This is a genomic window from Nocardioides sp. NPDC101246, from assembly GCF_044767415.1.
In the GTDB taxonomy this organism is placed as follows: Bacteria; Actinomycetota; Actinomycetes; order Propionibacteriales; family Nocardioidaceae; genus Nocardioides.
The window spans coordinates 111,589-197,492 of sequence record NZ_JBIWNX010000013.1 but is presented as its reverse complement, the minus strand read 5'-3'; the positions used below and the strand labels follow the sequence as shown (position 1 = coordinate 197,492).

Here is an 85,904-nt window from a genome sequence, read left to right as displayed (position 1 = left end):
CGGGGCGGGCGGGGGCCGCGCGGGGGGGGGGGGGCGCCCGCGGCCCCCCCCCCCGGGCCGCCCCCGCCCCCCCCCGGGGCCGGGGGGGCGCCCCCCCCGCGCCCCCGCGCCCGCCCCGCCCCCCCCCCCCCCCCCCCCCCCCCCCCAACCGCCGTTATCCACAGCCTCGAGGAAAGGCAGTGAGAGTTTCGGGGATGGCGTTCATCCTGGGGCGATGGTGACGCATGCGGAGCATTTCAGGCCACGGCCATGGTCGGAGGAACGGCCCCAGGTGGTGATGCCCGTGCCGCTGGACCACACCGGGCGGACGGGGCCGACGACGCGACAGGCACGTGGTCGCGGGTGGAGGCGGGTGTGGCGCGGGCTGTACGTTCCGGCGAGCGTCGATCCGGACGACGCGCAGCAGCGCGTGCTGGAGGCGGCGACGCTGCTGCCCAACACTGGAGCCGTCACCGGATGGGCGGCGTATGCATGGGCAGGGGCGAAGTGGTTTGCCGGGATGGGCGAAGGGCGGGCGATCACGTTGTCGACGTACGGGCACAAGATCGCCGCACGGCCCGGGGTGGAGATCTCGGCCGAACGGATGCCTCCCCAAGAGCGCTGCTGGGTGGACGGGATCCCGTTCACGAACCCGGCGAGGTCGGTCGTCTTCGAGATGCGGTATGCGCCGGACGTACGCGAGGCCGTTCGTTGGCTCGATCTGGCGTTGGCGAGCGATCACGTCAGTCGGGTGGAAGCGGCGGCGTACGTCTCGACGTTGAACGGCTGGACCGGCGTCCAGCTCGCTCGGGATGCGACCGTCCTCTCGGACGAGAACGTCTGGTCACCGACCGAGGTCGACCTGCGGCTCTGCTGGCGGCTGGATCTACAGCTCGAGAACATCGTCTGCAATCGTCCGGTGTTCGATCATGATGGTCGGCACATCGGTACGCCTGACGTGCTCGATCTCGAGGCCGGCGTCGTAGGGGAGTACGACGGAAAGGCCCATCTGCAAGGAAAGCAGCGCGCCACCGACATCCAGCGAGAAGGTCGCTTCCGTGCGTCCGGGCTCGAGTACGTCACCATGGTCTCCCGAGATCGCTTCGAGCCGAGCGGATTCCTCCGCCGTACGTTGGAGGCGAGGTCCAGGGCCCGCCGGCTCCCGGTTGCCGACCGCCGCTGGACGATCGATCAGCCGAGATGGTGGATCCCCACCCATACCGTGGAACAGCGCCGCGCCTTGAGCGCCGCAGAACGAGAGCGGTTCCTGGGGTGTCGTGCCGCGTAGGTGCCGAGCGTCGAGGTAGTCCGGTAGCGAACTGCCTAAATACTCGCCGGTAATAGGCAGTTCGCTACCGGACTACCCCGACCACCCCGCCTACCTCGCCATCCCCCTCCCAGATAATCTCACTCTATGAGCCACTCCACCGAAGACATCAAGGCCCGTGTAGACGACCTCTTCCCCGGGATCCGCAAGGACCTCGAGGACCTCGTGCGGATCGAGTCCGTGAGCGCCGACCCCGAGCGCCTGAGCGAGGTCGAGAAGAGCGCCGAGAAGACCCTCGACCTCTTCGCGGCCGAGGGCTTCGACGTGGAGATCGTGCGTGCCTTCGACGGTGCTCCGCCGGCCATCGTCGGTGAGAAGAAGGGCCCCGAGGGGGCCCCGACGGTGCTGCTCTACGCCCACCACGACGTCCAGCCGGAGAACGACCACGCCGACTGGGACACCCCGCCGTTCGAGCCCACCGAGGTCGGGGACCGGCTCTACGGGCGCGGTGCGGCCGACGACAAGGCCGGCATCGCGGCCCACATCGGCGCGGTCCGAACCCTCACCAGCCTCGACGAGAACGGTGAGCTCCCGGTCACCGTGCGCCTCTTCATCGAGGGTGAGGAGGAGGTCGCCTCGGCCACGCTGCCCCAGCTGCTGGAGAAGTTCCAGGACAAGCTGAAGGCCGACGTCATCGTGATCGCCGACTCCGGCAACTGGGACATCGGTGTCCCGGCGCTGACCACGTCGCTGCGCGGTCTCATCCGCGTCGACGTCGAGCTCCGCACCCTCAGCCACGCGGTCCACTCCGGCATGTGGGGCGGTCTGGCTCCCGACGCGATCATGGCCCTCGTACGTCTCCTCAACACCCTCTGGGACGAGAACGGCGCTCCCGCGGTCGAGGGGCTCGTCTCCGGGCCTGCGGCCGACGTCGACTACCCCGAGGAGCGGCTGCGCGCCGAGTCCGGGGCCATCGCCGGCCTGCAGTGGGTCGGCGAGGGCAGCGCCGTCGAGCGGATGTGGACGCAGCCTGCGATCACGATCACCGGTCTGGACGCCCCCAAGGTCGACGGCGCCTCCAACACGCTCTCCCCGAGCGCCCGCGCCAAGGTCACCATCCGGATCGCCCCCGGCGACTCCGGCGAGAACGCCGTCGCCGCCCTCACCCAGCACCTGGAGAAGCACGTCCCGTGGGGCGCCGAGCTGACCACCAAGGTCGTCGACACCGGTGAGCCGATCGCCCTGGACGCGACCGGCCCGGCCTACGACGCCGCCCGTGCCGCCTTCACCGAGGCCTGGGACGGCACCGCCCCGATCGACATGGGCGTGGGCGGCTCGATCCCGTTCATCGCGGAGTTCCTCGAGGCGTTCCCGAAGGCCAGCGTGCTGGTCACGGGCGTCGAGGACCCCGACACCCGCGCCCACGGCGCCAACGAGGGACTCCACCTCGCCGAGTTCCGCAAGGTCGTCGTCGCCGAGGCGCTGCTGCTCCAGAAGCTCGGAAGCCGCTGACCGTCCACCGAGGTGACTCGGTCGGGTGACACTGCCTTCGTGGAGTTCCGCGAAGGCAGTGCGCCTTCACCGAGTTACCCTTCGACAAGCTCAGGACATCGCCTCGGTGAACATTCGCGCCCGGAGCTAGACCCCAGGCAGCGTCAGCGCCACCCGGGTGCCCTCACCAGGGCGTGAGTCGAGCTCGACCAACCCGTGGTGGCGCCTGGTGATCTGCTCGACCAAGGTCAGCCCGAGCCCGGCTCCGCGCGAACCACCCAGCGCGGAGTTGGAGCCTCGGTAGAACGGTTCGAAGACCTTCGGCTGTTCCTCGAAGTCGATGCCCACGCCGCCGTCGGCGATGAAGACCGTGACCTCGCTGCCGGCGCTGTAGAGCATCACCTGGACCCGCGAGCCCCGGTAGCTGTAGGTCAGCGCGTTCTTGACCAGGTGCAAGAAGGCCGCGCGCAGCTCGCGAGGATCACCGACGACGTACGCAGGTCCGGTCGGCGTCGTCAGGACGCACTCGATGTCCTTGTGGGCTGCGTCGGGATCGAGCTCGTCGAGCACGTCGTCGAGCATCTCGGAGACCTCGATCGTGGTCTCGCCGGGGGCGTTGGCTGGGTCGCGGATCCGGGACAGGAGCAGCAGGTCGCTGACGATGCCCTCGATCTGGGCGCTGCGTACGGTCAGCGTCTCCACCTGGACGATCCAGGGCAGGGTGTTGGCCTGCTCGCCGGCCAACGCGTTCAGCGAGGTGCCGAGCGCGTTCACCGGGATCCGGAGCTCGCGGGCGACGGCCTCGATCAGCCGGTTCCGTTCGCGATCGGCGTGGGCGAGCTGCTGGGCGAGGTCGCGCTCCTGCGTGTAGGCGTTGGCGGTGAGCACGATGCGCCCGAAGTCGCGGCCGAGCTCCATCGCCAGCCGGCCCTCCGCGTCGGTCCACGTGGGCCGCCCGGGGGAGCGGAGCAGGACGATGTGGCCGAGCCACTCGTGGTCGGCGCCGACCGGTACGACCAGGGCGCTCGCCGCTCCCAGGGTCTCGAAGAACTCGTTCACGACGGCGGCCTGCTCGTTCCACTCCGAGGAGTCCGCGATCCGCTCGCGGCACAGGATCGAGTAGGTGCCGTCGGCCCAGTATCGCGACGTGTTCCGCGAGGTGAGCGTGGCCAGGCCCGGGTCGGGGTCCCAGTCGAGGCCCGGGGTCGCGTGCACGACCATCTCGTTGTGGGAGCCCTTGGTCGCCATCCAGATCCCGTCGGCGCCCAGGCCGCGGATCAGCGCGTCGTGGCTGGTGTCGAGCACGTCGGCGAGGCTGAGCTTGGAGCTGGCGTCGCGCAGGAACTCCTTGGCGGTCTCGAGGTTCGCGGCGCGCTCGTAGAGCCGCTCGCGCTCGAGGTAGCCGCGCACGACCCGCTGGGCACGCTTCGCGAACCGGTTGAGCACCCGGCGCTGGGTGAAGTCGGGCCGACGGCCGCTGACCGGCATGTCCACCGAGAGGCAGCCCTGGATGGAGCCGTCGTCACCGAGGATCGGCGCGATCAGCATGTCGTGGGGGTGCCACGCGTCGGCGGCGTCGATCATGTTGGTGGTCGAGACCCAGCTGCCCTCGTGAAGGTTCACCCGCTCCTGGGGGATGAACCGCCAGGCGCCCCAGTTCTCGCCGCGGGAGAGGTTGTCGCGCAGGTCGGAGAGGGCCCACCGGGTGCCGAGGATCTCCTCGGCCGTCTCCCGTCGCCCGTGGGCGTTCAGCCCGCTGATGAAGCCGTGGACCGCGACCACCTCGAGCTCGTCGCCGCGGACGACGTTGATCGCGGAGATGCCGAAGCCGAGCAGCTCGCAGATGCCTTCGGAGATCATCTGGAGCGCGGGATCGGCCACCGGCAGCGACGTCCTGCTCGGCGTGCTCGCAGGCACGTCGAGGGCTTCGACTGACTGTGGTGGGGGCATCCTTGCTCTCGGGTAGGTCGGTCAGGGAGGGTGTTGCAACTGCGTGGCAGTCCTGAGGACCTGGGCACCACGGAGTGTTGCACGAAACGCGCGCGCTGTGCAGCCGTAGGCGTCCGTCTCGACCAGATTGTGACGTTTGGTTAACCGAGCGAGGTGGCGTCGTTGGCCAACGGAAGGACGAGGGATACGCGGGTGCCGGTGCCGGGCTCCGAGCGCAGCGTGACGCGGCCGTCGTGGCGGCGTGCGACCCGGTCGACGATGCTGAGCCCGAGGCCGACGCCCTTGCGGCCACCGATCGCCTGGCTCGACCCGCGGTAGAACTCGGTGAAGACCTGGATCTGCTCCGCCGCGGGGATGCCGACGCCGTTGTCGGTCACCGAGATGGCCGCCTCGCTCGCGCTCTCCACGATGTAGAGCCGGATGTGGCCGCCGCGGTGGGTGTAGACCAGCGCGTTGTCGACCAGCCGGAGGATCGCCGCCGTGATCTCGCTGCGGTCGCCCAGCACGAAGACGCTGCGCGCGGGCACGTCGAGGCTCACCTCGATGCCACGCTTCTCGGACTCGTACGTCCTCTGCTCGAAAATCTCCTGCAGGAGGGACGTCAGATCGACGTGGGCGAGCGCCGGCCGGGAGGCGGGGTCGGAGAAGCGCGAGAACAGCAGCAGGTCGTCGACCATCGCGACCAGCTGGTCGGATCGGCTGATCAGGTTGCCGACCTGCTGGAACCAGGTCGGCGATCCGCGGTCCTCGTGACGCATCGCGTCGATGCCGGTGGTGAGGGCGGTCAGCGGGTTGTGCAGCTCCTGCGCGACGGCCTCGATGAGCCGGCTGTGCACCTTGTCGGCGGTGGCCAGCCGCTGGGCGAGGTCACGCTCCTGGGTGTAGGCGTTGGAGGTGAGCACGATGCGCCCGAAGTCGCGACCGAACTCCATCGCGAGGCGCCCCTCGGCATCGGTCCAGCGCGGCCGGCCCGAGCCACGCACCAGCACCAGATGACCCAGCGCCGTGGTCTCGACCCCGATCGGTACGACCAGGAGCGAGTCCGCCTCCACCGCGTCGAGGAACTCGAGGCCGAGCCTGGCGAACATCCTCCGCTCCGCGGCACCCTGTTGCAGCGCCTGCCGGAGCAGGTCGCGGTTGACGATGGCGTGCTGGCCCGCGTTCCACAACCGGGTGGCCTGGTAGGCCTGTCCTGCGGCGATGTTGTTGCTGTCGTTGGCGTTCCAGCCCAGGCCGGGGGAGGCGTAGGCGACGGACCCGCCCTCGCCGTCCTGAGCCTGTACGTAGAGACCATCGGCGTCGAGACCCCGGCTCATCGCCTCCTGGGTGGCCTCGAGCACCTCGGTGAGGCCGAGCTGGGAGTTGGCTTCTCGCAGGAAGCTCTGGGCCTCGAGCAGGTTGTTGGCCCGCTCCTCGAGGTATTCGCGCTGCAGAGTCAGCAGCACCGTTCGCCTCGCCTGGCGGGCGAACCGGTTGAGGATCCGCTGCTGGCGCCTGCCGGGCCTGCGGCCGTTGGTCGGACGGTCGATCGACAGTACGCCGACGAGCTCCCCGTTCTCGTCGTAGAAGGGCGCCAGGAGCTCGTCGAGCCGGTGCCAGTCCTGCGGGTCCTTCAGGATGTCCTCGTCGGTGTCGGGGACCCAGTAGCCCTCGGCCTCACCGATGGTGTTCTTCTCGTGGGGGACGAACTTGATGTCGCCCCAGTCCACGGACATGTCCAGCAGGTCGGTGACGACCGAGACCGGGAACCGGGTGCCGAGCATCTCGGCGACGGTCATCTCGCCCTCGACGGTGTGGCCGGTCTCGTCCCCGTAGGCCGCGACGATCTCGAACTCGTCACCTCGGCGGATGTTGATCACGGCGGCGCCGAAGCCGACGAGCTCGGTGACCCCCTCCGCGATCAGCTGCAGACCGGGATCCGGGCTCGGGTACGCCTCGGAGGCGCCGCTTGGCGCGTCCGGACCCTCTGAGGGCGTACTGGTCATGAGTTCTCCGCCGAGATGAAAATGCAACCCGTTCCCGTTGCGTAAGGTTAAACAATGGGCAGCGTCACACGGAATGTGCTTCCCACGCCAGGGGTCGAGTCGACGGATATCAGTCCGCCGCGTCGACTGACGATTCGAGACACGATCGTCAGTCCGAGACCGGTGCCTGGCTGTTTGAGGGCTGTGGGGTTGGTCGAACGGAAGAACTCGGTGAAGAGCCGGTCCTGATCCTCCGGTGAGATCCCGAGGCCGTGGTCGGTCACCCGGAGCTCGAACCAGCCGGGGCTGGTGCGGGTGCTCACGATGACCTGACCGCCCTCGGGGCTGTACTTGATCGCGTTGGTGACCAGGTTGATCACCACCCGGTCCAGATCGCCCGGCGCGAGGGTCACGTAGACGTCGTCGGACGGCATGTCGAAGACGAGCTCGTGGGCGTCGCTGGTGGGCATCTCGGCGCTGAGCTGGCTGTGGACCTCCTCGAGCACGGGCGCGACCTGGATCGGCACCGTGGTCGGGAGGTGGTCGGGGTCGGAGACCTTCGACAGCATCGCCAGGTCGGCCACGATCTTCTCGGTGCGGTCACGGTTGCGGGTGAGCGCGGTCAGCACCTCGGCGTACTCGTCCTCGGACTCGGCGTAGGGCAGCGACTCGATGTTCCACCGGAACGCGGAGAGCGGGTTCTTCAGCTCGTGGGCGACCGTCGCGATCAGCCGGCTCTTGTGGGCCTCCAGCTCGCGCAGCGAGTCGACCGCCGCCTTCTGACGCAGGTACGCCCTGGAGTTGTGGACCACGCGGCCGAAGTCGCGGCCGAGGTCGGCGGCGGTGATCAGCTCGAGCTCGCTCCAGTGGGGCTTGTCGGGACCGCGGCAGAGGAGCATCGCTCCGTACCACGTCTGGCCGGAGCCGATCGGGACCCCGACGATCGAGCCGACCTTGTAGTGGCGGACCCACTCGGTGATCCGCTGCTGCGCCTCCGGGTCGGGGTGGGGCAGCCGCGCGGCGCCGTCCGGGGTCTGGACGGTGATGCTGCGCTGGTCCCAGAGGTATTGCCCGTAGTCGACCATGAACGGGTTGGTCAGGTCCTCGATCGGGAGCTTGAAGTCCTCCCGGTAGATCTTGGTGCGGATGCCCCGGCCGCCCGGCTTGGACATGTGCAGCCAGAAGTCGGTCAGGTCGAGTACGTCGACCAGCCCGGTGCTCAGCGAGTTGAGGATCTCGTCGGGGTCCAGCTCGCGCCCGGCGCGGCGGATCACGTCGCGGGCGGCCTCGGCGAGGCGTACCTGCTCGGAGAGCTCCTCGCGCTCCAGGGCGAGCAGGATGGCGCGCTGCGCCTGCACCGCGTGGCGGCCGAGCACGGCGCGCTTCTCCGGATTGGGGCGGAGCCCGTCGGTCGGTACGTCGACGATCAGGGTGCCGCGAAGCTTGCCGGCGTCGTCGCGCAGCGGCGCGACCAGCAGGTCGAGCGGGTTCCAGGCGCCGGCGGCGTCGACCGTGGTCATCGTCGGGATCCAGCCGTACACGTCGGCGGTCGGGTCCAGCCGCTCCGCCGGCACGAACTTGAAGATGCCCCAGTCGTCGGCCCGAGCGAGCTCGGCCTCGAGCCGCTCGATGGGGGTCACGGTGCCGAGCAGGTCGGCGCGGGCGGACTCCTGGCCCGAGACCACGACCATGTGAAGGTCGCCGTCGGCGCGCGCGACGCTGATCGTGGCCATCTCGAAGCCCGCCAGCGCGGTCAGGCTGTCGGCGATCAGCTGAAGGTCGGAGAGATCCTCGCCGGGGGTGAGCAGACCACCGATCTCGGCCAGATCGGTCGTGATGGTGGTCATCGTCGTGGTGAGGTCGCTTCTGGCGCGCTTCCCGCCCAACGGTGGCGGGGCGAATCCCGGCGGCACCGTCAGTCGGTGACCGCCGGCGGGCTTGGGCGCTGAAGAAGTCATCGGATCGATTATCCGGGATGTCGGTCCCGTGCGGTAGGGCAGACGTGGATCGTTCTTTACATTCATGATTCCGAGACGTTCATGTGACCACCCTTACAGGACTGTCAAGGGTTCGCTGATCGCCTGCGTACGGCCTTACACTCGGTGCCGTGGTCAACCTCACCAGCTCAGGTAGGCACGTGTCCCGACGCAAGGGTGGCGACGGCCGGCTCACCGCCGCCCTCGACCCCCACGACCAGGGTCCTCAGGATCACTGCGGCGTCTTCGGTGTGTGGGCGCCGGGCGAGGACGTCGCGAAGCTGACGTACTTCGGCCTGTACGCGCTGCAGCACCGTGGCCAGGAGTCGGCGGGCATCGCGGTCAGCAACGGGCGCCAGATCCTGGTCTACAAGGACATGGGCCTGGTCAGCCAGGTCTTCGACGAGCCGACCCTCGAGTCGCTCAAGGGCCACGTGGCCATCGGTCACGCCCGCTACTCCACCACCGGTGCCTCGGTGTGGGAGAACGCGCAGCCGATCTTCAAGCCGACGCCGGACGGCTCCGTCGCCCTCGGCCACAACGGCAACCTGATCAACGTCGCCGACATGCGCTCTGCCGTCGAGGCGCTGCCCGAGCACTCCGAGGGCCGCCACGCCCCGGTGTCGACCAACGACACCTCGCTGCTCACCGAGCTGCTCGCCTTCCACCCCGACTCCTCGCTGGAGGCGCGCGCGCTGGAGGTGCTGCCGACGATCAAGGGCGCCTTCTCGCTGGTGTGGATGAACGAGGACACCCTGTTCGCCGCGCGTGACCCGCAGGGCATCCGCCCGCTGGTGCTCGGCCGCCTCGACCGCGGCTGGGTGATCGCCTCCGAGGATGCCGCGCTGGCCACCGTCGGTGCGAGCGTGGTCCGCGAGGTCGAGCCCGGCGAGATGATCATCATCGACGAGTCCGGCCTGCGCTCGGTGCGGTTCGCCGAGACCGACCGCAAGGGCTGCGTCTTCGAGTACGTCTACCTCGCCCGCCCCGACGCCAACATCGCCGGCCGCAACGTCCACGAGTCCCGCGTCGAGATGGGCCGCGAGCTGGCCCGGGAGTTCCCGGTCGACGCCGACCTGGTCATCCCGGTGCCCGAGTCCGGCATCCCCGCCGCGACCGGCTACGCGCTGGAGAGCGGCCTGCCCTTCGGCCAGGCGTTCGTGAAGAACGGCTACGTGGGGCGCACCTTCATCCAGCCCTCCCAGACCCTGCGCCAGCTCGGCATCCGGCTCAAGCTGAACGTGCTCGAGCACATGGTGCGCGGCAAGAAGGTCGTCGTCGTCGACGACTCGATCGTGCGCGGCAACACCCAGCGCGCCCAGGTGCGGATGCTGCGTGAGGCCGGCGCCCTGGAGGTCCACGTGCGGATCTCGTCGCCGCCCGTCAAGTGGCCGTGCTTCTACGGCATCGACTTCGCCACCCGTGCCGAGCTGATCGCCAACGGTCTCTCCGTCGACGAGATCGCCGCCTCGGTCGGTGCGGACTCGCTCGGGTACATCTCCCTCGACGGGATGATCTCGGCGACCCGCCAGGAGCGCGCCGCGCTCTGCACGGCCTGCTTCACCGGCGAATACCCCGTAGAGCTGCCCGACGAGAGCATGCTCGGCAAGCACCTCCTCGAGGTCTCGCTGCAGTCCCCGACCGAGGGCAAGGCCCTGCCGGTCCTGAACAACCCGTGATCGGAGATCTTGACGTGACTCAGAGCCAGAACGCGTACGCCGCAGCAGGTGTCGACATCCACGCCGGCGACCGCGCCGTGGATCTGATGAAGGTCTGGATCGAGAAGTCCCGGCGCCCCGAGGTGCTCGGCGGGGTCGGTGGCTTCGCCGGTCTCTTCGACGCGAGCGCCCTGAAGGCGTACGAGCGTCCGCTGCTGGCCACCTCGACCGACGGTGTCGGCACCAAGGTCGCGATCGCGCAGGCGCTGGACAAGCACGACACGATCGGGTTCGACCTGGTCGGCATGGTCGTCGACGACCTGGTCGTGTGTGGCGCCGAGCCGCTGTTCATGACCGACTACATCGCCACCGGGAAGGTCATCCCGGAGCGGGTCGCGGCGATCGTCAAGGGCATCGCCGAGGCCTGCGTCGAGGCCGGCTGCGCGCTGGTCGGTGGCGAGACCGCCGAGCATCCGGGTCTGCTGGCCGCCGACGAGTACGACGTGGCCGGTGCGGCCACCGGTGTCGTCGAGGCCGACAAGCTGCTCGGTGCGAACCTGGTCAAGGCGGGCGACGTCGTCCTCGCCATGGAGGCCTCCGGTCTGCACTCCAACGGCTTCTCCCTGGTCCGCCACGTGCTGCTCAACTCCGGCGCCTACACGCTCGACGCGCAGGTCGCCGAGTTCGGAAAGACCCTCGGCGAGGAGCTCCTGACCCCGACCCGCGTCTACGCCAAGGCCTGCCTGGAGCTGGCCCGTGGGACGAAGACCCACGCGATGTCCCACGTCACCGGTGGCGGCCTCGCCGCCAACCTGGAGCGGGTCATGCCCGCGGAGCTCTCCGCGCGCATCGACCGCACCACCTGGACCCCGGCGCCCGTCTTCGACCTCGTCCGCCGCACCGGCTCCGTGGCCCTGCCCGACCTGGAGATGACCCTCAACTGTGGCGTCGGCATGGTCGCGCTGATCGACCCCGAGGACGTCGACGAGGCCGTACGCATCCTGGCCGGCTACGACATCCGCGCCTGGGCCGCCGGTGAGGTCACCGACACCCCGGGTGGCAAGGTCGAGCTCACCGGCTCCTACGCCGGCTGGACCGCCTGAGGCCTCACGAACGCCGAAGGGCGCCTGAGCGAGTCGCTCCGGCGCCCTTCGGCGTCTCTTGGTGCTACTTCTTGAAGACCTGCACCACCGACGGGCGAGGGCCGGCGAACTCGCCGACAGCGGCCTCACCCTTCACGTAGTCGGGGAAGAGGGAGTGCTGGTCGGCCCAGGAGCCGTCCTCGCCCGGGTGCTGGACGGCGACGAAGACCGAGCCGTCCTTGTCGTGGATGACCGGGCCGCAGGTCTCGCTCTCGCGCGGGACCGACAGGAACTGCTGTACGTGGCCGCGCTCGCGTCCCTCCAGCGGGACCTTGAACAGCCCGTCGCACTTCTGGATCGTGCTCGGCGCGCCGTCGGTGGAGATCCACAGGTTGCCCTCGGAGTCGAAGGCGACGTTGTCGGGGCAGGAGATCGGGGAGACCTTGTCGACCGGGTAGCCGGCGAAGTAGGTCGACTCGTTGGTCGCCGGGTCGCCGGCGACGAGCAGCAGCGACCACGTGAAGGTGCCCGCGGCCGCGTCGTTGCGGGCCTCGGTGATCTCGACGATGTGGCCGTCACGGTTGGTGTTGCGCGGGTTGGGCTCGGTGGCCGACTCCTTGCCCACCTTGCCACGGTCGGTGTTGTTGGTGCACGCGACGTAGACCTTGCCGGTCTTCGGTGACGGCTCCACGTCCTCACAACGGTCCATCTTGGTCGCGTTGACCTGGTCGGCGGCCAGGCGGGTGTAGACGAGCACGTCGGCCACGGTCATGCCCGGGACCCGGCTCGCGCCGTTCAGGACCAGCGGCACCCACTGGCCGTAGCCGTCGAACTTGCCGTCGGCCGGCAGCGTGCCCGAGCCGTCGATCTCGGCCGGGGCCGAGTCGCCGAAGAGGCGCGCGACGTAGAGGTCGCCCTCGGTGAGCAGGTCGAGGTTCGCGGCGCGGTTGCGCGGGTTGTACGTGCCCTTGGAGACGAACTTGTAGAGGTAGTCGAACCGCTCGTCGTCGCCCATGTAGGCCACCGCGTGGCCGGACTTGGAGATCGTGACGTTGGCGCCCTCGTGCTTGAAGCGACCGAGGTTGGTGTGCTTGCGCGGCGTCGAGGTCGGGTCGGTGGGGTCGATCTCCACGATGTAGCCGAACCGGTTGGGCTCGTTCTCGTAGCCCGGCTTGCGAGCGTCCCAACGGGCCTCGACGGTCTCGAAGCCGTACGTCGTCTTCGTCCCGCTCGCGAGGCCGTAGCGCTTGTCGCTCGCGCTGGTCCCGGCGGCCAGGAAGTAGCCGTTGAAGTTCTCCTCGCCGGTGAGGATCGTGCCCCAGGGGGTGGTGCCGCCGGAGCAGTTGCCGACCATGCCGGAGATCGTCGTGCCGGTCGGGTCGTCGACCGTCTTGAGCAGGTCGGAGCCGGCCGCCGGGCCGGTCGCCTTGAAGGTCGTGGTGGCGGTGATCCGGCGGTTCTTGGGGGCGCCCTGGACGTACGTCCACTTCTTGCCCTTGCGGGAGCGCTCGAGCTCCACGATGGAGAAGCCGTGAGCGGCCATGGCGATCTTCACGGCCTCGGTCGGGTCGAGGCTCGGCGGGAACATGATGCCGGCGTTGACGTACTCGTGGTTGTTGCAGAGCAGCGCCTTGGTGCCGGCGCTGTTGGTGACGATGATGTCGAGGTAGTCCGAGTTGTAGCCGAACGCGAGCTCCTGCTTCGCGGCGGTCTGCGCGGAGGCGTCGAAGGGCTCACCACCGGCCAGGATCGGGTCGCCCCACCGCAGGATCGGCTCCCAGGTGTAGCCGCGCGGGACGACGAGTTCGTCGACCTCCGCGTTCACCGGCGAGATCGGTGCGAAGGGCAGGTTGCCGGGGCGGCCGCTGCCGCGCCCGGCCTGGATGCCGCCCGAGGCGAGCGGACCCGTCACTGCGGCCGCGGCGGTCGGAGAGGTGGCGCCCAAGGCGATCGCTCCTGCGCTGATACCTGCGAACCCGAGCATCCTGCGGCGGCTGAACACCGAACCCGCGATGTCGCGGAAGTACTCGTTCTCGGAGGTGTTGGGCGCGGGCTTGGCGCACGCGCTGTCGCACTTGAGGGCGCAGGTCACCGCACTGCGCTTGCCGCGGGTGTGTCCAGCCATAGGAAGCAGGGACAGCATGGAGCGCCGGCCGTCGGTGACGGCGGGCGCGGCCTGGTCGCTGCACGAGGGACAGGCGGTGTCGGTCTGGATGTCGCTCAGTTCGGTCACTGCATTTCCGTTCAAGACGCGTTGTGTCAGGTCTCCCGAGAATCGGAAGGGAGGCTATGCGCGGCGAGACAACCGTCCGACCCCTCAATCTGTCGTCCGGGTGAACGGCGAATGACGAGTCATCAGGCTCAGATTCGTGTGACGTCAGTAACATTCGCTGCTAGCGAACGGATTTTCGACACCCCGGCGTGCGGATTCTTGGCATGAACCGGTAGCGTTATCCCTACGAGAAACCTGTGAACAGCCCGGGACTATCCCGGCCAAGTGCGACGAGGGGGCTGGACCCTATGGGGCGCGGCCGAGCGAAAGCCAAGCAGACGAAGGTCGCACGCGACCTGAAGTACCGGACCTATGAGACGGACTTCGGGGCCCTTGCGCGCGAACTTCATGGTGATGAAGACACCGGTCAGACGACGGATCAGAAGTCCGATCAGAAGCCGGACGACTACGACGACTGGTCGGACTACGACGCGGGATCCTCGCGCGACTAGGGTTTGTCGGCCAACGGTGGCAACGCCTTGGTCGACATCCCCTCAGACCGATCGGCCCCGGGTCGATCGGCTCAGGACAACCTCCCCGTGAGTGCCGTAGCCAGGTAGCCGGCCGCCGTAGGGCGTGCCGTCGAAGGCGACGTGCAACCACTCGTCTCCCACTGGGATCAGAGTGGGCCACGGAAGGTTCGTGACGTACGCCGAGCGGAGCTCTGCGACCTCGTTGAGGTCCAGGTCGAAGATCGGGTAGCGAGCGCGGACGTGACGCGGGTTGTCGCGTCCGTCGCTGGCTCCGACGACGACTGTGCCGTCCAGCGGGACGAGCGTGGTGCCCTCGGTGGCCGTCCGGTCGGTTCGCGCTGCCCGCAGGCTGAGCGCGTCCAGGCTCGGCCCGCCGGCGAGCACGGGATGGAAGTCGAAGTACTTCTTGGCGCTGACGTAGCCGACCAGCCACTCGCCGTCGCGGCGTAGGAGGTGGGGGTCCCAGACCCCAACCGACCTACTGCGCCGGCTCTCGGTCGGCAGGGCGAGCGGGGTCGAGTCGAGGACGTGCTCGCCTCGGGTCAGGTCCGCGCGCGAGCGTGCGATGGTGACCCCGACCGGGCTCCAGGGTTTGCTGGGGTCGGTCTTGTCCGGGGCCTTGAAACCTCCCCAGGTGCTCGTCGCGACCAGCCACTCGTCGCCGTCGCGCACGAGGTGGGTCGCGTGGTCGCCGTAGACCAGGTCGTCCCGGCGGAAGTAGAGCGCCCCGCGGTGGACGAGGTCGTACGTCACCGGGTCCAGCCCCCACACCGAGGTGTGCGCCGTGGGGAAGAAGCCCGGACCGGCGCTGGTGGCGGTGAGCAGCAGGGTGCCGTCGCCCTCGCGGAACGGCGAGCCGTCGGCGTACGTCACCACCCGGATGTCGCGCAGGCCGAGCTGCCCGAAGGCGCCGCTGCGTACCTCCTCTGCCGAGCCCTCGTGGCCCACGGTCAGGCCGGCGAGCCACGAGGGCTCGCGCGGCTCGATCCCGACCTCGGTGAGGTCGACCCGTGCTCTGGCCTCCCAGGCGCCGTCCTTGTAGGTCATCGCGGTCAGCATCGTCCCGGTCAGCGTCAGCGCGAACCGGGCCACCCCGCGACCGACCCGGCCATGGCGCCGGCTCGCGTGAGACGTACGCCGCGACCCGGTCGTCACCGTCAGCGACACTCGCCGCCCGTCGTAGCTCCCGGTGAGCACATCCCCACCCGAGGTGAAGCTGAGCGAGACCGGGCCGTCACAGGCCGCCTCGATCGCGGCGTTGGCCGCGGGCCGGGAGAAGGTGCTGGACTCGATCGTGATCGTGACGGGGCGCTGGCGACGTACGACCTTGAATTCGGGGAACATCGGCTCCAGTCTTCCGGGCGCGTGGGCACCGGCCTAACGCAGCCCCCGGACATAGGCGGTGGCCCGCCGCAGGTCGTGGAGCCGCGCCTCCCAGGTGATGCCGAGGAAGAGCAGCAGGAGCCCGGCCGCGCCGAGCACCCACCACTGCTGCAGCGACTCCGCCGACGGCATCTGGGCCAGGGCCAGGACGGAGGCGACCAGGGCGCCACCGACCAGGGGTGCGGCCCAGCGCAGCAGGGCGCCGCCGATGATGAAGGCCAGGCAGGCGAGGCCGAGCACGGCGGTCCGCATCGAGACCGGGTCCTGGAGGGCCGCCGGGACGGACGGGATGAGCGCGAGGAAGACGCCCGGCCCGAGCACCGGCAGCGAGGCGACCTCCCGGTCGAGTCGGAGCTTGACCACGCCGAAGACAACCAGCGCGATCGCGGGTGGCAGCGTGTAGTACTCCCAGGTCGTGACCGAGGTGTCGGCCAGCCGGATCCACAGCGCGATGGTGGCCAGGCCGGCGCCGACCCACCCCAGCCAGCGACGCTCGTGATGGGCGATCGCGTGTGCGGAGACGGCCGCGGCGGCCAGGATCAGCAGGATGCTCAGCCAGGGGAGATCGACTCCGCGAGAACCGACCGCGGTCGGCCCGTCCGGGGTCAGGACGATCGTGGGACCGAGGCTGACCGTGCCGACGACGATCGTGACGACCGCGGCGACCGCGGCGGTGATCTCGGCCGAGGGCAGCAGCCGGAAGATGGTGACGGCGGTCAGGATGACGATGATGCCGGCGGCGGCGTACGGCTCGGGGATGTCGTTGAGGCCGGCGAACATCCAGCAGAACGCGGTCAGCGTGACGATCCAGTAGGGAGCGGTGACGGCCTTGGTCTGCAGCTCCTGGCTGAGCCGGTCCACGGCGACCGCCGCGACGGTGAGCACGCCGGCCACCACCAGCGCCAGGAGCTCGTTGGTGAAGGCGGCGCCGAGCGATCCGAGGCCGAGCAGGCCGGCGATCGTGAGCCGTGGCCCGGACTGCTGCGGATCGTGACGCAGGATCGTCGCGATGCACATGACACCGGCGATCAGCAGCAGGATCGCCAGCCAGTCGGTGTCGAGCGCCCAGGCCTCGCCGAAGGAACCCAGCACGATCGACACCGCGGCACCGGTGGCGGCCGCCGCCTCGATGGCCGGGCTGCGGCGTACGAGCACGATGACGCCCATCGCCACGACGACCACCACCGCGGTGTAGGGGTGCTCGATGTCTGCCAACCGGGCCGCCTGCCACACGGCAGCGGTCAGGGCGAGGATCCAGTAGGCGGTCGCGACCTCCCGGGTCGTGCCGGACTGGACGCGGTCGACGATGAGGCCGATGGCGGTGAGGACGAGAGTCACGGACAGCGCGAGCACGTCGCCGGAGAGGACCGCGGCCGTGGCCGCGCCGAGGCCGACGGTGCCTGCCACGGCCAGCGCGGGAGGCTGGCGGTGGTGCAGACCGATGGCCGCGGCGAGGATGGTGGCGATGGTCAGCAGGACCGCCGCCCAGGTGACGTCGACCGCGCCGATCCCGATCGAGATCGCGGCGCAGGCCACGGCCGCCCACCAGCCCGACCCCCGGAAGCGGAAGAGCGTGATCAGGCCGAGGACCGTGACGATCACGCACGCGGCCCACTGCCGCTCCACGTCGATCAGCGGGGCGAGCGACCACAGGCCGAGGGTGAGTGTCACCACCGAGTAGCTGGCGGTGACCTCACGATCGGCGCCGAGCAGACCCTGACCCGCGTACGCGGCCACCGCCGCCAGCGCGAGCGCGACGACCACGGTGAGCAGGTCGCTGGGCAGGGCCGCGGCGAGCGCGGCCACCCCGAAGATGCCGGCGGCCAGGAGCCGCGGCCACCGCTCCGCCCACCAGGCCAGCGCGACGGCGACACCGACCAGCAGCAGCGCCGGGACCAGCAGCGGGGCGCCGTAGCAGGCGGCCGTGATCGCGAGCCCGGCGAGACCGCCGGAGAAGAGGATCCAGCCGATGGTCGGCCGGTAGGTGCGGAACGCGGGCGGGTTGATCCGGAAGAACCACGCGGTGCCGAGAGCGAAGATCGCGGCCTCCGCAGGCAGGGTCAGCCAGCCCGGCAGCAACGGCTCCGGACCGGTGACCGTGGAGAACGCCGACTCGGTCCAGGGCACGGCCGCGAGCCGGACGGCGGCCGAGACCGCCAGGATGAGGACGGTGATGCCCAGGCCCACGGCGTACGGCGTCAGCGCGGCGGCGGCCCAGCGCCAGGGCCGGGGGAGCGCGACGAGTGCGCCGGCGGCGACCAGGGTGACCACCACGGCCACGACCGTCAGGGTGACCGCGCCGTCGTCGAGAGCGGGCTGGGTGAAGGTGTAGGCGGCGATCAGGAGAGACACCCCGACCATCGCGACCTTGGCGTCCTTGGGCAGCGGGAACAGCAGCGCCACGACCGTGAGCAGCGCGGCGGCGCCGAGCAGCAGCGGCAGGGTGCCACCGCGCAGCAGCTCGGAACCGGTCAGTGCGGGATCGGTGAGGCCGCGGACGAGCAGCATCAACCAGAAGCCGGCCATCACGACCATCGAGCCGATGGTCAGGGCCTGCAGGTCGGTCTTGCTCGCCACGATCACCACGACGAGGGCGACGACCGCTGCGACCAGCGGGAACCAGATGAGGTCGGAGATGAGCTCGAGGCCGATCAGCGCGGTGAGTACGCCGGCGGCGGCCGCCACCTGTGGCCCGATCACCGCGGTGAGCTTCTCGCTGCGCGCACCGATCAGGGACATCGCGGTGCCGGCCAGGAAGACGACCACACCGACGATCACCAGGAAGCCACGGTCCCAGGCGACTCCGTCGAGCCAACCGGCGTACTTCATCCCGGCCACGTCCAGGGCGAGCAGCCCCAGTGCGAGCGTCCAGACTCCTTCGGTGCCGGCCCGCAGCTCGAGATGCATCAGCAGCGCGCCGCCGATCGTGAAGAGCGCCGTGAAGACGACCAGCATCGTGGTGCGGCCGCCGACGCCCATCGTGGCCCAGGCGACCGCGAGGAAGATGACGCCCGCGACCAGCAGGAAGAGCACGCCGACGCCGACCAGGATCAGCGGCACCGTGATCGGCGCCCGCCGGGCGACCGGAGCACCGGGGAACGGCGCCGGTCCGGCCATGGCGGTCGCCGCTGGGGCGGGGGCCGGGGGCGGGGGCGGGAGGGGTGCGGCCTCGGGCTCGGGCAGGATCAGCGGCGGCGCCGCGGGAGGCGCGGAGACCGGCACGGGAGCGGGCGGCGGGGTCCGTCGCGCGGCTCGGCTCGCCTCCTCCCGGATCGAGCGCAACCGGGTCATGAGTACGTCGGCCCGCAACAGGGTGCCGTAGAGCTCTTGCGCGACAGCGTTCTCCAGCGGCAGCCCACAGTGCGGGCAGGGGCTGGTACCGGGCTCGAAGGCCTCCCGGCAGTCGGGGCAGCGACCAGGATCGGCGTACTTCACAGCCAACCATCCTTGCGTAGTTCCGCCGAAGCGTGTGCGGGAAACGCAGGGTGTACCAAATGACAACCGGCTTCGACCCAGGACTGCAGGTCGAAGCCGGTTGTTGCTTGTGGGCAGGGGCGGGGTCGAACCGCCGACCTATCACTTTTCAGGCGATCGCTCGTACCAACTGAGCTACCTGCCCAAGCGAGGTGAAACACTACCGGAAGCGCCCGCGACGTTCCGAATCGGGACCCGATACCGGACGTACGGCCTCGCTTTGGCGGCCTCGGACGCAGACCTCTAGGATGTCCCGGCAGGCCCCCTTCGTCTAGCGGCCCAGGACCCCGCCCTTTCACGGCGGTAGCGCCGGTTCGAATCCGGTAGGGGGTACGACGCCGGACAGCGGCTCTGATCAGCGGAAACGCTGAGCGGGGCCGCTGCGGCCTTTCTGGTGGGTTCGTTGCGATCGACGGCGCTGATGTGTAACCGTGAGGTGGACGGTCGCCGGTGACCCGATCACGCGTGGACATCGTCGAGCAGGCCCGGACAGGGGTGCCCTCATGGATGACGGTGAACGCTCGGTCGTGACTTCGTCGTCACATGGATGGTCGATTCTGGCGAGGCCGTCGTGGTGGGGGTTGGCGGTCGGCCTCGTCTTCTGGCTGCAGTCCGTGACACCCACTCTCATCCCGAGGTCGTGGTTGACCCAGGCGCTGGTCAGCGGCGTGTGCCTGGCTATCGGATACGGAATCGGTGCGTCTGCGGGGCATGTGATCGGCGCAATTCTCTCCGGGACGCGACGGCACCCGTCGCCGCGGCAGCGACGGGGTGCGTGGATCGTCCTGGGCGTCTGTTGGCTCGTCGCGCTCTGCTGGGGGTCTGCCCTGTGGCTTGACTGGCAGCAGGGCCAGTTGGAGCTGATGGGCATGCCGAGCATCGACGTGGCTGACGCCGCGCAGATGGCGGTGGCGGGGGTCGCGGCGGCGACACTGCTGGTGCTCGTGGGCCGGCTGATCGCCCGTGGCATCGCTGCGCTTCACCGGCGGGTGCGGCAGCGCGTTCCGGTGCGGCCGGCCGCGGCCGCGAGCACCTTCGCGCTGTCGGCCTTGACTGCGGCCCTGGTCATCGGAGTGGCATTCGCCGGACTCAGCGCCTGGGCGAACTCGTTCTACGCGGCGCAGAACGAGCAGACCGAGGCGGGCATCACCCAGCCTTCCTCAGCGACAGTCTCAGGAAGTCCCGCATCGCTGGTCTCTTGGGACAGTCTTGGTCGAACCGGTCGCGACTTCGTCGCCGAGGCCGCCACAGCTGAGGAGCTCGCGGACTTTCACGGTGCTGGCGCCCGGGTCACGGCACCGGTACGGGTCTACGCCGGCGTGCAGTCCGCCGACACGCTCCAGGAACGGGCCGAGCTCGCCGTTCGCGAGCTCGAGCGCGCCGGGGGGTTCGACCGGGAGGTTCTGGTCGTATGGGTCCCCACCGGGTCGGGGTGGATGATTCCCGAAGCGGCGGAGGCGCTCGAGCAGCTGTACGCAGGCGACACCGCCATCGTCGGGATGCAGTACTCCTACCTGCCGAGCCTGTTCTCGGTGTTCCTCGACGCCGGGCTCGCAGTCGAAGCCGGCTCAATTCTCCTCCACACGGTCGCCGAGCACTGGTCACGCCTGCCGGCTGCGTCCCGTCCGAAGCTGCTGCTCTTCGGGAAGAGCCTCGGCACTGCCGGTGTGGAAGCGCCGTTCGCGGCCGTCGACGCCACCTCGTCGCTCAGCAACCTGGCTGCGCGCACAGGCGGCGCGCTCATCGTCGGCACCAAACACGGCAATCCGATCACGTCCCAGCTCACTGACGAGCGGGACAGTGATTCACCGGTGTGGCAGCCGGTCTTCGACAGTGGACGAACCGCGCGCTTCCTGAACCGGGACCCCGCGCGGCAACAGCAGCCCAGCACATCGCCCGGCCCGCGGGTGGTGTACCTCCAGCATCCGTCGGACCCAGTGCCGTTCTGGGGCATCGACGCGTTGTGGAAGCCGCCGGAATGGATGGACGAGCCGCGTGGCTTCGACGTGCCTGCAGCGGCTGGCTGGTTCCCCATCGTCACCGCTGCCCAGGCCGTCGCCGATCAGGTACATCAGCTCAGCCCGCCCCCGGGCTTCGGACACGACTACGCCACCGACTATGTCGACGGGTGGGCCGCGGTCCTGCCGCCTGATGGGTGGACAGAGGCTGACACCCGACGGCTGGACGAGCACCTCGACCACGGAGGAGCCGGCGAGTCCGAGGAGTGATGGCCCGAAAGGTCGAGCTCGACGTGACCCTGCTGACCGTCACCGTGGGGCGTCGAGGGTTATCTCTGTGGTGTGTTCTTCGCCCGCCCGCAGGTAGGTGACGGGGATCGTGTCACCGATGTCGTGTCGCAGTGTCATCAGCACCAGCTGCTCGGTGTTGCGGGCGGGGCTGCCATCGAGGTCGACGATGGTGTCTCCGACCTCCAGGCCTGCCCGTGCCGCAGGTCCTGCCGGCACGACGGCGGTCACCTCGAGTCCCGTTGTGGGCTGTCCCTCTGCGTCGGTCACGGTGCGGGCAGCGAGCCCGAGCACCGGGTGGTCGGCTCGTCCGGTGTCGATGAGCTGTTCAGCGATGGGCTCTGCGACGCTCATCGGGATCGCGAACCCCAGGCCGACGCTGCCGCCTCCGGCGACGCCCTCGCGGTTCGGGACGGTGGAGATCGCTGAGTTGACGCCGATCTGGGAGCCGGAGCAGTCAACGAGTGGACCTCCGCTGTTGCCGGGGTTGATGGCGGCGTCGGTCTGGATCGCGTCGAGCAGATGGGCGACTCGTCCGGTCTCGGCCGGCACGGGCACGTAGCGACCGAGTGCGCTCACGATCCCTGCCGTGACCGTGTTCGACAGGCCGAGCGGAGCGCCAAGAGCGACGACTGGCTCACCGACCAGCACATCCTCGGAGTCGCCGGCCTCCAGCAGCGGTCGGTCCGCGGCGCCGTCGTCGGCCTTGATGACGGCCAGATCGGTCGTGAAGTCCGCGCCGACCACCGTCGCGGCCGACGTCGTTCCGTCGCTGTAGTGCACAGTCACGTTTGCATCGCCCGCTTCCGCTGCGGCGATGACGTGCTGGTTGGTCAGGATGTACCCGCCTTCCTTGAACAACGCCCCGGTCCCGTTGCCACCCGAACCTGCGGCTGTCGTGACCGAGACCGTCACCACCGAGGGCAGCACGTCACGGGCGACGGAGATGGCTGAACACGATCGGTCGTCGTCGTCTTGGACCGCGAGGACCACCAAGCCGCCGAGAAGTCCTGCCACGACAGCTGCAACGGCCACAGAAGCCACGAGACGCCAGCGCCGGGCTTTGCCCGACGGTCTCGGACGACCTGACGGGGCGGGGCTGCCCAGGACGCCGTCGGTGTCCATCACGGGTGCGCGTTGCCGAGAGTGGATCGGATCCCGATGGAGAGCGCCGGGATGTCGTAGCGGCCGGAGATCCGCGCGGCTTGGGTGCCCGTTCCGGCACCGCGAGGACGCATGTTCAGCACACGCATGCCGTCCTTTCGCTCAGACAACCATCACTCAGCCCAGAGTAGTGGCGCTCCTTGCGTTTATGGAAGGTTGGCAGCCTCCGCGTCACCGCCCGGCCGGAGGAACGTCCACGGCGGGACCGGCGTCCGGTGGCGGCTGCTGCCGCTAGGTTTCGCCGCCTTGTTCACGCGTGACATCAGCTCACCTCTTTCCAGCAGGAGAGGATCGCTGCCAATGTCGTGACCAGCGCGATCGCGAAGGCGAGCGCCGACTGTGCGAAGAAGAGCATCGTCGGCTTGCTCGAAGGTGTCTGGTTCCCCATGACTCGAGTCTGGATCTCGGACGCCGCGTGAGGATGGTGCAACACTTCCGACTGTGAGTGCGTGGACGTCGCCGGCGGCGATCGAGGTCGAGAACCGGCTCTTCCGGGCGCTGGCGGTGTTGCGTGTGGTCGTGCTGATCAACGCGCTCGGGCTGACGATCTACCGCGCCGCGAACTTCGACCCGCCCGCGGCCGCGCTGGTCTGCGCGCTCGTCATGGTGGGGTGGACCGTCTTCGCCCTCTGGGCGTACGCCGACCCGCACCGCCGCACGGCGGTGCTCGTCGGTGCCGACCTGGCGGTCGCGCTCGGGCTCCTGCTCGTGACCCCGCTGGTGAAGGGGCCGGGGTTCCAGGCGAGCGTGCCGGGGTTCTGGGTGAGCGGCGCGCTGCTCGCGTGCGCGATCCATTACCGCTGGATCGGCGGGCTGCTGGCCGGTGTGGCCCTGGCGGCCGTCGATCTGGCGCAGCGTCAGGAGATCGACCAGGCGATCTACGGAAACGCGTTCCTGCTGCTCATCGGGGGCCCGGTGGTCGGCTACATGTGCGAGTCGGTGCAGCGGATGGCGCTGGAGCGGGACGAGGCCCAGCGTGCGGCCGCGCGGGCCGAGGAGCGGGCCCGGCTCGCCCGGGCGGTCCACGACGGGGTGCTCCAGGTCCTCGCCCTGGTCCAGCGCCGCGGCGGTGAGCTGGGCGGTGACGCCGCCGAGCTCGGCAGGCTGGCGGGGGAGCAGGAACGGGAGTTGCGTGCGCTGATCCGCGGCGAGCAGCCCGGCCTGGGCCCGGCCGCCGGGATGAGAGACCTCGCCGTGGCTCTCGCCGAGCTCGAGACCGGCACCGTGACCGTGTCCGGACCCGCGACCGCCGTCGAGATGCCCGCCCACCCGGCCGAGGAGATCGTCGCCGCGACCCGCGCAGCCCTGGACAACGTACGTCTCCACGTCGGTGAGGACGCCCGTGCCTGGGTGCTCCTGCAGGCGTTCCCCGACCACGTCGAGGTCTCGGTGCGTGACGACGGCCCGGGCATTCCCGAAGGTCGCGTCGCGGAGGCCGAGCACGACGGCAGGCTGGGCATCGTCGGCTCGATTCGTGGACGGATCGAGGACCTCGGTGGCAAGGCAGAGCTGATCACCGGGCCAACCGGGACCGAGTGGGAGCTCACGGTCCCCCGAACAGGAGTGGATGCATGAGCGAGCGCCAGCGAGCGACAAGCGGCATGAGCAGAGTGATGGTGGTCGACGACCACCCGATGTGGCGCGACGCGGTCGAGCGCGACCTGGCCGGTGCGGGCTTCGAGGTCGTGGCCACCGCCAGCACCGGCCGCGAGGCGATCACCCGGTTCGCCGCGACCCGGCCGGAGGTGGTGGTGCTCGACCTGCAGATCCCCGAGCCCGACGGTGTCCAGGTCACCACCGAGATCATCTCGCTGCACCCGGTGGCGAAGGTCCTCATCCTCTCCGCCTCCGGCGAGCAGAACGACGTGCTCGCGGCGGTCAAGGCCGGCGCGACCGGCTATCTGGTCAAGTCGGCCTCCCGCGACGAGCTCCTGGAGGCCGTACGCCGCGTCGCCGCCGGGGACCCGGTCTTCACCCCCGGCCTCGCCGGTCTCGTCCTGGGCGAGTTCCAGCACAGCGCCGCCACGGAGGTGCGCGGCGACAAGCCCACGCTCACCGACCGCGAGACCGAGATCCTCAAGCTCGTCGCCAAGGGTCTGAGCTACCGCCAGATCGCCGACCGTCTCGTGCTCTCCCATCGCACGGTCCAGAACCACGTACGGAACACCCTGCGCAAGCTCCAGATGCACAACCGCGTCGAGCTCACCCGCTACGCCATCGAGCAGGGCCTGGACGCCGACTGACCCCGTCCCCAAATGGGCGGGCGAGTGACCGGCATAGGAGAGAATCGAAGGGTGGTCTCGCTTCTCTACCTTCACGGCGTCGGCAACGGCGACCCCCGCGACGCCTGGCGCCGCGCGCTGGACAGCTCGCTGCAGGACGCCGGCTACCCGGGGCTCGACGAGGTCGAGGTGATCGCCCCGAAGTATCCCGACGTGCTGCGCACCGACGACGGCGACAAGACCATCAAGATCCCGCCGATCACCGCGCCGAGGCTGAGCGCCGCCGACCAGCGGTACGTACGCCGCCGGGTCGAGCGCGCGACCGCGGAGCTCGAGACGATCCTCGGCGAACCCGTGCCCGCCTCGCCCGTCGGTGTCACCGACTCGCTGGCACCGATCGTGCTGCGCGTGCTCCGCCAGGCGCACAACTACGTGACCAAGCCCGGCATCCGGGCACGGACGCTGCGCATCGTGCTCGACGAGCTCCCCGAGGAGGGCGAGATCGTCATCGTCGGCCACAGCCTCGGCTCGATCATCGCGATCGACCTGCTCCGCCGGCTCCCGCCGAAGCTGACGGTCACCGGACTGGTGACGATCGGCAGCCCGGCCGCCCACCCGAACCTTCACGAGGACTCCGACCGGCTGGAGATGAAGGCGCCCGTCGACCACGTCGGCTGGTGGGTCAACGTCTGGAGCAACGGGGACGCCGTGACCGGTCTCCGCGGCATCTGGCGCCACTTCCCCTGGGCCCTCGACCTCCAGGTCGGGCTCGGCCTCGACCACCGCACCACGACCTACCTCCGCTCCAAGCCGGTCGCCAACGCGATCGGACGCGGCCTGTTCGGCTCGCTCACCAAGGAGGTCGCGGTCGTCGAGGGCACCCCCGACGTCGCCCTGAACTCCCTCGAGGTGCGCCTGGCGCTGTGGCTCGCCTACGCCCAGTTCCTCCGCGACCACCTCAAGGGCGCCACCCAGGAGCGCTTCGGCGCCGCCCTGCGCGTCGTCCAGCACGAGGTCCTGGAGCGGCTGATCGAGAACTACCAGGCCGATGACGTACGCATCCCCCAACAGCTCCTCGACCTGCGCGTCTCACCGACGGTGCACTTCTCCGAGGGCCTCGGCGACCGGGACCTGCCGCGGCCCAAGCCGCTGACCCAGCTCTCCAAGGAGGAGGCCGTCCTCGCCCTGGTGGCGCTGGCGACCGCCAACCCGGTGCGGCCCTACGAGATCGACGTCCCCGATGACGTACGCCGCCAGGCCTTCCACGACCTGACGGTCTGGATGGGGCTCGGGGGAGGGCTCGGCGAGAACCTGCACATCGCGATGCAGTCCGCCTCCAAGGCCGTCTACCCGGTCGACCAGTGGAAGCTGTGGGTCGGGATCGGGATCGGCGCCGCCGTGCTGGTCGCCGGACCGATCGGGCTCGCCCTCGCCACCCCCGCCGGGCTCGCCGGGGGAGCGGCGATCATCGGCGCGCTCTCCGCCTTCGGTCCGGGCGGGATGGTCGGCGGACTCGTCACCGCCGGCGCGATCACCACCACCGGCGCCGGCACCATCGCCGCCACCCTCGTCTCCAGCTCGTCCACCGCCGAGGACGTCGAGGTCACCGTCATCCAGCTCCTCACCGCCGCGATCCTGCGCTCCCGCGAAGGCCTCGAGCAGGACCTCGGGGTCTGGCTCGCGATGTCCGAGATCCAGCGTCAGACCGGGCGCGAGGTCGCCCGGCTCGCGGCGTACAGCGACGACAAGGCGCCTGGTGTCGAGGCCCTCCGACGCAAGGCTCGCGCGGCCGAACGCGCCATGGCCTACATGGTCAAGAACCGGCTCGTGGAGGGCCTCACCGAAGAGGAACCCAAGGGCGAGGAGCCCTTCGAGGAGTAGGACGCCTCCCCGATTGTGAATCCCCCGCACCCATGGGCTATGTTTTTCCCGTTGCCGCAGACAGCGGAAACAACAAGGCCCTGTAGCGCAGTTGGTTAGCGCGCCGCCCTGTCACGGCGGAGGTCGCGAGTTCAAGTCTCGTCAGGGTCGCAAGAGTCGAAGGCGGCGTGTGACTTCCAAAGGGAAGTCCACGTCGTCTCTTGCATTTCATGGCGGCCTCCGGCCGCGGCGGGGGATATCCCCCGCACCCCCTTAGGTTGCTTGGGGTGATGTGTCGCCCTGGGTGATGTGGTTGCTTCGCTGGTCGAGCCGCCGGAGCCGCTAGGCGGAGGCGTGTCGAGACCAACACGGTTGTCGGCGCGTTCGATCCGGCCCGCCGTTTGCCCCTGTTTGCTGTGGCTGGAGGGTCTTGTTTCCGTTGGTGTGACTCGTGGGTCGGGTGTGGTTCTGGGAGGGTGGGACACGCCGGGCTGTGGCGAGCGCGGGAGGCTTCGAGCGTGGGAGGGTGGTCGTCCTGCTTCGGCAGGAGTCTCGGGCCGGAGATCCCTCGATCTCACCCCCGGTTCGGGCCGTTCGACCGTGTGGGATATAAGCCGATTTGGCGGTAACGTGCGGGCTGCTGTTCTCTCGTGAGAGGATTCTGCCGCTTGTGTCGACGTCGCAGTTCGGCAGGGCACGGGGGAACGACTCAGACGTTCGGTACTCAGGAGGCAACACCACCATGTCGTCGTACTACCCGCATCGGCCGCCCCATGCGGCGAGTGCGGACGAGCTTGCGTCACGGATGCAGACGAACGGTGCCTACCGCACCCCGGCCGCGCCCGCGCAGCAGCAGCCCCCCGCCCTTGGTTGGGACCAGCGTCCGCAGCAGTCCCAGGCCCAGCCTCAGTACCAGGAGCCGGCGATCCAGCAGCCGGCCGTGATGGCGCAGACGACCGGAACGCACTGGCCGCAGTTCGTCAACAACAACCGCCTCATCGGTGCGCTCGTCGCCGGTTTCGGTGCGACCCAGCTCGCCACGATGTTCGGCTACTGGATCTACGGCCTGGGCATCATGGACGGCCCGCTGGACTTCGCGTTCTTCAACGGCGTCATCCTGACCCCGAACGCCACCGCCAACGAGGCCGGCTTCGCCGTCTCGCAGTGGTTCGCCGGTATGGGCTTCCACTACTTCAACGGCATGGTCTTCGCGCTCGCCTACGCTCTGGTGATCTTCCCGTGGCTCGGCAAGACCCACACCACCTCGAGCAACCTCGCGCGCTCGCTCGGTATGGGTATGTTCCTCGCCACCGCTTCCTGCGGTTGGTGGATCCCGGCCCTGCACCCGGAGGACGTCATCGGCATCGACCCGGGCTTCTTCTCGATCAACCTCGGGTGGGGCACCGTCCTGGGTGTCTACCTGTGGCACCTCGTCTGGGCGGTCGCCCTCGGCCTGTTCTTCAACCCGCAGGACTGAGCCACAGCAAACACGAGAGCCCCAGCCGATCGGCTGGGGCTCTCGTCGTATGTAGAAGCAGATCCGTACGCAGCGTCCGACTACTCGGGCCAGGCGTCGAAGACCTGGCCACCGTTGGTGGTCAGGTGGTTGTGCAGCTGCTCGCCGGCAGCGGCGTCGCGCAGCGTACGAAGCACGAGGCGGCGCCCGTCGGACGGGTTGGCCGTCGGCGGTCCCGGGGTCAGTGCCATGGTCTCGGAGACCCGCTCGGCCAGCAACCGCAGGTGGCTGCGCTCGCCACCGGCGTAGATGACGTGGGTCTGCTCCAGCGGGGAGGCCCACAAGATGTTGCCCTCGACGACGATCAGGCGTGACTCGGTGGCCATCACCTTCATCTCGACGTCGGTCATGTTCTGGATCATGTCGGCGCCGGCGAGGATCGACTCGCCCTCGCGCAGGAAGGCGGGGAGCGCGCGGGCGAGGTTGGCCTCGACCATCGCGGCCTCCTCACGGGCACGCTGCTGGGCCGCCTGCTGACCGGCGTACGGGCCACTGCCGACGGCACGCTGGGTGCCCGTGTTCGGGGCCTGGCCGTAGGAGCCGGTGTTGGTGCCGTACGGGCCCTGGTTGGGGTAGTAGGAGCCCGTGTTCGGGCCCGGGTAGGAGCCCGGGTTCGGGTAGGACCCCGGGGCCGGAGCGACACCGTAGTTCGGCGGAGCGGTCTGGCCATAGGGGGTGCCGCCGTACTCGCCACCCCAGCTGGTGTCGACGTTCACCTGCGCGCCGGCGGCGCGCGCGGCGTAGTCGAGAGTCGGGAAGAAGTCGTGGAAGGCGTCCTTGTCCCGGATCTTCATCGTCGTGGAGTAGGACGATCCCGGGACCAGCGCCTCGATGATGAAGTCGCCCAGGCTGGGCGGCGGAGGAACGCCGATGAAGGTGAGCACGGCCAGGTTGACCGAGAAGACGCGCTCGTGGAACTCGAACATCACCCGGCGGTCGGTCAGAAAGGCGTGACCCGAGGCATTCCCCTCGTGGGGAAACTTGACCGCGACCCGGGCCCACTGGACCTCACCGGGCTGCAACAGAGACTTCACCAGGAGCCAGTCGCGGGTCTCCGAGGCGATGGCTCGACTGTTGGGATCATGCGCCATCCGTCGGTGGAAATCCTCCACGGGTCGGTGGCCTACGGTGATGGACGCCGAGGCCCTTCTCATTGAGCGCATGTTCGCAAACCCTAGCCCTTACTCCCTCTAGTGTGGACAGTTTGTACCAGCAGGGTCGCGATGTTGTGGAATCCCCTGATGTAGATGACATCTCAACTCTGCGTGACCGATTCAAGCACCTGCCTATTGACAGAAAACTGACAGGCCATCCGACCACCCTCTTCGGTGGGTATCCCTGACGACGGGGATCAGCGAGGGGATGGGGCTGTGATGACTGGTTCGCCTGTGGCGACGGCAAGAGAGACGACCGGCGTGCACTGGAGCGAGCTGCCGTGCGCCATCGAGGACGGAGATCTGTGGTTCGCCGCGACCAGCGCCGACGCGGACCGCGCCAAGGAGCTGTGTCGTACGTGTCCGCTGCAGCGTTCCTGCCTGCAGGGCGCGATCGCCCGGCAGGAGCCGCACGGCGTGTGGGGTGGTGAGGTCTTCTACGAGGGAATCGTCGTCGCGCGCAAGCGCACCCGCGGCCGCCCGCGCAACGGAGAGCTCCACCAGCGGGACCTGGAGCGCCAGGCTCGCGCAAGCCTTCGGAAAAATACTTCCGAAGCAGTTGCATAGCGGTAACTGTCACCCGGCAGAATGTCCTCTGTGGGGACTGAGACAAGCCCAGAGCGCTTCAACGAACTCGTGGACCAGGCACTCGACGCCATCCCGGACGAGCTGGCCGCCCAGGTGCACAACCTCGTCGTGCTCGTCGAGGAGTGGCCGCCCGAGGGTGAGCCCCAAGACACCCTGGGGCTCTACGACGGCGTCGCGCTGACCGACCGCAACGACCTCTACGGCCTCACGCTGCCGGACCGGATCTTCATCTTCCGTCAGCCCCTCCAGCGGATGTGCGAGGACGAGGTCGACCTGGCCGCCGAGATCCGCATCACCGTCGTCCACGAGATCGCCCACCACTTCGGCATCGACGACGAGAAGCTCCACCAGCTCGGCTGGGCCTAGACGGTCGATCCGATCAGCCAGCCGAGGCTGACCGCGGCCGTGCCGACCGCGAGGGAGCCGAGGACGTTCAGCGCGGCCGATCGCCACTGCCCGTTCTCGGCCAGGCGGACGGTCTCGTAGGAGAACGTCGAGAACGTCGTCAGGGCCCCGCAGAAGCCGGTGCCGACCAGGGTGAGCACCCACCCCGGGAGTACGCCGCTCGCGGCCGCCCCGGCGAGCAGGCCGAGCACCAGCGAGCCGACGGCGTTGACCGCCATCGTCCCCCACGGGAAGTCCGCGCCGGTCCGCTCGCGGACGTAGAGGTCGGTCAGGTAGCGCGCCGGAGCGCCGATCGCGCCGCCGAGCAGGACCAGGAGCGCGGTCACCGGTCCTCCTGTGCCTGACCGGGGGAGGGGTCGGGATCGAGGTCGGGGTCGATGCCGTCGACCACGACCTCGCGGCCGGTGTCGAGCACGACCACCCGGCCGAGCGTCAGCCCGAGCCAGGCGGCGCCGATCCCGGCGACCACCGAGGCGAGCAGGTAGAGCATCGCGAGTGCGGGCGCGTGCCCGCCCAGGACGTACGTCTCGAGCTCGTAGGTCGAGAACGTGGTGTAGCCGCCGAGCACGCCGACCCCGAGGAACGGGCGCAGGTAGCGAGTGTGGGACCACGGGCCCAGGACGAAGGCCATCAGCGTGCCTAGCAGGAGGCAGCCGGAGACGTTGGTCAGGAAGGTCGCCCACGGCCAGGAGAGGCCACCGTGTGGGAGGACGGTGGTCAGGCCCCAGCGAGAAAGTGAGCCGAGCGCTCCGCCGGCGGCGATGGGGGCGAGCAGGTCGCCATGCTCACGCAGCACGCGGACAGCGTACGTTTCTAGCGAGCGTGGCCGGTCATGTGGGCCGCGCTCCACCTGGTGGGGCGGCCGCCGGCGGCCTGGGTGAGGTATTCGCCGAGGAACCAGCGCTGGAAGGTGACCTGCTCGGGCGAGCGGGCCAGGACCAGCAGTCGCTCCTGGCGGCAGAACTCGTCGATGAGGTCGAGCATGTCGAGGAAGCGGCGCATCGTCTCGGCCGCGGACCGCGGCATGCGTACGTGCAGGTCCGCCGTCTCCCGGTCACGGACCCCGGAGAGCTGGCCGTGGCCGAGGCCGTCGAGGAGCTGGCGCTCCAGCGAGCCGAACAGCGCCGAGAGGCTGGCGGCGAGCGGGTAGTCGTTGGCGTGGGCGAGCGAGAGGAGGCGTACTTCGCGCCGCAGCTCCCGGAAGTGATGCTGGAAGCCCTTGTAGAGCGCGAGGGGTACGCCGAGGATGCTGACCTCGACCGCCTCGGAGCCGAGGCGCTCGGGCTTCGGTGGCGCGCCGGGAGGCCCGGTGATCACGCCCTCGACGCCGTCACCCTCGTCGATCTCGGCCGCGGGGGTGAACCAGACGGTCTTGCCGGACGCGTCGATGTCGGCGCCCCAGGCCTCCGAGACGCTGGCCACGATCGAGAGGCCGCGACCGACGGTCAGCAGGACCTCGTCCTCGTCGTCGAGGGCGAGCGGGACCGGCAGCAGGGGCGGCTCGGTCGAGGCGTCCCGGACCTCGACACGGGGGTGGTCGACGGTGCCGCGCATCCGGATCGTGACCGGGGCGGTGCCGTGGAACAGCGCGTTGGAGACCAGCTCGGAGACACCGAACTCAGCGCAGTCCACGAGGTCGGTGCGCTCGATCTCCTCGCAGGCCGTACGGACCCAGACGCGGGCGTCCTGGACGGCGCGGGAACCGGTGCGGAGCAGGAGAGCTGGCCGGCTCAACGGCATGTTCTCCTCCTCCGATCTCGCGGGTCGGGATACACACGTTTTTGTTGTGTGCTGTTCGTTGCAAGAATTTTCCGCACTTGAAGGTGTCTGATCCGGGCTATGGACCACTAGGGCACAAGGTCCCGGTCGCCCTCACAGATTAAAGTCAACGGGTTTCGACTCGGTAACGGACACGCGGTGGGAGCGCATACTCGGCGGCCGCCCGGCAACTGTGACGAAGTAGTCGCGCCCGGGAATGAACAGATCCGCCGGAATGGTTCAGAATAGTGAGTGGAACGTTCAAAAGGTCTCGTTTGAGGTAGGGGATTAGGCAATGTCAGCGGACCAGGCAAAGCACCGGGTCGTCATCATCGGGTCCGGCTTCGGGGGTCTCTTCTCCGCGAAGGCGTTCAAGGGCCGCGACGACGTCGAGGTCACCTTGATCGCGAAGACGACCCATCACCTGTTCCAGCCGCTGCTCTACCAGGTGGCGACCGGGATCCTCTCGCAGGGCGAGATCGCCCCGCCGACCCGAGACATCCTGCACCGGCAGAAGAACGCCACCGTGCTGCTCGGCGAGGTCAACGAGATCGACACCGAGGCCAAGACGGTCAAGGCGAGCGTTCTCAACCAGGAGATCGCCGTCCCCTACGACTCGCTGATCGTCGCCGCCGGCGCCGGGCAGTCCTACTTCGGCAACGACCACTTCGCCGAGTTCGCGCCGGGCATGAAGTCGATCGACGACGCGCTCGAGCTGCGTGGCCGCATCTTCGGTGCTTTCGAGATCGCCGAGCTGACCGCCTCGCGCGGCGAGCCGGTCGGTGATCTGCTCACCTTCGTCGTCGTCGGTGCCGGTCCGACCGGTGTGGAGATGGCCGGCCAGATCGCCGAGCTGTCCCGCCGTGTGCTGAAGAAGGACTTCACCCACATTCAGTCCGAGAAGGCTCGGGTGGTCCTGGTCGACGCCGCACCGCAGGTGCTGCCGCCGTTCGGCGAGAAGCTCGGTGCCAAGGCGGAGAAGGCGCTGGAGGCGGCCGGTGTCGAGGTCGTCCTCGGCGCGATGGTCACCCATGTCGACGAGTTCGGCATCGAGATGAAGTTCAAGGACGGCAAGACCCAGCGGATCGGCTCGATCGCGAAGATCTGGGCTGCCGGTGTGCAGGCCTCCTCCCTGGGCAAGACGCTCTCGGAGCAGACCGGTGCCGAGCTCGACCGTGCCGGCCGGATCTCGGTCAACCCCGACCTGACCCTGCCCGGCCACCCCGAGATCTTCGTGGTCGGCGACATGATCAACCTGGACCACCTGCCCGGTGTCGCCCAGGTCGCGATCCAGGGTGGCAAGCACTCTGCCAAGACCATCAAGGCCCGCCTGAGGAACAAGCCGGAGCCCGGCAACTTCAAGTACTTCGACAAGGGCTCGATGGCCACCATCTCGCGCTTCAACGCGGTGCTGATGATGGGCAACTTCAGGCTCACCGGAATCCTCGCCTGGTTCGGCTGGCTCGTGGTCCACCTGGCCTACATGACCGGATTCCGCAACCGGCTCACCGCGACCCTGCACTGGATGATGTCGTTCATCGGCAAGGACCGCTCCGAGCGCACCACCACCATGCAGCAGATCTTCGCCCGTGAGGCGCTCGAGCGCGTCCCGGGAGGTATGGCCGCCCTGATCGACGACCCGGCCGAGGTCGCTCTGCAGGTCGAGCGCCGCCGCAAGGAGCTCGAGGACCAGGCCGCCGAGGAGTCGCGCCTGGCCGACTCCCACAGCGCCTCCTAGTCGCTGCTCCCCGACCGACCCGCCGCAGATCTTGTCTGCGGCGGGTCGGTCCATTTCCGGGATCCGGATCGGTGCTTGCTATTGTTCGCGGACACGGTGTCTCATTAAAGTGTTGGTGAGATGCCCGCGATCGGAGGAGGAAGCGTGAACCAGGTGACCACACGGCTTGTCGAGACCACCGACGGGCTGGAGCTCGCGGTCCACGAGCAGGGGCCTGCCGGCGCGGAGACCGTGGTGCTCGTCCATGGCTACCCCGACAACCACTCCGTCTGGGACGGGGTCGCCAAGGTGCTCGCCGAGCGCTTCCACGTCGTCGCCTATGACGTACGCGGCACGGGTGGGTCGGGGGTTCCCGACTCGACCGCCGGCTACCGGCTGGCGCAGCTCTCCGCGGACTTCAAGGCGGTCATCGACGCCGTCTCGCCCGACGCGCCGGTGCACGTCGCGGCGCACGACTGGGGCTCGATCCAGACCTGGGAGTCGGTGACCGACCCGACGCTGAGCAGCCGGATCGCGACGTACGTCTCGATCTCGGGGCCCGATCTGGGGATGGCGACCACCTGGCTGCGCGAGCGGACCCACCTGGGGAGCTCGCTGCGGCAGCTCGCCCACTCCTGGTACGTCTTCGCCTTCCAGCTGCCGCTGCTGCCCGAGGCGATGGTGCGCTCGGGACTGCTCGCCCGGTTCGTCGGCGGCGAGCCGCGGCCGACGAAGGACCAGGTCAACGGGGTCGAGCTCTACCGGGCCAACTTCCTCGGCAAGCTGCTCCGTCCGGAGCCACGGTCGACGCAGGTGCCGGTCCTGGTGCTCGCCCCGCGCGGCGACGACTACGTGACGGTGCCAGTGCAGACCGAGGCGCCCCGGGCGTACGCGACGTCCCTGGTCACCCAGGTCATCGACGGCGGTCACTGGGTGGTGGCCGCGGATCCGGAGCTGGTCGCGGGCGAGATCGCGGCCTTCATCGAGAAGGTGGGTGTCCGATGAGTAAGCAGGTGCAGGAGACCAAGCGCGGGCACGAGCCGGCCAAGGTGGCGCTCCACCCGCGGAACGTGAAGTTCGACTGGAGCAAGCTGCCGCTGGTGTGGATCCCCGGGGAGGTCTTCGCCTCCCACTACGTCAACGTGCTGCATCTGCTGCTGCCCGAGGGCGAGCGGTGGTTCGTCAAGGTGTTCTCCGAGATCCTGCCGCTGATCGAGGACGACCAGCTGCGCGAGGACGTGATCGGCTTCATCGGTCAGGAGGGCGTGCACGCCGCCGCCCACCAGGAGGTGCAGGACTACTTCACCGACAACGGCCTCGACGTACGTCCGTTCGCGGCCGAGATCGAGGCGCTGTTCCGCAAGATCCTGGGTGACCGCGACCTGACCGGCCGGGCCAAGGAGGAGTGGCTGATCGAGCGGGCCGCGATCATCGCGGGGCTCGAGCACCTCACCGCCGTGCTCGGCAACTGGGTGCTCAACTCGCCCGCGCTCGACGCTGCCGGCGCCGACGAGACGATGCTCGACCTGCTGCGCTGGCACGGCGCCGAGGAGGTCGAGCACCGCAACGTCGCCTACGACGTCTTCCAGCACGTCGACGGGCGCTACAGGCGCCGGGTCCGCTCCTACCTGCTCGGCGGCACCGCGCTGCTCGTGCTGTGGTGGCGAGGTGCCGGCTACCTGATGAAGAACGACCCGACACCGCTCGATCCGGCACAGTCGGATCCGGCGAAGCGGCCCAAGGCGGGCCTGATCAAGCTGATCGACGCCGAGCGTCGCGGGCTGGTGCCGGGGGTCGTACGCATCGGGTGGGCGACCTGGAAGTTCTTCCTGCCCAACTACGACCCGTCGGCGGAGGGCTCGACCGCCCAAGCGGTGAGCTACCTGGCCAAGTCGCCGGCGGCGCTGCGGGCCGACGCCATCGCGGAGGGCAAGTGACCAAGCCTGCGCACTACGCGGTCCCGGACATCCCCGACTCGCGGCTCTACCGGGGCTTCGAGGCGGTCGTCGGCGGCTACTGGACCAAAGCCGCCTACCGCTCCTGGCGGCGCCGCAAGCCGCTCGGGCGGATCGACCGGGATCTGCACGTACGCGTCAGCCGGATCGACGAGGAGGGTCTCGACGTCAGGGCGATCTGGTTCGAGCGCGAGGACGGAAATGAGATGCCGCCCTGGGACCCGGGTGCGCACGTCGACGTCGTGCTGCCCAGCGGCCGGCTGCGGCAGTACTCGCTCAACTCGGACCCCGACGACCTCTCCACCTACCGGATCAGCGTGCGCCGGATCGAGCCGACCGCGGGCGGAGGCGGTGGGTCCGTCGAGGCGCACTACCTCTCCGTCGGCGACCGGCTGGTCCTGAAGGGACCGCGCAACGCCTTCCCGTTCGTCGACTCGCCCGCCGGCTACCTCTTCGTCGCCGGTGGCATCGGGATCACCCCGATCCTGCCGATGCTGCGCGACGTGGTGCGCCGGGGCGTGCCGTACGAGTTCGTCTACACCGGTCGCTCGCGCGAGACGATGCCGTTCCTGGCGGAGATCCGGGAGATCGTCGGCCACCACGAGATCCAGCTCTGGCCCGACGACGAGATGGGTGTGCCCGACGCGGCCAAGATCATCTCGTTCGCGCCCGAGGGGGCCGCGCTCTACTGCTGCGGTCCGATGCCGATGATCGAGGCGATCCGCGCGCAGATCCCCGACCCGCTGATCGACACGCTGCACTACGAGCGGTTCTCGCCGCCGCCGGTGCTCGGCGGAAGCCCGTTCCGGGTGAGGCTCGAGGACTCCGACGTCGAGGTCGAGGTGGGTGCCGAGGAGTCGGCGCTGACCGCTGTCCGCCGGGTGCGGCCGGCCCAGGCGTACTCGTGTCAGCAGGGGTTCTGTGGCACCTGCCGAGTGCGGGTGCTGGAGGGGGAGGTGGAGCACCGTGACCACGCCCTCGCCGACTACGAGCGCGATGGCCACATGATCCTCTGCGTCTCACGCGCGAAGGGGACCGTGGTGATCGACGGCTGAGGCCGGCGATAACGTTTTGCTCGGCGAGCGGCGGGCTGATGTCCTGTGCGACATGACTGCGCTCGCCGTTCCCACGATCGATCTCTACGACTCCTGGGCGGCGTGTGTCGCCGAGTTCGGCGGGGCCCATCTCGACGGCGCTTCCATCCCCGACGAGGAGGCCGCCGACGTGAGCCGGGAGGCATGCGCGCGGCTGGTCGCGAAGACGGCGCAGGACCGGGACGTGTCGGTGCCGCCTTCCGCAGGGCGCGTTCACGCCTCGGCCTTCTGGATCACCGAGGGCTCCGAGGTGGTCGGGTTCATCCAGCTCCGGCACACGCTCAACGACTTCCTGGAGAACGTCGGCGGCCACATCGGCTACTCGGTGCGCTCCTCGGCCCGCCGCCGGGGCCACGCCGCCCGGGCCCTCGGGCTGGTGCTCGACGAGGCCCGCGGGCACGGCCTGGACCGGGTGATGCTCACCTGCGACGACGACAACGAGGCCTCCGCGCGGACCATCGAGTCCCAGGGCGGTGAGCTCCAGGACGTCATCGACGCGGCTGCGTACGGCTACGGGCCGACCCGCCGCTACTGGATCAAGCTGTGAGCGAGTCCGGGGTCGCCACCGCGGGCGAGGTCGAGTGGGCGCTGGCCGGGGAGTCCGCCGCGCCGGCCGGGTTGGTCGACGAGGTGCTGACGGAACTGCGCACCACCGGACGTACGCCCGAGGTGGCTGTCGACGTGCTGCGCGCCGCCGCCTTCCGGCTCGTCTCGGAGGACCGGCTCGACGAGGTCGGTCGAGCCTGGCTGGAGCTCCTCGACGCGGTCCGTGCGCACCCGGACGCCCGGTTGGCCGACCTGCCGCCGGCGCGCACCGACTGAGGAGTCAGCTCGCGGTCCGGGCCGCCATCACTCCGAAGCCCGCGATGTATTCCTTGATCGGTCGGTAGTACTCGTAGTCGACCTGGTAGGCGCCGCCGACGGAGAGAGCGGCGAAGGCGGCTACCCAGGTGCGCACCTCGTGGGCCGAGTTGCCGGCTTCCTTCGCCATCTGGGTCGGGTCCATCGCATCGATCGGAGAGAGGTCGCCGGAGGCGAACACCTTCATCAGCGAGCGGTCCCACTCCGGAGCGAGGTCCTGGATGGTGGACGTCCCGGCGGCGAAGTCCCGTCCGGTCTGGATGACCCGCTCCTGGCGGGCGTCGCGGGCAGCGGCCGTCGGGTGCCGGCCGTTGAGGAGCATCTCGCGCTGCGGCTCGGACGCGGTCGCCCACTGCGGGACCGGCGGGTCGTGGGACAGGCCGCCGGAACCGACCAGCAGGATCCGCTCGTCGGGCATGGAGGCGAGGAACGAGCCGATCGCCTCGCCGAGGCGACGCACGCGCGCCATCCGCGTGAAGGGCTTGGCGACGCCGTTGATGAAGATCGGGATCGTCGGCACCGTATCGATGCCACCGAGGAGGATCTCGAGCGGCTGGACGGCGCCGTGGTCGATCTCCATCTTGCGGGAGATGGCCACGTCGAGGTCGCGCTCGGCGACCCACTCGGCCAGCTTCTCGGCGGTCTCGGTCGGAACGTCCAGCGGGCCCGCGGCGGTGCCGTAGTCGCCGACGCCCTCGGCCTTGTAGCCGATGCAGAACGGCGGCATCAGATCGTAGAAGAAGCCGTTGTAGTGGTCGGGGGCGAAGGTGACGACGAGCGAGGGGTCGTAGTCGGTCACGAAGCCGCGCGCCGCGGCGAAGGCGGCATCGACCTCGGCCTTCACCTCGGGCGCGGGGTCGTTGTATTCCAGCAGCGGGGAGTGGGACATGGTGACGACGGCGAGGGTCATGCGTCTGCTCCTTCGGCGGTGACGTAGGACGCGGCCCGAAGGGTCGCGGCGAGAGCAGCCGAGGCCTGCTGGGCCAACGCTGCGGAGGCGACGAAGCGATCCGGTCGGAGCACGACGAAGCCGCAGGAGCGCAGGTCGAACCAGTCCTTCAGAGCGCCGGTGGTGTCGCCGACGATCGTCGTCGGGGAGCCGGCGAAGCGCTTCTCGGCCCACGGGCGCTGGGTCTCGGGGAAGAAGGCGACCAGCTTGATCCCGAGCCGATCGGCGGTGGCCAGGTCCTGCTCGGAGAGCAGACGGGCGGGGTCGTTGCCCCACACGGCGATGGTCCACCAGGAGCCGGTGACCTGATCCAGCAGCACGTCGGCCGCCGCGGCGGTGTTGACCCGAGGCTGGATGAACTGCAGCCCGACCGGCGACACGTCGCCGGCGGAGTCCACGAACGGGGCCAGTCCTGAACTCTTGAACGAGACGTCGGAGCGGCCAGGCTCGAGGCTCGCCTGGTCGACGACCACGCCTGTTGCGTAGCGTGGCATCGGCTTGAAACGAAGCTCGGAGAAGTAGGCCTTCATCGCCGGTCGCAGGTTGAGCAGGTTTGCCGCGCGGTCACGCAGCCAGCCCTTGACCGGACCGCACTTCATGATCGCGCCGGCGGCCATGTTGACGTCGATCATGTCCGAGGCGTGCCGGTGGCGCTCGTCGGTATAGGTGTCGAGCAGGTCGTCGCGAGCCAGGCCGCGCAGGACCGAGGTCAGCTTCCAGGCGAGGTTGGTGGCGTCGCGGATCCCGGAGTTCCAGCCCTGTCCCAACCACACCGGCATCAGGTGCGCGGCGTCGCCGGCGAGCAGGACCCTGCCCTTGCGGAACGAGGTCGCGATCCGGCCGTGGTGGGTGAAGACGCGCTGGTTGATGATCACGAGCGCGTCCGGGTCGGGCACGTGCCGGGCGAGCAGCTCACGGCGGAATTCGGCGGTGTCGACGAGCTCGGTCGGCTCGTCGTCGAAGAGCATGAACTCCCAGCGTCGGATGCCCAGGGGAAGCCCGATCGAGACGTACGGCCGACGTGGGTCGGCGCCCAGGTAGACCGACGGCGTCCCGATCGGGTCGTCGTCGACGTCCACCACGAGCCAGCGCGTGGAGGGGGACTTCCCCTCGAACTCGACTCCGTGCTTCTCGCCCAGCCAGGAACGCGTGAAGCTGCGGCCGCCCTCGGCGCCCACGACGTAGGCGGCGGTCAGCTCGACCCGCTCGCCGGAACCGGTCTGCGCGATGACCCGGACGTGATCGGTCTCCTCGACCAGGTCCACGACCTCGTGGCCGAAGCGCAGGTCGGCGTGGACGAAACGGTCCAGTCCGGCGGCGAGCTCCTGGTCGACCAGCGGCTGGATGAAGCCGTGCTTGCGTACGTACCCGAACTCCTGGGTCTGCGGGTCGTTCTTGGCGAGCACCTGGCCCTTGCCGTTGACGAAGCGGACCACGTGGTGGGGGACGGTGAAGGGCTCGATCTGCTCCCAGAGTCCGGCCGTGGCCAGCGAGCGGATCGACTCGTCGTCGAGACCGACGCCGCGGGGATAGTCGATCAGCTCCGCACGGGCCTCGAGCACGATCGAGGACGTGCCGCGGACGCCGAGCAGGTTGGCGAGGGTCAGCCCGACGGGGCCGCCGCCGATGATCAGGACCTCTGTGTCGAGTGTGGTCATGGCCGTCGCCTCAGTTGTTGCTCAGGAAGTCGACCACGAGACGGTTGAACTCGTCGGCGTGCTCGATCATCGCCCAGTGGCCGCAGCGGTTGAGGAGCACCAGGCGCGAGTTGGGGATGTGGGTGGTCAGCCACAGCGAGGTCTCGAAGTGCAGCACCCGGTCGTCGCGACCGTGGATGACCAGCGCGGGGACGTCGATCGAAGGGATCTTCGAGCGGTCGACCGTGAACGGGATCGGGGCGCCGTCGACGAGACCTTCGACGTAGTTCTTCAGGTGGTCCGGCCGGGCGGACGCCGCATCGGAGCGGGCCTTGGTGAGCTCAGGCGTGGCGAAGCGGGCCTTGTCGAAGGTCATGATCTCGACGAGCGCCTTCATGTTCTCGGGGCTGGGGTCGCGGTAGGCCTTCACCAGCACCTTGAGTCCTTCCGAGGGGCCGTCGGCCGGGCCGAAGAGGGACTTGGGGAAGGACTTGCCGAGCGAGGCGCCCATCGTCACCAGGTGCGTGATCCGCTCGGGGTGCAGGGTCGCGAAGCGGACCGCGGTGTGCGCACCCATCGAGTTTCCGACCAGGGCCGCCTTCTCGATGCCGAGGGCATCGAGGATCTCGACCAGGTCGACGTCGTGGTCCATCTCCTTGGTGATCGCCGCCGAGGAGTCGCCCCAGCCCGGCATGTCGGGCGCGATCACGTGGAAACCGGCGGCGGCGATCTGTCCGATGTTGCCGGAGAAGTTCGACCAGCCGGTCGCCCCCGGGCCGGACCCGTGCAGCAGCACCACCGGCAGGCCGTCGGCCGGACCGCCGTCGTAGTAGCGGACGGACCTGCCCGAGGGCAGCGTCAGGTCGCGGGCAGCGGATTCCTTGGTGATGGTCATCAACACTCCTTGCGCATTATGTGCACGTCATCAGGCGATAGTTGCACGACGTACCGCAAGCAATATGACCGCCGTCACCCGGCGCTGTCAAGCGGAGGTGGCCGGGGGACGGGTTGACGGACGGGTCAGGCGAGTGCGGAGGCGATCGACGCCGCGGCCTCGACCAGTCTCAGGGCGGATCCCTCCGCGATCTCGCGGCGATGGGTGATCAGGTTGAGGCACGCCGGCGGGACGCCGTCGATGGGCGGGAGTGGCACGGCCACGCCGTACGCCCCCGGCTCGACCTCGCCGAACGTCTCGGCGTAGCCGATCCGACGGGCGTCGGTCACGGTCTTGCTCTCCCCGGGCATCGCCGGCTGGGCGGCGAGCAGTGCGACGCCGGCCGAGCCGCGCCCGATCGGGTGCCTGCTCCCCGTCTTGAACGAGAGGATGTACGCAGCTGCCGGCGGCTCCACGACGGCGAGTGCCACGGCCTCGCTGCCGTCGGCGACCAGGAGGGACACGGTCGCGCCGAGGTCCTCGGCGACTCCGTGCATGATCGGTTCGGCGGCGGCCCGCAGCGTGGTGTGGATGCCCGCGGCGAGTGCGGTGAGCCCTGCGCCGGTGCGGTAGCGGCCGTCGGGGCTGCGGGTGACCAGCCGGAAGTCCGCCAGGGTCGCCAGCACTCGTGAGGCGATCGAGCGGTGGACGTCGAGTCGCGACGCCACCTCCTGGATCGTCAGCCCGTCGCGGGCGGTGGCGACCAGCTCGAGCGTGTGCAGCCCGCGGGCCAGCGTCTGTGACCCTGCTGCGGGGCGGGCGGTCTCGTCCATGGGGTCAGCGTAGACGTGGGCGTGGTCGGCGCCGTGGAGGCGTGACAGGCGTGACGAGGGTTGACAGACGGTTGTGACTGCGTTCACACTCGGCGATATCTGCACGGCACCGTGCGTTATCTACACACCTGAGGAGGGTCTGTGACCGTCATCAACGCCATCCACACGAACCGGATGAGCCGTTTCCAATGGATCGTCGTGGCGATCTGCATCCTGCTGACGATGATCGACGGCTACGAGATCCTGGTGAGCTCCTACACGCTCCCGGCGCTGACCGAGCACTGGGACCTGCAGCCGGGGCAGCAGGGCCTGGTGGCGTCGTTCGGCACGCTGGGGATGGGCGTGGGGGCGGTCTGCCTGAGCCCGATCGCCGACCGCATCGGCCGGCGCAAGCACATCCTCGGCTCGCTCGCCCTGATCATCGTCGGCATGGTGCTCTCGGGGCTGTCGCCCAGCTTCGAGCTCTTCTTGGCGTTCAGGTTCTTCGCCGGGCTCTTCCTCGGTGGCATCGTGCCGAGCATCAGCGTGCTCGTCTCGGAGTACGCCAACCAGCAGCGCCGTGGCGCCGTGATGGGTGTCTACGGCATCGGTCTCCCGCTCGGCGCCGCGATCGGAGGGTTCCTCTCGGTGCGGCTGATCGAGGCGTTCAGCTGGCGCGGGCCCTACTTCTTCGCCGCCGGCGTGACCGCCGTGATGCTCGTGGTCGCGGCCGCGCTGCTCCCTGAGTCGGTCGGCTACCTGGTCAACAAGCGTCCCCGGGGCGCGCTCGCGGCCTACAACCGGATCGGTGCGAAGCTGGGTCTGCCCGCGGCCACCGAGCTGCCGGCGGCGCCCGACGCGGGCGCGAAGGTGACGCTCGGCACGGGCATGTGGCAGGGGATCATGCTGCCGCGCACGCTGCTGCTCTGGGTGGCGTACGGGCTGACCATCGGTGCCTTCTACTTCGCCAACGGCCTCACCGCCAAGCTGGTCACCGAGACCACCGGCGACGCCGACTTCGGGATCACCGCCCAGGCGATGGTGGCCTCCGGCGGCGTGATCGGTGCCCTGCTTTTCGCGCTCTTCGCCCGTCGGGTGCATCCGCGGCTGGTGACCGGTCTGATCGGGGTCGTCGGATTCGTGGTCTTCCTCGCCTTCGCGGCCTTCTTCGAGGGCCACGTGATGGTGCTCGTCCTGGCGGTGCTCGTCGGGCTCGCGGTCAACGGTGGGGTCGCGGCGTACTACGCGATCAGCCCTTCGATCTACCCGACCGCGATCCGGGCCGCCGCGGTCGGTCTGATGATGGGCGTGGGCCGCATCGTCGCCTTCTTCGCGCCCAACCTGGCCACCTTCCTCCAGGAGCGCGGCATGAGCCCGGCGGAGCTCTACCGGCTCTACGGCGTCGTGCTGCTGCTCTCCGGCATCGCGGTGATCGCGCTCCACGCCACCTATCGAGGTCTCAACCGCGCCGACGCCATGGAGGCCGAGGAGGAGGCCGAGCGTGCCGAGAGGGTCGGGGCTGATGCCTGAGCCACGGTGGGCGAGCCGCGGTGCGGGACCCGTGTCAGCGGTTCAGCGACCTGCGCCTGGCCACCAGGCTGGAGATGCCCTGGGCCGCGGCCCGCACGGCATCGGTGTGGGTCTCGGGACGGAAGCGGCCCACCGGTCCGGTGATCGAGATGGCGGCGAGCACTCGGTCGGCGTCGGTCAGCACCGGCGCGGCGATGCACTGCAGGCCCGCCGCGGACTCTTCGTGCTCGAAGGCCACTCCGTTCTCGAGCACCGCGTCGAGCTGCCGCTCGAGCAGCCCCGGGGCGACGATCGTGTGCGGAGTGCGTCGCTCGAGGGGGCCGTTGAGGATCTCCTGCCGCACTTCGGCGTCGGAGTAGGCGAGCAGGACCTTGCCGATGGCGGTGCAGTGCACCGGCATTCGGCCGCCGGTGCGAGAGGGGGTCGGCGCCTGGCGATGGCCGCCGATCTTGGCGACGTAGACGACGTCGCGCCCCTCGCGTACGCCCAGGTGGACGGTCTCGTGGGTGCGTTCGTAGAGATCCTGGAGGAACGGCATCGCCAGCTCCAGGAGGGAGCGTTCCACCGAGGCGCGCATGCCGAGCTCGAAGAGTCCGCCGGAGAGGCGGTAGCCGAGACTGGTGCGTTCCAGGAGCCGGTTGGTGACCAGGTCGCCGGCGACGCGGTGGACGGTCGCCTTGGGGAGTCCGGTGCGGCGGACGAGCTCGGCCAGGGAGAGCACCTGGTCGTCGACCGTGAAGGCCCGCAGGATGGTCACCGCCTTGCCGAGCACGGTGTCGAGATCGGCAGGCTGATGCGGCATGGGATCACCGTACCGGTCAGCGGGACGACGGCCCACCTGATCTGGCCCGACTGCTGAGACTGTGGGGCTATGAACGAAGTGACCTCCCCGTCCGACGCTGCCGTCGAGGCCGCGGCAGATCGGCTGCTGACCGCCTCGGCGACGGGCGTCCCCGTGCCGCCGATGCGGGACCTGCTCGACGCGACCGACCTGAAGACGGCGTACGCGATCCAGGAGCGCCTCACCGCCGCCCGGCTCGCCGGCGGGGCGAAGATCGTGGGCCGCAAGATCGGGCTCACCTCCAAGGCGGTGCAGGAGCAGATCGGCGTGGACACCCCCGACTTCGGCGTGCTCTTCGACGACATGGCGTACGCGGACGGAGACTCGCTCCCGGCCGACGCGATCCTGCAGCCGCGGGCCGAGGCCGAGATCGCCTTCGTCCTCGCCTCGGACCTGGCCGAGGGCGACCTGAGCTACGACCAGGTCAGGGAGGCCATCGACTACGCCGTCGCCGCGATCGAGATCTGCGGGTCGCGCATCGCCGACTGGAAGATCGCCTTCGGCGACACCGTCGCGGACAACGCCTCCGCGGGTGCCTATGTCCTCGGCACCGAGCGCCGGCGGCTGGACGAGTTCGAGCCCAAGGACGTCTCGATGTCGATGTCGATCGACGACGAGGAGGTCTCGACCGGCACCGGAGCCGCCTGCCTGGGCGACCCGGTCAACGCGGTCCAGTGGCTGGCTCGCTACGCGCGTGACTTCGGTGAGCCGCTGCGCGCCGGCCAGCTCATCCTCTCCGGTGCGCTCGGGCCGATGCGGCCGATCGCCCCGGGCAACACCGTTCGTTCCACCGTGTCGGGCCTCGGCTCGGTGGCTTTCACCGTAGGGAAGTGACCTCCATGAGCAAGTCGAAAGTGGCGATCATCGGGTCGGGCAACATCGGCACCGATCTGATGATCAAGGTGATGCGTACCTCGCAGCACTTGGAGATGGGCGCGATGGTCGGGATCGACCCGTCCTCCGACGGCCTCGCGCGGGCGGCGAAGTTCGGCTTCGCGACGACCGCCGAGGGCGTCGAGGGGCTGATCGGGCTACCCGACTTCGACGACATCGAGATCGTCTTCGACGCCACCTCGGCCAAGGCGCACGTCGCCAACGCGGCCGCGCTGGAGCCCTACGGCAAGCGGCTGATCGACCTCACCCCCGCGGCGATCGGGCCGTACGTCATCCCGGCCGTCAACATCGACGAGCACATCGATGCCCCGAACGTGAACATGGTGACCTGCGGCGGGCAGGCGACGATCCCGATCGTCGCCGCGGTCGCGCGGGTCGTTCCCGTCGCCTACGGCGAGATCGTCGCCTCGATCTCCTCGAAGTCGGCCGGCCCCGGCACCCGGGCCAACATCGACGAGTTCACCGAGACCACCTCGGGCGCGATCGTGCAGGTCGGCGGCGCCAAGCGCGGCAAGGCGATCATCATCCTCAACCCGGCCGAGCCCCCGCTGATCATGCGGGACACGGTGTATGCGCTGGTCGAGGGCGGGTCCCGCTCGTTGGAGGAGCTCACCGCCGAGATCACCGAGTCGGTCGAGAAGATGGTCGGCGACGTCGCCGCGTACGTTCCCGGCTACCGCCTCAAGCAGAAGGTCCAGGTGCAGGAGATCCCCGCGGATCAGCCCGTGGAGACCCTGCTGGCCGAGGGCGAGACCACCCGCCCGACCCATCAGGTGTCGGTGTTCCTCGAGGTCGAGGGCGCCGCGCACTACCTCCCTGCGTACGCGGGGAACCTCGACATCATGACCTCGGCCGCGCTCCAGATGGCCGAGCGGATCGCTGCCAAGGAGGCCGCGCGATGAGCACCCCGATCTACGTCCAGGAAGTCTCGCTCCGCGACGGCATGCACGCCGTACGTCACCGGATCACCCCCGAGGACGTCAAGCGGATCGTCGTCGCCGCCGACGAGGCCGGCGTCGACGCCATCGAGGTCGCCCACGGCGACGGCCTGACCGGCGGGTCGGTCAACTACGGCCCCGGCTCCAACAGCGACTGGGAGTGGATCGAGGCCGCGGCCTCGGTCATCAAGAACGCCCGCCTGACGACCCTGCTGCTCCCCGGCGTCGGCACCATCCACGACCTGAAGCGGGCCTACGACCTCGGCGTGCGTTCGGTCCGGGTCGCGACCCACTGCACCGAGGCCGACGTCTCGGCCCAGCACATCGGGGCGGCTCGGGAGATGGGGATGGACGTCTCCGGGTTCCTGATGCTCTCGCACATGGCCCCGCCCGAGCAGCTCGCCGAGCAGGCGAAGCTGATGGAGTCCTACGGCGCCCACTGCGTCTACGTCACCGACTCCGGCGGTCGGCTCACGATGAACGACGTACGTGACCGGGTGCAGGCCTACCGCTCGGTGCTGAAGGACGAGACCGAGATCGGCATCCACGCCCACGAGAACCTCTCGCTCTCGGTCGCCAACTCGGTCGTCGCCGTCGAGAACGGCGTCTACCGCGTCGACGCCTCCCTCGCCGGCCACGGCGCCGGTGCCGGCAACTGCCCGATCGAGGCGTTCATCGCGGTCGCCAACCTGTCGGACTTCAAGCACAACTGCGACCTGTTCAAGCTCCAGGACGCCGCCGACGACATCGTCCGCCCGCTCCAGGACCGCCCCGTCCGGGTCGACCGCGAGACGTTGACGATGGGCTACGCCGGCGTCTACTCGTCGTTCCTCCGCCACGCCGAGAACGCCTCTGCCCGCTACGGCGTCGACACCCGCGACATCCTGATGGAGTGCGGCCGCCGGGGTCTGGTGGGAGGCCAGGAGGACATGATCGTCGACATCTGCCTCACGAAGCTGGCCGAGCGCGAGGCTGCAGGCGCGTAGTCGAGTCAGCCGACGTGGGAGTCCTGGGGTCAGTGGGTGACCTCAGGACTCCCACGTCGTCGAGTGGAGGACTTCGCGGAGCGTCGCCGCTCAGCACGTCACTTCCATGCACATGCATGGAAGTGACGTACCCGTCGGCGGTTGAGGCCGCAACTTCGGCACATGTGTGCGGATGTTGCGGGGGCTGGAAGCGGAGACAGTTCGCGACGGCGATCCGCCGATGACCGATGCTCAGCTTCAGATCTGGGAGCGGATCAAGGGAGTGGTCGCTCCGGTGCTCCCGGATGCGACCGAGCACGTCGCCGAACAGAGCCGTGAGCTAATGCTTCTCGATCGTTGGCGCACGTCTGAGTGAGAGGTTCGTGCCCTCGGGAGGAGTCGAACCTCCATCTCCGGTTTCGTAGACCGGCGTCGTGATCCGTTGGACCACGAGGGCGTTGCGGGGCCTGGAGTCGAACCAGGGCCACCGGGCTTATGAGGCCCACGGCGTCGCCGGACACCCGCGTCGATATAGGCAGTTGCACAGCCCGGGCGGTGGGAGTCGAACCCACATTCGGCCGGAGTTGGAAACCGGTCGCCTATCCGCTGGCTCACCCGAATAGAGGCGTACGAAGTCGCCACCTCCCGTGCTGACGGGAGGGCTGCGACGTCAGTGCGATCGTCGCCAGCGGCGCGAGACGGAGGGATGCGCAGCGTCGACGTGCATGTCGGGTCTCACGGCCTCTCCTCTCGCAGGTCCGGCCGGGCGCCGGGCACGGAGACAACGGTAGAGCTCCGCCCGCAGCCGTTGCCAATGGTTATTCGGCGAGATCCAGCAAGAATGGTCGTGCAGCGATGTCGGTGGTCGCGTCTAGCGTGAGAGCCATGAAGTTCGGGTTCGTCGGAAGCTTTGGTACGCCGGCTCAGCACGTCGCGCTCGCCCGGGAGGCGGAGGCGCACGGCTGGGACGGGTTCTTCACCTGGGACGCGATCAGCATGGGGTCGTTCGGGCCGACCTGGGACCCGTTCGCCGTGCTTGCGTCGGTGGCGGCGGTCACCGAGCGGATCATGCTCGGGGCGATGGTCTTCGCGGTGCCGCGACATCGGCCGTGGGAGTTCGCGCAACGGGCGCTGACGGTCGACCATCTCTCCGGCGGGCGGCTGGTGCTGCCGGTGGGGGTCGGGGTGCTGGACGACCAGGGCTACACCTCGGTCGATGGGCAGCTGACCGGGCTCAGGGAGCGGGCCGAGCTGCTCGACGACGTGCTCGGTTTTCTGGAGCAGTCGTGGAGCGGTGACCCGTTCACCTTCGACGGGAAGCACATCCATGTCGGCGAGATGGTCTTCCCGGAGCCGCCGGTGAACGGCCGCATCCCGGTCTGGCCGGTCGGGGTGTGGGACGCCGAGCGTCCCCCGGTCAAGAACCTGCGACGTACGCTGCGCTGGGACGGCATCGTCGCCCAGATCCACAGCTCGATGGAGGAGCCAGGGCCGGCCGAGATCGCGGCGCTGGCGACGTGGTTGGGCGACCACGCTGAGGAGCCGGGCAAGCCGTTCGAGGTCGTGACCCCGGGGCAGCTCTCCGGCGATCGTGAGCAGGACGCCGAACTGGCGCGCGCTCGCGCCGAGGCCGGCGCGACCTGGTGGATCGAGTCGTGGTGGGATCCGGAGACCACGACCCCCGAGACATTGCTCGAGAAGGTCCGCCAGGGCCCACCGCGCCATGGCTGAGTCCGTGGTCGACGCGGTTCACCGTGCCTACTACGACGAGGAGCTGCGAGCGCGGGCGGATCGGCCACTGACCGAGGGACGTCGGCGTCGGGTCGAGGAGTTCGCGAAGCTGTGCCGGCGAGAGGGCGTACGTAGCGTGGTCGAGGTCGGCTGCGGTGCCGGCCGCGACGGGTTGGTCCTCGTCGAGGCGGGGCTGGCGTACACGGGCGTGGACCTCTCGGCGGTCGGCGTGGAGGTCTGCCGGGCGGCCGGACTCGGTGCGCAGGTCGCCTCAGCGACCGCCCTGCCGTTCGCCGCGGACAGCTTCGACGCGGCGTGGACGATGAGCACCCTGATGCATCTCGACGGCGACGGGATGTCGCTGGCACTGGCCGAGCTCGGGCGAGTCGTTCGGCCCGGCGGCGTCCTCGAGATCGGTGTATGGGGTCGCGATGAGGACAGCGAGTGGGTCGACCGGCACGGCCGGTACTTCCGGCACCGACCCGATGACGACCTGCAACGTCTGCTCGGCGAGATCGGTGTGGTCGATGCCTTCGAGGCGACGGACTTCGGCCTGTTCGGCGCCGGCGAGGAGAACGTCCACTACCAATGGGCGCGCGTACGCATCGCTTGACGGCGCGCGAGGAAAGCCGGTGTTGCGTTCCCGCTCGTAGATCGGTCCGTCGCTTCCATGCACATGCACGGAAATGACCGCCCGGTCGGCGGCTGAGGCTGCAACTTCGGCACATGTGTGCGGAAGTTGCGAGCGGCCGGGTGCGCGACCATCCGCAGTGACTACGAATAGGGAGTCAAACTAGATGACTACTTTTTCGTAGTCGCTGACGATGAATACGTTATCGTAGTCGTAGGAGGTGCTCATGTCGTACACCGGAAAGGTCACCAGCCCGGAGTCCCTCGGGCGGATCCTTCAGCAGGCGCGACTGCTGAACGGGTGGAGTCAGCGCGAGCTCGCGGCGAGGATCGGGACGACGCAGCGCTACATCTGGGAGATCGAGGCGGGCAAGCCGTCGATCTTCGTCGAGCGCCTCTTCGCGCTCATGCGGGAGACCGGGACCGAGCTGACCGCGACCATCGATCCGGGGAGCGACGATGAGTGAACTCGTCGTCGAGCTCTACGGCAAGCCGATCGGTCGGTTGGCCGGGTCGAGCACGACGTACGACTTCGTCGCCTCTACCGACGCGGTGGAGACCTACGGCCTGGACAGCACGATCCTGTCGCTGGCCCTTCCGCTGGCTCCGGTCGCGCCGCGCGGGCGCAAGCAGCGACGGCAGAACTTCTTCGCCGAGATGCTTCCCGAAGGTCGGATGCGGTCGAGGCTCGCGGCGATGGCCGATGTCAGTGAGCGCGATGTGATCGGACTGCTGCGGGCCTATGGGCGAGACGTCGCGGGGGCGCTGCAGATCTGGGACCCGGACGTTCCCGGCGAGCCGCGGACCCCGAAGCTCGAACCGGTCGGTGAGCAAGGTGTCGCGGACCTTCTCAGCGAGGTGAGTTCCTTCCCGCTAGCCAACAAGCCGACTGGCGGAAAGACGTCGCTCGCCGGGGTTCAGGACAAGATCGTTCTGGTGCGCAACGAGGACGGCTGGCACCGAGCGCTGGACGGGTACCCGTCCACGCACATCCTCAAGCCGGTCACCACTGACTTCCCGTCGATGATCTACGAAGAGGAGTACGGCGCTCGGTTCGCGCAGGCCTTGGGACTGACGACGTACGACACGTTCATCGAGGAGTTTGCGGGCGTGCCGGCGCTCGTGATCGAGCGATATGACCGAGGCGATGCGGTCGATGGTGTTCCGAGTCGAGTGCACCAGGAGGACTTCAACCAGGTCCTGGGTGCTCGAGGAGATCAGAAGTATCAGAAGTACGGGGGCAAGGTCTCGCTGAAGCAGATCGCCGGCGAGTTCAGTGCGCTCGGTGACTCCGCCTCCCTGCGGAAGCTGGCCCGGATGACCGTGCTGGCGGCGGCCATCGGAAACCTGGACATGCACGCGAAGAACATCTCGCTTCTGCATCACCCGGACGGCTCGGTCGAGATCGCTCCCTCCTACGACGTGGTCCCACAGCGGCATCTGCCGAACGACGGCGAACTGGCGCTCGCGGTTGACGGGGTCTATCAGCATGCGGCAATCACTCGCGGCAACCTCGTCGCCGAGGTCGCCTCGTGGCGCCTCCGTGATGCGGAGGAACTGGTCGATGGTGTTCTGGCGGACATTGCCGAGATCATCGCGGCCGAGACTCCCGCCGTTGGTGCATATCCGGGTCTGGTCGACGACGTTCGAACCTTCACCGCCAATCTGCGGGCCGGGCGCTCAGCGGGAGCGGAGCTGAGCAGATCGCGGGAGTCCTGAGGCCACTGGGTGACTCCGTGACTCCCGGGTTGGGGGAGCGTGGCAGAGTCATCCCGTGAGCAAAGAGTCTTCTTCTTCGCTTGACCTGCCGCTGGTCGGTCTGGCTGCGTTGTTCCTGGGGTCAGGGACCCTGCATCTGGTGAGGCCGCAGGTCTTCGAGCCGATCGTGCCGCCGGCGCTGCCGGAGCCGCGCAAGGTGGTCGAGGTCTCCGGGATCGCGGAGATCGTGTGTGGGCTGGGCCTGCTGCACCCGCGGACCCGCAGGATCGCGGGGCTGGCGAGTGCTGCGCTGCTGGTCGGGGTCTTCCCGGCCAACGTGCAGATGAGCGTCGACGCGGGGAAGCGGGCCAACCGGAAGCGGACCGCGAAGTCGGCCGGATTCTTCGCGGGCACCGTCGCACGGTTGCCGTTGCAATGGCCGATGATCAAGGTGGCGCTGCGCGCCGGAAAGAGGACCGACGCATGACGTACGCCCCGGCAGAGGATCGCTACGACTCGATGCAGTATCGGCGGACCGGGCACAGCGGCCTGGATCTGCCCGCCGTCAGCCTCGGGCTGTGGCACAACTTCGGTGACGACCTGGCGTTCGAACGGCAGCGGGCGATCCTGCGTACGGCTTTCGACGCGGGGATCACCCACTTCGACCTGGCCAACAACTACGGCCCTCCCTACGGCTCGGCTGAGGAGAACTTCGGCCGCCACCTGCGCGGCGACTTCGCCGGGCTGCGCGACGAGCTGGTGATCTCGACCAAGGCCGGCTGGGACATGTGGCCGGGGCCGTACGGGAAGATCGGCGGCTCGCGGAAGTACCTGATCTCCAGCCTCGACCAGTCGCTGAAGCGGATGGGGCTCGACTACGTCGACATCTACTACCACCACCGTCCCGACCCCAGCACGCCGCTGGAGGAGACGATGGGCGCCCTCGACCAGATCGTGCGCTCCGGGAAGGCGCTCTACGTCGGGTTGAGCTCCTACTCCTCGGCGCTGACCCGCGAGGCGGCGGCGATCCTGCGCGACCTCGGTACGCCGCTGCTGATCCACCAGCCCTCCTACTCCGTCCTCAACCGCTGGCTCGAGACCGACGGGCTGCTGGACACGCTCGACGAGGTCGGGGCCGGTGCGATCTCGTTCTCGCCGCTGGCACAGGGTCTGCTGACGAACAAGTACCTCGGCGGCAGCGTCCCCGAGGACTCACGTGCCGCCAAGGCGCGGTTCCTCACCCCGGATGCGCTCACGCCCGAGACGCTCGCCGGCATCGAGTCGCTCAACGCCCTCGCCGCCGACCGTGGCCAGACCCTCGCCCAGATGGCGCTCGCCTGGGCGCTGCGTGATCCGCGGATGACCTCGGTCGTCATCGGCGCCTCCCGTCCGGAGCAGGTCACCGACTGCCTCGGTGCGCTCTCCGGTCCCGAGCTCACCACCGAGGAGCTGGCCAGGATCGACGAGTACGCCGCTTCCACCGGCATCGACCTGTGGAAGCGCGACCGGGTCGAGGGGGACTACCGCGAGATCTTCAACTGACGCTCGTCGTCCCAGGCCGCCGAGCTGATCCGCCAGCCGTCGTCGGTGCGTACGAACGACATCGTCTTCATCCCCCTGCCGGTGTGGACCTCGCCTGCGGTGAGCCAGCGCTTGCCGTAGGCGCCCCACCAGTGGGCGATGTCGCCGAAGACGTCGATACGACCGGGCTCCGGCCATTCCTCGAACTCCTCGATCTCACCGCTGGTGAGGAGCGCGAGACGCGGGGCGATGAAGGACTCGATGTCGTAGACCTCGACCGGCAGCCCGCACGTGCGAACCACGGTCGCGCCGGGAATCATGATCCGGCGCAGGTCGTCCAGGCGGGCCGCCACCTCCGGTCCTGCGGTGAAGGCCGAGAAGAAGGCGCGCACCAGCTCCTCGACCGCGGTCTCGTCCGACGTCGCTGCGGCGTTCTCACCGGTGGTGGCCATGGCCGGAAAGATAGCCACACACCTCGGCAACGGCACGTCATTTCGGGGCGCGGATTGCCAGACATGCCCTAGCCTGCGCTCATGCGGGTCGATGAGTATCTGACGTACGACGCCACCGGGCTGGCTCAGCTGGTCGCTGCCAAGGAGGTGACCGCGGCCGAGGTCCTGGCCGCGGCGCGGGAGCGGGCGGAGGCGGTCAACCCGCGGATCAACGCGATCGTCGCGGACATCCCCGAGGCCGACGACCAGGTCGCCGGCGACGGCCCGAGCGGGCCGTTCGGCGGGGTGCCGTTCCTGGTCAAGGACCTGGCGCAGGAGTATCGGGGACACCCGACGACCTACGGCTCCCGGTCGCTCGTCAACGATGTTGCCGAGGAGCACTCCTACTTCACCCAGAGCGCCCTGGACGCCGGTCTGGTGATCTTCGGCAAGACGAACACCCCGGAGTTCGGGTCGAAGGGGATCACCGAACCGGAGCTGTTCGGCGCCGCGCGCAACCCGTGGAACACCGACCACACGCCCGGCGGCTCCTCGGGTGGCTCCGGGGCCGCGGTGGCCGCCGGGATCGTCCCGGCCGCCGGCGCCAACGACGGCGGCGGGTCGATCCGGATCCCGGCGGCCTGCAACGGCCTGGTCGGGCTGAAGACCACCCGCGGGCTGCTGCCGCTGGGTCCGCAGAGCCTGGATGCCTCCAACGGCTTCGTCGTCCAGGGCGTGGTGACCCGCACGGTACGTGACGCGGCCGGCCTCTACGACGCCCTCATCGGTGACCGGCCGATGGCGATGATCCACGCGCCGCATCCCGGCGCGTCCTTCTCGGAGGACATCGCGGCCGCGCCCCGCAAGCTCCGCATCGGGTTCACCTCGACGTCCTCGATCACCGCCCCCGACCCGGAGGCGATCGCGGCCGTCGAGGATGCGGCCAAGGCTCTCGAAGCGCTCGGCCACGAGGTCGAGGAGGTCGAGGCGCCCTATGACGCCGCCGAGCTCGGCCGCGACTTCCTCACCATCTGGTTCGCCTCGGCCGCCGCCGAGGTCGCCGAGGCCAAGCTCCGGGTGGGGGCCACCAACAAGGACTTCGAGGCCGACACCCTGGCCGTGGCCGAACTCGGCCGGGCCGGGGGAGTCGTCGCCGTCGAGCTCGCGCACATCAACCGCCGCAACCACGTACGCCGCCTGAGCGCGTTCCACGAGACGTACGACCTGCTGCTGACGCCGACGCTGGCGAAGCCGCCGCTGAAGGTCGGGCAGCTGACCACGCCCAAGGCGCTCCAGACCGCGGCACGGGTGCTGCACAAGGTGCACGGCGGGCGGGTCATGCGCGCGACCGGGATGATCGACCAGCTGGTCGACGAGAACCTCGGCTGGGTGCCCTACACCCAGCTCGCCAACATCACCGGGCGCCCGGCGATCTCGGTTCCGACCTACCGGACCGCAGCCGGACTGCCGCTGGGCATCCAGCTCTCCGGGCAGCTCGGTGACGACGGCCTGCTGCTGCAGGTCGCCGCCCAGCTGGAGCAGGCGAAGCCGTGGGCGGAGGCCGGCCCAACTCTCTGAGGCCGGCGCTCTGAGACGGGACCTGACGCCGGACCCGATACCGGCGCCGTGAAAGAAAATTTCCTTTCCCGCACGAACCTCCCGTCGGAGCGGCAGTATCGGGGTATGACACCGTCTCCGGACATGCTCATGACCTCTCGGCGCACGCTTCTCGGCGGCACCCTGAGCGGAGTCGCGATGACTCTCCTCGGTGGTGCAGCGGTGGCCTCGACCCCGGAGGACCCGACCAAGGCGACCAGGACGCTCGCCTCGCTGGCCGGTGGGCCACCGACGATCACGCCGGAGGAGCTGACCTTCACCCCGCGCACCGTCCTGCGGCCCGGCCACGCGCGCCAGGTCGGCCTCGACCCGGCGCCGATCGCGAGGATCCGCACCGAGCTGACCCGGTTCCTCGCGCCGACGACGGAGAATCCCGCCCACCCCCTGTACGCAGGGGCTACCGCGATCGCGGTCAAGGACGGCGTCATCGTCGCCCACGAGAGCGTGGGCAAGGCGCTCAGGTACGGCCTCGACGGCACCGCCGTCGTCGAGCTCCCGGCCGAGCAGCAGGTCGCGGCCGGGCTGGACACGATGTGGGACATCGCCTCGATGTCGAAGCTCTTCACCACGACCGCGATCCTCCGGCTGATGGAGCAGGACAGCATCGACCTCGAGGCGCCGGTGGTCACCTACCTGCCCGAGTTCGCGCCGCACGGCAAGGACGCGATCCTCGTACGTCACCTCCTCACCCATGTCTCCGGTCTGCTCGCCGGCCCGTCGCCGTCGCTGTGGGCGGGCTACGACACCTATGAGGAGCGGGTCGCGGCGATCATGGACACGACCCCGACGCACGCACCCGAGCAGGTCTACCGCTACTCCGACATCAACCTGATCACTCTCGGGCTGCTGGTCGAGCGGCTCTCGGGGAAGAAGCTCGACGTCTACGTCCGCGACCACATCACCGCACCGCTCGGGATGCGCGACACCATGTACAACCCGCCCGCCGACCGCCTCGACCGCGTCGCCGCCACCGAGTACCAGCCGTGGGCCGGCCGCCCGATGATCCGTGGCGAGGTGCACGACGAGAACGCCTGGGCGCTCGGCGGCGTGGCCGGTCATGCGGGCGTCTTCTCGACCGCGGCCGACATGGCCAGGTTCGGCCAGATGTTCCTCAACGGCGGCGTCTACAACGGCACCAGGATCCTGGAGGAGGACACCGTCAGGCTGAGCCTGCGCGACTACACCGGCGCCCAGTTCCCCGGCAGCTCCCGTGGCCTCGGCTGGGAGCTCGCCACGACCTGGTACCACGGCCCGATCTGGTCCCCGGTCTCCTTCGGTCACACCGGCTACACCGGCACCAGCATCGTGATGGACCCGATCGGTCACCAGCTCGTCGTGCTGATGACCAACCGCGTCCACCCCAGCCGCGACTGGGGCAGCAACAACCCTTCCCGTCGCGCCGTCTCGGATGCGCTCGGGATGGCCTCGGCCGTGAGGCCGGCGAGGGGACGTACGTCATGGTTCTCCGGGCGCACGAACGCGAAGAAGGCCACGCTCGACGTGCCGCTCGCGGCCACCGACGGCGCGAGGCTCCGCTTCGACTATCGCTTCGACACCGAGCCGCGCTTCGACTTCGGCCGGCTGCAGTACTCCACCGACGGCACCACCTTCAGCCCGCTGCCCTGGACGCTCGAGGGTGGCGACTGGAGCTGGGAGACCAGCGAGGCGGTCAACGGGTACGGCGGTCGCCGGTGGCTGTGCGGACGCGCCGAGCTCCCGGACGGCACGACCGCGGTGCGGTGGACCTACGAGACCGACTCGTCCTCCCAGGGGCGCGGGATCCACCTCGACGGCATCGTGATCAACCAGGGGCGACGTACGTTGTTCGACTCCTCCCGACCCGCCGACGAGGCACGTATCGTCACCGACGGCTGGGCCCTCAGCGATCGGTGACACATCACCGATAGCCTCGGCGCCATGAGCGAGCGCCAGCGAGTGACCATAGGCCTCAGGCCGCTGTTTCGGTATTCTTTGCTTTCCTATACCGAGGCGGTGGCATGAGCCAGCCGCAGCAGCCGAACCCGTTCCTGGTCAACCAGCTCCGCGACGAGACCGACGCCAAGGCGCTCATCATGAAGGCGGCCGAGTCGAGCTCGGCGGGCGCGCCGCGGGGGATCCTGGATGCGATCCGCGACAAGCTCGTGGACCTGGGCCCCGAGCTGGTCGCGGTCTCCCACGACCTCGCCGAGCACCCCGAGACCGGCTTCGAGGAGCACCGGAGCTCGGCCGGGCTGGCCGAGTTCGTCGAGGCTCACGGCATCGAGGTGGCCCGCGGCGCCTACGGCCTCCCGACCGCCCTCTACGCGTCGGCCGGCGGCACCAAGGAGGGTCCGACGATCGCCGTGCTCTCCGAGTACGACGCGCTCCCCGGCATCGGCCACGGCTGCGGCCACAACCTGATCGCCACCGTCGGCGTGGGCGCGTTTCTGGCCATCGCGAGCGTGATCGACCGCCTCGGTGGCCGCGTGATCTGGCTCGGCACGCCCGCCGAGGAGGGCGGTGGCGGCAAGGAGCTGATGGCGCAGAAGGGCGCCTTCGACGGCGTCGACGCGGCGATCATGGTCCACCCGTTCACCTACGACAGCTCGGAGCCGGTCTTCCTCGGTCGCAGGCAGCTGAAGGTGACGTACGTCGGGGTGCCGGCGCACGCCTCCATCCAGCCGTTCATGGGGCGCAACGCCCTGGACGCGGCCAACCTGCTCTACACCGGCGTCGCGCTCAACCGGCAGCAGATGCCGCCGACCGACCGGGTGCACGCGATCATCACCGACGGCGGTCTGCGCCCCAACGTGATCCCGGAGCACGCCTCGATCCAGTTCTACGTACGCTCCGCCTACCCCGAGACCCTCAAGATCCTCTCCCAGCGGCTGGAGGAGATGGCGATGGGTGCGGCGCTGATGACGGGCTGCGGTGTCGAGTTCAGCTGGGACGAGTCACCGGTCTACCTGCCGATCCGCAACAACAGCGGGCTGGCGCAGGCGTGGAACCGCCGCTACCAGGAGCGCAACCACACCGTCCTCGCGCCCGGCGTGGTCCCGGACCTGCTCGCCGGGTCCACCGACTTCGGCAACGTCTCCTTCCGGGTCCCCGGCCTGCACGCGATGGTCAAGATCGCCGAGCCCGATGTGTCGCTGCACAGCCGCGAGTTCGCCGCTGCCGCGGTCACGCCGTACGCCGACGAGGTGCTCGTCGATGCCGCCTACGGTCTCGCCGGGGTGGCTGCCGACTATCTCTCCGACGCGAAGCTGCGGGAGACGGTCCGCGACGAGTTCGAGGAGGCCGGCGGGGCGGTGGACGTTACCGAATTTTTTGGCTGAAGCGGAGCCCGAAGCGAAATATGCTGCTGATCAACGGTTGGTGACGATTCGGCGGCGGTAATCCGGTTACCACTTCCCAATCAGCACCCGAAGGGGCATCGTTCCCTTCGTCGATCACTGAGATGGGGAGCCAGCAATGCCTCGTAACACCCGAAAGCTTCGACCCGTCGTGGCCGTTGCCGCCGTCGCTCTCGCGGCCGCCGCAGTCGCCACCCCGGTCGGGACCGCATCCGCCAAGCCGGGCAAGCATCTGGTCGATGTCCAGCTGCTCTCGTTCAACGACTTCCACGGCAACCTCGAGGCGCCGTCGGGTTCGAGCGGGCGTCTGGTCACCGGTCACCACATCGACCCGGCCACCGGTGCGCCGGTCGACGAGACCGTCAACGTCGGTGGCGTGGAATACCTCGCCTCCCACCTGGCCGAGGCCCGCAAGGGTCACAAGCGCTCGCTGACCGTCGCCGCCGGTGACCTGATCGGCGCTTCGCCGCTGCTCTCGGCCGCCTTCCACGACGAGCCGTCCATCGAGGCGCTCAACAAGCTCGGCCTGGACGTGACCTCGGTCGGCAACCACGAGTTCGACGAGGGCTACAAAGAGCTGCAGCGCATCGCCAAGGGTGGCTGCATCGACGACGGTGACGGCGAGGACAACCAGAACTCTTGCGCCGCCCACGAGTACGACGGCGCCGACTTCGACATCCTCGCCTCCAACGTGGTCGAGGACGCGAGCGGCAAGACGATCCTGCCGTCGTACGCCATCAAGGAGGTCGACGGAGTCAAGATCGGCTTCATCGGCATGACCCTGGAGGGCACTCCCGACATCGTCACCGCCGAGGGGGTCAAGGGCCTCACCTTCAAGGACGAGGTCGAGACGGCGAACGCGCTCGTGCCCAAGCTGAAGAGCAAGGGCGTCAAGGCGATCGTCACCCTGATCCACGAGGGCGCCAACCTGCCGAGGGAGAAGTGGACCGACCCGGCCACCGGCAAGGTCTACGACGTCAACGCCAGGTACGACTACACCTGCGAAGGCGGCGGCGAGCTGGTCGCGGGCTCGCCCATCGTGCCGATCGCCGAGAACCTCGACCCCGAGATCGACATGCTGGTCACCGGCCACACCCACAACCCCTACGTCTGCGACGTACCCGACCCCAACGGCAAGTCCCGCCTGGTCACCTCGGCCTCGTCCTTCGGTCGGCTCTACACCGAGACCAACCTGAAGTACGACCTCAAGAAGCGCGACATCGTGCGCTCCTCGGTCAAGGGGTCCAACCTGCTGGTCACCCGCGACGTGGCCAAGGCCCCGGAGCAGACCACGCTGATCAACACCTACAAGGAGCTGGTCACCCCGATCGCCTCCCGGGTGCTCGGTTCGATCTCCGGTGACATCACCCGCACCGCCAACGCCTCCGGCGAGAGCGCCCTCGGTGACCTCATCGCCGACGCCCAGCTCGCCGACCAGTCGACGGTCGTCAACGGGCAGACGCCGGTGATCGCGTTCATGAACCCGGGCGGCATCCGCGCCGACCTGACCGCGGCCAACTCGCCCTACGGTGAGGCCGTCGGTGACGTCACCTACGACGAGGCGTTCACGGTCCAGCCGTTCAACAACTTCATGGTCTCGCTGACCATGACCGGCCAGGACATCTACGACCTGCTCACCCAGCAGGTCACCGGCGCCAACGCCGCGTCCCACAAGATCCTGCAGGTGTCGGAGGGCTTCTCCTACCAGATCAGCCCCTCGGGTCCCGTCGACGGTTCGGTCACGCTCAACGGTCAGCCGATCGACAAGGCCGCGTCCTACCGGGTCGTGACCAACAACTTCCTGCAGGGCGGCGGCGACGCGTTCGCGGCCTTCACCAAGGGCACCGACCCCTACTACGGCGGCCTCGACATCGATGCCTTCTCCGCCTACCTGGAGGCCAACTCGCCCTACACCCCGGGCCCGCTCGACCGCATCACCGGGACGCACTGACGAAGATCCGTTCGTACGCAGCGGGCCCGACCAGCTCTGAGCTGGTCGGGCCCGCTGTGGTATCGGCGTGCTGTCGAGTCAGTGCGATCCGGCGAGCACCGCGTCGTCCGCTGAGTCGTCGGCCGCCTCCGGCCGCGACCTGGGGATGAGGAGCACGATCAGAGCACCGACTCCGGCTGCCAGCGCCCCGATCACGAAGCAGAGCTGGAACGCGCCGGCGGTCGGGATCTCGGGTGCGCCCGGAGCGAGGACGATGGTCCGGCTGGTCAGCACGATGGCCATCACAGCACCGGCGACCGTCGTCCCGATCGAGCGCATCAGGCTGTTCAGCCCGACGCTCGCGGCGGCCTCGGCGGCCGGGACGTTGCCCAGGATGAGCGTGGGCATCGCGGCGTACCCGATCCCGACGCCTGCCGAGGCGACGCAGGAGGCGAGCATGAGCTGCCAGGGCGCGTCCATCAGGAAGACCGCGACGACGTAGCCGGCGGCCAGGACCACCGCGCCGATCGCCATCGTGCCGCGTCCGCCGATGCGGGTGAGCAGGCGGGAGGAGACCGGGGTGAAGAGCATCATCATCAGACCGGCCGGTGCCATCCACAGGCCTGCCTGGAGGATGGTCTGGCCCAGGCCGTAGCCGGTGGCCTCTGGCATCTGCAGGAGCTGCGGGACCACGATCGACTGCGCCATCATGCCGAAGCCGATGAGGACGGCGGCGATGTTGGTGAGCAGCACCGGCTTGCGTGCGGTGGTGCGGAGGTCGACGAGCGGGTCGTCGTGGCGCAGCTCGAACCAGCCCCAGAGCAGCAGGATCACGATGCCACCGATGATCATGCCGAGGGTCTCGGGCTGGTCCCAGCCCCAGTCGTTGCCCTTGGAGACGCCGACCAGCACGCCGACGAGGCCGGCCGCGAGCCCGAGCGCGCCGATGATGTCGAGGCGACCGGGGTGCGCGTCGCGAACGTGCGGGACGACGGCCGTGGTCAGCAGGGTGACGATGGCGGCCAGGGTCGCGGAGACCCAGAAGAGGGTGTGCCAGTCGAAGTCCTGGGCGATCCAGGCGGCCAGCGGCAGGCCGAGTGCGCCGCCGACGCCGAGGGTGGCGCTGACGCCGGCGACCGCGGTGTTGCGCAGGTGCTCGGGGGCGATCTCGCGGACGAGGCTGATCGCGACCGGGATGTAGCCCATCGCCATGCCCTGGAGGACGCGGCCGACCAGGACGGGGCCGACGGCATCGGAGAGCGCGACGATGACGGAGCCGACGACCAGCACGATGCCGGAGATCACCAGCACGGGCTTCTTGCCGTAGAGGTCCGCGAGGCGGCCGGTGACGGGCATCGCCACACCGCCGCCGAGCAGGGTGGCGGTCAGCACCCAGGACGCGGTGCTGGGCGTGGTGGAGAGCAGCTCGGGGAGCTCGCTCTGGATCGGGATGACCAGTGACTGCATCAGCGCGGCGCAGAGGCTGCCGAAGCAGAGCACCATGATGACGGCCACGGCGCCACCGGTCGAGCGCATGGCCGGCTCGCGGGTGGTGGACGGGGAGGAACTCAAGACACACCTCTGATGTGTAATCTACATATTGACGTATGTATGCTACACATCATGAGGTCAGAACGACAATGCCTGGAGATGTGATGCCGTCCACAACGCCCTCTGCCGAGGACCCGCTCTTCAGGAAGATCAGCTCGGAGCTGACCGCCGATCGCCGTCTGGCTTCCCTGGTCGGGCGACTCGAGGTGCACCGCCGTCTCGCCGAGGACCGCAGTGCGCTCAACCAGGCCGACGGACGCCTGCTCTGGTTCCTCTCCGACGGCCGGCCGCGTACGCTCCGCGAGATCGCCGACGGGCTCAACCTCGAGCAGTCGACCGTGAATCGGCAGGTGAACGCCGCTCTCTCCGCCGGCCATCTGCGGAGGTTCGCCGAGCAGGGGCGTTCGGCCCGATTGATCGAGCCGACCGAGGAGGGGCTCGCGGTCTATGAGGCAGCCTCGGCGCGGGCGCTGGGAGCCTATGCGGACGGGCTGGCGGCTCTGGGGGAGGAGTCCGAGAAGTTCCTCGAGCTGCTCGAGCGCTTCGTGGGTGTCTACGGTGAGGCCGTACGGGAATGACGATCGCCCAGGAGGGGTGTGGCGACCGAGGCTGCCGAGGCGATACGTACCTCGGGGATCCCGCAGGCACGTAAGCAGGTCGAGGCGATGGCGGCGGCGGTCGCGTCGTCGATCGGCATGCCGCTGCCGCGGAGGCTCGTGGTGACCTCGACCAGATGCATGAGCATCTCGCCGAGATGGCCCTGCTCGGCTGCTTCGGCGACGCCGGGCGCTGCGGCCCGGGTGGCGATCCGCCCGTAGGCCTCGGCGAGCTCGGCGCGAACACTGCGAAAGGCATCGAAGGCGTCGCTGCTGGTCACGTCAGGATGAGTGGCCAGCATGCCGATGTTGTCCGGCGCTTCGGCGAGCGTGTGGATGTCGACGAGGGCCAGCAGGTAGAGCGCTTCCTCGGGACTCGTGGACGCGGTCAGCTGCTCGATCTGGTCGACCCGATCGACGGTGGGGCGGACGGAGCGCTCCAGGAGCTCGGCGAGGATCTCGTCCTTGCTGGTGAAGTGGTAGTAGAGCGACGCCTGCCTGATCCCGACCCGGTCGGCGATCTCCCGCGTCGAGGTGGCCGCGAAACCCTTGGTCACGAACAGCTGCGCCGCGGCATGAAGCACCTGCTCGCGCGGTGGGGCAGCCGCGTCCGAGGGGACGAGGCGCGGTCGTCCGGGGTGGGTTCGTCGGATGCTCATCGAGGCCCTGCCTTCCTGTCGACGTCGACCCCGCATCCATTGGAGCATAATATTTTGATCCTGCCAATCATGATGTGCATCTGGACGTCAGGTATGCCCATCGGGCACGATGGTGGTTCCGATCCGTAGAAGGAGGATGTCGCCGTGCCCCGCCCCAACCGTCGAGCCCGTGAAGCACTGACCGAGGCGCTCCGGGAAGCCCGCCGTGCCGCCGGCCTGACCGGGGCCGGTCTGGCGGATGCGCTGGGCTCGGGCTGGTCCCAGCCCAAGGTGTCGAAGATCGAGTCGGGTCGACAATCGGTCTCCGAGGCCGAGGTCCGTGCCTGGGCGGCCGCGGTGGGTGCCGACCGGGAGATGCTGCTCGCGCTGCGCGCCCGCGCCGACCAGGAGCATGCCGCGTTCCGTGACGCTCATCCGGCCGGCGGCGATGCGGAGCAACACCAGGATGCGTACGCAGCGACCGAGGTGGCTGCCAAGGTCCTGACCAGCTACCAGCCGCACAGCGTCCCCGAGCTGTTGCAGACCCCCGGCTACGCGCGTGCCCTGTTGGCGTTGGCGGGTGGTTCGCGTGACCGAGACGGCGTTGCCGAAGAGGTCTCCCACGTGATCGCGGCGCGGTTGCGTCGCTCGGCGATCCTCTACGAGCCCGGCCGGACGATCACCATCCTGGTCGGCGAGGCCGCCCTCCACCACCTGGTGGGCTCGCCCGAGATCATGCATGCCCAGATCGATCACATCGCCAATCTGGCGACCACCACCCAGGCGAGGATCGGGATCGTTCCCTTCGAGAGCTTCCCTGTCCTGGTCCAGCACGGCTGGGACCAGCGCGACCGGATCGTCACCCTCGAGACGAGCGCCGGCGACCTCGAGATCGCGGACCCGGTCGAGGTCGCCCGCTACGAGCGCTGGACGCAGCTCCTGCTCGAGCATGCGCTGACGGGCGAGGCGGCGGCCGAGCGATGCGCCCGGATCATCAGCGAGCGCGGAAGGTCGTCGACGCGGCCGGGCGACCTCGAATAGGACGCGGCTGCTGCTCCGGTAGACTCCCGGCGGGCCGTTAGCTCAGTTGGTAGAGCAGTGGACTTTTAATCCATGGGTCGTCGGTTCGAGACCGACACGGCCTACCAGAACAAGACCCCCGCCCGACTTCGGGCGGGGGTCTTCTGCTCTCCGGAAGCGCTCCGAAACCCGGGGGCGTACGTCCCGCTGGGCGGCCGTTTCACGGCTCTGTTGGGCAACCTTCACCGGTTCGCGCGTAAAACGATCGGTCAAGGGGGGTTCGCTCAGGCGCGTGAGTTGCTAGTGTCACTCCCGCAACAGGTGCAAGTTCCAGAAGGTCTGACGCCTGCGGAGTTTGTGATCCAACGGCGTTTCTGCTCTGTGCCCGCCCGGACCCCGGTCCGGGAACACAGGTCGGAGCGACGTGTCACCCGCCCCTGATGCGGGGTTACCGAACCTGGTGACCTCTCGCCCCGACTAAGGAGTAACGAGCAGATGGCTCAGGGCACCGTTAAGTGGTTCAACGCCGAGAAGGGTTTCGGCTTCATTGCGCAGGAGGACGGCGGCGACGACGTCTTCGTTCACTACTCTGCGATCCAGACCAACGGCTACAAGTCGCTGGACGAGAACCAGAAGGTCGAGTTCGACGTCACCCAGGGTCCGAAGGGCCCGCAGGCGGAGAACGTTCGTCCTCTCTGAAACAAGCTCAATGAGTAGCTAAGGCGATCTCGGGTTCGGCACCTGCCGACAATGATCATCTGCAACGAGGCCCCAGCCGTTCGGCTGGGGCCTCGTGGTCTGATTGGAGCCCTCTCAGGCTTCTGTGTCACGCTTGATGTGACAACTTTTGATGGTTCTTGGTGGATCAGCGCGCAGATACCCCGAGACTGGGCGATGATGTGAAGACGAGTCTTTTCGAGCGTGACCTGAGGAGGTGGCGGGCGTGGCTGATCAGTTCGATGTGACGCTGGAAGATCCCGAGCTGCTCCTCGAGGTCGAGCTCACGACCAACCTCATCGTCGCCGCCAGCGAGTCCGAGGATCACCTCTCCCAGGACGAGATCGACCGCATCCTCGGGATCATCCCCTAAAGACGTCAGCAGGTCGCGAAGAGCAGCGGCCCGTTCGCGAGGTCGGAGAGCACGGGCGCGCCGTCCTTCGGCCGCAGCTGCATGGTGACGACCTCGTCCTCGGCTGCGACCTTCCCGAGCTCGAACCGCTCGTCGAAGGTGCCGCCCTGGCCCGGCGCCGGACCGACGGCGAGCTTGGCCCGGGTGTCGGCGTTCGTACGCGCCTGGTCGTCGTTCTCGAACGACATGGCGACGCGTACGTCCCCGTTCGGCTCTGCCGCCATGGCGAAGCCCGCGATCGGGTTGATGTCGCCGGCGGCGTCGACGAGACCGTCGGCCTGGTCCTGGTCGGCGGCCGAGGCACCGCCCAGCCCGATCTCGGTGCAGGTGAAGTCACCGTCGTAGATGAACGCCGAGAGAGGGTCGCCGAGCCGGTCGGCGGCGTCGGTCATCGGCTCGTGCAGGTCCCCGTCGCCGAGGCTCTCGACCTGGTCGCTCAGGTAGCGCCGGCCGTCCGAGGCCAGGATGAGGTCGTGCTCGGGCAGAAAGGCGATGTAGGTGAGCTTCGGGCTGATCGTCGAGTCGATCCCGGAGTCGGTGAAGTCGGAGAAGGGGACCAGGGTGCCGTCCCAGACGCCGCCGTCGGCGGGGTCGTCCTCGGGGGCGGTGAACCCCATCGAGGTGAGCTGCTCGACGAGGTGATCGGCGTCCATGTCCGCGAGGTGTCCGACCATGAGCGCTCCCTCGGTCGACTGGGTGTAGAGCTCCCAGTCGAGGGTCGCCGGTGACCAGCCGAAGTGCTGCTGCAGCAGGCCGGAGGCGTCGGGAAGCACCGAGGTCGAGGTGAGGTCCTTCGTATAGGCGGCGTCGATCATCTCGTGGACCTCCTCCGGGGTGGAGTCGGCATCGAGGTCGGCGCCGACGCTCTCGCGGATGCCCGTCCAGTCGGTGAAGGAGACCCGCGTCGCCTCGGCGGGGGCCAGCCGCAGCGCCTCGTCGAGGTCGCCGCCACGGGTCGCCCACGCGCGAGCGAGGAAGATGACGAGCGCAACGACGACGACGCCCACCGCGATGGTCAACAAGGGGTGGGCGCGTACGACTCGGGATGACCGGTCGGCCCACATCCTGGGGCGACCGAGAAGCTGGGGGGTGCTGAGCATTGCGACGAACCTTAGACGAATCAGCCACCTTCTCGACATACCCTGTGCGCATGCCCGAGATACCGGCCGCCGGCGTAGTGGTTCTTCGCGAGCACGACAACCTCTCGGAGGTGGCGCTGGTCCACAGACCCAAGTACGACGACTGGTCCTTTCCCAAGGGGAAGGTCGACCCCGGCGAGACGGTCCCGGTGGCCGCGATCCGCGAGGTGCGCGAGGAGACGGGTCTGCGGGTCGCGCTCGGCCGCCCGCTCCAGCCACAGCGCTATCCCGTCGAGGCGGGGCAGAAGGTGGTCCACTACTGGGTCGGCCGCACCGCCGCCGGCGCCGACGACGATGTCGACGGCTACCTGGTCAACGACGAGATCGACGACGTCGAGTGGCTCTCGGTCGAGAAGGCGCGTACGCGGCTGACCTACCCGCACGATCGGGCGACGCTGCAGCAGGCCGAGGACGTACGCGATCCCACCACGCCCCTCGTGATCCTCCGTCACGCCTCGTCCGTCGGCCGTTCGGCCTGGTCGCGTACTGACCACGAGCGGCCGCTCGACGACACCGGACGGGCCCAGGCGGTCACGCTCGCCGGTCTGCTGATGGCCTACGACATCCGCCGGGTGATCACCTCGCCGAGCGTCCGCTGCGCGCAGTCCGTCGCGCCGTACGCAGGGCTCGCGGGCATCGTGTCCGAACAGATGAGACTGCTGAGCGAGGAGGGCGCGGACGAAGGTAGCGTGTCGGCCCTGGCCGCGGAGACCCTGCGTGACCTGGCAGTTCCGACAGTGATCTGCACGCACCGACCGGTGCTGCCGTGGGTCTTCGAGGGGCTGGGCATGCGCGACCCGAAGCTGGCGAAGGGCGAGCTGATGGTGCTGCACGTGCGCGCAGGAGAAGTGCGTGCTGTCGAGGCATCTCAGGTCTAACAGAGGCTCGAGGCCTGCCTGTTCATCTCCTGTGCCCGTAACTGACACAGATTTGCCACCGACTCTGTGTTCCTCGTTCAGGCTGTGTTCACCTTCACCGAGTTTCCCGTCCACCTCGGCTCCCTACGGTCATCGCGACAACTCCGAATCGACTGCATCATCATCAGGAGACTTGCGTGAACACCACCTCGCTGCGCCGGGCACTCGTCCCGGGCATCACGGCTGCGGCCCTTGCTCTTGCGATCAGCGCCTGCGGCGCTGCCAACGAGCAGAACAGCGGCAGCGACGGGGAAGGCACCCTCTCGGGCACCATCAAGGGTGGCGGAGCCTCCTCGCAGGAGAAGGGCCAGGCGGCATGGGTCGCCGGCATCCAGGACGCCAACCCCGACCTCAGCGTCGTCTACGAGCCCGTGGGCTCCGGCTCGGGTCGTGAGGGCTTCATCACCGGCGGCTACCTCTTCGCCGGCACCGACTCCGCTCTCAATGACGACGAGGGCGAGCTGAGCAAGGCCAAGGAGCAGTGCGGCGCCGACCCGATCCAGGTCCCGGGCTACGTCTCGCCGATCGCCGTCGTCTTCAACGTCGAGGGCGTCGACGAGCTCGACCTCGACCCCAAGACCCTTGCCGGCATCTTCTCCGGCAAGATCACCAAGTGGAACGACCCGGCGATCGCCGCGACCAACCCGGACGCCAAGCTTCCGGACAGCGCGATCACCCCGGTCCACCGCTCCGACGACTCCGGCACCCAGGAGAACTTCACCGAGTACCTCGCGGCCGCCGGCGGCTGGGCCGAGGAGCCCTCGGGTGAGTGGCCCGCCTCCATCAAGGGCGGCGAGGGTGGCGACGGCACCTCCGGCATCGTGACCGCCATGCAGGGCGCCGGCTACATCGGCTTCATGGACGAGTCCGCGGCCCGCGAGAACGACCTCGCCACCGTCAAGGTCAAGGTCGGCGAGGAGTTCGTCGCGCCGAGCGCCGAGGCCGCCTCGAAGATCCTGGCCGCCTCGAAGCCGGTCGGCACCAGCGACAGCGACCTGGCCGTCGAGGTCGCCCGAACCACCACCGAGGCCGGCGTCTACCCGGTCGTGCTGGTCTCTTACCTGCTGGCCTGCCCGACCTACGAGAACGCCGAGGACGCGGCCAACGTGAAGGGCTACCTGGAGTACATCCTCTCCGAGGAGGGCCAGGAGGTCGCCGCCGAGGAGGCCGGCTCCGCACCGCTCGACCGTGAGATCGCCGACAAGGCGCTCGACCTGGTCGGCGGCATCAAGTAAGTGCCGGTACGTCTGATCTGATCGCCGTTCGGGCGGTGGCTGCGGCCGCCGCCCGTACGGCTGTCTTGAGAACCGAAACAAGAAAGTCGAGGAATGCCTTGTGACTGTCGCCGCTGACCCCGGCGCCGACCCCGGCGTTGAACCGAAGTCGGAGCTGTCCGGCCGTGGCTCGATGGGTGATGTCGTCTTCCGAGGCCTCGCCGTCATCGCAGCCACTCTCATCATGGTGGCGCTGGCAGCCGTCTTCATCTTCCTGGGCATCGAGGGCATCCCGGGCTTCAGCGTGGACGAGCAGCACTACGCCGGCCAGGGCTCGTTCCTGGGCCTGGTGGTGCCGCTGCTGTTCGCGACCATGTACGCGGCCGTGCTGGCCCTGATCGTCGCGGTCCCCTTCAGCGTGGCGATCGCGCTCTTCATCAGCCACTACGCCCCGCGCCGGATCGCCACCCCCGTTGCGTACGTCATCGACCTGCTCGCCGCGGTCCCGTCGGTCGTCTTCGGTCTGTGGGGTGCGGTGGTGCTCGGTCCGTACCTGGTGCCGACCCATGCGTGGCTCTCCGAGAACATGGCCTGGCTGCCGTTCTTCGACGGCCAGCCCTCCGGCAACGGCCGTACGCTGTTCACCGCAGCGATCGTGCTGGCCGTGATGATCCTGCCGATCATCACCTCGATCTGCCGCGAGGTCTTCGCGCAGACGCCGCGACTGCACGAGGAGGCGGCGCTGGCGCTCGGCGCGACGCGCTGGGAGATGGTCCGCTACGCGGTCTTCCCCTACGCCCGCTCCGGCATGGTCTCCGCGGTCATGCTCGGCCTCGGCCGGGCTCTCGGAGAGACCATGGCGATCGCGATGATCGTCTCTCCGAAGGTCCTCATCTCGCTGTTCATCATCGGCACCAACAACCCGCAGACCATCGCGGCGCACATCGCCCAGGGCTACAAGGAGAGCACGCCCGACCGGCTCTCCGTGCTGATCGCGACGGGCCTCGTGCTGTTCGCCTTCACCTTCCTGGTCAACGCACTCGCCCGCTGGATCGTCGCCCGAGGGAGGGCCAAGTGAGCAGCAACATCGACCCCTCCGTGAACGACGTGGCCCAGGACGACGTCAAGCTGTCCCACGCCACGCTCCCCCGAGGTGCCCAGTGGCTGGTCGGCGTCGCCGCGGTCGCCCTGGGCGCCCTGGCCCTGGTGCTCGGTGTGGGCATCGTCGGGGCTGTCGTCATCGCCGTGCTCGGGTTCCTGATCGGCTACCCGCTGTGGGCGCTCCTGGTGGAGAACCGGCGCTCGGCCACCGACAAGCTCGTCACCGGTCTCGTGTGGACCGCCTTCGCGGTCGCGGTCATCCCGCTGATCTGGCTGGTCTACACGGTCGTCTCCAGGGGCGCCGCGACCCTCAGTCCGGAGTTCCTCACCTACTCGATGCGTTCGGTCACCGGCGACGAGCAGGGCGGTCTCTACCACGCACTGATCGGCACCTTGATCGTCACCGGCATCGCCGCGGTGATCTCGATCCCGATCGGCATCATGACCGCGATCTACCTGATCGAGTACGGCAAGGGCAACCGCCTCGCCAAGACGATCACCTTCCTGGTCGACGTGATGACCGGCATCCCGTCGATCGTCGCCGGCCTGTTCGCGTTCGCGCTCTTCACTCTCCTCATCGGGCCGGGCACGCGCTTCGGCTTCGGCGGCGGTATCGCGCTCTCGCTGTTGATGATCCCGACCGTCGTCCGATCGACCGAGGAGATGCTGAAGCTGGTCCCCGACGACCTGCGCGAGGCTGCGTACGCCCTCGGGGTGCCGAAGTGGCGCACCATCACCAAGATGGTGCTCCCGACCGCCATCGGCGGCATCGTCACCGGTGTCGTGCTCTCGATCTCGCGAGTGATCGGTGAGACCGCGCCGCTGCTGGTCGCCTCCGGGTTCAACCCGAACCTGAACACCAGCGCATTCGACGACAGCCCGATGATGACGGTGCCGGTCTTCATCTACACCCAGCTGTCCGAGGCCACGCAGAAGGGCGTCGAGTACGCCTGGGGTGGAGCACTGGTGCTCTTCATCCTCGTCATGGTCCTCAACCTCATCGCCCGTATCGTCGGCACGATCTTCGCCCCCAAGACCGGGCGCTAGGAGAAACACATGTCCATTCAAGTCAAGGACGCCAGCATCTTCTACGGCGACTTCAAGGCCGTCGAGGACGTCTCCATGTCCATCAAGCCGAAGTCGGTGACCGCCTTCATCGGGCCCTCCGGCTGCGGCAAGTCGACCTTCCTGCGCACCCTCAACCGGATGCACGAGGTCATCCCCGGTGCCTACGTCGAGGGGAAGATCCAGATCGCCGGCCAGGACATCTACGGGCCGAACGTCGACCCCGTGGCTGTACGTCGCAAGGTCGGCATGGTCTTCCAGCGGCCCAACCCGTTCCCGACGATGTCGATCTACGACAACGTGCTCGCCGGCAACAAGCTCAACTCCAAGCGGATCAAGAAGTCCGAGGCGGACTCGATCGTGGAGAGCGCGCTGCGCGGCGCCAACCTGTGGAACGAGGTCAAGGACCGTCTCGGCAAGCCCGGCATGGGTCTCTCGGGTGGTCAGCAGCAGCGGCTCTGCATCGCCCGTGCGATCGCGGTCCAGCCGGAGGTGCTGCTGATGGACGAGCCGTGCTCGGCCCTCGACCCGATCTCGACCGCCGCGATCGAGGACCTCATCCACGAGCTGAAGTCCGACTACACGATCGTGATCGTCACCCACAACATGCAGCAGGCGGCCCGTGTCTCCGACGACACCGGCTTCTTCAACCTGAAGGCCGCCGGCCAGCCGGGTCACCTGGTGGAGTTCAACCCCACCAAGCAGATGTTCACCAAGCCGGACAACCCTGACACCGAGGCGTACATCTCGGGGCGTTTCGGCTAAACGCTCCTGAAAATGCAGCCGACTCGGCGCATCCTGACCCGTGCCTCGCGAGCGAAGCGAGCGAGAGGGTCAGGATGCGCCGACTCGGCGTTCTGTGCTTCTACGGCAGCTGGAAGACGAAGTGGCAGAGCAGGTAGGTCAGGGCTGCGACACCACCGGCCGCGGGGAAGGTGAAGATCCAGGCGGCGACGATCGACTTCGCGATACCCCAGCGGACCGCGGAGAACCGCTTGGTCGCGCCCACACCCATGATCGCCGAGGTGATCGTGTGGGTGGTCGAGATCGGGGCCTCCCAGACGTACGCCGTGGTGTAGAGCACCGAGGCGGCGACCGACTCGGCGGCGAAGCCGCGGGAGGGGTCCAGGTGGATGATGCGACGGCCGAGGGTGCGCATGATGCGCCAGCCGCCGGACATGGTGCCGAGGGAGATCGCGGTCGCTGCCGCGGCGATGACCCAGAACGGCAGGTCGTCGCCCTCGGAGAGGAAGCCACCGGTGACCAGGGCCAGGAAGATGACGCCCATCGTCTTCTGGGCGTCCTGCAGGCCGTGACCGAGGGCCATCGCGGCGGCCGAGATCGTCTGGGCGATCCGGAAGCCCTTCTGTGCCTTGTGCTGGTTGGCGCGGCGGAAGATCCACATGATCGCGAGCATCACGCCGAACCCGAGGCCGAACGCGACCACGGGTGAGATGAACATCGGGATGACGACCTTCTCCAGCACCGTCATCCAGTTGACGAACGCGCCGGCGGCGATCGCCGAACCGGCCAGGCCACCGATGAGCGCGTGCGAGGAGGACGAGGGGAGACCGAAGTACCAGGTGATCATGTTCCACGCGATCGCGCCGAGCAGGCCGGCCATCACAACGGTCAGACCATGTGCCCCTGATGGTGGCGTGATGGTGTCGGAGACGGTGTGGGCGACCTTCTGGCCCAGGAAGGCGCCGACGAAGTTCATCACCGCCGCGAGCAGGAGGGCGATACGCGGCGTGAGCGCGCGCGTGGAGACGGAGGTCGCGATGGCGTTGGCTGCGTCGTGGAAGCCGTTGGTGTAGTCGAAGACCAGGGCGACGACGACCACCGCGATGACGATGGCAAGTTCCACGGTGTCAGGATTCCTTGACGGCGATCTGCTCGACGGTGTTCGCGACCTTCTCGAAGCCGTCGATCGCGTCCTCGAGGGACTCGACGATGTCCTTCAGCTTGAGGACCTCCATCGCGTCGTACTCACCGGAGAAGAGCTTGGCGAGGATGCGCCGGTGGTTCTTGTCGCCCTGGTTCTCGAGACGGTTGATCTCGATCCAGTACTCGGAGAGCTCCTTCATGGAGCGCAGCTTGGGCATCGCCGCCGCGGTCAGCTCGGCGCAGCGCTGGAGCACGGTGACCTGGTCGGACAGCTCCGGGGGCAAGATGTTGACGCCGTAGACGAAGATCTGGTCGACGACCTCGTCCATCGAGTCCATCACGTCGTCGAGACCGGAGCCGAGGGCGTAGATGTCCTCGCGGTCGAACGGCGTGACGAAGGTCGAGTTGACCTTCTTGACGATCTCGTGGGTGCTCTCGTCGGCGGCGTGCTCCGCGTCGCGCATACGTCTTGCGACGTCCTCGCGATCGGCTGTGTCGCTGAGCATCTCGGCGAGCAGCGAGACACCGCCGACGAGGTGGTTGGCGGACTCGGTGAACAGGTCGTAGAACGACGTGTCGACCGGGCGGATTCGGAAACGCACGGGGGGCTCCTGGCTGGATGAGGCAGACCTGCGGGCTCATGTTAGGCGAGTCCGCTTGACACGACGAAAGCCAGGGCGTGTTCAGCCTGTCGCGGCGCGCCTTCGCTGGCGCTGGCGTGTGATCAACATCGCCTGGAGGTGGTCCGGAGCGTGGTTTCGGGCCCACGTCCCGTCGGGTCCGAGGATCCAGGCGTCGGTGGTCGGTTCGAATGCCAGGTCGAACAGTGCGCCGACCTCGGCCACGAGCTCCGGGGTGGGGAGGCGTACGAGGGCCTCGACCCGGCGGTCGAGGTTGCGGTGCATCATGTCGGCCGAGCCGATCCAGGCGGTCGGTCCCTCGCCGTCCTCGGTGGCACCGTTCTCGAACCAGAAGATCCGGGAGTGCTCCAGGAAGCGGCCCAGGATCGAGCGCACCTCGATGGTCTCGCTGAGCCCCTCCACGCCGGGACGGAGCGCGCAGATGCCCCGGACCAGGAGCTGCACGGGCACGCCCGCCTGGGAGGCCAGGTAGAGCGCGTCGATGATCGCCTCGTCGACCACCGAGTTGGCCTTGAGCCGGATCCTCGCCGGCCGCCCCGCCAGGTGGTGGGCGATCTCGGCGTGGATCTGCTCGATCAGGCCGTTGCGTACGTTGCCGGGGGCCACCAGAAGCTGCTCGTACGTCGCCTCCCGGCTCCAGCCGGAGAGGTTGTTGAACAGGTGGGCGACGTCCTCGCCGATCCCCTCGTTGGTGGTGATCAGCCCCATGTCTTCGTAGAGCCTGGAGGTCTTCGGGTTGTAGTTGCCGGTGCCGATGTGGGTGTAGCGACGGATCGTGCCGTCGGGCTCCTCGCGGACCACCATCGCCAGCTTGCAGTGGGTCTTCAGGCCGACCAGGCCGTAGACCACGTGGCAGCCGGCCTGCTCGAGCTTGCGCGCCCAGCGGATGTTGGCCACCTCGTCGAAGCGCGCCTTGATCTCGACCAGCACCAGCACCTGCTTGCCCGCCTCGGCGGCGTCGATCAGGGCGTCGATGATGGGGGAGTCACCGGAGGTGCGGTAGAGGGTCTGCTTGATCGCCAGCACCCGCGGGTCGGCCGCGGCCTGCTCGATGAAGCGCTGCACGCTGGTCGCGAACGAGTCGTAGGGATGCTGGAGGAGTACGTCACCACGGCGAGCCGCCTTGAAGACGTCGACCGGCGCGGCGCTCTCGACCGGCGCGAGCGCCGGGTGGGTGCTCGGCACGAAGGCCGGATACTTCAGCTGCTCGCGGTCGATGTCGGCGATGCCGTGCAGCCCGCGCAGGTCGAGCGGACCGGGCAGCCGGAAGACCTCCTTGTCGGAGATGCCGAGCTCGGAGACCAGCAGGTCGAGCGTCGAGTCGGTCATCGACTCCTGCACCTCGAGGCGTACGGGAGGGCCGAAGCGCCGCCTGAGCAGCTCCTTCTCGAGCGCGGTGAGGAGGTTCTCGGTGTCGTCCTCCTCGACCTCGAGATCCTCGTTGCGAGTGACCCGGAAGGTGTGCACCTCGAGGATCTCCATGCCCGGGAACAGCTTGGACAGGCGCTCGCTCATGACCTCTTCGAGCGGCACGAAGCGGTCGTTGCCCAGCGGCACGAAGCGGCTGAAGATCGGCGGGACCTTCACTCGGGCGAAGTGCTTCTTCTTGGTCTTCGGGTCCCGCAGCCGGACGGCGAGGTTGAGCGAGAGACCGGAGATGTAGGGGAACGGGTGGGCCGGGTCGACCGCCAGCGGCGTCAGCACCGGGTAGACCCGCTCCTTGAACAGCTTCTTGCAGGCCTTGACCTCCTCCGGCGTGAGGTCCTCCCAGTGCAGCAGCTGGATCCCCTCCTCGAGCAGCGCCGGCTTGATCTTGCCGCGGAACACCTCGGCATGCCGCTCGGAGAGCTCCCGGGTCTTCTTCCAGATCAGCTCGAGGACCTCCCGCGGCATCAGGCCGGAAGCGGCCTTGACCGCCACCCCCGCCGCGATCCGCCGCTTCAGACCCGCCACCCGGACCATGAAGAACTCGTCCAGGTTGGAGGTGAAGATCGCCAGGAAACGTACGCGCTCCAGCAACGGCAGAGTCTCGTCCTCCGCCAGCTCGAGCACCCGCTCGTTGAACCGCAGCCAGGACAGCTCCCGGTCGAGGAAGCGGTCCTCGTACTTCTCGACCTCGGCCAGCGCCTCATGATCGGGGATGTATTCGGGCTCGACGTCGAACGGCTGGTCGGGAACCGCGGTCAGGCTCACGGTGTCCTCGGCCGACCGGGTGGGGGCCTGCGGGTCGAGACTCATGAGGCTAGTGTTCCTCACTTGCGTGTCCTTGTGGGAGACACGATCCGAACTCTGGCCGTTGACGCGGACGTCTGGCGAACTACCTGTTACACGATGTCCCTACTAACGGGTAGTTTAGGTGCATGTCGATTCTTGCGCGTGCGTCCTCCGTGATCGATCCGCTGCTGGCGCCTGTGGTGACCCCGATCAAGGGTCTGGCGTTCACGGGGGCGTTGAACCTGCCGGCCGCGGTGCAGCGGCGGCTGGTCGGCGAGCCGGTGACGTACGACGGGCAGACGCTCGCGGTGGACACGCAGATCATGCTGTCGCTGATGAAGGTGTCGGGGGAGCCGGACCCGTCGACGCTGCCGATCCCGAAGGGGCGAGTGGCGCTGCTGCGGCAGTCGCAGCTCGGCGGCGGGCGCCAGGAGATCGGGTCGGTGCGCGAGCTCTGGGCCGCGGGCCTGAAGGCGCGGCTCTACGTCCCGGAGGGTGCCTCGGGCAACGCGCCGCTGCTGGTCTTCCTGCACGGTGGCGGCTTCATCTTCGGTGACCTCGACAGCCACGACGCTCCCTGCCGGCTGCTGGCCAGTGAGTCGGGGGTCAAGGTGCTCTCGATCGACTACCGGCTGGCGCCGGAGTCACCGTTCCCGGCGGCGTACGACGACTCGGTCGCGGCGTTCCGGTGGGCGGTCGAGCACGCGGCGGAGCTCGGTGTGGACCCGGCCCGGATCGGTGTGGGCGGCGACTCTGCCGGCGGCAACCTGGCGGCCGGGGTCGCGCTCGCGGTCGGCGAGGACTGCGCCTTCCAGCTGCTCATCTACCCGGTGACGCAGTCGGAGGCCGCGACGAAGAGCCGCGAGGACCTCAGCGAGGGCTTCTACCTGACCTCGGACTTCATCGCGGCCGCCACCGACAACTACCTGCCCGAGGGCGTCGACCGCCGCGACCCCCGCCACGCCCCGCTGTACGCGGAGATCCCGTCGACCGGGGTCGCTCCGGCCTACGTCGCGACCGCGGGTTTCGATCCGTTGCGCGATGAGGGCGAGGCGTACGCCGTCAAGCTCGAGGAGGCCGGGGTGAAGGTCGCGCACAAGCGCTTCGCCGACCAGATCCATGGGTTCTTGAACGTGGTCGGCGCCGGACGTACCTCACGCGCCGCCGTGCTGGAGCTCGCCCGAGTCCTGAAGGACAACCTGTAACGAAACTGAGCGACGCTCAGCCGGCCATGTCGGGGCGCCAGCGGAGAACCTCCCGCTGGAAGGCCTCGGGGTCGACCATCGACTTGTCGACCTGGACCGCACCTGCCTCGTCCGTGTTGAACTCGACGACCCACTCGTCGGTGGCCGGCTCGCCCTTGATGGTGATGTCGGTGTCGGTGTCGTAGAGGTCGTAGGTGTGGGTCTGCTCGTCCTTGCGTACGTCGAGCACACCCTCCTCGGTGACCGTGACGGTGCTCTCGGTCATCAGGGAACCGTCCTCTGGCCTGAAGGTGCGGACGGTGAGCCGCTTGGCGCCGAGTGGCTCACCCTCCGTGTCGTCGGCAGAGATGGCGCCCTCGGGAGCCGCGCTGCCGGCACCCGGGATCTTGGCGCCGGGGAACTTGCCGGACTCGGCGAGCTTCACCGCCGCCAGCCAGCCGCTCGAGCGGTGGGGGAGGGAGTCGCTCGGGGTGTCGGGCAGGTCCGCCAGGTCCGCGCGCGAGTCTCCGGACTGCTTCGTGTTGCCCTGCTTCTTGCCGGTCGGCCGCTCGGGCAGCGTCACGGGCGCGGTCGGAGGACCGGCCGTCGGTGCCGCCGGTGAGTCGACCGGTGCCGGAGCGGTGGTCTCGACAGGCTCGACCAACGGAGTGCGCGCGACCGGCTCGAGGGGCTCGACCACGAGCGGCTCGTCAGGAGCGTCCGGGATGGGGAACTGCGCCTCGGGCGGCGACGGGGTCGCGGCGAGGGTGAGCTCGAGGGCCTGCATCGCACGCTTGTTGGTGCTGCCGCCCTTGACCGCGAGCATGACGGCCTCACGCAGGTCGGCGAGCTGCTTGGCAAGCTGGGCGCTGCGGCGCTCGGCGATCTGCCGGTCCACGATGGCCTGCTCGACCAGCTGGGTGTTGTGCAGGATCGAGGCCTCGACGGCCTGACGGTCGATCGCCTTCTGTCCGGCGACCTCCTCGGCCTCGGTTCGAAGACGTACGGCGTCGGCGGCCTGCTCTTGGACGTCGGCGAGACGGTTCATCATCTCCGTCATCCGGCGCTCGGCTTCTTCGCGCTCGCGGGCCTGTCCGGTGATGAGCTCGGTCATCGACTCGTGAGCGGTGCGCAGCGCGGACTCCGCCGCTCGACGACCCTCGTTGGCCTCGGTCGCGGCGCGCTCGGCGGCGCGGCGGCCCTCCAGGGCCTGCACCGCGAGATCGGCGTGCTCGGAGGCGCGCTGGTCGGCCCCCATCCGGGCGAGGTTGGCGGACTCGGCCGCCTGCTCGGCCTGTGAGGCGAGCTCGGTGAGCTGCCGGTAGCGCTCCTCGTTCTCGTTGGCCTCGTGCGCGGCGGCAGCGGCGAACTCGGCGTACTGCTTCGCGCTCTTCTCCGCCTCGAGACGGGCGTCGTTGGCAGCGTCGGCGGCCTTGAAGGCGCGCAGCGCGGCCTCCTCCGCCTCGGTGCGCGCGGCAAGCGCCTCGGCTGCCACGGCGTACTGGTCGGCCGCGGTGGCCTCGGCCGCGGCCCGGGTCATCGCGTGGTCCTCGGCGTTGGCGTCGGCGGCCTTGCGCTCCTCGAAGGCCTCCTTCGCCGCTTCCTCGGCCTCGGCGCGGGCGGTCGCGGCCTCCTCGGCGGCGGCGTAGGCGGCCTCGGCCGCAGCCTCGGCGTCCTTGCGGGCCTGCTCGGCGATCTCGGCCTGCGTCGCCATCGCGACCGCGGACTCCTCGGCCGTGATGCGCGCGGCGGCGGCCTTCTCGGCCTCGGTCGCCCGGTCGTTGGCGGCCTGTTCGGCGGCCTGGCGTGCGGTGAACGCGGCCAGCGCCTCGTCGGCCCGGCCGGCTGCGGCCGCGTCGGCCTCCTCGCGCATCCGCGCGAGCTCCTCGGATCGGGTGTCGGCGGCGGCGCGGGCGGTGTAGGCGGCCTCGGCGGCAGCCTCCGCCTCGCTGCGTGCCTCGTAGGCGGCGCGGGCCTCGTCCGCGGCCTTGCGGGCGGCCTTCTCGGCGGCCGCCAGGGCGTCGCGAAGCTCGTCCATCTCCTCGAGACGGTCTTCGGCGGCGGCCTCCGCGACGCTGCGCGCGGCGTAGGCGGCCTGGGCCAGCTCGGCGTGCTCGGCTGCCTTGGTGTGGGCCTCGGCGGCGGAGGCGGCCGCGGTGGCGGCCTCCTCGGCCTTGGCGTGGGCGGCCTCTTCGGCCTCGGTGCGGGCGGTGGCCTGCTCCTCGGCGACGCGAGCCGCCTCGAGCAGGCGGCGCTCGGCCGCCTCCAGCTCCTTACCCCTCGCGAGCGCGGCCTCCTCGGCCTCGGCGCGCTCCTTGGCACGGGTGTCGGCGAGCTTCTCGGCCTCGACCCGGGCGCGGGCGTACTCCTCGGCTGCCTTCTCCGCCACCTCGCGCGCCTGGTGGGCGTCGGCGGCCAGTTCGGCGTGGAGCTTGGCGGTCTCGTCGGCCTTCGCGCGGGCGGTCGCGTGCTGGGCGGCGGACTCCTCGGCCACCAGCCGCTCGGCCGCCTGCTCGGCGGCCGCCTGCTCGGCTGAGATGCGAAGCGACTCGGCTGCGGCAGCGGCGCGGGCCAACTCCGCAGCGCGCGCCGTCAGGTCCTCGTCGTCACCCGGCTGGGCGGCCGAATCACGGCTCCACCACTTGCCACTGGGGGTCTGCGTGCTCACGAGGGTGAATGCTAACGGCGAAGTAGGTGGTGTGTGGAGTCTCCGAGAGGATTAACACGTCCGCTACCTGGAACTACACTTATGTAATTCTGGGTGGTGCCGACCTCAGTAGACGATCGCCTGTACGCCCTCGCGCAAGATCTCCTCGGCGAACACGAACGCGCCCTTGATGACCACGCCGTCGATCAGGTCGTCCTCGGTGAGATCGCGACGAGAGGCGCACTGGCTGCACACGGTCACCTGGCCGGCCTCGAGGACCAGCCCGATCAGCTCCTGCAGCGGCGCCGCGTTCTCGAGCGTGAACTCCTCCGCCTTCCCGGGCACCGCGAACCAGGTCGCCTCACCGGTGAGCCACAGCGACACCTTCGCGCCCGCGGTCGCGGCCGCGGAAGCGACCGTGAAGGCCTGGTTCGTACGCTCAGGCGTCTCGGCGCCGACGGTCACCTTCACCACGAGTTCTTGCATGCCGAGCACACTAGCGCTTGCGTTTCGGGTCGTAGCCGACGTACGGCCTAAACTCGGGGTGTGGCTTTCGAACTTCCGGAGAACCTTCACCCCGATGCCGGCCCCTGTGCGTGGATGCTCGGCACCTGGCAGGGCAACGGGCACGGTGACTATCCGACGATCGACAAGTTCGAGTTCGGGCAGGAGCTGATCTTCACCCACGACGGGCGTCCGTTCTTCCACTACTTCGCGCGCTCGTGGATCATCGACCCGGAGACGGGGGAGAAGGTGCGCGACGCGGCGCTGGAGACCGGTTTCGTACGCTTCCGCCCCGAGGGCGAGGTCGAGTGGGTGATGACGCACAACACCGGCATCGTCGAGGTCTGGTACGGCAAGGCCGAGGGCGGCAAGCTCGACCTCACCACCGACGCGGTCGCCCGCACGGAGACCGCGAAGGAATACACCGCCGGCAAGCGCCTCTACGGCAACGTCGAGGGCGACCTTCTCTACGCCTTCGACATGGCCGCGATGGGTCAGGCGCTGCAGCCGCACCTGTGGGCGCGGCTCAAGCGAGCCAAGAAATAGGTCCAGGAAGCAGTCGTCATGACCGAGGCCGCTGAGGACTGGCGCGAGGCCCTTCGGGCGAAGGGCTATCGACTCACGCCCCAGCGCGAGCTGGTCCTCGGTGCCGTCGAGCGCCTGCGGCACGCCACCCCCGAGGAGGTGCTCGCGGTCGTACGCGAGTCGTCCTCGGCGATCAACCTCTCCACCGTCTACCGCAACCTCGAGGTGCTCGAGGAGCTGGGGCTGGTGCGGCACGCCCACCTCGGCGAGCGGGCGTCGACCTACCACTCGGTCTCCGGGCGGCCACATTTTCATGCCGTGTGCAGGAAGTGTCAGAAGGTCACCAGTGTTGACCCTTCAGTGGCCGACGGTATCTGCGAGCGGCTGCGTGAGGAGTACGCCTTCGAGGCAGATGTCGCTCATCTGACCGTCTTCGGGGCGTGTGTCGACTGTTCTTCCGAGGAGCCCACATGAACGAGCACAGTTTGAATGAGCACAGCATGACTGCAAGCCCGCTTCTGTCTCTGCCCGGTGCCGTCGCCGGCGACGGTGCCGACGCACCCGTCGCGGCGCACTACGGATCGTTCAACCTGGAGCAGCGGACGCTGGCCTCCGGCGAGGGGTTCGTCGACCTCTCCCACCGCGACGTCCTACGGATCGCCGGGCCCGACCGGCTCACCTGGCTGCACTCGCTGACCTCGCAGGCTTTCGAGGGACTGGCTCCCGGGGCCTGGACCTCGGCCCTGATCCTGTCGCCGCAGGGGCATGTCGAGCACTTCTTCTCCGGCGTCGACGACGGCTCCTCCTTCCTGGCGTGGACCGAGCCCGGGGCCGGTGAGGCTCTGGTCGCCTACCTGGAGCGGATGAAGTTCTGGTCGGATGTGACCGTGACGGCCGAGCCGTCGCAGGCCTCCGTCTGGCGTCCCTCGCAGGGCTACTCGTTCGTCCCACGCGAGTCCCTGGAGACGTACGCCGCTGCCGCGGGCCCCGCCTGCGGGTTCTGGGCGTTCGAGGCTCTCCGGATCGAGCGCGGTGAGCCGAGGTTCGGCGTGGACACCGATGCGCGCACGATCCCCAACGAGGTCGGCTGGGTGCCGGGTTCGGAAGAGACCGTCGGCCCGGAGTACGCGGTCCATCTCGACAAGGGCTGCTACCGCGGCCAGGAGACGGTCGCCCGCGTCCACACGCTCGGGCGCCCGCCGCGGCGCCTGGTGCTGCTCCACCTCGACGGCTCGGAGAACCGGCTGCCCGCCGCCGGGTCGGAGCTGGTCTTCGGTGAGAAGACGGTGGGCTTCGTGGGCTCGTCGGCTCGCCACCACGAGCTCGGCCCGATCGCGTTGGGGCTGGTCAAGCGCAACGTACCCGTCGACGCGCAGCTCGTCGTGGACGGGATGCCGGTCGCCCAGGAGGTCCTCGTCGACCCCGAGATCGGCCTCCACATCCGCCCGCTCCGCTGATCGGTCCCGCGGTCAGAACCGTCCGTTCGATCGGACGGGTACGTCCGCGCTCAGCCAGTCGCGCGAGCTCCTGTAGGCCGTCTGGGACGCTGTGCGTTCGGGTCGTCCCGGCGGCTGGACCACGCTCGAAGGTGCGCCCCACAGGATCCAGCGCCGACGGGGCGGGAGAGGCAGCCAGGTGTCCTGGAACGAGTCGAACCAGGGCCCCGGCGGCTCGAGGCGGAAGCGGCCCTCGTCATATCCGGTGATCTCGGCGCCGAGAGCCGCCCAGTCGCCGACGACACCGATCAACGGGTGACGCATGCCCGCTGCCGGGTTCAGGCTGCTGTGCCAGGCGAGATAGACCGAGGTCGGCAGCGGTAGCCGCCACGGCCCGGCGACGGCACGAGCGCGATCGCTCCACGCGGCGTCGACGTCGAAGGCCTGTGTCCTCCCGACTCTGACGACGAACGGGCGCCAGCGGTCCAGCTCTGGGAGTGCGCACTCAGGTCGGTCGAGGAGCCTGTCGAGTCCCTGCTCGTCATAGAGAAGCGCGCTTCCCTGCTTGGTGGCTGGTCCTGCAAGTCCGGCCGCGAGCACGCGCCCCGCATCTCGCAGACCGATGTTGTGGGCGGCGGAGATGGTCTCGGCGGCAGCCCGGGCGGTGAGCTTCATATCGCGACGGTAGGCCTGAGCACCGACAGTTCCGTGTGTCTCTCGCGGCTACATCAGTGGGCGGCACCTTGTGAAAGATTCACAAGGTGCCGCCCACTGATGTAGTGACGGGCGACCGGTGTTGGTGATCAGCGCGCCCCGGCAGAAACAGCATCCAGGGCGAGGGTGACGAGGGCGTCGCCGGGGATGCCGGGGTAGCCGTGGCTGAGGGCGCGCCACTCGGCCGGGATGGCGGAGGCGCCCCAGCGGGCGCCGAGGAGGCCGCCGGCGATGGCGGCGATGGTGTCGGTGTCGTTGCCGATCCGGATGGCGGTGTTCAGGGCCTCGACGTAGTGCTCGGGCCCGGTGGCCGTGGTCTGCGCGATCGCGGACCACGCTGCCTGCAGTGCGGTCACGACCCAGCCGTTGGGGTTGAAGGTCGACGGCGGCTCGGTCTCGGCCTCGTCGAGCTTCTCGGTCCAGAAGGTGGCCTCGGCGGGGGAGAGGTAGGAGAGGCCGGAGCGTACGTCGAGCTCGCCGTGCATCACCGCGTGCTCGATCGCCAGGGACCACAGCGCGCAGCCGGACCGGGCGTGCTCGTCCCAGTGGGTCAGGGCGCTCACCGCGGCGGCCGCCTCGGCGACGGCCGCGCGGTCGCCCAGATAGCGGAGCGGGACCGGCGCGGTACGCATCAGGGAGCCATTGCCTCCCGTGTGACCGGTCGTCTCGTGCAGCTTCTCCGAGACGAGCTGCAGCTGCGCGGCGGTCGGCGCGGGACCGGCGGTGTCGAGCACCCGGGCGGTCTGGTTGCCGATGTCCTTCGGATCCGACTCCGCCCACGTCCGGAAGTTGTGGGCGACCGCGGTCAGCCCCTCCTCGGTACGCAGATCGAGCCCGCGCGCGGCGGCGTCGAGGATGCACCACGCCATGGTCGTGTCGTCGGTCCACTCCCCGGGTGCGAACGGGCCGAGCCCGCCGCCGAGCATCTGCGCCTTCTCGCCAGCGCCGAGCCGAGGCCGGTCGAACTCGTAGTGAGCCCCGAGCGCATCCGCCACCGCGGTTCCGACGATGGCCCCCACGGCCCGGTCACTCTGCGCTTCGGTCAGCTTCACGCGACCAGAGACTAGCCGCGCGTGTATTGAACGTGCGTGTCAGCCGCGGCGCGGGTGAAACCGAGTCCTTCGTAGAGACGTACGGCCGGGGTGTTGTCGCCCTCGACATAGAGATGGATGTCGCCGACGCCGGCGGCAGCCAGGTGGTTCAACCCGAGAAGCGTGACCAGCTTGCCCAGCCCGCGGCCCTGCGCGGCGGGATCGACACCGACGACGTAGACCTCGCCCTCGGTCTCGCTGTGGCGCTTGGTCCAGTGGAACGCGAGCAGCTTCTCGCCCTCCCAGGCGGTGACCAGCCCCGACGGATCGAACCACGACTCCGCCATCCGCTCGCGCAGACCGGCCTCGTCCAGCGATCCCTGCTCGGGATGGTGCGCGAAGGCGGCCGCGTTGACCCGGAGCAGCTCGGCCTCGTCGCCGGCCCCGAAGCCGCGTACGACGACGCCTTCCGGAGTCTCCGGAGCAGGCGGGAGCCCGGCGACCGGGCGCCGCATCACCCAGAGCTCACGGGTGCGCTCCCATCCCTGGGTCGCGGCCAGCCGGGCAGCTGCCGGGTTGTCCCCGTGGGACCAGGCCGTGGTCCCCGGCGCCAGAGACGGCGCCCGGAGCAGCAGCTGTCGCCCCAGCCCGACCCCGCGATGCTGGGTCAGCACGACCAGCGACAGCTCAGTGCTGACCAACAGCCCGAACCCGCGTACGTCACCCCAGATCGTGGCGTCCTCCGGACGGTTGCGCAGCGTCAGGAGGGTCGCCTCGTCGAGCGGCGCCACGCCGTCGTACGCCTCGGTCGCCTTCGCGATGGCCAGGACCTGATCGACGGTGAGTGCCATAGGTGCAGCCTAGGCGTCTGCCCCCAGGCGAGGAGACGGGGTCAGCCGAGCGCCGTCGGCGGCGGCCTCGTTGTTCTTCGACGGCAGCACGAAGCGATAGCCGACGTTGCGGACGGTGCCGATGAGGGTCTCGTTCTCGGGGCCGAGCTTGGCGCGCAGACGACGTACGTGGACGTCGACGGTGCGGGTGCCCCCGAAGTAGTCGTAGCCCCACACCTCCTGGAGCAGCTGCTGGCGGGAGAAGACACGGCCCGGGTGCTGGGCGAGGAACTTCAGGAGCTCGAACTCCTTGAAGGTCAGGTCGAGCGGGCGGCCGCCGATCTTGGCGGTGTAGGTGGCGTCGTCGACGACGACCTCGCCGGAGCGGATGACGTGAGCCTCGGGGTCGGAGGCCTCGCGGGCCGCGGAGATGCGACCGATCGCGAGCTTGATCCGCGCCTCGAGCTCGGCCGGACCGCAGGTGTGCAGCACGACGTCGTCCATGCCCCAGTCGTGGGCGACGACGGCGAGGCCACCCTCGGTGGCGACCAGCAGAACGGGGATGTCGGTGCCGGTCGTGCGGATCAGACGACACAGGTCACGGGCCTGGGCGAGGTCCTGCCGACCGTCTACGAGCAGCAGGTCGGAGTCGGGCGCCTCGAGAAGCGCGCTACCTTCAGCAGGAAGGATCTTCACCTGATGGCCGAGGAGCGAGAGCCCGGGAAGGACATCTGCCGAGGGCTGGAGCGAACTGGTCAACAACAGAAGCGAGCTCATTGGGGGTGCCTCTCGGTCAGAGAAAGAGGAGCACCGAAACGCAACATTGAGCCTCGGTGAGGTGATCGTTGCACCATATTAACGAAACCTCACGGTGACATAGGAAGGATGTCCACGAGAAAGTGACGAATGTTATAGAGGTCCGATACTGGGCGGCGGCCAAGTCCGCGGCCGGGACTCCTGCCGACCGGATCGAGGTCGACGGCCCGTTGACGCTGGCCGAAGTCGTACGCCGCGCCGCGGAGCTGCACGCCGACACCCGTCTCCCCGAGGTGCTGAAAGTCTGCTCGGCGCTCATCGGCGACCGCCCGGTGGGATCCCAGGATCCGAGTGCGGTCTCGGTCGAGCCCGGGGAGAGGGTCGAGTTCCTGCCGCCGTTCGCCGGGGGCTCGGAATGAGTTCACGCGATTCGGGGTTGTGCCCCTCGTGAGCACAGGAGCCTGGATCGCCGTCATCGCGGTCGTCGCCGCCCTCGGGTTCGGTCTTTTCCGGCTGTTCACCGACGGCCGCTTCCGAGGTACGAAGGAGCTTCACGTGGCCCACGAGGATCACGCACCCGAGCCGCACGCATGGGATGCGGTCACCGACGCGCTGGGCGAGAGCGAGCTGGGTTCGCGGGCGACGCTGGTGCAGTTCTCCTCTGCCTTCTGCGCCCCGTGCCGGGCCACCCGGCGGATCCTGGGCGAGGTCGCCGAGATCGTTCCGGGCGTGGTGCACCTCGAGGTCGACGCCGAGCACCACCTCGATCTGGTGCGCCGCCTCGACATCATGCGTACGCCGACGACGTTGGTCATCGACGGCGCAGGGAACGAGATCGCGAGGGCCGCAGGGGCTCCGCGCAAGGAGCAGGTCCTGAGCGCGATTCCTGCCCTCGATCTCGAATCCTGACACGCTCGTCCATATGACGAGACATTCGTTTCGTGGCCGTCGGCCGTCGCGCTACTGTCATCGCATGTTCTCGACCATGCTGACCAAGCGCCGCGCAGTGGATCACTGCCGCGTGCGCTCGGCGCTGTGTCGTTCCTGCCGCTGATTCCCTGAGATTTGTCGACCGAGTCGACCCAGGGGACCGCTTTCGCCTGTCAGGCTCGTCCTGACGACCTCCCCTCCACTCTCGCAGGAGCACACCTATGTCCGAGACCACGAGCACGACGGCTACACAGACCGGAATCGACCCCCGCGGCCCGCAGTTCACTGCAGCGGTGACCGTTGTCGTGCTCATCCTGGCCCTGCTGCTTCCGCAGCCATGGGCTCTGGTGGTCACGGTCATCCAGACGGTGCTCTTCGCGATCGGGGCAGGTC

General features: G+C 69.1%; 79 protein-coding genes and 7 tRNA genes (1 of these 86 running past the window's edge). 51 read left to right on the top strand and 35 right to left on the bottom strand.

Features of this window, described 5'->3' with window-relative positions; translation table 11 throughout:
• Window positions 1–352: 352 nt before the first annotated feature.
• On the top strand, window positions 353–1,267 hold the full coding sequence (locus ACIRON_RS23235) for a hypothetical protein (protein WP_402995882.1): 915 nt from the start codon (window positions 353–355) through the stop codon (window positions 1,265–1,267).
• Window positions 1,268–1,393: 126 nt separating this feature from the next.
• Window positions 1,394–2,758 (top strand): dipeptidase, encoded by a 1,365-nt coding sequence (locus tag ACIRON_RS23230; RefSeq protein ID WP_402995880.1) that lies wholly within the window; start codon window positions 1,394–1,396, stop codon window positions 2,756–2,758.
• Window positions 2,759–2,884: 126 nt separating this feature from the next.
• Here ACIRON_RS23230 and ACIRON_RS23225 read toward each other — a convergent pair whose 3' ends face one another.
• The 3 genes from ACIRON_RS23225 to ACIRON_RS23215 form a co-directional block, all read right to left on the bottom strand.
• Entirely contained in the window at window positions 2,885–4,654 is a 1,770-nt protein-coding gene (locus ACIRON_RS23225) for a sensor histidine kinase (RefSeq protein WP_402995878.1), read from the bottom strand.
• A gap of 173 nt (window positions 4,655–4,827) precedes the next feature.
• Window positions 4,828–6,672 (bottom strand): sensor histidine kinase, encoded by a 1,845-nt coding sequence (locus ACIRON_RS23220; protein WP_402995876.1) that lies wholly within the window; start codon window positions 6,670–6,672, stop codon window positions 4,828–4,830.
• A gap of 47 nt (window positions 6,673–6,719) precedes the next feature.
• Complete coding sequence (locus ACIRON_RS23215; protein WP_402995874.1) at window positions 6,720–8,609, bottom strand: ATP-binding protein; 1,890 nt, start codon at window positions 8,607–8,609, stop codon at window positions 6,720–6,722.
• A gap of 179 nt (window positions 8,610–8,788) precedes the next feature.
• On the opposite strand from ACIRON_RS23215, the gene purF reads away from it, so the two are divergent.
• Window positions 8,789–10,306, top strand: coding sequence for an amidophosphoribosyltransferase (gene purF, locus ACIRON_RS23210; RefSeq protein WP_402995872.1), 1,518 nt, complete (start codon window positions 8,789–8,791; stop codon window positions 10,304–10,306).
• 14 nt (window positions 10,307–10,320) lie between these two features.
• On the top strand, window positions 10,321–11,388 hold the full coding sequence (gene purM, locus ACIRON_RS23205) for a phosphoribosylformylglycinamidine cyclo-ligase (RefSeq protein ID WP_402995870.1): 1,068 nt from the start codon (window positions 10,321–10,323) through the stop codon (window positions 11,386–11,388).
• Between the two features lie 64 nt (window positions 11,389–11,452).
• Here purM and ACIRON_RS23200 read toward each other — a convergent pair whose 3' ends face one another.
• Entirely contained in the window at window positions 11,453–13,600 is a 2,148-nt protein-coding gene (locus tag ACIRON_RS23200; protein ID WP_402995868.1) for a PhoX family protein, read from the bottom strand.
• 287 nt (window positions 13,601–13,887) lie between these two features.
• Here ACIRON_RS23200 and ACIRON_RS23195 point away from each other — a divergent pair, with 287 nt between their 5' ends.
• Window positions 13,888–14,091 carry a DUF3073 family protein gene (locus ACIRON_RS23195; RefSeq protein WP_091045747.1) on the top strand — a complete coding sequence of 68 codons (204 nt, stop codon included), beginning with the start codon at window positions 13,888–13,890 and terminating at the stop codon, window positions 14,089–14,091.
• 42 nt (window positions 14,092–14,133) lie between these two features.
• Here ACIRON_RS23195 and ACIRON_RS23190 read toward each other — a convergent pair whose 3' ends face one another.
• The 3 genes from ACIRON_RS23190 to ACIRON_RS23180 all read right to left on the bottom strand — a co-directional run bounded on the left by ACIRON_RS23190 (window position 14,134) and on the right by ACIRON_RS23180 (window position 19,114).
• A complete protein-coding gene (locus tag ACIRON_RS23190; RefSeq protein WP_402995866.1) occupies window positions 14,134–15,456 on the bottom strand; it encodes a hypothetical protein in 1,323 nt (440 codons plus the stop codon).
• 33 nt (window positions 15,457–15,489) lie between these two features.
• The gene (locus ACIRON_RS23185) at window positions 15,490–18,930 is read right to left on the bottom strand and encodes an SCO7613 C-terminal domain-containing membrane protein (RefSeq protein ID WP_402995864.1); all 3,441 of its coding nucleotides are present in this window, start codon (window positions 18,928–18,930) and stop codon (window positions 15,490–15,492) included.
• A 110-nt stretch (window positions 18,931–19,040) separates the two neighbouring features.
• Window positions 19,041–19,114 (bottom strand) — tRNA-Phe (locus ACIRON_RS23180).
• A gap of 115 nt (window positions 19,115–19,229) precedes the next feature.
• On the opposite strand from ACIRON_RS23180, the gene ACIRON_RS23175 reads away from it, so the two are divergent.
• Together ACIRON_RS23175 and ACIRON_RS23170 are read left to right on the top strand one after the other, a co-directional pair.
• Window positions 19,230–19,302: transfer RNA gene (locus tag ACIRON_RS23175), tRNA-Glu, on the top strand.
• 170 nt (window positions 19,303–19,472) lie between these two features.
• Window positions 19,473–21,197, top strand: a complete 1,725-nt coding sequence (locus ACIRON_RS23170) for an alpha/beta-hydrolase family protein (protein WP_402995862.1) — start codon at window positions 19,473–19,475, stop codon at window positions 21,195–21,197.
• A gap of 39 nt (window positions 21,198–21,236) precedes the next feature.
• On the opposite strand, the gene ACIRON_RS23165 is transcribed toward ACIRON_RS23170, so the two are convergent.
• The 3 genes from ACIRON_RS23165 to ACIRON_RS23155 all read right to left on the bottom strand — a co-directional run bounded on the left by ACIRON_RS23165 (window position 21,237) and on the right by ACIRON_RS23155 (window position 22,767).
• Window positions 21,237–22,250 (bottom strand): S1C family serine protease, encoded by a 1,014-nt coding sequence (locus ACIRON_RS23165; protein WP_402995860.1) that lies wholly within the window; start codon window positions 22,248–22,250, stop codon window positions 21,237–21,239.
• A gap of 89 nt (window positions 22,251–22,339) precedes the next feature.
• A complete protein-coding gene (locus tag ACIRON_RS23160) occupies window positions 22,340–22,468 on the bottom strand; it encodes a hypothetical protein (protein ID WP_402995858.1) in 129 nt (42 codons plus the stop codon).
• Between the two features lie 173 nt (window positions 22,469–22,641).
• Window positions 22,642–22,767, bottom strand: a complete 126-nt coding sequence (locus ACIRON_RS23155) for a hypothetical protein (RefSeq protein WP_402995856.1) — start codon at window positions 22,765–22,767, stop codon at window positions 22,642–22,644.
• Window positions 22,768–22,820: 53 nt separating this feature from the next.
• On the opposite strand from ACIRON_RS23155, the gene macS reads away from it, so the two are divergent.
• From macS to ACIRON_RS23130, 5 genes are all read left to right on the top strand, one after another.
• Window positions 22,821–23,954, top strand: coding sequence for a MacS family sensor histidine kinase (gene macS / locus ACIRON_RS23150; protein WP_402995854.1), 1,134 nt, complete (start codon window positions 22,821–22,823; stop codon window positions 23,952–23,954).
• 26 nt (window positions 23,955–23,980) lie between these two features.
• Window positions 23,981–24,622 carry a response regulator gene (locus tag ACIRON_RS23145; protein ID WP_402995915.1) on the top strand — a complete coding sequence of 214 codons (642 nt, stop codon included), beginning with the start codon at window positions 23,981–23,983 and terminating at the stop codon, window positions 24,620–24,622.
• Window positions 24,623–24,673: 51 nt separating this feature from the next.
• On the top strand, window positions 24,674–26,482 hold the full coding sequence (locus ACIRON_RS23140) for a hypothetical protein (RefSeq protein WP_402995852.1): 1,809 nt from the start codon (window positions 24,674–24,676) through the stop codon (window positions 26,480–26,482).
• A gap of 76 nt (window positions 26,483–26,558) precedes the next feature.
• Window positions 26,559–26,632: transfer RNA gene (locus tag ACIRON_RS23135), tRNA-Asp, on the top strand.
• 571 nt (window positions 26,633–27,203) lie between these two features.
• The gene (locus tag ACIRON_RS23130) at window positions 27,204–27,938 is read left to right on the top strand and encodes a hypothetical protein (RefSeq protein WP_143033723.1); all 735 of its coding nucleotides are present in this window, start codon (window positions 27,204–27,206) and stop codon (window positions 27,936–27,938) included.
• A gap of 80 nt (window positions 27,939–28,018) precedes the next feature.
• On the opposite strand, the gene ACIRON_RS23125 is transcribed toward ACIRON_RS23130, so the two are convergent.
• Window positions 28,019–29,068: a hypothetical protein gene (locus ACIRON_RS23125; RefSeq protein ID WP_402995850.1), complete on the bottom strand. Its 1,050-nt coding sequence runs from the start codon at window positions 29,066–29,068 to the stop codon at window positions 28,019–28,021.
• A 282-nt stretch (window positions 29,069–29,350) separates the two neighbouring features.
• On the opposite strand from ACIRON_RS23125, the gene ACIRON_RS23120 reads away from it, so the two are divergent.
• Window positions 29,351–29,698, top strand: a complete 348-nt coding sequence (locus ACIRON_RS23120; RefSeq protein WP_402995848.1) for a WhiB family transcriptional regulator — start codon at window positions 29,351–29,353, stop codon at window positions 29,696–29,698.
• A gap of 30 nt (window positions 29,699–29,728) precedes the next feature.
• Window positions 29,729–30,085 (top strand): metallopeptidase family protein, encoded by a 357-nt coding sequence (locus ACIRON_RS23115; RefSeq protein ID WP_091045764.1) that lies wholly within the window; start codon window positions 29,729–29,731, stop codon window positions 30,083–30,085.
• Here ACIRON_RS23115 and crcB read toward each other — a convergent pair.
• From crcB to ACIRON_RS23100, 3 genes are read right to left on the bottom strand one after another with little or no spacing between them, the layout of a single operon-like run.
• Window positions 30,082–30,450, bottom strand: a complete 369-nt coding sequence (gene crcB, locus ACIRON_RS23110; RefSeq protein WP_402995846.1) for a fluoride efflux transporter CrcB — start codon at window positions 30,448–30,450, stop codon at window positions 30,082–30,084. The two genes, ACIRON_RS23115 and crcB, sit on opposite strands and share 4 nt — an antisense overlap.
• Window positions 30,447–30,920: a fluoride efflux transporter FluC gene (locus ACIRON_RS23105; protein WP_402995844.1), complete on the bottom strand. Its 474-nt coding sequence runs from the start codon at window positions 30,918–30,920 to the stop codon at window positions 30,447–30,449. The genes crcB and ACIRON_RS23105 overlap by 4 nt, the downstream gene beginning before the upstream one ends.
• Window positions 30,921–30,937: 17 nt before the next feature.
• Window positions 30,938–31,864: an ATP-binding protein gene (locus ACIRON_RS23100; protein ID WP_402995842.1), complete on the bottom strand. Its 927-nt coding sequence runs from the start codon at window positions 31,862–31,864 to the stop codon at window positions 30,938–30,940.
• A 313-nt stretch (window positions 31,865–32,177) separates the two neighbouring features.
• Between ACIRON_RS23100 and ACIRON_RS23095 the strand changes: the two genes are divergently transcribed.
• The 6 genes from ACIRON_RS23095 to ACIRON_RS23070 all read left to right on the top strand — a co-directional run bounded on the left by ACIRON_RS23095 (window position 32,178) and on the right by ACIRON_RS23070 (window position 37,470).
• Window positions 32,178–33,620 (top strand): NAD(P)/FAD-dependent oxidoreductase, encoded by a 1,443-nt coding sequence (locus ACIRON_RS23095; RefSeq protein WP_402995841.1) that lies wholly within the window; start codon window positions 32,178–32,180, stop codon window positions 33,618–33,620.
• A gap of 153 nt (window positions 33,621–33,773) precedes the next feature.
• The gene (locus tag ACIRON_RS23090) at window positions 33,774–34,604 is read left to right on the top strand and encodes an alpha/beta fold hydrolase (RefSeq protein WP_402995839.1); all 831 of its coding nucleotides are present in this window, start codon (window positions 33,774–33,776) and stop codon (window positions 34,602–34,604) included.
• Window positions 34,601–35,536 carry a metal-dependent hydrolase gene (locus ACIRON_RS23085; protein WP_402995837.1) on the top strand — a complete coding sequence of 312 codons (936 nt, stop codon included), beginning with the start codon at window positions 34,601–34,603 and terminating at the stop codon, window positions 35,534–35,536. The genes ACIRON_RS23090 and ACIRON_RS23085 overlap by 4 nt, the downstream gene beginning before the upstream one ends.
• The gene (locus ACIRON_RS23080) at window positions 35,533–36,609 is read left to right on the top strand and encodes a PDR/VanB family oxidoreductase (RefSeq protein ID WP_402995835.1); all 1,077 of its coding nucleotides are present in this window, start codon (window positions 35,533–35,535) and stop codon (window positions 36,607–36,609) included. The genes ACIRON_RS23085 and ACIRON_RS23080 overlap by 4 nt, the downstream gene beginning before the upstream one ends.
• 52 nt (window positions 36,610–36,661) lie before the next feature.
• A complete protein-coding gene (locus tag ACIRON_RS23075; protein ID WP_402995833.1) occupies window positions 36,662–37,195 on the top strand; it encodes a GNAT family N-acetyltransferase in 534 nt (177 codons plus the stop codon).
• Window positions 37,192–37,470, top strand: coding sequence for a hypothetical protein (locus ACIRON_RS23070; RefSeq protein ID WP_091045782.1), 279 nt, complete (start codon window positions 37,192–37,194; stop codon window positions 37,468–37,470). Before ACIRON_RS23075 ends, ACIRON_RS23070 begins: the two co-directional genes overlap by 4 nt.
• A gap of 4 nt (window positions 37,471–37,474) precedes the next feature.
• Here the strand turns inward: ACIRON_RS23070 and ACIRON_RS23065 are convergent, their stop codons facing one another.
• From ACIRON_RS23065 to ACIRON_RS23050, 4 genes are all read right to left on the bottom strand, one after another.
• Window positions 37,475–38,419 (bottom strand): 3-carboxyethylcatechol 2,3-dioxygenase, encoded by a 945-nt coding sequence (locus ACIRON_RS23065; RefSeq protein WP_402995831.1) that lies wholly within the window; start codon window positions 38,417–38,419, stop codon window positions 37,475–37,477.
• A complete protein-coding gene (locus tag ACIRON_RS23060) occupies window positions 38,416–40,116 on the bottom strand; it encodes a bifunctional 3-(3-hydroxy-phenyl)propionate/3-hydroxycinnamic acid hydroxylase (RefSeq protein WP_402995829.1) in 1,701 nt (566 codons plus the stop codon). The genes ACIRON_RS23065 and ACIRON_RS23060 overlap by 4 nt, the downstream gene beginning before the upstream one ends.
• 10 nt (window positions 40,117–40,126) lie before the next feature.
• Window positions 40,127–40,990 (bottom strand): alpha/beta fold hydrolase, encoded by an 864-nt coding sequence (locus ACIRON_RS23055; RefSeq protein ID WP_402995827.1) that lies wholly within the window; start codon window positions 40,988–40,990, stop codon window positions 40,127–40,129.
• A gap of 125 nt (window positions 40,991–41,115) precedes the next feature.
• Window positions 41,116–41,802: an IclR family transcriptional regulator gene (locus ACIRON_RS23050; protein WP_402995825.1), complete on the bottom strand. Its 687-nt coding sequence runs from the start codon at window positions 41,800–41,802 to the stop codon at window positions 41,116–41,118.
• 141 nt (window positions 41,803–41,943) lie between these two features.
• On the opposite strand from ACIRON_RS23050, the gene ACIRON_RS23045 reads away from it, so the two are divergent.
• The gene (locus ACIRON_RS23045; RefSeq protein ID WP_402995823.1) at window positions 41,944–43,311 is read left to right on the top strand and encodes an MFS transporter; all 1,368 of its coding nucleotides are present in this window, start codon (window positions 41,944–41,946) and stop codon (window positions 43,309–43,311) included.
• A gap of 34 nt (window positions 43,312–43,345) precedes the next feature.
• On the opposite strand, the gene ACIRON_RS23040 is transcribed toward ACIRON_RS23045, so the two are convergent.
• Window positions 43,346–44,113 carry an IclR family transcriptional regulator gene (locus ACIRON_RS23040; RefSeq protein WP_402995821.1) on the bottom strand — a complete coding sequence of 256 codons (768 nt, stop codon included), beginning with the start codon at window positions 44,111–44,113 and terminating at the stop codon, window positions 43,346–43,348.
• A 69-nt stretch (window positions 44,114–44,182) separates the two neighbouring features.
• On the opposite strand from ACIRON_RS23040, the gene ACIRON_RS23035 reads away from it, so the two are divergent.
• From ACIRON_RS23035 to dmpG, 3 genes are read left to right on the top strand one after another with little or no spacing between them, the layout of a single operon-like run.
• The gene (locus ACIRON_RS23035) at window positions 44,183–44,986 is read left to right on the top strand and encodes a 2-keto-4-pentenoate hydratase (protein WP_402995820.1); all 804 of its coding nucleotides are present in this window, start codon (window positions 44,183–44,185) and stop codon (window positions 44,984–44,986) included.
• Between the two features lie 5 nt (window positions 44,987–44,991).
• Window positions 44,992–45,948: an acetaldehyde dehydrogenase (acetylating) gene (locus ACIRON_RS23030; protein WP_402995818.1), complete on the top strand. Its 957-nt coding sequence runs from the start codon at window positions 44,992–44,994 to the stop codon at window positions 45,946–45,948.
• On the top strand, window positions 45,945–46,970 hold the full coding sequence (gene dmpG / locus ACIRON_RS23025; RefSeq protein WP_402995816.1) for a 4-hydroxy-2-oxovalerate aldolase: 1,026 nt from the start codon (window positions 45,945–45,947) through the stop codon (window positions 46,968–46,970). The genes ACIRON_RS23030 and dmpG overlap by 4 nt, the downstream gene beginning before the upstream one ends.
• 363 nt (window positions 46,971–47,333) lie before the next feature.
• On the opposite strand, the gene ACIRON_RS23020 is transcribed toward dmpG, so the two are convergent.
• From ACIRON_RS23020 to ACIRON_RS23010, 3 genes are all read right to left on the bottom strand, one after another.
• Window positions 47,334–47,406: transfer RNA gene (locus ACIRON_RS23020), tRNA-Arg, on the bottom strand.
• A gap of 2 nt (window positions 47,407–47,408) precedes the next feature.
• Window positions 47,409–47,474: transfer RNA gene (locus ACIRON_RS23015), tRNA-Met, on the bottom strand.
• 22 nt (window positions 47,475–47,496) lie between these two features.
• Window positions 47,497–47,568 (bottom strand) — tRNA-Trp (locus ACIRON_RS23010).
• Between the two features lie 266 nt (window positions 47,569–47,834).
• Between ACIRON_RS23010 and ACIRON_RS23005 the strand changes: the two genes are divergently transcribed.
• From ACIRON_RS23005 to mgrA, 6 genes are all read left to right on the top strand, one after another.
• A complete protein-coding gene (locus ACIRON_RS23005; RefSeq protein WP_402995814.1) occupies window positions 47,835–48,680 on the top strand; it encodes an LLM class flavin-dependent oxidoreductase in 846 nt (281 codons plus the stop codon).
• Complete coding sequence (locus tag ACIRON_RS23000; RefSeq protein ID WP_402995812.1) at window positions 48,673–49,293, top strand: class I SAM-dependent methyltransferase; 621 nt, start codon at window positions 48,673–48,675, stop codon at window positions 49,291–49,293. The genes ACIRON_RS23005 and ACIRON_RS23000 overlap by 8 nt, the downstream gene beginning before the upstream one ends.
• Before the next feature lie 244 nt (window positions 49,294–49,537).
• The gene (locus ACIRON_RS22995) at window positions 49,538–49,777 is read left to right on the top strand and encodes a multiprotein-bridging factor 1 family protein (protein ID WP_402995810.1); all 240 of its coding nucleotides are present in this window, start codon (window positions 49,538–49,540) and stop codon (window positions 49,775–49,777) included.
• Complete coding sequence (locus ACIRON_RS22990) at window positions 49,770–51,029, top strand: type II toxin-antitoxin system HipA family toxin (RefSeq protein WP_402995808.1); 1,260 nt, start codon at window positions 49,770–49,772, stop codon at window positions 51,027–51,029. The genes ACIRON_RS22995 and ACIRON_RS22990 overlap by 8 nt, the downstream gene beginning before the upstream one ends.
• 55 nt (window positions 51,030–51,084) lie before the next feature.
• Window positions 51,085–51,495: a DoxX family protein gene (locus ACIRON_RS22985; protein ID WP_402995806.1), complete on the top strand. Its 411-nt coding sequence runs from the start codon at window positions 51,085–51,087 to the stop codon at window positions 51,493–51,495.
• A complete protein-coding gene (gene mgrA, locus ACIRON_RS22980) occupies window positions 51,492–52,550 on the top strand; it encodes an L-glyceraldehyde 3-phosphate reductase (RefSeq protein WP_091045807.1) in 1,059 nt (352 codons plus the stop codon). Before ACIRON_RS22985 ends, mgrA begins: the two co-directional genes overlap by 4 nt.
• Here mgrA and ACIRON_RS22975 read toward each other — a convergent pair.
• Complete coding sequence (locus ACIRON_RS22975) at window positions 52,529–52,981, bottom strand: DUF4440 domain-containing protein (protein WP_402995803.1); 453 nt, start codon at window positions 52,979–52,981, stop codon at window positions 52,529–52,531. The two genes, mgrA and ACIRON_RS22975, sit on opposite strands and share 22 nt — an antisense overlap.
• Before the next feature lie 81 nt (window positions 52,982–53,062).
• On the opposite strand from ACIRON_RS22975, the gene ACIRON_RS22970 reads away from it, so the two are divergent.
• The 4 genes from ACIRON_RS22970 (at window position 53,063) to ACIRON_RS22955 (ending at window position 59,863) form a co-directional block, all read left to right on the top strand.
• Complete coding sequence (locus ACIRON_RS22970) at window positions 53,063–54,538, top strand: amidase (RefSeq protein ID WP_402995801.1); 1,476 nt, start codon at window positions 53,063–53,065, stop codon at window positions 54,536–54,538.
• Window positions 54,539–54,661: 123 nt separating this feature from the next.
• Window positions 54,662–56,470, top strand: coding sequence for a serine hydrolase (locus tag ACIRON_RS22965; RefSeq protein WP_402995799.1), 1,809 nt, complete (start codon window positions 54,662–54,664; stop codon window positions 56,468–56,470).
• A 104-nt stretch (window positions 56,471–56,574) separates the two neighbouring features.
• Window positions 56,575–57,894, top strand: a complete 1,320-nt coding sequence (locus tag ACIRON_RS22960; RefSeq protein WP_402995798.1) for a M20 family metallopeptidase — start codon at window positions 56,575–56,577, stop codon at window positions 57,892–57,894.
• A gap of 136 nt (window positions 57,895–58,030) precedes the next feature.
• Window positions 58,031–59,863 carry a bifunctional metallophosphatase/5'-nucleotidase gene (locus tag ACIRON_RS22955; protein WP_402995796.1) on the top strand — a complete coding sequence of 611 codons (1,833 nt, stop codon included), beginning with the start codon at window positions 58,031–58,033 and terminating at the stop codon, window positions 59,861–59,863.
• A 78-nt stretch (window positions 59,864–59,941) separates the two neighbouring features.
• Here the strand turns inward: ACIRON_RS22955 and ACIRON_RS22950 are convergent, their stop codons facing one another.
• Complete coding sequence (locus tag ACIRON_RS22950; protein ID WP_402995794.1) at window positions 59,942–61,414, bottom strand: MFS transporter; 1,473 nt, start codon at window positions 61,412–61,414, stop codon at window positions 59,942–59,944.
• Between the two features lie 83 nt (window positions 61,415–61,497).
• On the opposite strand from ACIRON_RS22950, the gene ACIRON_RS22945 reads away from it, so the two are divergent.
• Entirely contained in the window at window positions 61,498–61,971 is a 474-nt protein-coding gene (locus ACIRON_RS22945) for a MarR family winged helix-turn-helix transcriptional regulator (RefSeq protein WP_402995793.1), read from the top strand.
• On the opposite strand, the gene ACIRON_RS22940 is transcribed toward ACIRON_RS22945, so the two are convergent.
• Window positions 61,947–62,648: a TetR/AcrR family transcriptional regulator gene (locus tag ACIRON_RS22940; protein ID WP_402995791.1), complete on the bottom strand. Its 702-nt coding sequence runs from the start codon at window positions 62,646–62,648 to the stop codon at window positions 61,947–61,949. The genes ACIRON_RS22945 and ACIRON_RS22940 overlap by 25 nt on opposite strands.
• A 144-nt stretch (window positions 62,649–62,792) precedes the next feature.
• Between ACIRON_RS22940 and ACIRON_RS22935 the strand changes: the two genes are divergently transcribed.
• The 4 genes from ACIRON_RS22935 to ACIRON_RS22920 all read left to right on the top strand — a co-directional run bounded on the left by ACIRON_RS22935 (window position 62,793) and on the right by ACIRON_RS22920 (window position 64,737).
• Window positions 62,793–63,668, top strand: a complete 876-nt coding sequence (locus ACIRON_RS22935) for a helix-turn-helix domain-containing protein (RefSeq protein ID WP_402995789.1) — start codon at window positions 62,793–62,795, stop codon at window positions 63,666–63,668.
• Window positions 63,669–63,699: 31 nt separating this feature from the next.
• Window positions 63,700–63,775, top strand: a tRNA-Lys gene (locus ACIRON_RS22930).
• 367 nt (window positions 63,776–64,142) lie between these two features.
• Window positions 64,143–64,346, top strand: a complete 204-nt coding sequence (locus ACIRON_RS22925; RefSeq protein WP_045548871.1) for a cold-shock protein — start codon at window positions 64,143–64,145, stop codon at window positions 64,344–64,346.
• Between the two features lie 244 nt (window positions 64,347–64,590).
• Window positions 64,591–64,737 (top strand): hypothetical protein, encoded by a 147-nt coding sequence (locus ACIRON_RS22920; RefSeq protein ID WP_008360628.1) that lies wholly within the window; start codon window positions 64,591–64,593, stop codon window positions 64,735–64,737.
• Between the two features lie 5 nt (window positions 64,738–64,742).
• On the opposite strand, the gene ACIRON_RS22915 is transcribed toward ACIRON_RS22920, so the two are convergent.
• On the bottom strand, window positions 64,743–65,876 hold the full coding sequence (locus ACIRON_RS22915; RefSeq protein ID WP_402995787.1) for a hypothetical protein: 1,134 nt from the start codon (window positions 65,874–65,876) through the stop codon (window positions 64,743–64,745).
• A 50-nt stretch (window positions 65,877–65,926) separates the two neighbouring features.
• Here ACIRON_RS22915 and ACIRON_RS22910 point away from each other — a divergent pair, with 50 nt between their 5' ends.
• From ACIRON_RS22910 to pstB, 5 genes are all read left to right on the top strand, one after another.
• Window positions 65,927–66,793 carry an NUDIX domain-containing protein gene (locus ACIRON_RS22910; RefSeq protein ID WP_402995785.1) on the top strand — a complete coding sequence of 289 codons (867 nt, stop codon included), beginning with the start codon at window positions 65,927–65,929 and terminating at the stop codon, window positions 66,791–66,793.
• A 176-nt stretch (window positions 66,794–66,969) separates the two neighbouring features.
• Window positions 66,970–68,067 (top strand): phosphate ABC transporter substrate-binding protein PstS, encoded by a 1,098-nt coding sequence (locus tag ACIRON_RS22905; RefSeq protein WP_402995783.1) that lies wholly within the window; start codon window positions 66,970–66,972, stop codon window positions 68,065–68,067.
• A 100-nt stretch (window positions 68,068–68,167) separates the two neighbouring features.
• Complete coding sequence (gene pstC, locus ACIRON_RS22900) at window positions 68,168–69,124, top strand: phosphate ABC transporter permease subunit PstC (protein ID WP_402995781.1); 957 nt, start codon at window positions 68,168–68,170, stop codon at window positions 69,122–69,124.
• Entirely contained in the window at window positions 69,121–70,194 is a 1,074-nt protein-coding gene (gene pstA / locus ACIRON_RS22895; RefSeq protein ID WP_402995779.1) for a phosphate ABC transporter permease PstA, read from the top strand. The genes pstC and pstA overlap by 4 nt, the downstream gene beginning before the upstream one ends.
• 9 nt (window positions 70,195–70,203) lie before the next feature.
• Window positions 70,204–70,977: a phosphate ABC transporter ATP-binding protein PstB gene (gene pstB / locus ACIRON_RS22890; protein ID WP_141801331.1), complete on the top strand. Its 774-nt coding sequence runs from the start codon at window positions 70,204–70,206 to the stop codon at window positions 70,975–70,977.
• A 100-nt stretch (window positions 70,978–71,077) separates the two neighbouring features.
• On the opposite strand, the gene ACIRON_RS22885 is transcribed toward pstB, so the two are convergent.
• The 3 genes from ACIRON_RS22885 to ACIRON_RS22875 form a co-directional block, all read right to left on the bottom strand.
• Entirely contained in the window at window positions 71,078–72,079 is a 1,002-nt protein-coding gene (locus ACIRON_RS22885; RefSeq protein ID WP_402995777.1) for an anion permease, read from the bottom strand.
• Window positions 72,080–72,083: 4 nt separating this feature from the next.
• On the bottom strand, window positions 72,084–72,701 hold the full coding sequence (locus ACIRON_RS22880; protein WP_091045846.1) for a DUF47 domain-containing protein: 618 nt from the start codon (window positions 72,699–72,701) through the stop codon (window positions 72,084–72,086).
• Between the two features lie 81 nt (window positions 72,702–72,782).
• On the bottom strand, window positions 72,783–74,978 hold the full coding sequence (locus ACIRON_RS22875) for an RNA degradosome polyphosphate kinase (protein ID WP_402995775.1): 2,196 nt from the start codon (window positions 74,976–74,978) through the stop codon (window positions 72,783–72,785).
• 122 nt (window positions 74,979–75,100) lie between these two features.
• Between ACIRON_RS22875 and ACIRON_RS22870 the strand changes: the two genes are divergently transcribed.
• A complete protein-coding gene (locus ACIRON_RS22870; protein ID WP_402995773.1) occupies window positions 75,101–76,159 on the top strand; it encodes an alpha/beta hydrolase in 1,059 nt (352 codons plus the stop codon).
• Between the two features lie 16 nt (window positions 76,160–76,175).
• Here ACIRON_RS22870 and ACIRON_RS22865 read toward each other — a convergent pair whose 3' ends face one another.
• Together ACIRON_RS22865 and ACIRON_RS22860 are read right to left on the bottom strand one after the other, a co-directional pair.
• Entirely contained in the window at window positions 76,176–78,806 is a 2,631-nt protein-coding gene (locus tag ACIRON_RS22865) for a hypothetical protein (protein ID WP_402995771.1), read from the bottom strand.
• Between the two features lie 105 nt (window positions 78,807–78,911).
• The gene (locus ACIRON_RS22860; RefSeq protein WP_091046302.1) at window positions 78,912–79,271 is read right to left on the bottom strand and encodes a DsrE family protein; all 360 of its coding nucleotides are present in this window, start codon (window positions 79,269–79,271) and stop codon (window positions 78,912–78,914) included.
• Between the two features lie 60 nt (window positions 79,272–79,331).
• Here ACIRON_RS22860 and ACIRON_RS22855 point away from each other — a divergent pair, with 60 nt between their 5' ends.
• From ACIRON_RS22855 to ACIRON_RS22845, 3 genes are read left to right on the top strand one after another with little or no spacing between them, the layout of a single operon-like run.
• A complete protein-coding gene (locus tag ACIRON_RS22855; RefSeq protein ID WP_350661015.1) occupies window positions 79,332–79,835 on the top strand; it encodes an FABP family protein in 504 nt (167 codons plus the stop codon).
• Between the two features lie 18 nt (window positions 79,836–79,853).
• Window positions 79,854–80,288 carry a Fur family transcriptional regulator gene (locus tag ACIRON_RS22850; RefSeq protein WP_402995768.1) on the top strand — a complete coding sequence of 145 codons (435 nt, stop codon included), beginning with the start codon at window positions 79,854–79,856 and terminating at the stop codon, window positions 80,286–80,288.
• A 26-nt stretch (window positions 80,289–80,314) separates the two neighbouring features.
• Window positions 80,315–81,271 (top strand): YgfZ/GcvT domain-containing protein, encoded by a 957-nt coding sequence (locus tag ACIRON_RS22845; RefSeq protein WP_402995766.1) that lies wholly within the window; start codon window positions 80,315–80,317, stop codon window positions 81,269–81,271.
• Window positions 81,272–81,283: 12 nt separating this feature from the next.
• On the opposite strand, the gene ACIRON_RS22840 is transcribed toward ACIRON_RS22845, so the two are convergent.
• The 4 genes from ACIRON_RS22840 to ACIRON_RS22825 form a co-directional block, all read right to left on the bottom strand.
• On the bottom strand, window positions 81,284–81,925 hold the full coding sequence (locus tag ACIRON_RS22840; RefSeq protein WP_402995764.1) for a hypothetical protein: 642 nt from the start codon (window positions 81,923–81,925) through the stop codon (window positions 81,284–81,286).
• A 128-nt stretch (window positions 81,926–82,053) separates the two neighbouring features.
• The gene (locus ACIRON_RS22835) at window positions 82,054–83,016 is read right to left on the bottom strand and encodes an ADP-ribosylglycohydrolase family protein (RefSeq protein WP_402995762.1); all 963 of its coding nucleotides are present in this window, start codon (window positions 83,014–83,016) and stop codon (window positions 82,054–82,056) included.
• Window positions 83,017–83,027: 11 nt separating this feature from the next.
• The gene (gene mshD / locus ACIRON_RS22830) at window positions 83,028–83,846 is read right to left on the bottom strand and encodes a mycothiol synthase (protein ID WP_402995760.1); all 819 of its coding nucleotides are present in this window, start codon (window positions 83,844–83,846) and stop codon (window positions 83,028–83,030) included.
• A 9-nt stretch (window positions 83,847–83,855) separates the two neighbouring features.
• Window positions 83,856–84,602, bottom strand: coding sequence for a response regulator transcription factor (locus ACIRON_RS22825; protein WP_091045869.1), 747 nt, complete (start codon window positions 84,600–84,602; stop codon window positions 83,856–83,858).
• Between the two features lie 122 nt (window positions 84,603–84,724).
• Between ACIRON_RS22825 and ACIRON_RS22820 the strand changes: the two genes are divergently transcribed.
• The 3 genes from ACIRON_RS22820 to ACIRON_RS22810 all read left to right on the top strand — a co-directional run.
• Window positions 84,725–85,000: a MoaD/ThiS family protein gene (locus ACIRON_RS22820; protein WP_091045872.1), complete on the top strand. Its 276-nt coding sequence runs from the start codon at window positions 84,725–84,727 to the stop codon at window positions 84,998–85,000.
• Window positions 85,001–85,028: 28 nt separating this feature from the next.
• The gene (locus tag ACIRON_RS22815; protein ID WP_402995757.1) at window positions 85,029–85,490 is read left to right on the top strand and encodes a thioredoxin family protein; all 462 of its coding nucleotides are present in this window, start codon (window positions 85,029–85,031) and stop codon (window positions 85,488–85,490) included.
• Window positions 85,491–85,732: 242 nt separating this feature from the next.
• Window positions 85,733–85,904 carry the 5' end (the start) of a DUF4395 domain-containing protein gene (locus tag ACIRON_RS22810; protein WP_402995755.1) on the top strand. The gene runs 275 nt beyond the window's last position, so 172 of the gene's 447 nt are visible here — the first part of the coding sequence; the start codon lies at window positions 85,733–85,735; its stop codon lies off the right edge, out of view.

Excerpts from the sequence above, each read along its gene's own strand:
- ACIRON_RS23220 (WP_402995876.1), bottom strand. The coding sequence starts at position 6,672 with ATGACCAGTACGCCCTCAGAGGGTCCGGACGCGCCAAGCGGCGCCTCC.
- ACIRON_RS23145 (WP_402995915.1), top strand. The coding sequence starts at position 23,981 with ATGAGCAGAGTGATGGTGGTCGACGACCACCCGATGTGGCGCGACGCG.
- ACIRON_RS22990 (WP_402995808.1), top strand. The coding sequence starts at position 49,770 with ATGAGTGAACTCGTCGTCGAGCTCTACGGCAAGCCGATCGGTCGGTTG.
- ACIRON_RS22845 (WP_402995766.1), top strand. The coding sequence starts at position 80,315 with ATGACTGCAAGCCCGCTTCTGTCTCTGCCCGGTGCCGTCGCCGGCGAC.
- ACIRON_RS23120 (WP_402995848.1), top strand. The coding sequence starts at position 29,351 with ATGACTGGTTCGCCTGTGGCGACGGCAAGAGAGACGACCGGCGTGCAC.
- ACIRON_RS22955 (WP_402995796.1), top strand. The coding sequence starts at position 58,031 with ATGCCTCGTAACACCCGAAAGCTTCGACCCGTCGTGGCCGTTGCCGCC.
- ACIRON_RS22825 (WP_091045869.1), bottom strand. The coding sequence starts at position 84,602 with ATGAGCTCGCTTCTGTTGTTGACCAGTTCGCTCCAGCCCTCGGCAGAT.
- ACIRON_RS22975 (WP_402995803.1), bottom strand. The coding sequence starts at position 52,981 with ATGGCCACCACCGGTGAGAACGCCGCAGCGACGTCGGACGAGACCGCG.
- ACIRON_RS23075 (WP_402995833.1), top strand. The coding sequence starts at position 36,662 with ATGACTGCGCTCGCCGTTCCCACGATCGATCTCTACGACTCCTGGGCG.
- ACIRON_RS22925 (WP_045548871.1), top strand. The coding sequence starts at position 64,143 with ATGGCTCAGGGCACCGTTAAGTGGTTCAACGCCGAGAAGGGTTTCGGC.
- ACIRON_RS23190 (WP_402995866.1), bottom strand. The coding sequence starts at position 15,456 with ATGTTCCCCGAATTCAAGGTCGTACGTCGCCAGCGCCCCGTCACGATC.
- ACIRON_RS23000 (WP_402995812.1), top strand. The coding sequence starts at position 48,673 with ATGGCTGAGTCCGTGGTCGACGCGGTTCACCGTGCCTACTACGACGAG.
- ACIRON_RS22860 (WP_091046302.1), bottom strand. The coding sequence starts at position 79,271 with ATGCAAGAACTCGTGGTGAAGGTGACCGTCGGCGCCGAGACGCCTGAG.
- ACIRON_RS23095 (WP_402995841.1), top strand. The coding sequence starts at position 32,178 with ATGTCAGCGGACCAGGCAAAGCACCGGGTCGTCATCATCGGGTCCGGC.
- ACIRON_RS22995 (WP_402995810.1), top strand. The coding sequence starts at position 49,538 with ATGTCGTACACCGGAAAGGTCACCAGCCCGGAGTCCCTCGGGCGGATC.
- ACIRON_RS22965 (WP_402995799.1), top strand. The coding sequence starts at position 54,662 with ATGCTCATGACCTCTCGGCGCACGCTTCTCGGCGGCACCCTGAGCGGA.
- ACIRON_RS23125 (WP_402995850.1), bottom strand. The coding sequence starts at position 29,068 with ATGGCGCATGATCCCAACAGTCGAGCCATCGCCTCGGAGACCCGCGAC.
- ACIRON_RS22840 (WP_402995764.1), bottom strand. The coding sequence starts at position 81,925 with ATGAAGCTCACCGCCCGGGCTGCCGCCGAGACCATCTCCGCCGCCCAC.
- ACIRON_RS23215 (WP_402995874.1), bottom strand. The coding sequence starts at position 8,609 with ATGACTTCTTCAGCGCCCAAGCCCGCCGGCGGTCACCGACTGACGGTG.
- ACIRON_RS23160 (WP_402995858.1), bottom strand. The coding sequence starts at position 22,468 with ATGCGTGTGCTGAACATGCGTCCTCGCGGTGCCGGAACGGGCACCCAA.
- ACIRON_RS23195 (WP_091045747.1), top strand. The coding sequence starts at position 13,888 with ATGGGGCGCGGCCGAGCGAAAGCCAAGCAGACGAAGGTCGCACGCGAC.
- ACIRON_RS23055 (WP_402995827.1), bottom strand. The coding sequence starts at position 40,990 with ATGACCATCACCAAGGAATCCGCTGCCCGCGACCTGACGCTGCCCTCG.
- ACIRON_RS22970 (WP_402995801.1), top strand. The coding sequence starts at position 53,063 with ATGCGGGTCGATGAGTATCTGACGTACGACGCCACCGGGCTGGCTCAG.
- ACIRON_RS23060 (WP_402995829.1), bottom strand. The coding sequence starts at position 40,116 with ATGACCACACTCGACACAGAGGTCCTGATCATCGGCGGCGGCCCCGTC.
- ACIRON_RS22960 (WP_402995798.1), top strand. The coding sequence starts at position 56,575 with ATGAGCCAGCCGCAGCAGCCGAACCCGTTCCTGGTCAACCAGCTCCGC.
- pstB (WP_141801331.1), top strand. The coding sequence starts at position 70,204 with ATGTCCATTCAAGTCAAGGACGCCAGCATCTTCTACGGCGACTTCAAG.
- ACIRON_RS23050 (WP_402995825.1), bottom strand. The coding sequence starts at position 41,802 with ATGGACGAGACCGCCCGCCCCGCAGCAGGGTCACAGACGCTGGCCCGC.
- ACIRON_RS22915 (WP_402995787.1), bottom strand. The coding sequence starts at position 65,876 with ATGCTCAGCACCCCCCAGCTTCTCGGTCGCCCCAGGATGTGGGCCGAC.
- ACIRON_RS23005 (WP_402995814.1), top strand. The coding sequence starts at position 47,835 with ATGAAGTTCGGGTTCGTCGGAAGCTTTGGTACGCCGGCTCAGCACGTC.
- ACIRON_RS23065 (WP_402995831.1), bottom strand. The coding sequence starts at position 38,419 with ATGACCCTCGCCGTCGTCACCATGTCCCACTCCCCGCTGCTGGAATAC.
- ACIRON_RS22910 (WP_402995785.1), top strand. The coding sequence starts at position 65,927 with ATGCCCGAGATACCGGCCGCCGGCGTAGTGGTTCTTCGCGAGCACGAC.
- ACIRON_RS23230 (WP_402995880.1), top strand. The coding sequence starts at position 1,394 with ATGAGCCACTCCACCGAAGACATCAAGGCCCGTGTAGACGACCTCTTC.
- ACIRON_RS22945 (WP_402995793.1), top strand. The coding sequence starts at position 61,498 with ATGCCGTCCACAACGCCCTCTGCCGAGGACCCGCTCTTCAGGAAGATC.
- dmpG (WP_402995816.1), top strand. The coding sequence starts at position 45,945 with ATGAGCACCCCGATCTACGTCCAGGAAGTCTCGCTCCGCGACGGCATG.
- mshD (WP_402995760.1), bottom strand. The coding sequence starts at position 83,846 with ATGGCACTCACCGTCGATCAGGTCCTGGCCATCGCGAAGGCGACCGAG.
- ACIRON_RS23100 (WP_402995842.1), bottom strand. The coding sequence starts at position 31,864 with ATGCCGTTGAGCCGGCCAGCTCTCCTGCTCCGCACCGGTTCCCGCGCC.
- ACIRON_RS22850 (WP_402995768.1), top strand. The coding sequence starts at position 79,854 with ATGACCGAGGCCGCTGAGGACTGGCGCGAGGCCCTTCGGGCGAAGGGC.
- ACIRON_RS23170 (WP_402995862.1), top strand. The coding sequence starts at position 19,473 with ATGGATGACGGTGAACGCTCGGTCGTGACTTCGTCGTCACATGGATGG.
- ACIRON_RS22870 (WP_402995773.1), top strand. The coding sequence starts at position 75,101 with ATGTCGATTCTTGCGCGTGCGTCCTCCGTGATCGATCCGCTGCTGGCG.
- mgrA (WP_091045807.1), top strand. The coding sequence starts at position 51,492 with ATGACGTACGCCCCGGCAGAGGATCGCTACGACTCGATGCAGTATCGG.
- ACIRON_RS23085 (WP_402995837.1), top strand. The coding sequence starts at position 34,601 with ATGAGTAAGCAGGTGCAGGAGACCAAGCGCGGGCACGAGCCGGCCAAG.
- ACIRON_RS22875 (WP_402995775.1), bottom strand. The coding sequence starts at position 74,978 with ATGAGTCTCGACCCGCAGGCCCCCACCCGGTCGGCCGAGGACACCGTG.
- ACIRON_RS23030 (WP_402995818.1), top strand. The coding sequence starts at position 44,992 with ATGAGCAAGTCGAAAGTGGCGATCATCGGGTCGGGCAACATCGGCACC.
- ACIRON_RS22940 (WP_402995791.1), bottom strand. The coding sequence starts at position 62,648 with ATGAGCATCCGACGAACCCACCCCGGACGACCGCGCCTCGTCCCCTCG.
- ACIRON_RS23040 (WP_402995821.1), bottom strand. The coding sequence starts at position 44,113 with ATGCCGCATCAGCCTGCCGATCTCGACACCGTGCTCGGCAAGGCGGTG.
- ACIRON_RS23155 (WP_402995856.1), bottom strand. The coding sequence starts at position 22,767 with ATGGGGAACCAGACACCTTCGAGCAAGCCGACGATGCTCTTCTTCGCA.
- ACIRON_RS23035 (WP_402995820.1), top strand. The coding sequence starts at position 44,183 with ATGAACGAAGTGACCTCCCCGTCCGACGCTGCCGTCGAGGCCGCGGCA.
- ACIRON_RS23130 (WP_143033723.1), top strand. The coding sequence starts at position 27,204 with ATGTCGTCGTACTACCCGCATCGGCCGCCCCATGCGGCGAGTGCGGAC.